The 113,274-nt window shown below is 67.9% G+C and carries 95 protein-coding genes and 1 pseudogene (1 of these 96 only partly in view); 44 read left to right on the top strand and 52 right to left on the bottom strand.

Translation table 11 applies throughout. The features are described 5' to 3' along the window. The first annotated feature begins 50 nt into the window (after window positions 1–50). The 6 genes from CYFUS_RS32600 to CYFUS_RS32575 all read left to right on the top strand — a co-directional run bounded on the left by CYFUS_RS32600 (window position 51) and on the right by CYFUS_RS32575 (window position 6,024). Window positions 51–494 carry a DoxX family membrane protein gene (locus CYFUS_RS32600; protein ID WP_095988770.1) on the top strand — a complete coding sequence of 148 codons (444 nt, stop codon included), beginning with the start codon at window positions 51–53 and terminating at the stop codon, window positions 492–494. Window positions 495–557: 63 nt separating this feature from the next. Continuing rightward, window positions 558–1,085 carry an ATP-dependent protease subunit HslV gene (gene hslV, locus CYFUS_RS32595; RefSeq protein WP_095988769.1) on the top strand — a complete coding sequence of 176 codons (528 nt, stop codon included), beginning with the start codon at window positions 558–560 and terminating at the stop codon, window positions 1,083–1,085. A gap of 14 nt (window positions 1,086–1,099) precedes the next feature. After that, window positions 1,100–2,503: an ATP-dependent protease ATPase subunit HslU gene (hslU, locus tag CYFUS_RS32590; RefSeq protein WP_095988768.1), complete on the top strand. Its 1,404-nt coding sequence runs from the start codon at window positions 1,100–1,102 to the stop codon at window positions 2,501–2,503. Window positions 2,504–2,528: 25 nt separating this feature from the next. Next, on the top strand, window positions 2,529–3,785 hold the full coding sequence (locus CYFUS_RS32585; protein WP_095988767.1) for an aspartate aminotransferase family protein: 1,257 nt from the start codon (window positions 2,529–2,531) through the stop codon (window positions 3,783–3,785). Window positions 3,786–3,965: 180 nt separating this feature from the next. After that, a complete protein-coding gene (locus CYFUS_RS32580; RefSeq protein ID WP_095988766.1) occupies window positions 3,966–4,625 on the top strand; it encodes a hypothetical protein in 660 nt (219 codons plus the stop codon). Window positions 4,626–4,743: 118 nt separating this feature from the next. Continuing rightward, window positions 4,744–6,024, top strand: coding sequence for a hemolysin family protein (locus CYFUS_RS32575; RefSeq protein WP_095988765.1), 1,281 nt, complete (start codon window positions 4,744–4,746; stop codon window positions 6,022–6,024). Between the two features lie 7 nt (window positions 6,025–6,031). Here CYFUS_RS32575 and CYFUS_RS32570 read toward each other — a convergent pair whose 3' ends face one another. Genes CYFUS_RS32570 through CYFUS_RS32555 form a run of 4 tightly spaced genes read right to left on the bottom strand, consistent with a single transcriptional unit; the run spans window position 6,032 to window position 9,253 of the window. Then, complete coding sequence (locus tag CYFUS_RS32570; RefSeq protein ID WP_095988764.1) at window positions 6,032–6,970, bottom strand: hypothetical protein; 939 nt, start codon at window positions 6,968–6,970, stop codon at window positions 6,032–6,034. A 3-nt stretch (window positions 6,971–6,973) separates the two neighbouring features. Then, a complete protein-coding gene (locus CYFUS_RS32565) occupies window positions 6,974–8,155 on the bottom strand; it encodes an SDR family oxidoreductase (RefSeq protein WP_198316216.1) in 1,182 nt (393 codons plus the stop codon). A 23-nt stretch (window positions 8,156–8,178) separates the two neighbouring features. Beyond that, on the bottom strand, window positions 8,179–8,775 hold the full coding sequence (coaE, locus tag CYFUS_RS32560; RefSeq protein ID WP_095988763.1) for a dephospho-CoA kinase: 597 nt from the start codon (window positions 8,773–8,775) through the stop codon (window positions 8,179–8,181). Window positions 8,776–8,782: 7 nt separating this feature from the next. Then, window positions 8,783–9,253, bottom strand: a complete 471-nt coding sequence (locus CYFUS_RS32555; protein ID WP_095988762.1) for a hypothetical protein — start codon at window positions 9,251–9,253, stop codon at window positions 8,783–8,785. Window positions 9,254–9,383: 130 nt separating this feature from the next. Here CYFUS_RS32555 and CYFUS_RS32550 point away from each other — a divergent pair, with 130 nt between their 5' ends. From CYFUS_RS32550 to CYFUS_RS32515, 8 genes are all read left to right on the top strand, one after another. Beyond that, a complete protein-coding gene (locus CYFUS_RS32550) occupies window positions 9,384–9,887 on the top strand; it encodes a multiheme c-type cytochrome (protein ID WP_095988761.1) in 504 nt (167 codons plus the stop codon). Between the two features lies 1 nt (window position 9,888). Then, entirely contained in the window at window positions 9,889–10,491 is a 603-nt protein-coding gene (gene yihA / locus CYFUS_RS32545; RefSeq protein WP_095988760.1) for a ribosome biogenesis GTP-binding protein YihA/YsxC, read from the top strand. A gap of 42 nt (window positions 10,492–10,533) precedes the next feature. Next, complete coding sequence (locus tag CYFUS_RS32540) at window positions 10,534–12,168, top strand: DUF6178 family protein (protein WP_095988759.1); 1,635 nt, start codon at window positions 10,534–10,536, stop codon at window positions 12,166–12,168. 167 nt (window positions 12,169–12,335) lie between these two features. Beyond that, window positions 12,336–13,616: an O-antigen ligase family protein gene (locus CYFUS_RS32535; protein ID WP_095988758.1), complete on the top strand. Its 1,281-nt coding sequence runs from the start codon at window positions 12,336–12,338 to the stop codon at window positions 13,614–13,616. Further along, a complete protein-coding gene (locus tag CYFUS_RS32530; RefSeq protein ID WP_095988757.1) occupies window positions 13,606–14,754 on the top strand; it encodes a glycosyltransferase in 1,149 nt (382 codons plus the stop codon). The genes CYFUS_RS32535 and CYFUS_RS32530 overlap by 11 nt, the downstream gene beginning before the upstream one ends. A gap of 64 nt (window positions 14,755–14,818) precedes the next feature. After that, window positions 14,819–15,526, top strand: a complete 708-nt coding sequence (locus CYFUS_RS53170) for a DUF4097 family beta strand repeat-containing protein (RefSeq protein WP_232536942.1) — start codon at window positions 14,819–14,821, stop codon at window positions 15,524–15,526. A gap of 193 nt (window positions 15,527–15,719) precedes the next feature. Beyond that, the gene (locus CYFUS_RS32520) at window positions 15,720–16,460 is read left to right on the top strand and encodes an expansin EXLX1 family cellulose-binding protein (RefSeq protein ID WP_095988756.1); all 741 of its coding nucleotides are present in this window, start codon (window positions 15,720–15,722) and stop codon (window positions 16,458–16,460) included. A gap of 107 nt (window positions 16,461–16,567) precedes the next feature. Beyond that, a complete protein-coding gene (locus CYFUS_RS32515; RefSeq protein ID WP_095988755.1) occupies window positions 16,568–17,596 on the top strand; it encodes a histone deacetylase family protein in 1,029 nt (342 codons plus the stop codon). Window positions 17,597–17,599: 3 nt separating this feature from the next. Here the strand turns inward: CYFUS_RS32515 and CYFUS_RS32510 are convergent, their stop codons facing one another. Then, on the bottom strand, window positions 17,600–18,997 hold the full coding sequence (locus CYFUS_RS32510) for a hypothetical protein (RefSeq protein ID WP_232536941.1): 1,398 nt from the start codon (window positions 18,995–18,997) through the stop codon (window positions 17,600–17,602). A 286-nt stretch (window positions 18,998–19,283) separates the two neighbouring features. On the opposite strand from CYFUS_RS32510, the gene CYFUS_RS32505 reads away from it, so the two are divergent. From CYFUS_RS32505 to CYFUS_RS32490, 4 genes are all read left to right on the top strand, one after another. Beyond that, window positions 19,284–20,102, top strand: coding sequence for an SDR family oxidoreductase (locus tag CYFUS_RS32505; protein WP_095988754.1), 819 nt, complete (start codon window positions 19,284–19,286; stop codon window positions 20,100–20,102). Between the two features lie 13 nt (window positions 20,103–20,115). Further along, complete coding sequence (locus tag CYFUS_RS32500; protein ID WP_095988753.1) at window positions 20,116–21,543, top strand: cytochrome P450 family protein; 1,428 nt, start codon at window positions 20,116–20,118, stop codon at window positions 21,541–21,543. A 131-nt stretch (window positions 21,544–21,674) separates the two neighbouring features. Next, on the top strand, window positions 21,675–22,328 hold the full coding sequence (locus CYFUS_RS32495; RefSeq protein ID WP_157758790.1) for a TetR family transcriptional regulator: 654 nt from the start codon (window positions 21,675–21,677) through the stop codon (window positions 22,326–22,328). A 117-nt stretch (window positions 22,329–22,445) separates the two neighbouring features. Further along, on the top strand, window positions 22,446–23,486 hold the full coding sequence (locus CYFUS_RS32490) for a proline iminopeptidase-family hydrolase (protein WP_095988751.1): 1,041 nt from the start codon (window positions 22,446–22,448) through the stop codon (window positions 23,484–23,486). A 3-nt stretch (window positions 23,487–23,489) separates the two neighbouring features. Here the strand turns inward: CYFUS_RS32490 and CYFUS_RS32485 are convergent, their stop codons facing one another. After that, window positions 23,490–24,407, bottom strand: coding sequence for a LysR family transcriptional regulator (locus CYFUS_RS32485; RefSeq protein WP_095988750.1), 918 nt, complete (start codon window positions 24,405–24,407; stop codon window positions 23,490–23,492). Between the two features lie 125 nt (window positions 24,408–24,532). Here CYFUS_RS32485 and CYFUS_RS32480 point away from each other — a divergent pair, with 125 nt between their 5' ends. Together CYFUS_RS32480 and CYFUS_RS32475 are read left to right on the top strand one after the other, a co-directional pair. Continuing rightward, on the top strand, window positions 24,533–25,516 hold the full coding sequence (locus CYFUS_RS32480; protein WP_095988749.1) for an alpha/beta fold hydrolase: 984 nt from the start codon (window positions 24,533–24,535) through the stop codon (window positions 25,514–25,516). A gap of 43 nt (window positions 25,517–25,559) precedes the next feature. Next, the gene (locus CYFUS_RS32475; RefSeq protein WP_095988748.1) at window positions 25,560–26,840 is read left to right on the top strand and encodes an epoxide hydrolase family protein; all 1,281 of its coding nucleotides are present in this window, start codon (window positions 25,560–25,562) and stop codon (window positions 26,838–26,840) included. A 121-nt stretch (window positions 26,841–26,961) separates the two neighbouring features. On the opposite strand, the gene CYFUS_RS32470 is transcribed toward CYFUS_RS32475, so the two are convergent. From CYFUS_RS32470 to CYFUS_RS32430, 9 genes are all read right to left on the bottom strand, one after another. Beyond that, on the bottom strand, window positions 26,962–27,393 hold the full coding sequence (locus CYFUS_RS32470) for an OsmC family protein (protein ID WP_095988747.1): 432 nt from the start codon (window positions 27,391–27,393) through the stop codon (window positions 26,962–26,964). Beyond that, the gene (locus tag CYFUS_RS32465) at window positions 27,390–27,764 is read right to left on the bottom strand and encodes a cupin domain-containing protein (protein ID WP_232536940.1); all 375 of its coding nucleotides are present in this window, start codon (window positions 27,762–27,764) and stop codon (window positions 27,390–27,392) included. The genes CYFUS_RS32470 and CYFUS_RS32465 overlap by 4 nt, the downstream gene beginning before the upstream one ends. A 70-nt stretch (window positions 27,765–27,834) precedes the next feature. Beyond that, a complete protein-coding gene (locus tag CYFUS_RS32460; protein WP_095988745.1) occupies window positions 27,835–28,560 on the bottom strand; it encodes a TenA family transcriptional regulator in 726 nt (241 codons plus the stop codon). Between the two features lie 27 nt (window positions 28,561–28,587). Then, window positions 28,588–30,255, bottom strand: coding sequence for a class I adenylate-forming enzyme family protein (locus CYFUS_RS32455; protein WP_095988744.1), 1,668 nt, complete (start codon window positions 30,253–30,255; stop codon window positions 28,588–28,590). A gap of 23 nt (window positions 30,256–30,278) precedes the next feature. Further along, entirely contained in the window at window positions 30,279–31,550 is a 1,272-nt protein-coding gene (locus tag CYFUS_RS32450; protein WP_095988743.1) for a phenylacetate--CoA ligase family protein, read from the bottom strand. Next, a complete protein-coding gene (locus CYFUS_RS32445) occupies window positions 31,547–32,314 on the bottom strand; it encodes an amidohydrolase family protein (RefSeq protein WP_157758789.1) in 768 nt (255 codons plus the stop codon). Before CYFUS_RS32445 ends, CYFUS_RS32450 begins: the two co-directional genes overlap by 4 nt. Then, complete coding sequence (locus CYFUS_RS32440) at window positions 32,298–33,101, bottom strand: class I fructose-bisphosphate aldolase (protein WP_095988741.1); 804 nt, start codon at window positions 33,099–33,101, stop codon at window positions 32,298–32,300. The genes CYFUS_RS32445 and CYFUS_RS32440 overlap by 17 nt, the downstream gene beginning before the upstream one ends. A gap of 14 nt (window positions 33,102–33,115) precedes the next feature. After that, window positions 33,116–34,390 (bottom strand): 3-dehydroquinate synthase II, encoded by a 1,275-nt coding sequence (locus CYFUS_RS32435; protein WP_095988740.1) that lies wholly within the window; start codon window positions 34,388–34,390, stop codon window positions 33,116–33,118. Next, window positions 34,387–35,199 carry a hypothetical protein gene (locus CYFUS_RS32430; RefSeq protein WP_095988739.1) on the bottom strand — a complete coding sequence of 271 codons (813 nt, stop codon included), beginning with the start codon at window positions 35,197–35,199 and terminating at the stop codon, window positions 34,387–34,389. The genes CYFUS_RS32435 and CYFUS_RS32430 overlap by 4 nt, the downstream gene beginning before the upstream one ends. A gap of 134 nt (window positions 35,200–35,333) precedes the next feature. On the opposite strand from CYFUS_RS32430, the gene CYFUS_RS32425 reads away from it, so the two are divergent. After that, entirely contained in the window at window positions 35,334–36,269 is a 936-nt protein-coding gene (locus tag CYFUS_RS32425) for a LysR family transcriptional regulator (protein WP_198316215.1), read from the top strand. 302 nt (window positions 36,270–36,571) lie between these two features. Beyond that, window positions 36,572–38,392, top strand: a complete 1,821-nt coding sequence (locus CYFUS_RS32420) for a phospholipase D-like domain-containing protein (protein WP_198316214.1) — start codon at window positions 36,572–36,574, stop codon at window positions 38,390–38,392. A gap of 166 nt (window positions 38,393–38,558) precedes the next feature. Here the strand turns inward: CYFUS_RS32420 and CYFUS_RS32415 are convergent, their stop codons facing one another. From CYFUS_RS32415 to mdcA, 15 genes and pseudogenes are all read right to left on the bottom strand, one after another. Further along, complete coding sequence (locus CYFUS_RS32415; RefSeq protein WP_095988736.1) at window positions 38,559–39,443, bottom strand: class I SAM-dependent methyltransferase; 885 nt, start codon at window positions 39,441–39,443, stop codon at window positions 38,559–38,561. A 311-nt stretch (window positions 39,444–39,754) separates the two neighbouring features. Next, entirely contained in the window at window positions 39,755–40,009 is a 255-nt protein-coding gene (locus CYFUS_RS54680; protein ID WP_420042659.1) for an RICIN domain-containing protein, read from the bottom strand. Between the two features lie 190 nt (window positions 40,010–40,199). Then, on the bottom strand, window positions 40,200–40,748 hold the full coding sequence (locus tag CYFUS_RS32405; protein WP_095988734.1) for a hypothetical protein: 549 nt from the start codon (window positions 40,746–40,748) through the stop codon (window positions 40,200–40,202). Next, entirely contained in the window at window positions 40,745–40,900 is a 156-nt protein-coding gene (locus tag CYFUS_RS51100) for a hypothetical protein (RefSeq protein ID WP_157758788.1), read from the bottom strand. The genes CYFUS_RS32405 and CYFUS_RS51100 overlap by 4 nt, the downstream gene beginning before the upstream one ends. Before the next feature lie 406 nt (window positions 40,901–41,306). After that, the gene (locus CYFUS_RS32400) at window positions 41,307–41,801 is read right to left on the bottom strand and encodes a PaaI family thioesterase (RefSeq protein ID WP_095988733.1); all 495 of its coding nucleotides are present in this window, start codon (window positions 41,799–41,801) and stop codon (window positions 41,307–41,309) included. Window positions 41,802–41,851: 50 nt separating this feature from the next. After that, window positions 41,852–42,613, bottom strand: a complete 762-nt coding sequence (madM, locus tag CYFUS_RS32395; protein WP_095988732.1) for a malonate transporter subunit MadM — start codon at window positions 42,611–42,613, stop codon at window positions 41,852–41,854. Window positions 42,614–42,625: 12 nt separating this feature from the next. Beyond that, window positions 42,626–43,027, bottom strand: coding sequence for a malonate transporter subunit MadL (gene madL, locus CYFUS_RS32390; protein ID WP_095988731.1), 402 nt, complete (start codon window positions 43,025–43,027; stop codon window positions 42,626–42,628). A 19-nt stretch (window positions 43,028–43,046) separates the two neighbouring features. Beyond that, complete coding sequence (locus CYFUS_RS32385) at window positions 43,047–43,964, bottom strand: ACP S-malonyltransferase (protein WP_095988730.1); 918 nt, start codon at window positions 43,962–43,964, stop codon at window positions 43,047–43,049. Then, window positions 43,961–44,350 carry a triphosphoribosyl-dephospho-CoA synthase gene (locus tag CYFUS_RS54095; RefSeq protein ID WP_269770284.1) on the bottom strand — a complete coding sequence of 130 codons (390 nt, stop codon included), beginning with the start codon at window positions 44,348–44,350 and terminating at the stop codon, window positions 43,961–43,963. The genes CYFUS_RS32385 and CYFUS_RS54095 overlap by 4 nt, the downstream gene beginning before the upstream one ends. A 125-nt stretch (window positions 44,351–44,475) precedes the next feature. Continuing rightward, window positions 44,476–44,835, bottom strand: a pseudogene (locus CYFUS_RS54090) (triphosphoribosyl-dephospho-CoA synthase); the annotation flags it as partial. After that, on the bottom strand, window positions 44,832–45,497 hold the full coding sequence (gene mdcG, locus CYFUS_RS32375; protein ID WP_095988729.1) for a malonate decarboxylase holo-[acyl-carrier-protein] synthase: 666 nt from the start codon (window positions 45,495–45,497) through the stop codon (window positions 44,832–44,834). The pseudogene CYFUS_RS54090 and the gene mdcG, both read right to left, overlap by 4 nt. Next, the gene (locus CYFUS_RS32370; RefSeq protein ID WP_095988728.1) at window positions 45,484–46,188 is read right to left on the bottom strand and encodes a biotin-independent malonate decarboxylase subunit gamma; all 705 of its coding nucleotides are present in this window, start codon (window positions 46,186–46,188) and stop codon (window positions 45,484–45,486) included. The genes mdcG and CYFUS_RS32370 overlap by 14 nt, the downstream gene beginning before the upstream one ends. Window positions 46,189–46,190: 2 nt before the next feature. Then, window positions 46,191–47,084, bottom strand: coding sequence for a biotin-independent malonate decarboxylase subunit beta (locus CYFUS_RS32365; protein WP_198316210.1), 894 nt, complete (start codon window positions 47,082–47,084; stop codon window positions 46,191–46,193). After that, complete coding sequence (gene mdcC, locus CYFUS_RS32360) at window positions 47,081–47,395, bottom strand: malonate decarboxylase acyl carrier protein (RefSeq protein ID WP_095988727.1); 315 nt, start codon at window positions 47,393–47,395, stop codon at window positions 47,081–47,083. The genes CYFUS_RS32365 and mdcC overlap by 4 nt, the downstream gene beginning before the upstream one ends. An 8-nt stretch (window positions 47,396–47,403) precedes the next feature. After that, window positions 47,404–49,041, bottom strand: coding sequence for a malonate decarboxylase subunit alpha (gene mdcA, locus CYFUS_RS32355; RefSeq protein ID WP_095988726.1), 1,638 nt, complete (start codon window positions 49,039–49,041; stop codon window positions 47,404–47,406). 211 nt (window positions 49,042–49,252) lie between these two features. Here mdcA and CYFUS_RS54085 point away from each other — a divergent pair, with 211 nt between their 5' ends. The 3 genes from CYFUS_RS54085 (at window position 49,253) to CYFUS_RS32340 (ending at window position 54,272) form a co-directional block, all read left to right on the top strand. Then, window positions 49,253–49,951 (top strand): GntR family transcriptional regulator, encoded by a 699-nt coding sequence (locus tag CYFUS_RS54085; RefSeq protein WP_095992367.1) that lies wholly within the window; start codon window positions 49,253–49,255, stop codon window positions 49,949–49,951. 237 nt (window positions 49,952–50,188) lie between these two features. Further along, the gene (locus CYFUS_RS32345; protein ID WP_095988725.1) at window positions 50,189–52,018 is read left to right on the top strand and encodes a multicopper oxidase family protein; all 1,830 of its coding nucleotides are present in this window, start codon (window positions 50,189–50,191) and stop codon (window positions 52,016–52,018) included. A gap of 286 nt (window positions 52,019–52,304) precedes the next feature. Continuing rightward, on the top strand, window positions 52,305–54,272 hold the full coding sequence (locus tag CYFUS_RS32340; RefSeq protein WP_095988724.1) for an ATP-binding protein: 1,968 nt from the start codon (window positions 52,305–52,307) through the stop codon (window positions 54,270–54,272). 37 nt (window positions 54,273–54,309) lie between these two features. On the opposite strand, the gene CYFUS_RS32335 is transcribed toward CYFUS_RS32340, so the two are convergent. Beyond that, entirely contained in the window at window positions 54,310–54,900 is a 591-nt protein-coding gene (locus CYFUS_RS32335) for a TetR/AcrR family transcriptional regulator (protein WP_157758787.1), read from the bottom strand. Between the two features lie 49 nt (window positions 54,901–54,949). Between CYFUS_RS32335 and CYFUS_RS32330 the strand changes: the two genes are divergently transcribed. Continuing rightward, on the top strand, window positions 54,950–57,241 hold the full coding sequence (locus CYFUS_RS32330; RefSeq protein ID WP_095988723.1) for a molybdopterin-dependent oxidoreductase: 2,292 nt from the start codon (window positions 54,950–54,952) through the stop codon (window positions 57,239–57,241). A gap of 242 nt (window positions 57,242–57,483) precedes the next feature. Beyond that, on the top strand, window positions 57,484–58,476 hold the full coding sequence (locus tag CYFUS_RS32325; protein WP_095988722.1) for a LysR substrate-binding domain-containing protein: 993 nt from the start codon (window positions 57,484–57,486) through the stop codon (window positions 58,474–58,476). Window positions 58,477–58,486: 10 nt separating this feature from the next. On the opposite strand, the gene CYFUS_RS32320 is transcribed toward CYFUS_RS32325, so the two are convergent. The 6 genes from CYFUS_RS32320 to CYFUS_RS32295 all read right to left on the bottom strand — a co-directional run bounded on the left by CYFUS_RS32320 (window position 58,487) and on the right by CYFUS_RS32295 (window position 65,574). After that, entirely contained in the window at window positions 58,487–59,203 is a 717-nt protein-coding gene (locus tag CYFUS_RS32320) for a DOPA 4,5-dioxygenase family protein (protein ID WP_095988721.1), read from the bottom strand. Between the two features lie 119 nt (window positions 59,204–59,322). Beyond that, a complete protein-coding gene (locus CYFUS_RS32315; RefSeq protein ID WP_157758786.1) occupies window positions 59,323–61,953 on the bottom strand; it encodes a hypothetical protein in 2,631 nt (876 codons plus the stop codon). 66 nt (window positions 61,954–62,019) lie between these two features. Continuing rightward, window positions 62,020–62,661, bottom strand: coding sequence for a hypothetical protein (locus CYFUS_RS32310; RefSeq protein WP_095988719.1), 642 nt, complete (start codon window positions 62,659–62,661; stop codon window positions 62,020–62,022). A 103-nt stretch (window positions 62,662–62,764) separates the two neighbouring features. After that, the gene (locus CYFUS_RS32305) at window positions 62,765–63,847 is read right to left on the bottom strand and encodes a quinone-dependent dihydroorotate dehydrogenase (RefSeq protein ID WP_095988718.1); all 1,083 of its coding nucleotides are present in this window, start codon (window positions 63,845–63,847) and stop codon (window positions 62,765–62,767) included. A gap of 5 nt (window positions 63,848–63,852) precedes the next feature. Further along, window positions 63,853–64,848, bottom strand: a complete 996-nt coding sequence (locus CYFUS_RS32300; protein WP_095988717.1) for an adenosine deaminase — start codon at window positions 64,846–64,848, stop codon at window positions 63,853–63,855. A gap of 36 nt (window positions 64,849–64,884) precedes the next feature. Next, on the bottom strand, window positions 64,885–65,574 hold the full coding sequence (locus CYFUS_RS32295) for a Smr/MutS family protein (protein WP_095988716.1): 690 nt from the start codon (window positions 65,572–65,574) through the stop codon (window positions 64,885–64,887). Between the two features lie 189 nt (window positions 65,575–65,763). Between CYFUS_RS32295 and CYFUS_RS32290 the strand changes: the two genes are divergently transcribed. The 3 genes from CYFUS_RS32290 (at window position 65,764) to CYFUS_RS32280 (ending at window position 69,589) form a co-directional block, all read left to right on the top strand. Further along, entirely contained in the window at window positions 65,764–66,348 is a 585-nt protein-coding gene (locus tag CYFUS_RS32290) for a Uma2 family endonuclease (RefSeq protein WP_095988715.1), read from the top strand. A 184-nt stretch (window positions 66,349–66,532) separates the two neighbouring features. After that, complete coding sequence (locus CYFUS_RS32285; protein ID WP_095988714.1) at window positions 66,533–68,698, top strand: DUF7151 family protein; 2,166 nt, start codon at window positions 66,533–66,535, stop codon at window positions 68,696–68,698. Between the two features lie 360 nt (window positions 68,699–69,058). Further along, window positions 69,059–69,589, top strand: coding sequence for a DUF3060 domain-containing protein (locus CYFUS_RS32280; RefSeq protein WP_095988713.1), 531 nt, complete (start codon window positions 69,059–69,061; stop codon window positions 69,587–69,589). A gap of 114 nt (window positions 69,590–69,703) precedes the next feature. Here the strand turns inward: CYFUS_RS32280 and CYFUS_RS32275 are convergent, their stop codons facing one another. From CYFUS_RS32275 to CYFUS_RS32265, 3 genes are read right to left on the bottom strand one after another with little or no spacing between them, the layout of a single operon-like run. After that, a complete protein-coding gene (locus CYFUS_RS32275; RefSeq protein WP_095988712.1) occupies window positions 69,704–70,543 on the bottom strand; it encodes a MetQ/NlpA family ABC transporter substrate-binding protein in 840 nt (279 codons plus the stop codon). Window positions 70,544–70,564: 21 nt separating this feature from the next. Beyond that, a complete protein-coding gene (locus CYFUS_RS32270) occupies window positions 70,565–71,245 on the bottom strand; it encodes a methionine ABC transporter permease (RefSeq protein ID WP_095988711.1) in 681 nt (226 codons plus the stop codon). Further along, window positions 71,238–72,236 (bottom strand): methionine ABC transporter ATP-binding protein, encoded by a 999-nt coding sequence (locus CYFUS_RS32265; RefSeq protein WP_095988710.1) that lies wholly within the window; start codon window positions 72,234–72,236, stop codon window positions 71,238–71,240. The genes CYFUS_RS32270 and CYFUS_RS32265 overlap by 8 nt, the downstream gene beginning before the upstream one ends. 351 nt (window positions 72,237–72,587) lie before the next feature. Between CYFUS_RS32265 and CYFUS_RS32260 the strand changes: the two genes are divergently transcribed. The 4 genes from CYFUS_RS32260 to CYFUS_RS32245 all read left to right on the top strand — a co-directional run bounded on the left by CYFUS_RS32260 (window position 72,588) and on the right by CYFUS_RS32245 (window position 78,642). Beyond that, window positions 72,588–72,752 carry a hypothetical protein gene (locus CYFUS_RS32260; RefSeq protein WP_157758785.1) on the top strand — a complete coding sequence of 55 codons (165 nt, stop codon included), beginning with the start codon at window positions 72,588–72,590 and terminating at the stop codon, window positions 72,750–72,752. A 276-nt stretch (window positions 72,753–73,028) separates the two neighbouring features. Then, window positions 73,029–74,243 (top strand): DcaP family trimeric outer membrane transporter, encoded by a 1,215-nt coding sequence (locus CYFUS_RS32255; RefSeq protein ID WP_095988708.1) that lies wholly within the window; start codon window positions 73,029–73,031, stop codon window positions 74,241–74,243. Window positions 74,244–74,486: 243 nt separating this feature from the next. Next, on the top strand, window positions 74,487–75,932 hold the full coding sequence (locus CYFUS_RS32250; protein ID WP_095988707.1) for an ATP-binding protein: 1,446 nt from the start codon (window positions 74,487–74,489) through the stop codon (window positions 75,930–75,932). 430 nt (window positions 75,933–76,362) lie between these two features. Then, a complete protein-coding gene (locus CYFUS_RS32245; protein WP_095988706.1) occupies window positions 76,363–78,642 on the top strand; it encodes a M4 family metallopeptidase in 2,280 nt (759 codons plus the stop codon). 51 nt (window positions 78,643–78,693) lie between these two features. On the opposite strand, the gene CYFUS_RS32240 is transcribed toward CYFUS_RS32245, so the two are convergent. Further along, the gene (locus CYFUS_RS32240) at window positions 78,694–80,541 is read right to left on the bottom strand and encodes a M48 family metallopeptidase (RefSeq protein ID WP_095992365.1); all 1,848 of its coding nucleotides are present in this window, start codon (window positions 80,539–80,541) and stop codon (window positions 78,694–78,696) included. A 226-nt stretch (window positions 80,542–80,767) separates the two neighbouring features. On the opposite strand from CYFUS_RS32240, the gene CYFUS_RS32235 reads away from it, so the two are divergent. The 3 genes from CYFUS_RS32235 to CYFUS_RS32225 all read left to right on the top strand — a co-directional run bounded on the left by CYFUS_RS32235 (window position 80,768) and on the right by CYFUS_RS32225 (window position 84,789). Then, entirely contained in the window at window positions 80,768–82,285 is a 1,518-nt protein-coding gene (locus CYFUS_RS32235) for a right-handed parallel beta-helix repeat-containing protein (RefSeq protein WP_095988705.1), read from the top strand. Window positions 82,286–82,336: 51 nt separating this feature from the next. Continuing rightward, a complete protein-coding gene (locus CYFUS_RS32230; protein WP_095988704.1) occupies window positions 82,337–83,464 on the top strand; it encodes an ATP-grasp domain-containing protein in 1,128 nt (375 codons plus the stop codon). Window positions 83,465–83,790: 326 nt separating this feature from the next. Further along, entirely contained in the window at window positions 83,791–84,789 is a 999-nt protein-coding gene (locus tag CYFUS_RS32225; protein WP_232536939.1) for a hypothetical protein, read from the top strand. Here CYFUS_RS32225 and CYFUS_RS32220 read toward each other — a convergent pair. Next, on the bottom strand, window positions 84,783–86,537 hold the full coding sequence (locus tag CYFUS_RS32220; protein WP_095988702.1) for an N-acyl-D-amino-acid deacylase family protein: 1,755 nt from the start codon (window positions 86,535–86,537) through the stop codon (window positions 84,783–84,785). The genes CYFUS_RS32225 and CYFUS_RS32220 overlap by 7 nt on opposite strands. A gap of 187 nt (window positions 86,538–86,724) precedes the next feature. On the opposite strand from CYFUS_RS32220, the gene CYFUS_RS32215 reads away from it, so the two are divergent. Beyond that, complete coding sequence (locus CYFUS_RS32215; protein ID WP_095988701.1) at window positions 86,725–87,750, top strand: lipoate--protein ligase; 1,026 nt, start codon at window positions 86,725–86,727, stop codon at window positions 87,748–87,750. A gap of 6 nt (window positions 87,751–87,756) precedes the next feature. Here CYFUS_RS32215 and CYFUS_RS32210 read toward each other — a convergent pair whose 3' ends face one another. Beyond that, a complete protein-coding gene (locus CYFUS_RS32210; RefSeq protein ID WP_198316209.1) occupies window positions 87,757–90,963 on the bottom strand; it encodes a protein kinase domain-containing protein in 3,207 nt (1,068 codons plus the stop codon). A gap of 224 nt (window positions 90,964–91,187) precedes the next feature. On the opposite strand from CYFUS_RS32210, the gene CYFUS_RS32205 reads away from it, so the two are divergent. Then, window positions 91,188–91,601 (top strand): DUF3703 domain-containing protein, encoded by a 414-nt coding sequence (locus CYFUS_RS32205; RefSeq protein ID WP_095988699.1) that lies wholly within the window; start codon window positions 91,188–91,190, stop codon window positions 91,599–91,601. 27 nt (window positions 91,602–91,628) lie between these two features. Here CYFUS_RS32205 and CYFUS_RS32200 read toward each other — a convergent pair whose 3' ends face one another. Then, entirely contained in the window at window positions 91,629–93,866 is a 2,238-nt protein-coding gene (locus CYFUS_RS32200) for a di-heme oxidoredictase family protein (RefSeq protein WP_095988698.1), read from the bottom strand. 229 nt (window positions 93,867–94,095) lie between these two features. Further along, window positions 94,096–96,108: a neutral/alkaline ceramidase gene (locus tag CYFUS_RS32195; RefSeq protein WP_232536938.1), complete on the bottom strand. Its 2,013-nt coding sequence runs from the start codon at window positions 96,106–96,108 to the stop codon at window positions 94,096–94,098. Between the two features lie 370 nt (window positions 96,109–96,478). On the opposite strand from CYFUS_RS32195, the gene CYFUS_RS32190 reads away from it, so the two are divergent. Further along, window positions 96,479–97,333, top strand: a complete 855-nt coding sequence (locus CYFUS_RS32190; RefSeq protein ID WP_095988696.1) for a fatty acid desaturase family protein — start codon at window positions 96,479–96,481, stop codon at window positions 97,331–97,333. Window positions 97,334–97,383: 50 nt separating this feature from the next. Here CYFUS_RS32190 and CYFUS_RS32185 read toward each other — a convergent pair whose 3' ends face one another. Then, window positions 97,384–98,520 (bottom strand): hypothetical protein, encoded by a 1,137-nt coding sequence (locus CYFUS_RS32185; RefSeq protein WP_095988695.1) that lies wholly within the window; start codon window positions 98,518–98,520, stop codon window positions 97,384–97,386. A gap of 207 nt (window positions 98,521–98,727) precedes the next feature. On the opposite strand from CYFUS_RS32185, the gene CYFUS_RS32180 reads away from it, so the two are divergent. Further along, window positions 98,728–99,195 (top strand): nucleoside deaminase, encoded by a 468-nt coding sequence (locus CYFUS_RS32180; protein WP_095992364.1) that lies wholly within the window; start codon window positions 98,728–98,730, stop codon window positions 99,193–99,195. Between the two features lie 27 nt (window positions 99,196–99,222). On the opposite strand, the gene CYFUS_RS32175 is transcribed toward CYFUS_RS32180, so the two are convergent. Next, on the bottom strand, window positions 99,223–99,630 hold the full coding sequence (locus CYFUS_RS32175; protein ID WP_198316207.1) for a MarR family winged helix-turn-helix transcriptional regulator: 408 nt from the start codon (window positions 99,628–99,630) through the stop codon (window positions 99,223–99,225). Between the two features lie 92 nt (window positions 99,631–99,722). On the opposite strand from CYFUS_RS32175, the gene CYFUS_RS32170 reads away from it, so the two are divergent. After that, the gene (locus CYFUS_RS32170) at window positions 99,723–100,808 is read left to right on the top strand and encodes an aldo/keto reductase (protein WP_095988694.1); all 1,086 of its coding nucleotides are present in this window, start codon (window positions 99,723–99,725) and stop codon (window positions 100,806–100,808) included. Window positions 100,809–100,907: 99 nt separating this feature from the next. Here the strand turns inward: CYFUS_RS32170 and CYFUS_RS32165 are convergent, their stop codons facing one another. The 4 genes from CYFUS_RS32165 to CYFUS_RS32150 all read right to left on the bottom strand — a co-directional run bounded on the left by CYFUS_RS32165 (window position 100,908) and on the right by CYFUS_RS32150 (window position 108,144). Then, the gene (locus CYFUS_RS32165) at window positions 100,908–102,155 is read right to left on the bottom strand and encodes an NRAMP family divalent metal transporter (protein WP_198316206.1); all 1,248 of its coding nucleotides are present in this window, start codon (window positions 102,153–102,155) and stop codon (window positions 100,908–100,910) included. Between the two features lie 112 nt (window positions 102,156–102,267). Next, window positions 102,268–103,884 (bottom strand): AMP-binding protein, encoded by a 1,617-nt coding sequence (locus CYFUS_RS32160; RefSeq protein WP_232536937.1) that lies wholly within the window; start codon window positions 103,882–103,884, stop codon window positions 102,268–102,270. Window positions 103,885–104,171: 287 nt separating this feature from the next. Continuing rightward, window positions 104,172–107,273 (bottom strand): MGH1-like glycoside hydrolase domain-containing protein, encoded by a 3,102-nt coding sequence (locus CYFUS_RS32155; RefSeq protein WP_095988692.1) that lies wholly within the window; start codon window positions 107,271–107,273, stop codon window positions 104,172–104,174. 142 nt (window positions 107,274–107,415) lie between these two features. Further along, window positions 107,416–108,144, bottom strand: coding sequence for a WD40/YVTN/BNR-like repeat-containing protein (locus CYFUS_RS32150; RefSeq protein ID WP_095988691.1), 729 nt, complete (start codon window positions 108,142–108,144; stop codon window positions 107,416–107,418). A gap of 346 nt (window positions 108,145–108,490) precedes the next feature. Between CYFUS_RS32150 and CYFUS_RS32145 the strand changes: the two genes are divergently transcribed. Next, window positions 108,491–109,132: a hypothetical protein gene (locus CYFUS_RS32145; protein ID WP_095988690.1), complete on the top strand. Its 642-nt coding sequence runs from the start codon at window positions 108,491–108,493 to the stop codon at window positions 109,130–109,132. Between the two features lie 81 nt (window positions 109,133–109,213). On the opposite strand, the gene CYFUS_RS32140 is transcribed toward CYFUS_RS32145, so the two are convergent. After that, window positions 109,214–110,077 (bottom strand): sigma-70 family RNA polymerase sigma factor, encoded by an 864-nt coding sequence (locus CYFUS_RS32140; RefSeq protein ID WP_095988689.1) that lies wholly within the window; start codon window positions 110,075–110,077, stop codon window positions 109,214–109,216. A gap of 116 nt (window positions 110,078–110,193) precedes the next feature. Here CYFUS_RS32140 and CYFUS_RS32135 point away from each other — a divergent pair, with 116 nt between their 5' ends. Beyond that, window positions 110,194–113,274, top strand: partial view of a bifunctional serine/threonine-protein kinase/formylglycine-generating enzyme family protein gene (locus tag CYFUS_RS32135; protein ID WP_232536936.1) — the 5' portion only. It continues 933 nt past the right edge of the window; the window shows 3,081 of its 4,014 coding nt (coding positions 1–3,081); it begins with the start codon at window positions 110,194–110,196; its stop codon lies off the right edge, out of view.

The following is a 113,274-nucleotide window of genomic DNA, read 5'->3' as shown; positions in this document are numbered from 1 at the left end:
CGATGAGGGGCGAACGTTCCACCGCTCTGCCCGCCCAAGGAGTTCGACCCATGCCTCCCGAGCCTTCCACCCCCTTCTTCCGCACGCTGTCCTGCGAGGGCGCCGCCTACTTCCTGCTGCGGCTCGCCCTGGGCCTCAACATCTTCCTGCACGGTGCGGTGCGTCTGCCCGCCCTGGGCGCCTTCGCCGACACGCTCGTGCAGGGCTTCGCCCAGACGCCCCTGCCGTCGCCGCTCGTGCGCGCCTTCGCGCTGCTGCTCCCCTTCCTCGAGGCCGGGCTCGGACTGCTGCTCACGCTGGGGCTGCTGACACGTGCCGCGCTCTTCGGCGGAGGGCTGCTCATGGTGGTGCTCGTCTTCGGCACCGCGCTGCGCAGCCAGTGGGAGACGCTCGGGTTGCAGATGGGCTACGTGTTCCTCTACGCCGTGCTCCTGGTGACGGTGCGCTTCAACGCGCTCGCCCTCGACGGCGGGTGGAACGTCCGGAAGAGGTGAGAGGGCGGACAGGCCTCACGGGAGTCGTGGAAACGCCCGCGTCGCCTTGTTAAATGCCCCGGCATGTTCCATGGCACCACCATCCTCTGTGTGCGCCGAGAGGCGAAGGTCGTCATCGCCGGTGACGGTCAGATCAGTCTCGACAAGACCATCATGAAGAACACGGCGAAGAAGGTCCGCCGTATCGGCGACGGCTCCGTGCTCGCCGGCTTCGCGGGCAGCACCGCCGACGCCTTCACCCTCTTCGATCGCTTCGAGGCGCGGCTCAAGGAGCACCAGAAGAACCTCGCCCGCGCCTGCGTGGAGCTGGGCAAGGATTGGAGGACCGACCGCTTCCTCCGCCGCCTGGAGGCCCTGCTCATCGTGGCCGACCGGGAGAGGACCTTCATCCTCTCCGGCTCGGGTGACGTCATCGAGCCGGACTTCGGCATCGCCGCGGTGGGCAGCGGGGGCTCCTACGCGCTCTCCGCCGCCCGGGCCCTGATGACGCACACCCAACTGTCCGCGCGCGAGGTGGCCACCCACGCCATGCAGATCGCCGCCGACATCTGCGTCTACACCAACTCCAACGTCACCTACGAAGAGCTCTGAAGGGAGCCGCCACCGTGAGCAACGCACGCAAGAGCCCCACCTTCACGCCCCGCGAGGTGGTGGGCGAGCTGGACCGCTACATCGTCGGGCAGAACGCCGCCAAGCGCGCCGTGGCCATCGCGCTGCGCAACCGCTGGCGCCGCCAGCAGGTCTCCGAGGACCTGCGGGACGAGATCCACCCGAAGAACATCATCATGATCGGCCCCACCGGCGTGGGGAAGACGGAGATCGCCCGGCGGCTGGCGAAGCTCGCCCAGGCCCCCTTCGTCAAGGTCGAGGCCTCCAAGTTCACCGAGGTGGGCTACGTGGGCCGCGACGTGGAGTCCATGGTGCGCGACCTCGTCGAGTCCGCCATCGCGCTCGTGCGTGACGAGGAGATGGAGCGGGTGCGCGCGCGCGCCATCGAGAACGCCGAGGACCGGCTCGCCCAGCTGCTCTCCGGCCAGGCGCCCGCCTCGCGTCCCACCGGCGGCATGGGCTTCATGGCGCCCCCACCCCCACCTCCCGCCGCGCCCCGGCTCAGCGACACCGAGCGCGACAAGCTCCGGGCGCAGCTGCGCGCCGGCACGCTCGATGACCAGGAGGTGGAGCTGGAGACGAGCGAGGGCGGCTCGCCCACCTTCCTGCGCAACTTCTCCGGCCAGGGCATGGAGGAGATTGGCGTCAACCTGCAGGATCTCTTCAAGAACATGCCCGGCATGAGCCGCTCGCGGCGGCGCAAGGTGCGCGCCCCCGAGGCGTTCAAGCTCCTGGAGCAGGAGGAGGCCGCGCGGCTGGTGGACACCGAGCGCGTCAACCGCGAGGCTCTGGTGCGCGCCGAGCACAGCGGCATCGTCTTCATCGACGAGATCGACAAGATCGCCAGCCGCGAGGGCGGGGGCAAGGGCGCGGGCCCGGACGTGTCGCGCGAGGGCGTGCAGCGCGACATCCTCCCCATCGTCGAGGGCTCCACCGTCAACACCAAGTACGGCCAGGTGAAGACGGACCACATGCTCTTCATCGCCGCGGGCGCCTTCCACGTCTCCAAGCCGAGCGATCTCATCCCCGAGCTCCAGGGCCGCTTCCCCATCCGCGTGGAGCTCGAGCCGCTCAGCGGAGAGGATCTGGTCCGCATTCTGCGAGAGCCCCGAAATTCTCTCCTGCGCCAGTACACGGCGCTGCTCGACACGGAGGGCGTGCACCTGGATTTCTCCGACGAAGCCGTGTTGGAGATCGCCCGGATCGCACAGGGAGTCAACGAGCGGACGGAAAACATCGGGGCCCGGCGCCTGCATACGGTGCTCGAACGTCTGCTCGACGATGTATCATTCAGTGCCAGTGAGCAGGGCCCCCGGACCTTGTTCATCGATGCAGCCTATGTTCGCGAGCGGCTCGCGTCCGTGGTCCAGGACGAGGATCTCTCGCGCTACATCCTCTAGCAGACCCCAGGTCAGGAGAGTGCCCGTGTCGTCCACGCCTTCGCTGAACTCCACCCAGACCGAGGCGACCCCTCGGGCGCCTTCCCCTTCGGCCAAGAACGAACAGTGGATCGAGAAAGCCAAGGCCCACCTGCTGCAGAACTACAAGCAGCAGCCAATCGTCCTGGAGCGTGGGTTGGGCTCGCGCGTGTGGGACGCGGACGGGCGCGAATATCTGGATCTGCTCGGGGGCATCGCCACGTGTGGGCTCGGCCACTGTCACCCCGAGGTGGTCGCCGCGGTGCGCGGTCAGCTCGACAAGCTGTGGCACGTGTCCAACGCCTTCTACTCGGAGCCGCAGATCGAGCTGGCCGCCCGGCTCACCGCCGCCTCGGGCCTGGCGCGCGCCTTCTTCTGCAACTCGGGGGGTGAGGCCAACGAGGCGCTCATCAAGCTGGCGCGCAAGGTCCAGAAGGACCGCGGCCAGCCCGAGCGCTACGAGGTCATCACGTTCGACAACTCCTTCCACGGGCGCACGCTCGCCACGGTCACCGCCACGGGCCAGACGAAGTACCAGAAGGGCTTCGAGCCGCTGCCCCAGGGCTTCACGCACGTGCCCTACGGGGACATCGAGGCGGTGCGCAAGGCGGTGGGTCCGCATACCGCCGCCATCCTCGTGGAGCCCATCCAGGGCGAGGGTGGGGTGCGCGCGGCGCCTCCGGGCTTCCTCAAGGCCCTGCGCGCCCTGTGCGACGAGCAGGGCCTGCTGCTGATGATCGATGAGATCCAGACCGGCATGGGCCGCACCGGCAAGGCCTTCGGCTTCCAGCACGAGGACATCCTCCCGGACGCCATCAGCCTGGCGAAGTCGCTCGGCAACGGCCTGCCCATCGGCGCCATGCTGTGCTCCGAGGATGCCGGCAAGAGCCTCACGGCGGGCACCCACGGCTCCACGTTCGGCGGCAACCTCATCGCCGCCGTCGCCGCCAACGTCGTCGCGCGCAAGGTGATGGAGCCCCAGATGCTGCGCGACGTGGCGCAGAAGGGCGAGTACTTCCTCGGTCGCCTGCGCGAGCTGCAGCGCCGCCTGCCCACCATCGTCAAGGAGGCGCGCGGCCTGGGCCTGCTCATCGGCGTGGAGCTCTTCCAGGACGGTGCCCCCATCATCGCCAGGTGCCGCGAGCTCGGTCTGCTCCTCAACGCCGCGGGCGACAAGACGCTGCGCTTCGCCCCCGCCTACACCGTGTCCCACGACGACCTCGACCACGGCGTGCGCATCCTCGAGCGGGCCCTCAAGCCCTGAGCCGCTCGGGGCCTGGCGCGGGGCGCGCTTCCCTCGAGGACGCGCGCCTCCCGGCTTCACTCCCACCGGGGGAAGAGGGGTTCTCCCGGAGTGAAAAAATCCGTTGTCCGTGTTGACGCCATTCCCGGGGAATCGTAGGATTCCAAGACCTCAGAAGTTGAGAGGGAAGGGGAGTGGTCGGTGAAGAGAGATCCTGCGCAATCCGCGGCTCTGGGACTGGCGGCGACTCCAAACGCGCTGGCGGCCCGTGCGGTCTCCCCCTTCCAGCGCACCCCGCCCGAGGTGATTCTGCCCGAGCTCGAGGTGAGCGTCGTCCTGCTGGAGGAGGAGGAGGCGCCGTCCTATGGAACGGCCTCCCTGCCTTCCATCACCGCGGATGTGCTCGCCTTCCTCTCGGAGGGCGACGTGTCCCAGGGGGAAGAGAGTGCTCCCGAGTCTCCCGCGCGCCAGGGCCCGGGGGTGAACACGCTGCTGGTGGGCGTGGACGAGCTGCTGTCGCTCGGGGATGTGTCGAGTGCGCAGGAACTGCTGGGCAAGGCCGAGCAGCTCGATCCGCTGGAGCCCCGGTTGGAGGAGGCGCGCGCGCGATGCGAGCAGGCGCAGCGCGCCGCGCTGGAGCAGCGGCTGGGGGACGTGAAGCAGGTGCCCCGGCTGAAGCTGCGCATGGCGGAGCTGATGAAGCTCAGCCTGGATGCGCGCATGGGCTTCCTGCTGTCGCGCATCGACGGACACTTGAGCTATGAGGTGCTCTTCTCCGTCTCAGGCATGTCCCGAATGGAGACGATGCGCGTGCTGGTGCAGTTGTTGGATCGGGACATCATCACCCTCGCGCCCCGCTGACACCGTGTGGAGGGGTCGTCAATTCCCCAAGTTCGTCCACACCTCGTCGTCATCTCCGGCACACTGAGGCTTCCCCCAAGGACGGGAAGCCATCGTTACCGAATTCGCCATCATCCTGTTGCTCGTGCTCGCCAACGGCATCTTCGCCGGTGCCGAACTCGCGCTCATCTCCATCCGCAAGACACGGCTGCAGGAGCTCATCGAGCAGCGCAGCGCCGCGGCGCGCGCGGTCAAGGCGCTCCGGGACAACCCCGAGCGGTTCCTGGCCACGGTGCAGATTGGCATCACCGTCGTGGGCTCCACGGCGGCGGCCTTCGGTGGTGCCTCCATCGCCCAGCGCTTGAGCGGCCCCCTGGAGGGGCTCGGGTTGCCGGCGCGTCAGGCGGAGAGCGTGGCCTTCGCCCTGGTGGTGGGTCTGGTGTCCTATCTGTCGCTGGTGCTGGGCGAGCTGGTGCCCAAGTCGCTCGCCCTGCGCTACGCCGAGCGCTACGCGCTCCTCATCGGCCGGCCCCTGCGAGGGCTGTCGCGGTTGATGAAGCCCGTGGTGTGGCTGCTCACCTTCAGCTCCAATCTGGTGCTGCGCCTCTTCGGCGACAGCACCTCCTTCACCGAGTCGCGCCTGTCGTCCGATGAGCTGCGGCAGCTCGTGGAGGAGGCGGCGCGCAGCGGCAGCGTCCACCCGCGCACCGGGGAGATCGCCTCGCGGGCCTTCGATCTGGCGGAGCTCACCGTGACGGACGTCATGGTGCCGCGCACGAAGGTGGTGGCGATCCGCCGGCATGCCTCGCCCGAGGAGGTCCGGCAGGTGCTCCTGGAGCAGGGCCACAGCCGGATGCCCGTGTACGAGGGGGATCTGGATCACATCTCCGGGTACGTGGTGGCCAAGGATCTGCTGTCGTTCGCGCTCGAGCAGCAGCTCATCCTCCTGGAGGACGTGCTGCGTCCGGCCTGGTTCATCCCGGACTCGATGCGCGCCCTGGACGCGCTCCATCAGATGCAGGCGCGGCGCATCCAGCTCGCCCTGGTGGTGGATGAGCAGGGCGGACTGCTCGGGCTCGTCACCATGAAGGATCTGGTGGAGGAGCTGGTGGGCAACATCTCCAGTGAGCGCGAGGCCCCGCCCGAGCACATCCGGCGCGAGCCGGACGGGACGGTGCTCGTGGACGCCGTCCTCCCCATCCGGGAGGTGAACCGGGCGGTGGAGCGGTTGGCGCTGCCCGAGGATGGCAACTGGAGCACCCTGGGCGGGCTGTGTCTGTCCCTGGCGGGAGCCATCCCCCCGGCCGGGGCGCGCTTCACCCTGGCCGATGGCACGGTGCTCGAGGTGGCGGAGGCGTCGGCGCGCCGGGTGAAGCAGGTGCGCATCCACCCCCCGCCCCCCCGGAACGAGGACACCTGAGCCGCGCTCAGCGGAACTCGTACACCCGGAAGGCGTAGGTGCCCGTGGCCTCGTTGGCCGAGTAGAGATCGATGAACACCGTGGTGCTCGAGGCCGCCTTGAAGTCCACGTAGGAGTTCTGGACCGTGAGGAAGGGGCTCTTCACGTTCTCGCGGATGAAGGCGGCGAGGGCGGGCACGGTCCGGGTGGTGTCGAACTCGATGCGGTAGGTGGCGTCGCGCACGACGGGGAAGGAGAACCAGTCCTCGTCCTGTCCGTACTCGAAGCGGCCGGAGACGAGGGTGGCGGAGGTGCCGCCGGGGGCGGGCACGAGCGCCGCGGCCTCCTCCGGGGTGTCGCCGAAGTCATCCTGCACGGGGGGGGCGAGCTGGAGGGTATAGGTGCCGGTGGCGGGGGAGGGATCTCTCGGCGAGTGGCTCACGCGCACGGTGTAGGGCGCGCTGACGCGGGCCTTGAAGCCCACCTGCACGCCGGGGTTCCCGTCCTGTGCCCGGATCCACCTGCCCTCGGGATCGAACACGTCCACGCGGGGCAGGAGCGCGCCCGGTCCCGGTGTCACGGTGAGCACGTAGGCGTCGCGCGCGGTGGCGTCGATGCGGAAGAAGTCATAGTCGCCCACCGGCTCGATGCCCTGCGTGCGCGCGCGCGAGGCGTCGAGCGGCGCGGCCCGGGCGATGCAGTCATCCGGCTCGGCGCTGTCCCCGGGGTGCTCGGGGCAGTTGGCGGTGGTGATGGCCTCGCAGGTCCCGTTGGGCCTGGGGATCGTGCCCTCGCGGCAGAGGCAGACGGCCCGGCCGTTGTCGTTGGCGCAGGTGGTCTTGTCCGCCTGGGTGCAGGGATTGGGATCGCAGGGATTCTTGGGGGGCGTGGGCTGCGAGGTGTCCAGACAGGCCGGGGCGAACAGGAGGACGAGGGGGAGGACGAGGCGGGGCGTGAGGGGGTTCATGGTTCAGCGGCTCCCGGAGCGGTCGGCGTCCGGCGCATCGCGCGAGCCGGGGGGCCGGAGATCGAGGGGATCCTCCACCTCGGAGGACTCCTCGCGGCGTTGGCGGTACTGCTCGCGCACGTAGGCGACGAGCTGGTCGAGGTAGGAGGAGAGGGGAGGGCAGCGGATGTGGGTGCCGTCCAGCAGCTCCAGGGTGTTGTGGGAGTTGTAGATGGCCAGGTGGTTGACGTAGCCGAGCGCGGTGCGCTGGGGGCGGGCGAGCTTCTCCAGCACGGGCAGGCGCATCACCACGTCCGCGGCCCGGGCCGAGAGGTTGAAGCGCGGCAGCTTCTTGTTGGACTGCTCGGCGATGCGCTCGTAGACGCGGCGGGCGCTCATGGGGTTGGGGTCCACGAGGTGGAAGGTGCGGCCCACGGCGCGCGCGTCATGTGCCAGCGCCCACACGGCCCGCACCACGTAGTCCACCGGCACCACGTTGAGCGGGGCCACGCCGTTGCCCGGCAGGGGCATGGGGGCCACCAGCGGGCTCGTCACCAGGAGGATGCCCAGGTAGTAGGGCCCCTCGAAGCGATCGATCTCCCCGGTGCGCGAGTCGCCCACCACGGTGCTCGGGCGGAAGATGGTGATGGGCAGGCTCGAGGCGGCGCGCTGCAGGCGCTGCTCGGCGTGGAACTTGGTCTCCTCGTAGACGTTGCGGAAGGTCTGCCCGCAGTCCAGCTCGTCCTCGGCGATGACGCCCACCCGGTCCCCGGAGACGTGGCAGGTGGAGAAGTGGTTGAAGCGCTCGAGGTGCTCGCAGTCGCGCGCCAGCTCCAGCATGTTGCGCGTGCCATCCACGTTGACGCGCCAGGCGGTCTCCTTGGGCACGCCCATGTAGAAGACGGCGGCCAGATGGAAGATGTGCGTCACCCGCGCGCACAGCCGCTGGTACTCCTGGCCGGACAGGCCCAGGTGCATGTCCACGATGTCGCCGGTGAGCAGCTCCAGCGTGGCGCCCTTGCCGCGCAGGCCGGCGGCCAGCTGCTGGGCTTCCTTGAAGTGCTTGGGCTGCACCAGGGCGTAGACGTGGGCCTGGGGCGCCTCGCGGACGATGTGCTCGACCAGCCGTTTGCCGATGAAGCCGGGGTAGCCGGTGACGAAGTACGTCGGGGCCTGTCCGCTGGCTTCCTTGCGCGTGTCGCTCATGGGCGGCGGAGCATACTCGGCCCTCAGCCGCGCGCGAGCAACGCGCGCCAGACCTCCTCGACCTGGGCCCGGGTGGCTTCCACCGTGCCCGAATTGTCCACCACCCATGTGGCGTGCTCCCGCTTGCCGTCCAACGGGAGCTGGGCGGCCAGCCGGGCCTCGGCGGCGGCCTCGTCCAGGCCATCACGCCGCATCAGCCGGGCCCGTTGCAGCTCGCGCGGCACCCACACCAGCACCACGCCCTCCATGGCCCCGTGTAGCCGGTTCTCGATGAGCAGGGGGGCGTCGTAGAGCACGCGCTCCACGCCCGCCTCGGCGAGCGCCTGGGTGCGCTCGACGAAGCGCTGGCCGATGAGCGGGTGGAGCAGGGCGTTGAGGGCGGCGCGCTCGGTGGCGTCCCCGAAGACCCGCGCGCCCAGCGCCGCCCGATCCAGGCGCCCATCCGGCCCCACCACGCCGGGGAAGCGCTCGGCCACGGCCGCCAGTCCGGGGGTGCCCGGCTCCACCACCTCCCGGGCGATGAGGTCCGCGTCGAGCACCTCCGCGCCCAGCTCGCGGAACATCCGGCTCACCGTGCTCTTGCCCGAGGCGATTCCGCCCGTCAGTCCGTAGAGCTTCACCGGCGGCCTACTTCGCGGCCTGCGCGGAGGTGAAGGTGAGCGACTGCACCGTCTTGCCGTCCTCGTTGAGGAACACGGCCAGCCCCTGGCGGGCATAGAAGAGGTAGGTGCGGAAGTCGTCCGTCAGCTTCTTCTGGTAGCACGGGGTGGCGGGCTGCTTGCCGGAGGACGGGCAGGCGGGCCCGTAGGTGCTCTCGATGGACTCCTTGTCGATCACCGGACCCGGGAAGACCGAGATGCGCTCCACCTGCTGCGTGCCCACGTCCACGGTGAACTGCACCTGGCGCGTGCCCTTGATGGCCTTGTCGTCGAAGTAGGCGACGACCTCCTTGCCTTCGCTGGTGACCACGCGCGAGGGCTCTCCGAATTTCTGGATGATGCTGTCGCGCTTGGTCTGTCCGGGCTCGATGCCCTGCCACGGTTTGGCCACCGCGGGCGCGGCGGCGAGGAGCACGGCGACGCAGACGAGGGTCTTCATCCTCCTTGATGTAGCGGATCTCCCCTCGCCCCCTCAAGCGCTCCAGGTGTTGGCGAGCCCCCTCTCGGGAGGTGGTGTTTCCCAACCTCGCCTTGCCCCCCTTGGAGGCGTCTGCTAGTGACCGGACCCGATGCCTGCTCGTGGCCCCTGGCTCCTGTCCCTCCTGCTCGTCCTCGTCCTCTCCGGTGCCGCCGGCGCGGCGGATTTCCTCGGTCCGGAGAGTTGCAAGGGCTGCCATCCGGCCGCCTATGACGCCTGGATGCAGTCCAAGCATGCCCGCGCCGGGGACTCGCTCGCGCCCACCCAGCAGAAGGACGTGCGCTGCCTGTCCTGCCATGCGCCGGACCAGGCCACCCAGGGCGTCTCCCATGTCACGTGCGAGACGTGCCATGGCCCCGGTCAGCACTACTCGCCCTCCTATGTCATGAAGGACGCGGAGCTGGCCCGGCTGGTGGGCCTGGTGGACCCCTCGGAGAAGGCGTGCCGCAACTGCCACGACGCCTCGTCCCCCTCGCTCAAGCCTTTCAACTTCGTCGAGTCGCTCAAGGCGATCGACCACTGGTCCGCCGAGCGGGCCGGCAACAAGACGGCCCAGGCCGAGCCCCCCCAGGCCGAGCCCGCCAAGAAGAAATAGCGTGATCAAGATCCTCGACGCCCGCTTCATCACCACGGCGGTGGAGCCCAAGGGCTACCCCACGAGTCTCGCCCCCGAGGTGGCCTTCGTGGGCCGCTCCAACGTGGGCAAGTCGTCCATGATCAACGCGCTCACGGGCCGCAAGAAGCTCGTGCGCGTGTCCAACACTCCCGGCCGCACCCGCACGCTCAACTTCTTCGACGTGGACGTGGAGCGCGACGGCAAGCCGCACCTGGTGCGCTTCGCGGACCTGCCCGGCTACGGCTTCGCCAAGGTGAGCAAGACCGAGCGCGCCGAGTGGCAGACGATGATCACCACCTACCTGGAGAAGCGCCGGGACCTGAAGGTGGTGGTGAGCATCATCGACGCCGAGGTGGGCCCCACCCCGGACGACTTCCAGACGCTCGACTACCTGCAGGACTACCGGCGCATCCTCGTGGTGGCCACGAAGATGGATCGCCTGCCCAAGGCGCGCCGCAAGCCGCGCCTCACCGCGCTCGCCGAGCAGCTCAGCCTGCCGCGCGAGGCGGTGCTCGCCTTCTCGGCCACGGACAAGCTGGGCCTGGACGAGGTGTGGGGCGCCCTCCTGGACAGTGTGAAGTGAAGGGCTGAAGGGCCGGGCGCAAACCGTGGTAGGCACGGCGCCATGTCGAATGGCAATAGCGGAAGCAAGGCGCTGAACACCGTGCGCCGGCAGCTCGCGGCCCTCTCCGGCCGCAAGCGGCTGGAGGCCCTCGTCGAATCGGAGCATGCCCGCGCCCTGGTGCGCTCGCTGCCCGCGGAGGACCTGTACTTCACCATCATGGAGGTGGGCCTGCCCGACGCGGTGGACCTCGTGCAGCTCACCTCGCCCGAGCAGTTCCGCACCTTCGTGGACCTGGGCTCGTGGAAGCGCGACACGCTCGATCCGCTCGGCACCCTCAACTGGCTGCGCGCCGCGCGCGGGGACTCGGCCGAGGACTTCCTCGAGAAGGTGCGCTCCATGGACACCGAGGTCCTGGAGATGCTCATGCGCGAGTTCACCGTCATCCACGATCTGGAGGAGAACCCGGACGTGAACCCGGCGGGCGTGACGATGGAGACGCCCGAGGGGCGCTACCTCATCGAGTTCAAGGGCGTGGAGGGCGCGGAGCTGGCGGCGTTGCGCGTGCTGCTCAACGATCTCATCGCGGACAACCCCTTCGAGGCGGTGCGCTTCCTGGAGGCCACGCGCTGGGAGGTGCCCGGGGAATTGGAGGAGGTGGCCTACCGCTTCCGCTCGGCGCGGCTGCAGGACCTGGGCTTCCCGCCGCTGGAGGAGGCCGTGCAGCTCTTCAGCCGCGTGGACACCGGGCCCGAGCCCGCTCCGGCCGTGAGCGCCGCGCTGGCCGCCACGCGCGAGCAGCCCGACTACCTGGAGGCCGCCTTCCGCGAGCTGGACGAGCGCGAGCGCGAGAACCTGGAGGCGGAGCTGCGCTACCTCGCCAACGCCACGCTCGTGGCCGAGGTGGAGGAACCGGGGGACCTGGACGCCATCCGGCGCGTGGGCGAGATGGCCCGGGACTACCTGCTGCTCGCCCTGGAGCACCTCACCGGGGGAGACCCCGCGCGCGCCGCGCAGGTGGTGCGCGACACGGAAATCAAACGCATCTTCCAGGTGGGCTTCTCCCTGACGCTCGCGCTCAAGTTCCGCGCGGACCGGTTGATGAAGGAGCCCTTCACGAAGGTGGAGGGCGTGCCGCTGCTCTTCGCCGAGGAGGCCGCGGCCGTGGAGGCGCTGCGCCGCAAGCGTCCGCGGCGCACCCTGAAGGTGCCCGGGGCCGAGCCGGTGCCCTTCCGCTCGCGGCGTGAGCTGGCCGCCAGCGAGGAGGTGCTCGCCCGGGCCGAGGCGCAGGTGGCGCTCCTGGGCGCGCTGCTCGGGGGCTCCGCCCAGGCCGCCCGCGAGCGGCTGTCCCGCTTCGCCGAGGCGCCCCAGGAATTGGGGATGGAGCGCTTCTTCGCGGCCGCCGTGGCCATCGCCCTGCTGGAGGGCCGGGTGGTGCCCCGCCCCCTGCCGCGCGAGGGCCGGCAGACGCTCGGCGCGCTGCTCTTCGAGGGCACGCCGGATGCGCCCCGTCTCAAGCCGGGGGTGGCGGACCAGGCCCTGGCGGTGCTGGAGCCCGCGGTGCCGGAGGCCTCCTGGCCCGAGCTGCGTCGCCAGGTGAACGCCGTCCTCGCCCGGCTGCTGGAGGAAATGGGCGAAGTGTTTCTCCAGGAGGGAAAGCTCAGCGCCATTGCCTCCCTTCTTCTGCCCATGGAGTGAAAGGCCGGTAATTCTTCCCGCTTCCCGCCCTCCAGTCCGAGGACTTCCACGGTAAATCCTTGGATCCACTGGGATTTGCCCTCCAGGGTGGTTGGCATATCGCCTGCTAACGCCCTGGGGTGGCCCGGTCCGCGCATGCGGCGACGGGACGTGGGAGGAGGGTCCGGATGGAGCTGGGCGATAAAGCGGAACGCCGGGACGTGGTGGCGTTCTACGCACTGACCACCTTCGCGGCGCTGATGTACATGCTGCCGCAGGTGTGGTTTCCCGCGCTGGCCCCCTTGCGGCTGGCGCTGTTGGCGTCGGGGTTGGCCGCGGGGCTGATGGCCTTGCGGAGACTGGGGCGTGCCGAGCCCCTGTATTTCGATGGAATCCGTGGCGGGGCGCTGCTGGCGTTCTCGGCGTTGGCGCTGGCCTCGATGACGTGGTCGGTGAACCCGGAGGTGTCGCGCACCACCGCGCTCGAGCTGCTCAAGCTCACGGCGATCTACCTGACGCTGGTGAACGTCATCACCACGCCCCGGCGGCTGGCGGCCGTGTGCGGCGCCATGGTGCTGGGTTCGATCGTGACGAGCTATGGCGTCATCGACTCGCACTTCACCGGCACGCCGGAGACGCTGGTGGAGGGCTACCGGGCGCACTGGGCCGAGGTGTACGCGGACCCCAACCGCTCGGCGATGAACATCGGCATCATCGTGCCGCTCGCGGTGGCCTTCCTGGCGCGCAAGGAGAGCGGCTGGGTGATGCGCTCGCTGTCGCTGCTGGCCATCATCCTGGCGGCGGTGGCCATCGTCTTCACCTACTCGCGCGGTGGCTTCATCGGCCTGACGGTGGCCATGGTGGTGTGGGCGCTGCGCGAGAAGAAGAAGATGCGCTCGGTGATGCTGGGCATCGCGCTGGCCATCGGTCTGGCGGTGTTCGCGCCCAAGAGCTTCTGGGAGCGCAACGAGACGGTGGCGGAGCTGCACCAGGACGCCTCGGCGATGGGCCGTGTGTACGCCTGGCAGGTGACGTCGCGCATGAGCCTGGACAAGCCGTTGCTCGGAGTGGGCGCGGGCGCGTTCCGCCACGCCTGGTTCGACTACGCGCCGCCCCAGGCCACGCGGGCCTACGTGGCGCACAACATCTTCCTGGACGTCATCGGGGAGATGGGCTGGGTGGGCCTGCTCTTCTTCCTGGTGTTCGCCGGGAGCGCCACGGGCGGCGCCTTCGAGGCCTCGAGGGATCCGCGCATGGGGTGGATGGCGCGAGGGCTGGCGGCCGCGATGACGGGCTACCTCATCTGCGACATGTTCTCCGGCTACATCCTCTCGGCGCACCTGTATGTGCTCTTCGGGCTGGCGGCGAGCGCGCATCGCATCGCCCAGGCGTACGCGGTGAAGGAGACGGCGCGCGACGTGAAGCAGACGGTGGTGCCGGGATGGGAGGGCTCGAACCATGCGGCGTGAGGAGACGCGGATGGCGCAAGCGCCTCTGCGCCTGGTGCAGTTCACCAAGTCCTTCTACTTCGGTGGCACCGAGGTGCAGGTGGTGGAGCTGTTGCGAGGCCTGCCCGCCAGCTACCGCGTGCAGGTGTCCGTGCTGGACGCCGTGGGGCCGCTGATGGAGCCCATCCGCAAGATGGGCATCACCCCGGAGGAGTTCTCCCTGCGCGGCTCGCTCGCCCGGCCCAACACGCTCGCCCAGGTGATTCGCATGGCGCGCTGGCTCAAGCAGGAGCGGGTGGAACTCGTCCACGTGCACGACTTCTACGCGACGGTGCTGGCGGTGCCGGCGGCGAAGCTCGCGGGGACGAAGGTGATCGTCGGTCGGTTGGACCTGGCGCACTGGCACGGCAGGGTGCGGCGGGCCCTGCTGCGCGGCCTCACCCAGATGGCGGACCACGTGGTGGGCAACGCGGAGGCCATCCGAGGAATGCTCGTGGAGGAGGAGGGCATCTCGCCGGAGAAGATCACGGTCATCCCCAATGGCCTGGATATCGTGCGCTTCGATCAGCGTCGGCGCGCGGGGCTCCAGGCGCCGCTGCCGGACACGCACGGAGCGCCCGTGGTGGTGCACGTGGCGAACATGAACCACCCGGTGAAGCGGCAGGAGGATCTCCTGCGGGCCCTGGCGTTGGTGCGGCGTGCGGGGCACACGCTGCATGCCTTCCTCGTGGGGGACGGGCCGCGGCGGCCGGAGATGGAGAAGCTCGCGGGCTCGTTGGGCCTCGCGGACCGCGTGCACTTCCTGAAACATCGCGGGGACGTGCCCGCCATCTACGAGCGCGCGGACTTCGGCGTGTTGTGCTCCAGCGCCGAGGGCATGTCCAACGCGGTGATGGAGGGCATGGCCGCGGGGCTGCCCATGGTGGTGACGAACGTGGGCGGCAACCCGGAGCTGGTGGCGGATGGCGAGCGGGGCCTGGTGGTGCCGCCCCTGCGGCCGGAGGCCCTGGGCGAGGCGTTCCTCCAGTTGCTCGGAGATCGGGAGCGGGGCCGACGCATGGGGGCGCGGGCGCGCGCCTTCGTGGAGCGAGAGCTGTCGCTGACGCGGATGGTGCGCCGGCACGATGCGTTGTACCGGCGCGTGGCGCGAGGCGAATGAAATCACCGGAGCGCCGGGGCGTAAGGGCAGGAGAACCCGCTGTTGCCCTCCGAGGAACGCTCCGATGCTCTCCCTCTCCACCGCCCTGATCGTCGTCCTGGCCTCCGCTCCAGCCCCCGCGTCCTGGCGGTTCGAGACGGGGGCCACTCCCGAGGTGAGTCTCAGCGCCGTCAATGGCTCCATCCAGGTGGAGGCCGTGGAGGGCCAGACGGTCTCGGTGGAGGCGCGGCGGGAGGACGGGGCGGACGTGAAGTCCTTCCTGGACGTGGAGCAGGACGGGGACGAGGTGAGCGTGACGGTGTGCTGTGGCCCCTGCGAGGAGCGGCGTGCGGCGTCCCGCTGCGACAATCCGGTGCCCGTGCACCTCGTGGTGAAGGTCCCCCGGGGCTCCGAGCTGGAGGTGAGCGCGGTGGGGGCTCCGGTGAAGGTGACGGGGGTGACGGGCTCCCTGGAGGTGACCACGGTCAACGGTGACGTGTCCCTGATTGGCTCGCGTGGCCGTCTGGAGGTGACCACGGTGGGCGGAAGCGTGGACCTGCGGCCCGATGACATCGACAACACCGAGGTGAGCACCGTGTCCGGCAACGTGAAGCTGAAGCTGCCGCGCGACGCGGGGGCCCGGGTGGAGTTCTCCTCGGTGGGAGGTCGCTTCAACGGTGGCGGGGCCTCCATGGGCTCCATCGAGCGGCGCTATGGCGACGGCAAGCATCCGGTGGAGGTCAGCACCGTGAATGGCTCGTTCGATCTCCAGTCCGACTCGGCCGCGAACTAGGACAACGAGGGGCGAGGTGCTCGCCGGATGAACTCCAAGGCGCCGGCGAGCGCCTTCTTTTTTTGGTGTGGCCAGGGAGACTCGACGTCCCGAGCGTCTGTCCGGTTGAGAGCGTGCGCGGGGTGGGGATGGAAGTTTCGCGAAGAGCAGTGATGTTCCAGCGGCGCTACACCTCTCTGCTGGAGCATAACGCATGCACAGAACCACCTTGCCCCTCGCTCGCTTGTCCGTCGTCGCCTTGTTGATGTCGCTCGCCGCCTGCGGGCCCGAGTCGAATGTCGAACCGAACGCGGGAGACGAGTCCACGCGCACCGCGGATGCCCTGGCCTCGACTCCGATCGGCAACTTCAAGGATGGCCTCATCACCTACTACAACGCGACCGGCGCGGGAGCCTGCAGCTTCGACGCGAGCCCGCAGGATCTCGACGTGGCCGCCATCGCCCAGGGCGAGTACGAGAACAGCGGGGCGTGTGGCTCGTGCGCCGAGGTGCAGGGACCGCTGGGCACGGTGCGCGTGCGCATCGTGGATGTCTGCCCCGGGTGCACCACCGCGGGCCACCTTGACCTCAGCCGCGAGGCCTTCGCGAAGATCGCCAAGCCCATCGATGGCCGCGTGGCCGTGAAATGGCGCTTCGTCTCGTGCCCCGTGACGGGCCCCATCCAGTACCGCTTCAAGACGGGGAGCAGCCAGTACTGGACCGCGATCCAGGTGCGCAACCATGCCCTGCCCATCAAGAAGCTGGAGTTCATGAGCAACGGCAAGTGGGTGGAGGTCCCTCGCCTGAGCTACAACTACTTCGTGCAGGCCTCGGGGATGGGCACGGGCTCCCTCCGGGTCCGGGTGACGGCCTCGAACGGGCAGGTGCTCGAGGACACCCTGCCGAGCATCCAGGCCGAGAAGACGTTCCCGGGCAAGGCCCAGTTCACGCCGTAGGCCGCGCGTGAGCCGGGTGGGGGGAGGGAGCGAGCGGAGGAGCCGGGACACGTGGGCTTGCCAGGGACGGGGCAAACCCGTCAGCCTGCGGCCCTGGAGGCCCTTCGATGAAAGTCGCTCATTCCCCCCTGCATGCCCGCCACGATGGGGGCAAGGAACTGCATCGCGGCGAGCTGGTGCCATGCTTCGAGATGCCGGTGCGCGCCGACTACATCCTGACGGCGGTGCGACGCGCCGGCTTCGAGGTGCTCGAGCCGCGTGCGTTCCCGCTGGAGTCGCTGTTGCGCGTCCACGATGCCGGCTTCATCGAGTTCCTGCGCACCGCCCACGCCGAGTGGCGGGCCGTCGGCAAGGAGGGCTTCATGTTGCCGAGCGGCTTTCCCGCCCGCGCCCTGCGACGTGATCACATCCCCTCCGGCATCAACGGCAAGATGGGCTACTACGCCTTCGATGCCAGCACGCCCATCGTCGAGGGCACCTGGGACGCCGCGCTCGCCGCCGCCCATTGCGCCCTGACGGCCGCCGCGTGGGTCGTCGAGGGCGAGAAGAGCGCCTATGCCCTGTGCCGTCCTCCCGGACACCATGCGGCTCGCTCCGTCTACGGCGGCTACTGCTTCCTCAACAACGCGGCCCTGGCGGCGCAACACCTGCGGGACCAGGGCTTCGAGCGGGTGGCGGTGCTGGACGTGGACTACCATCATGGCAATGGCACCCAGGACATCTTCTGGGAGCGTTCCGACGTGCTGTTCGTGTCCATCCACGCCACCCCGGAGACCGAGTACCCCTACTTCCTCGGCTATGCCGACGAGTGGGGCGAGGGCGCCGGAGAGGGATACACCCGCAACTTCCCGCTGCCGCGTGGCACCACCTGGAAGGAGTACGACATCGCCCTGGGCGCGGCGCTGGATGTCGTGGGCGGGTTCGCGCCGGATGCGCTCGTGGTGTCGCTCGGTGTGGATACCTACGGGGGAGATCCGATCAGCGCCTTCAAGCTCGCCACGGAGCACTTCCCGCTGATGGGAAGGCACCTGGCCGAGCTGAAGGTGCCCACCGTCTTCGTGCAGGAGGGCGGCTACGCGGTGGAGGAGATCGGCACCAACGTCGCCGGAGTCCTGGAGGGGTTCCTGGGCGGGTAGGGTCTACGGATGATCCGCGAGGACGATCGAGAAGGGATGACGATCCGCGGTGCGCAGGTCGGGGTCGTAATCACCCGTGGGCACGACGGTGACGATGAGGGTGCGCTTCTGATCCCCCGCGAACTTCAGCTCCTTCGGGCCCGTGGAGAGATCCAGCACCTCGCCATCGGAGTCCGGCGTCAGACCGGGCACGGCCTGGACGATGAAGCGGCGCGACGCGTCGCTGGGGGCCTCGAGTGACACATAGAGCGTGCCCGGCGTGCCCGCGCCGGCCGCCAGCTCGAGGTAGCTCGTGCCGAGCATCATCGGCGCGTTCTCGCCGATGTCGATCTTCCCCGGCCTGGCCTCCTGCTGGGCCGCCAGCGCGATTTTGGCCGCCTGGAGGTTCTCCAGACCGTCCTTGAAGTGACGGAAGTGTTTGTTGTCCACGTGGTCGCCCGTGTACCAGCGCCAGCGCGAGAACTCGGGGACGCTCTGCACGTAGCTCGAGCCGTGGCTGGCCAGCAGCTCGTCGAGCGCATCGGCGAAGTCCGGCTCGTTGAGCGTCTGATCCTCTCCCGCGCCCGGCGGGTTGCGCGACTTCAGCCACATGCTCGAGAGGAACCGCGCGTCGCCCCCGAAGAAACGATCCTTCAGGTAGAGCAGGTACATGGAGGAGCCGTACATGTACCAGGTCTCGTACTCATCGTAGTAGTCGAGCGCCCAGTCGGGGTGGGCCTGGAAGTCGTCGAAGTAGGTCTTGATGTAGCGGTTCGCGTACACCTGATCCGTGAAGACCGCGGACATCTCGAAGGTGATGGGGGACTCGTACCAGTCGTCCGCGGCCTGCGAGGCATGCGCCATCTCGTGGACGACGGTCTCCTCGAGCTCGACACCGCCGTAGGGGCCCCACGGGTCGACGATCATGTAGCCGCGCCGGTCATCCCACGCCGTGGTGGGCTCGCCCGACAGGACGTTGACGAGACAGCTGCGGTGCCCCTTCCACACGAACACGTCGAAGGCCTCATCGGGCCCGCACTCGCCAGCGTCGGTGATGGCCGGGCGCATGCCGAGCTGGTTGACGTGGTAGTCCCAGCCCTTCTCGACGAAGCCGAGCACCTGCTGGGCCGTCTCCCGCTCGCTCTCCTTGTAGTAGTGCACGAGCACCGGAAGCGTCGTGGAGCGGATGGAGTAGGGGAACATCTCGTTGAAGTCGGAGCGCCCGCAGATGGGCGTGTTCTCGGCCAAGGGGTGCGTGTAGTCGGGGGAGTCCGGCTTTTCGTCCTCGGTGGGACCGCAGCCGGCGGCGGCGAGCCCCAGTCCGAGCGAGGCCCACCAGGACAGGCGCTTGAGCGCACCAGGACGCTGGGACGAGCGCGAGAGGGGCTGCTTCGGAGCAGGGGCGGGGAACGACGAGGGCATGGAGTGGATTCCTTTGAACACGGTATGGCGGTGCACGACGTGGAGACGCCCCTCGCAATGTACGTGCCTGGAGCGGGCTGGCTCCCATTCTCTCGAAGTCGGGGCCTCGTGGAGAGGGCGCTCCGCCGCGTCTGACGCACGGGTAACGAATCCGCGGAGACGGTTGACGTGTCCGCACTGCACACCCTCGCGCGGCCGATTTGACACTAAGTGCCAGATTCGACATAGGATGTCGTTGCATCCAGGCCACGTGGGTCCGGAGTGTTCAGCCCCAGGAGGGTGACGCATGAGCAAGGTATGGTTCGTTACTGGCTCTTCTCGCGGATTTGGACGCCAGTTCGTCAAGGCCGCCCTGGAGCGTGGAGACCGGGTCGCCGCGACGGCCCGGAACGCCGACTCCCTGTCGGACCTCGTCGGTCGGTTCGGAAAAGCCATCTACCCGCTGGCTCTCGACGTCACCCACAAGGCCGCCGCGGAGGCCGCCCTCCGTGAGGCGTCAGCGCATTTCGGCCGGCTGGACATCGTCGTCAACAATGCCGGCTACGGGCAGTTCGGGTTCGTCGAGGAGGTCTCCGAGCAGGAGGTCCGGGCCCAGATGGAGACCAACTTCTTCGGTGCGCTCTGGGTGACCCAGGCCGCTGTCGCGCTCATGCGCCAACAGGGTTCGGGTCACATCATCCAGATCTCCAGCATCGGTGGCGTTGCCGCCTTCCCCTCGCTCGGCATCTACCATGCGTCCAAGTGGGCGCTCGAGGGCATGAGCGAGTCACTGGCCCAGGAATGCGCCGGGTTCGGCATCAAGGTGACGATTGTCGAGCCTGGAGGCTTCAGCACTGATTGGGGCGGAAGCTCCGCCGTGCACGCCAGGAAGAACGACGCCTATGAGGGCCTGCGCAAGGCCATGGCCGCTCGGCGGAGCGGCGCGTCCTACGGAGATCCCGTGGGGGCCGCCAACGCGCTCCTGCGCATCGTGGATGCGCAGAACCCACCCCTGCGCGTCCTCTTCGGCGGCCAGCCCGTCGACATCGTCAAGGGTCTGTACGCCAGACGTCTGGAAACCTGGGCGCAGTGGGAAGAACTCTCCCGCGCGGCCGATGGCAAATGAGCGGAGGGACACGATGAAGCCGATGGATGAATCCCAGAAGCAGACCGTGGAAGGTGTTCCGTCCCCGGCGGGGACTTGCCCTTTCAAACACCTGATGGAGGCACCTGCTCCCTCCGGTGGCTCCGTGGTCCTCGACCGGGAGAATCCCGAGTTCCTGACCACCGCCTATGCCACCTACGCTCGCCTGCGCGAGCAGGCCCCCGTGGTGCGCACCCTGTTCGCCAGGGGAGTCATGGACACCCGCAAAGTGGACAGCCGCGCGGGCTCCACGGCGGACCTCGCCTCGAGCGAGGAGCGGCTCCTCGTCACCCGCTATGACGAGGCCGTGGCCGCGCTCCTCGATGGGAGCCTGTCCTCCGACTTCCGCACGGGGATGACGCCCCGGCAGATCGAGGGTCTGGCCCACATGCCCGAGGAGGCCAGACCCCTCGCCGACAGCCTCATCTCGCGCGACCCGCCCGACCACACGCGCCTGCGCAAGCTCGTCCAGCCGAGCTTCACCGCCCGCGCCATGGAGACCTTGCGGCCACGCGTCCAGCGCATCACCGACGCCTTGCTCGACAAGGCCGAGCGCGAGGCCGCCGGGCGCGGACAGGCGGCGCCGGATCGCCAGATGGACCTGCTCGAGGCGTTCGCCTATCCCATGCCCATCACGGTCATCAGCGACCTGCTCGGCATTCCCGAGGAGGACCGCGAGCGCATCAACCACCTGGCCGAGCTCCTCATGAACACCGACCGGTTCGACGCCTCGCTGGCGGCGACGCGGCGGGATCAGACGCGGCGATTCAACGCCTATCTGGAAGAGTTGTTCGAGCGCAAGCGGCGCGAGCCGGCCGAGGACATGATCAGCCAGATGGTCCATACGCAGGAGGAGGACGGAGACAGGCTCGGCCATGAGGAGATGATCTCCATGGTGCACGTCCTCTTCTTCGCCGGGCACCTGACGACCGTGAACCTGATTGGCAATGGCGTGGTCGCGTTGTTCTCCCACCCGGACCAGCACGCGCGCATGGTGGCCGACCCCTCGCTCGCCAAGGGAATGGTGGAAGAGACACTGCGCTACTGGGGTCCAGTCGATTACATCGGGACGGCGCGCACCGCCATCGCGGACACGCAGGTGGGTGGAGTCTCCATCCCCCAGGAGACGGAGCTGTCGATCGGTCTCGGCTCGGCCAACCGGGATCCCTCGCGCTTCCCCGATCCGGACGTGTATGACATCACGCGGCCCGAGGCTCACCGGAACATCGCCTTCGGCAAGGGCATCCATGTCTGCCTGGGCGCGCCCCTGGCCCGGCTCGAGGGGCAGATTGCCTTCGAGACCCTGTTCCGGCGCTACCCGAAGTTGCGGCTCGCGGTCCCCGCGGAGCAGTTGAAATGGGGCGCCGGAGTGGGCTCGGGCGTTGGTCTGCGCGGCTTCGCGCGCATTCCCGTCCTGTTCTAGGCGAGTCGACGCGTCCATGGGTCGCCAGGGGTTCGAGGGGTAGCGCGGAGTGGCACTGTCGGCATGAGGTGCCACCTGGTGCACCCGGAGGGGACGGCGTGCTACAGGGAGGGGCGAGGAAGGGACCGATCATGGACGGGCGAAGCAAGAGCCCCGAGCAGCCAAACCTGCGCGAGCGCAAGCAACGCCTGCTCCGCCTGGAACTCGGAGAGGTGGCGCTCAACCTGTTCGTCGAGCGGGGGTTCGCCGAGACCACCATCGAGGACATCGCGGAGGCGGCGGGCATCTCACGCCGGACGTTCTTCCGGTACTTCGAGACGAAGGAAGACGTCGTGCTCTGGCGGTTGCGCTACAGCAGCGAGCAGATCGGCGACGCGCTGGAGGCCCGGCCCGCCGACGAACCGCCCCTGCTGGCGGTGCGCAAGGCCCTGGATGCGGTGTACGAGGCCTATATCTCCGATCCGGAGCAAAACCGGAGTTACCTCCGATTCCTGCTCGAGACCCCCTCGCTTCGGGCCCACTTCCTCGACACCCGGGAGCAGTGGAGGGCACTCCTGGCGCGAATCCTGGCCGCGAGGCTGGGCGCCGGACGTGGCAAGAAGGAGTTGGCGCAGCTCACCGCCGCGGTGGCGATCGCCGCGCAGGATGTGGCCCTGCGCAGGTGGGCGGAGGACGGGTCCCAGAGTCTGCCGGAATATGTCGACGAGACCTTCGCGGCGCTTCCCGAGGTCTTGGCCACGTCACCGGGCCCGAGCGCTCCCGCCGCGAAGCGCGCCCGGCGATAGCGGCGGCCCGGGGCTCGTCGGGGGCAGTGGTGGGTCCACTCCCCGCACCGCCGGGTGTACGCTGCCTCGCGCGGCGGACCCGACGTCCGTCGCCCTCTCCCCCGGGATCCTCCTGACATGAAGATGAACGCTTCTGGGCTGCTCGCGGTCGGTGCGCTCCTCCTGCTCCAGGCATGCGCGGCGCAAGCCCCCGCCAGCTCCCGCTACTTCGACTCGAGCGGGCGCCCCGACGTGCTGAGCGGCGGCGCGCGGCGCATCGAGATCTCCACCTCGCAGGGCAGGTTCCACGTCTGGACGAAGCGCGTGGGGAACAACCCCACCATCAAGGTGCTGCTGCTGCACGGCGGCCCTGGCGGCTCGAGCGAGTACTTCGAGGCCGCGGACAGCTACTTCCCGGGCGCGAGCATCGAGTACTACTACTACGACCAGCTCGGCTCGTTCCGCAGCGACCAGCCCGACGACGCGAAGCTGGCGGCGCTGCTCGGCACGGAGCACTTCGTCGAGGAGGTCGAGCAGGTGCGCCAGGCGCTCGGCCTCGGCCGCGACAACTTCTACCTGCTGGGCCACTCGTGGGGAGGCATCCTCGCGATCGAGTACGCGCTCAAGTACCAGCAGCACCTCAAGGGCCTCGTCATCTCCAACATGATGGCGAGCATCCCCGCGTACAACGAGTACGCGAAGAACGTGCTGATGCCCCAGATGGACCCGAAGGTGCTCGCCGAGGTGCAGGCGCTCGAGGCGGCGAAGGACTACACGAATCCGCGCTACATGGAGTTGCTGGTGCCGAACTACTACGAGCAACACATCCTGCGCATGCCGTTGGCGCAGTGGCCCGAGCCGGCGTCACGCGCCTTCTCGCACAGCAATCAGAAGGTCTACGTGCCCATGCAGGGCCCGAGCGAGATGGGCGCGAGCGGCATCCTCGAGAAGTGGGACCGGACGAAGGACCTTCCGGCCATCACCGTGCCCACGCTCACCATCGGGGGGCGGTACGACACCATGGACCCCAAGCACATGGAGTGGATGGCGAGCCAGGTGCGGCGGGGCCGCTACCTGGACTGCCCCCAGGGCAGCCACATGTCCATGTATGACGATCAGCGGACGTACTTCACGGGGCTCATCCGCTTCATCCAGGACGTGGACACGGGTCGCTTCTGAGCGTCAGCGGGGCCAGCGCCACTCAGGCTTGGAGAGGTGCTCGGCGAGAAACCCGGCGAGCGCCTCGATCTTGGCCGGGCGCACGCGGGCCGTGGGTGTGACGAAGTAGAGACCGCCCGTCGTCAGCGTCCAATCTCTCAAGATGGCCTCCAGCCGTCCGTCGCGGAGGTATTCGCTCGCGATGAACTCGGGCAGCTCGGCGATGGCGAGGCCCGCGAGTACGGTGGGCACCAGGGCATCCGCGTTGGTGACGCGAAGCTGTCCGCTGGGCGTAACGGTCTCCTCGTCGCCGGCGGCGTTGGCCAGCCGCCAGACGTCGCTGCGCGCGCGATAGGCGTACCCCAGGCAGTCGCGGCCGTTCAGGTCTCGAGGGTGCTTCGGCCGGCCGTGCCGCTTCAGATAGCTCGGTGCCGCGACGATGAAGCGTGAGACCGCGCAGAGCCGTCGCGCGACCAGCGATGGATCCAGTTGCACCGCGATTCGCAGCGCCGCGTCGAAGCCCTGTCCCACCACATCCACGGTCGCGTCCGAGAGGTGGAGATCGACCGACACTTCCGGGTAGGCGCGGAAGAACTCTGGCAGGAGCGGTGCCACCCAGCGCACCCCGAAGGACATCGGCACCGCCAGGCGGATGACGCCGCGAGGCCGGGCGGACAGCTCCCGCGCCGAGTCCTCCACCTGCTCGGCGTCGCGATAGATGCGGCTCGCGCTTTCCGCGACCGTCCGCCCGAACTCCGTCAGCGCCAGCTTCCGCGAGGTGCGGTTGAAGAGCCGCGCGCCGAGCCGCTCCTCCAGCCGGCTGACACCCCGCGAGACCGTCGCGACGGACAGGCCCATGGCCCGCGCGGCCGCCGAGAACGACCGCTCCTCGGCCACCTTGGCGAACATCGCCAGCCCCTCGAAATCCGGCAGTTTCGACATCGACAATCCTGCAACGATGGTTTGCGGGCCTTTCTATTTCGCGAAGATAGGGGTGTCGATACCTCTTGCCCATCGTCGGCCGTGCGAGCCCCTCGCCGCCTGGCGGCATTCCACGGGAACCCACCATGAAGAGCCTCATCGCACTCGCCACCCTGGCGTTCGTTTCCACGACTTCGCTTTCCACCCCGGCCCAGGCCGCCCCGAAGCAGACCGCCGCTGTGACCGACGCGGCGCTGGTCCGCACGCTGCCGGGCTTCACCAACGCCGAGGCGACGGTCAACGGCGTGCGGCTGCATTACGTCGTCGGAGGGAAGGGCTCGCCGGTCGTGCTGCTCCCGGGCTGGCCGCAGACCTGGTGGGCCTTCCACAAGATCATGCCCGCGCTCGCCCGCGATCATCAGGTGATCTCCGTCGACCTGCGCGGAATGGGCGGCTCCGACAAGCCGGCCGACGGCTACGACAAGAAGACGATGGCCCGGGACATTCTCGAGCTGGTCCGCCAGCTCGGCCATGACAAGGTCGATCTCGTCGGCCACGACATCGGTGCCCAGGTCGCGTTCAGCTTCGCGGCCAACCATCCGGAGGCGACGCGCAAGCTCGTCCTGCTCGACGTGCCGCACCCGGATGCCCAGCTCGCCACCTGGCCGCTGCTTCCGGCCGTTGGCACCTTCGGCGACAAGATCGACGAGGCCCATCCGTTCGCCTGGTGGTTCGCCTTCCATCAGGTGAAGGGTCTGCCCGAGCAGATCCTCGAGGGCCGCCAGCACCTCGAGCAGGAATGGTTCTTCCGTTATCTGCTCAAGGACGAGAGCGCCATCGATGTTCGGGACCGCGCGGTCTATGCCGCCGCCTATGCCAGCCGCGAGGCGATCCGCGCGGGCAACGCCTGGTATCAGGCCTTTCCTCAGGACATCGTCGATGACGGGACCTACGGCAAGCTGACGATGCCGGTGCTCGGCCTGGGCGGCCCGGGCTTCGGGTGGTTGAAGGCCACGTTGTCGGGCAAGGCCACGGACCTGCGAGTGATCAAGGTCGAGGGCAGCGGACACTTCATCGCCGAGGAGAAGCCCGAGGCCACCCTCGGCTACCTCGCCGACTTCCTGAAGTAGCCACCGCGGCCCACCAGCGTCCTCCCCAGGTACGGAGCAGATCATGAACGACATCCAGAGCCCCTCGAGTCTTCCCTCCCGCCGTCAGCTCCTGCGGATGATGGCCGGAGCGTCAGCCCTCGCCGCCGTGGGGAGCGAGACGATCGCCGAGGCGGCGGGCGCCCCCGTGGGCCCCACCACCCCCCAGGTGACGCCGTTTCGCGTCTCGATTCCCCAGGCGGCGCTGAACGATCTCAAGCGACGGCTGGCGGCGACGCGGTGGCCCGAGCGCGAGACGGTGAACGATTGGTCCCAGGGCGTCCCGCTCGCCAAGGCGCAGGCGCTGATCGCCTATTGGCGCGACCGTTATGACTGGCGGAAGTTCGAGGCGCGACTGAATGCCTTTCCCCAGTTCCGTACCCAGATCGACGGGCTCGGCATCCACTTCCTGCACGTCAAATCCTCTCATCCCGATGCGCTGCCGATTGTCCTCACCCATGGCTGGCCGGGCTCGATCGTCGAGTTCCTGAAGATCATCGGTCCTCTCACCGAGCCCACCCGCCATGGAGGAAGGGCGGAGGATGCCTTCCACGTCGTGATTCCCTCGCTCCCGGGATTTGGCTTCTCCGACAAGCCCGCGGAGACGGGCTGGGATGTCGCGCGCATCGCCAGGGCGTGGGGGGTGTTGATGCAGCGGCTGGGTTACACGAAGTGGGTGGCCCAGGGCGGCGATTGGGGTTCTGGTGTCACCCATGCGCTCGGCCATCTCCGCCCGGACGGTCTGGTCGCGGCGCACGTCAACTGGCCGCTCGTGTTCCCGGAGAAGTTGCCGGAGAACCCGACGCCCGACGAGCAGGCCGCGATCGACGCCGCCGGGCGCTTCGCGAACGAGCAGTACGGCTACTTCAAGGAGCAGGCGACGCGCCCCCAGACGATTGGTTATGCCCTGGCGGACTCCCCGGCGGGCCAGGCGTTGTGGATCTACGAGAAGTTCCAGGCGTGGACCGACAACCGGGGCAATCCCGAGGACGCCCTGTCGATGGACGAGATGCTCGACAACATCACGCTGTACTGGCTGACCGACACGGCGGCCTCCTCGGCGCGCATCTATTGGCAGAACTCGCAGGGCAAGCCCTCTGGCTTCTCGGCGGGGCGCATCGAGCTGCCCATGGCGGCGACGACCTTCCCGCATGAGCTCTACCGTGCGCCCAGGAAGTGGGCCGAGGCGCTGTGGCCCCACCTGCTCTACTGGGGCGAGGTGGACAAGGGCGGGCATTTCGCCGCCTTCGAACAGCCGGCGGTGTTCGCGAACGAGCTGCGCAAGGCATTCCGGACTGTCCGGTAGGCTGACGCGCAAGTCCAGGCATCGCCGATATGCGCGTCCGGGTGAGGGATTTCCTGGGCGAGACCTCACCCAGGAGCAATTCCACCTCGCATGACGCCGAGAATGGCGCGCCCTCCGTCGCTCAGGAGCCCGGAGCGACCACCGTCAGACGGACCGACTTCGCGATGTTTCCCGCCACTGTCCGGCCAATGGGGCAGAACTGCTCGGCTCGTTCGGAGAGGGTCCGGAGGGTTGCCTCGCTCGCGCTGGAGACGATGCGCGGGAGGAGCATGATCGCTTGGACAGAGGGCCTGGGGCCCATGTCCATCCGCAGCTCTCCTTCGAGCTCCAGGCCCTCGTACGCAATCCCCGCCTTGTCGAGGATGATTCCGAAGGTGATGAGGTAACAGCTCGCGACGGCGCTCAGGAGCAGGTTCTCGGGGGTAGCGGCTTCTCCGAGCCCTTGGAAGTCCTTCGGCAGCGTCACGCGGGTCTCGAAGCCCTCGCTTGCCTGGAGGAACCCGCTTCCACCCGTGCCGCCCTTCCATCGTGCCTTGATATGTGTCTGGCTCATTCGTGACCTTCCTGTGAGGGCGCCTCTTCGCGCAGGGCAATCTCGCCAAGGTTCTGCAGGAGTGGAGTATTCTCGCAGGCCACGTACTCGGCCTCATGCCGCGCGTCGGTGTTGACGTGGCGATGCCAGGCCCAGACGGGAACGTAGACGGCGTCACCGGCCTTCCACTCGACCTTCCGGTTCTCGACGAGCGTGTAGCCTTGGCCCTTCGTGATGTAGAGGATTGTCTCGTAGTTGTGCCGGTGCAGCCGTGTGGATTGCCCGGCCCGCAGGTGCCCAATCGTCAGGCTGAGGGTTCGCGATGGCAGGTCCACGATCGCCACGCCGTGGCCCCGCTCGTCCGAGAACGCGCCGTGGATCTGCTCCGTCACTCCCGCGTGGTGCAACCGTTCGGGCACTCGAGCGCGGAGCACCGCCCGCGTTTGAGCGAAATCCTTCGAGCTAAAATGCACCGGAAGCCCTCCTCGAAGCGCCAGCGGATTGCTCCTCGGACGCGGAGAGGGCCGCGAAGAACGCGCGGCGCGCCTCGATGATCTCCTCCGCGGCCGCGCGCAGCACGTCCCGCTTGCCGGGCCGCTCGGCGAGCTCACGCTCGATGATGTGCTTCATCGTCAGCGCATGGTCATCATCACCCTCGATGTGCATGGGAAAGAAGGTGAGGTCCCGTTCCGGGAAACCAGCACTCAGAAGGCCGGTGAGGATTTGCTGGTAGACGTGCGGGACGATGGCCTCCGCGCCGAGGCAGAGCGCGCCGAGTCCGACCAGGGGATCGGAGTCCGAACAGAGCCGCAACATGTTCCTCACCAGGGCCGTTGTCTCCGCGAGCGGCGGCCAGGCCGAGGGATCCAATCCGAAGGCGTCCAGCATCCGCCGGTAGATTTGCGAGTGGGGCACCTCGCCCATGTCGCCGAGCCCCATTTCCTCGAAGAGGTTCTCCGTCAGGGCGAAGCGGTCGGTCTCGCTGGTCAGGTTCGCCAGCAAGGCGCAGAGGTAGCGCGTGAAGTGGCGGGAGTAGTGGTATTGCTGCACGAGGAATCTCTCGAGCACGTCGCGGGCCGCGGTTCCTTGGCGGCAGCGGATGAGGAACTCGGTGGCATCGAGCCGCTCCAGGGATTCCCTCGGGAGCAGGCCATTCCAGCGAGCCGACAGCTGAGTAGCGGGGGTCATTGTACGATTCCTTTTCTTGTTTCAGGCTCAGGCCGCCGATTGCCGCGTGGGCCGGGGCTCATTCATTCGCAGAATCCGCTTCAGGACCTTGCCCGTGGTCCCCAGGGGGATGGCGTCCACATCGACGGCCAGGACTCCTCCCAGCGTGGGCAGGCCCGCGCGCGAGAGCTCCTGGTTGAAACGGCCAGCGAGCTCTGACGTGTCATGGCCCGAGAGGTCCGAGCCCGGCCGTATCCGCACGTAGGCCACCGCGCGGATGGCACCCGTGGCCCCGTCTTCCCGGCCGAACACCGCGCAGTCCGCGATCGCCGGGAAGCGGCTCAGCAGGAACTCCTCGGTCTGCAGGCCATAGACCGGCCCGCTGGGCGTGAGGATCACGTCCGGAGTGCGATCCACGTGGTAGATACGGCCCTCCTCGTCGCGGTAGGCCAGGTCTCCGGTGAGGAAGTAGCCCGAGAGACGGGACCGGTACGTGAGCTGGCTGTTGTTCCAGTACCCCGTTGTCACCGAATGCGCTTTCACCCCGAGCCGCCCGACCTGGAATGGCGGAAGCTTGTCCCCCTCTTCGGAGAGGATCTGCGCATCCACCCATTCGAGCGGCCGCCCGACGCACCGGTTGTAGTGATTGGTCTTGAGCGTATGGACGTGGCGGAACAGCGAGAACCCCATCTCGGAGGAGCCCATGCCGTCGATGAACACCGAACCGGGCTGCCGCTGGCCGTTCTGCTCATGGAAGCCATGGCGGATGAGCGCCCGGATATGGCTCTCATGGGCCGCGTCGCCGCCATTGAACCAGAGGTTCACCGAGGAAAGATCGAAGGCGTCCATCTCGCACTCGGTCATCTCGACGTAGGTCTGCGGGAAGGAGACGACCATGCTGGGCTTGAACGTATCGATCTGCCGCAACACCGCGCGTCCCGAGTGATCGGAGGCGATGTAGACCGGCGTCCCGCTCAGCAGCGCGAGCATGAGATAGGCGATGGCGCAGTTATGGGAGTGAGGGAGCGATGACAGGATGCGCTCACCTCCGGTGACCCTGGGGACTCCCAGGCGGTAGCGCACCCCATGGAAGAAGCGCTCGTGCTGGAGCAGCACGGCCTTGGGAATGCCGGTCGTTCCCGAGGAGTGCGCGATCATGATCGGGTCATCGGCGGAGAACTCGTGCCGCCGGTAGGTGGGCAGGGAGGCCTCCTGGGTTCCACGGATATCGGCCTCGGTCACGATGAACCCAGACACGCTTTCCTGGACGAGGGGACGCAGGGCCTGGATGTGGGACGCATCCGTGAAGACGCCGGCCACGCCGACGTTGCGCGCATGCGCCGCGGCGATCCGGGGCTCCATGTTGCCGTTGGTGAGGACTCCGATCGCGCCCAGGTGCGTGAGCGCGAGGTAGTGGATGAGGTACTCCACCCCGTCGTCGAGGTAGACAAAGACGGGATCCGCGGTGCGTACCCCCAGCTTCTTGTAGAGCCGGGCGTAGAGGTGCGCGAGGCGGGCGAGCTGCTCGAGGCTGAGTTGCTGGAACTTCTCTCCCGTGAACGTCTTCAGCTCGCGCTCGAGATGGAGAATGGGCACTCGCGGGTCCGGGCTCACCTTCAGGGCCCAATCCAGGAAGTTGCCGGCGCCCAGCACCGGGTCCTTCGCGAGTTGGAGGCGGAGCTCGTCAGCGACGAGCGTGGATGGCATTGCAGTCATGGGTGATGGCTCTTTTCTACGGGTCAGGTGTAATCCAATGACTTCCAGTCCTCGTTTTCGCCGAAGAGAAAACGGGGCTTCTGCATCGGGACCTCGCGTGAGAGCAGCGCTTCCGGAACGAAGCACTCCGCCGGGACGGCGGCGACCCTCACGCGGACTCCAGGGACAGTGGCTTCAATGGCTTGCAGGATGCGCCCGCACGCCACGTCTTCGTTCTGCGTCTCCACGTGGATCTGGGCTTCCAGCGCACCGTCCCGGACGCGGGCTCGCCAGAACCACAAGCCTGTCTCCGCGGCGTTCGCATAGACGGCCTCTTCCAGCTCCAGGGCGGAGAATGCCCGGGTGCCAGCGTTCATCACGCCCGTCTTCCGCCCCAGGACGCGAAGGGTTGGCAGCGTGCGGCCGCACTCACACGGTGCATGCGAGAGCTCGACCACATCCTCCAGATCGTAGCGGATGAGGGGCATGGCCTCGCGGAACAGGGGCGTGACGACGAGGCTTCCTGCCCCTTCCTCACGGAACTCACCCGTCTGGGGATCGTGCACCTCGAAGTAGAGCCGGTCGCTCCAGAGGTGGAGCCGCCCCTGCTCGCACTCTCCCGCCAGGCTACCGGTCTCGGTCGAGCCGTAATCGATGAGGACGCGTTTTCCACCCCAGAGTGCCTCGATGTGGGCGCGCTTCGCGGCACTCAGGGGCTCTCCAGCGGCCAGGAAGGTTCGCAACCGGGGAAAATCTCGCGCGGGGGCCCGTCCCGCCCTTCGCGCGGCATAGGCCCAGAGCAGCGCTTCGGTAGGCATGCACCAGGCGACCGTCACCGGCAGGTCGTGCAGCAGCCGAAGCACCCGGGAGTAGGGCATGTTGGCCGAGCGGTTGTCCGCGGGAACGATGGTGGCGCCCACGGAGCGTGCCGCGCCATGCATCTGGTGGGCGGTCGTCACCAGCGCATAGGGCGTCTTGATCAGCACCATGTCCTGCCGGCAAAGCCTCACGCCATTGCGCAGAAAGCGCGAGAGGATGTCTTCCCAATCGCTCTCGGTGAAATACGAGGAGATGGGATGTCCGCTCGTTCCCGAGGACTCGTGGTAGGTGCTGAGCTGGCTTTGCGGGACAGCGAGAAGCCCGAAGGGGTAGGCCGCCCGCAGATCCTCCTTCCTCGTCAGTGGCAACCGCTCCCAGCTCCGCCGGTCGAGCTTCTCCGCCCTTGGCAACCGGCCTTCGTAGAAGGGAGCGGACCGGGCGCGCAGCAGGGCTTCTTCCAGTTGCTGCCGGGGAAATGCATGCACGGGTGGGTTCATGAGCTGGCTCTCGCGAGGAGACGCCGGATGTTGCCGCCGGTGATTGCCTCCATTTCCGTGTCGCTCAGGGTGAGCTCCCGGACCTTGCAGAGTTCCGCCGCCGCGCTCTGCAGGGGGTACTCGGACCCGTACAGGAGCCGGGAGGCACCGAGCACGTCGGCCGCGTACTGAATCACGTGCTTGAAGGCCCCCGAGGTCTCGAAATAAAGGTTCGGGTACCCGGCAATCGCGTCGACCCCGTCGTAGTCGAGCTCGCCGATTCCGCCATGGCCCAGGATCAACCGGAGCCCGGTGTACCGCTCCGCCAGGCGCACCAGGTCCGTGACCCGGAATCCGTCACGGTCCAGGCAATGCAGATACACGGGATGCCCGTGCTCTCGAGCCACATCCAGGTAGGCCGAGGTCCTCGGGGAGTCGAGCGGCACCCCGTGAACCGCGGGCCCCAGTTTCAGGCCCGCGAAGCGCGGTCCGAGTTCCCGGTATTCCTTCGGGTCCAGCCAGGGATTGGCGAAGTAGAAAGGCACGAGCCGGCCCCCGGAGTGCTCGCAGAGCGCGAGGACCGCGCGGTTGTCACACGTCAAGCCCTGCGTCTCCGCTTGCGTCGGCTGTCGCAGGATCTGCCGGGAGAGCTGCCGGGGCGTCAGCAGTCCTCCTCCCACGACGATGCAGCGCTCGACATCGAGCCGATCCATCGTGGCGAGGAGCCGCTCGAAGGCTTCCCGTGTCGCCAACAGGTGGGCGTGGCTATCAACGAACGCTGGCAAGGGCCACCTCCCGTTCACCGCGCGCGGGCTCGCCGTGGACGAGCTTCGAGAGGTGCTCCAAGAGCAACGCCGGACTCTTCTTCACGAAGATGTTGCGTCCAATGCAGACCCCCCGCGCTCCCGCCCGGAGCGCATTCGAGACGTGCTCCAGCAGGGGCTCGTCGCCCGTCAGCTCGCCCCCGGCGACGAAGACCAGGGCGTCGCCCTGCACGTCCTCGAGCGCTTCGCGGAGCAGTTCCGGCCGCTCACTCATCCCAATCTTGAGCGCATCGGTGCCCAGCTCCACGGCGGTGCGCATCAGCTGCTTGATCCGGTGCAAGCGCTGCGGCTCCTCGCCCACCTTGTCGTAGATCATGGTCAGGACGGGCAGTCCGTAGCGGGCGGCTCCATCCACCACCTGTCCCAGCATCTTCCAGTTCGCCCGGTCATTCCGTCCGTTGAAGTTGACCTGGAGCGACACCGCGTCGGCCCCGAGCAGCAGGGCCGTCTCGATGCTCGTCAGCCATTCCTTGTCATCGACCGAGTCGGAGAGGCTGCTCATCCCGTTCAGGTGCAGGATGACACCCTTGCGGTCCAGGGCGCCCTGGTCCGCCAGACGCGAGAGGATTCCCTTGTGTGCGATGACCGCATCGACGCCGGGATGGCCGATCCAGCGTGCGATGCGGGCCGTGGACTCGATTCCCGTCAGGGGACCCACGGTGAGCCCATGATCGATGGGGACGATCACTGCCCGCTGGCTGCTCGCGCCCAGGATCTTCCCGAGCCGTACCTTCTTCGCCGTGTTCATCTCAGGGACCTTTTTCAACTTTCCTTGATGTTTTCGTCGATCTTGATTCCGACGTGGCGGCCCGGCGCCGCCTTGTGAGCCAGGATCCGATCGCCCGGTCGCAGCTCGGTGATGTTGAGAGGCTTTGCCTCGGGCGAGAAGACACGCACGTGCCAGTCGTCCTGGAGAATCACGTTGATCGTCTCTCCCGAGGCGAAGCGAGCCTCGATGAGCCGCAGCGGCCGCAGCTCGGTCTTCACCCGGCCAACAGGCGCTTGCCGGGTGCTCCCGTCGGAGGCAACCACCATCACGGCCGAACCCGCGTTGAGTTCGCTCATGTAATGGGTCCGGTTCGCGGCGTTGTAGACGTAGCTGTGCACACCCCCCGCGTTGACGCGGAACGGACGCTTCTCCATGTAAGGCAGGAAGAACACCTCAGGGCAGCACAGCACCCCTCCCTGCGAGGTGGAGCCCACGATCATCCCCTCGGTCGGCTCGAACAGCGTCGCCAGGTCGATGCAGCTCCGGAAGCCCATGCCGACCGGCTCGGACTTCGTGACCGTGGCCGGTTCGAGCGCGACGTGCTCCTGGCCACGCTCGGCGAGCCTGCGCGCGAAGCCTTCCAGCAACTCATGCTCGACTGGCGAGAACATCACGCCATCGGCTCCCACCTCCATGACGCCCAGGGTGACGATGGCGTCGTCGATGTCGGTGGGGTTCGCGATCTCCTTGATGAGGGTGGTGCCGGTGGCTTGCAGGGAGGCGATCACCAGCTCCAGGGGGATGTTCGTCGGGTCGCGGAAGCAGATCATCAGGAACGGATGGCGGAAGCCCTGCTGGATGGACCGGTGCAGGGACTCGCCGTCGTCGACGTACTGGTAGAGGCAGGTGGACAGGCCCGCCTCACCCGCGCGGGCCAGGAGGTCCTGATCCGCCGACACCGCGATCAGCGGGGACTGGACCCGCTGGAGGACCTCCTGGTGCGTGCCCGCCGCGAGCAACGCTTCCAATTCCCCCAGGGACTCCAGACGAACGGCGGTCTTCAGCCCTCCGGGAACCGCTGGCAGGAGGGCCTCGAGGTTTCGCGGATACAGCAGGACGCCCGTGTAGTGGAAGCGCCCCAGCCGCAGGAACAGGCCCTGATGGTCTTGTGGCGCCGAGAAGTTTTTCGTGTCGAACCAGAGCTGGGTCTGGTTCTGCTTCCCGGCTGTCGTGTTTCCGCTCATCGCCTCGAGGCGGATGGGCTTGCGGAGCACGGCCAGTTCCTCTGGCCGGGTGCTGGAGTATCCGTTCGTCAGTTCGTGTGTCATGCGACTTCCTTCTGGAGGTGATGGGTTGGGTTCAAAGGGAGCTCGGTTTCGTCGTGGCCGACCCAGGTGCCGCTTTCTTCATGGAAGGCGGAACGCACGTGGAGGCGGACACCGTGACGGGCCGCGAGCTGCACGGCGGAGCGCTGGAGCACCTGGGCCCCGGCTCTCACGAGGGCGTCCATCTGCTCGTAGGAGATGCGCTCCAGCTTCCGTGCGTGGGGATTGCGGCGTGGATCCTCGGCGAAGACTCCGTCGACATCCTTGAAGAGCTCACAGGCGTCGGCGCGGAGGCTGACGGCGAGCGCCACGGCCGTCATGTCCGAGCCGCCGCGCCCGAGCGTGACGAGGCGTTCCTCCGCGTCAACGCCCTGGAAGCCCGCGACGACTGGCAATTCTCCTCGAGAGAGCGAGGCCTCCAGCCGCGCCGTTTCGATCTCGACGATGCCCGCGTTGCCGAAGCATCCGTCGGTCCGGATGCGGATCTGGCTGGCCAGGAAGGACCGCGCCCGAATGCCGAATTGTTGGAGTGCCAACGCCATCAGCCCCGCGGAGACTTGCTCGCCCGCCGCGAGTACCGCGTCGACCTCGGCGTGCGCTGTCTCGGAAGAGAGCTGGGCCGCGAGCTCGACCAGGCGATCCGTCTCGTCGCCCATGGCGCTCACCACGGCGATGACCTGATGGCCTCTTGAGAACTCGGCACCAATGCGGGCCGCCGCACTGCGGATGCGCGCGGCGGTCGCGAGCGCGGCGCCTCCAAACTTCATGACCTGCCGGCGGTTCACGCCGCCCAGGCCGGTGATTGTATGCATCACTACTTCCTCTCTGCGGGCACCGCGACATGCGCGGAAGTCGTGAGCGGACAATTCCCATGAAGATTGCCCCGGAGGGAGGGAACGGGACTGCAACCCAACGTTCCACACGCTGGAACAACGACGGAGAGCCCTTGTCCCGGGACATCAACCTCAACCGCATCGAGATCTTCAGAGAGGTCGCCACCAGTGGCAGCTTCACCAAGGCCGCATCGAAACTGAGGCAGCCGAAGTCACGCGTCAGCCGCAACATCTCGGCGCTGGAGGCCGAGCTGGGCGTGCGGCTCATCCACCGCTCCTCGCGTCACTTCCGGCTGACGGAAGCGGGCCAGATCTTCTATCTGAGGATGCAGGGATTGATGGAGCAGGTGCACGAGGCCATCAACGAACTCACGGAGAAGACCCATGAAGTCTCGGGGCCCATCCGGCTCAGCGTGGCTGGGGACATCGGACAGTTCCTCATGAGCCGCGTCTGCCGGGACTTCCTGAAACTGCATCCGGGGGTGCGGGTCGACCTTCACCTCTCGGACGACCATGTTGACCTGATCGGCGGTTCGTTCGATCTCGCCGTGCGCGTGGGCCGACTCAAGGACAGCTCCATCCTTCAAAGGAAGCTGGGAGAGACGTACCTGCTCTTTGCCGCGAGCCCGGGTTTTCTTCGCGAGCACGGAGGCCTGCCGAAGGAACCGGTTGACCTCACCGGGCTTCCCTTTCTCGGCTTCTCCGGCTTCGGGTCCTTTCAGCAGCGGCTGTTGGTGCGCAACGGCGGTGATGAGCGCCAGCTCCAGGTGAATAGCCTCTTCTTGTGCAACGACTTGCTGGTCTTGAAGTCCATGGCAAGGGAAGGCATGGGGCTCGCCTGGCTTCCGGAGTTCCTCATGAAGGAGGAACTCCAGAGCGGCTCACTGGTTCACGTGTTCCGTGGCTGGACGTCGCAGTCCTTCCCGATCCAGATCGTGCTGCCCCCGCAGCGGGACATCCCGTTGCGGATCAAAAGCTTCGTCGAGTTCGTGGCCGCGGCACTCCAGAAGGAATTCCGAGAAGGAGAGCCCCTCGGACGCGACCGGTAATCGCTGCTCGCCCGGCTGGCTCACGCGTTGAACGTGCACAGCTACCTGACCGGGTCGGTCGATAGTGAATACGACGTGTGCTGGGCGTGAGTGTTCCCGCATGTAGGAGGGACGCCGAAGCTCCATCCGAGGGAGTGAACCCATGAAAGTCAATGCACATGCGGCTCGAGACTGACGTCGAGTGCTCATGGGCTCGCGTGAACCCATCCCGCGCCACTCGCCGCGCGTCCGTGCTACCATGGCCATGCTCCCGGTGCCGCGGCACGCGCCGAGACAGGTCACCCCCGATCCCCGAGGTCCAGATGGCTTATCCTCTCCGCAATGGCAACAGCGTGAAGTTCCTCATGGATGGGGAAGAGATCTTCTCGGCGCTCAAGGCTGGCTTCGACCGGGTGGCGGCCGCGCCACGTGGCACGCCCCACACCTACGTGCGCATGGCCTTCTGGCTCATCGCGCACAACATCCGGTTGGGGAACCTGGCGCAGTTCGCCGTGGACGCCAACAGCCTGATCCGGCATGTCGGCCTGGTCCTGCGCGCCGGACACGACGCGGATCTGATCCTCTGGTACCCCAACATGAAGGCCCGGTTGGGCATGAAGGAGCAGCCGCTCGAGCACGACGCGCTGGCCCGGAACATCGGTGAGCTCGACCTGTCGTTGCACAGGTCCACGGGCGGCCAGTCCGGCCGCGGGCGCGTCTACCGGGAGCGCTACGAGGGACTCTTCGCGAGTTCCCAGCACCAGAAGATCGCCATCTTCTCGGTGAACGGCCAGCGCACCGTCGTCCTGGGTGGGCTCAACATGGCCCATCGCTACTTCGACAACACCCGGCACGACGTCCTGCTCGGCGGCGCTCCCACCAGCTGGCATGACACCGCGATCGAGCTCAAGGGCCCGGCCACCGACGACGTGGAAGACGAGTGGATACGTCGCTGGCGGCGAGTCATCGACATCGCCGATGCGACCGTCCCCACGGAGCGGCTGTACAACCACCTGACCGCGCGGGGCATCACCGACCAATGGAAGCAGGCCCACGCCGCGGACATCGCGGCCAACCCCACGGCGCAGGTCGTCGTCCCCGCGGGCGCAGTGCCCCATGTCGTCCAGAACGTTCCGGTCCAGGTCGCGCTGACGCGCTCGAGCGCGACCACCCGGACCCGGGTGACCGACATCCGCGAGCGGCTGCTCGCGCTCATCGGCCAGGCCAACCAGCGCGTCTACCTGGAGAACAACCAGCTCACGGATCCCGACCTGGTGCGGGCCATCTACCGGCGCAAGCAGGCGGTGCCCGGCCTGCAGGTGGTCATCGTGACCAACCCGAGCGGCGGCGGCGTGGGCTACCTGACCCGGCGCGCGTGGATGCACATGGCGCTGCGCCATCCGAGCTGCCGCAGCGTCGTGTATGCGTCCAAGAAGGATCCCACGGGCCAGAAGGTGGTGGTGCGCGGCGCGGGCCCGGCCCCCGCCTGGCAGGTCGAGGACAACTACACGCCCAACGTGCCGACCTGGCACCAGTGGCTCGAGGACGATGGGCTGCGCTTCGCCAAGACCAGCGCCGGACACCATCTCGTCGACACCAAGAAGAAGAAGTTCCACGAGGTGCTCGATGTCGACGTGGACTTCCACTTCTACACCCCCGCCTCGCACACCGGGTGGGTGAACACCGGGCATGGGGTCGTGCCGGCCTTCCGCACGCTCTGCATCCACTCGAAGCTCGCCGTCGTCGACGACTACCTGATCTGTGGCTCGTCGAACTGGACCTACCGCAGCCTGCAATACGACGGGGAGATCTCCCTGTTCATGCGCAACAACGCGCTGGCGGACGCCGCGCTCGCCCGGCTCCTCGGGCATTACGACACCGTCAACGCCGTCAACCTCGGCAACATCGAGGCGACCACGCGCGCCACGGCGGACGCCATCCTGGCCGCGGGCGCCCCCGCCATCCACCAGGCCGGGGCCTTCGTGCTCCTGCCGTTGGAATACCGGCCCGGTGAGCTGGGACCGAGTTCGTGCCTCTTCTGGGGCGACGCCTCGCCCGCGCACAGCACGGTGGACCGGCTCCGCAACGCCCGCGAGCGCCTGGCGCGTGTGCAGTCGGATCTGCCGGACTGGACGTGGTGGTAGGGACGCCTCCCTGCGGCTGCTCACCGACTTCACTCGAGCCGACCGAGCATGAGAGGGTGTTGAACAGGAGTAGTCAGGCAAGCCGACGGAGGGGCTCGGTCAGCGATTTCAGCCTCGTCGCGGAGCCCCAGTCGCGAGACGGGGTGACCGTGGCCGTGGGCTAATCTCAGCCCTTCGCGCGCGCCACGGCGATGGCGTTGAAGTTGGCGAGGCGGTGCAACTCCGAGTCCTTCGGAGCCTGCGCGAAGTAGCGGGCCGCCATCGCGTCCGCATCGAGCACCTCCTCGAGCCCGAAGCCATTCTGCTCCAGGAAGCCCGGCAGTTCCTCCGGGTCCAGGCCAAAGAGGAAGGGCTCGCCCTTGCTCCGCACGTAGCGGCGCTGTTGCTGGGCGCCGAAGGAGGTGTCGCGGCCCTCCACGATGCCGCGGTGGATGAGGTCGAAGATGATGGCGCTGGCCGGCCCCGACCGCTCACGGACGAAGCGCAGCACCTGCTCCACGGCCGACTGCCGCAGGTAGTACGTCACTCCCTCCCAGAGGAAGGCCGTCCTGACCGAGGTCGAATAGCCTGCCTGGGTGAGGCGCTCCTCGAGGGAGTCCCGTTCGAAGTCCACCTGGACGTAGGCGACCTCTGGCGGCAGCGAGCCGAAGAGGCGCCTCACCTTGGCCTGCTTCAGCCGTGAGGTGGCCGGCGCGTCCACCTCGAAGACGCGGGCCGCCGCCGCACGTAGCTTCTCGGCGAAGCGGTAGGCGCGCGTGTCGTAGCCGGCGCCGAGCACCACCACCTGCTGTGCGCCGCCTCGCAGCTCCCGCTGGACGAAATCATCGATGGCCCAGGTGCGCGCTCTCACCAGGGCGTATGCCCCCGGCATCAGCTTCGCGTAGAGCTTCAGCGCCACTCGCCGCAGAGGCTCCAGCGCAACGAGCATCTTCAGCGGCGCGGAAAGAAAACGGACGGCCACATGGTCGGGCCCCCGCAGCGCCGGCTCGCGGTGCTGCGATGCCCGGGCCAGCGCTGCCAGTTCCGCGGTTCGACTCGCCTTTTTCGACATTCGCGTCAGGCCTCCCCCGCGCCATGACTCCCCACGTTCAATCCTCGGCGACGGTCGAAGAAGCGATCGAAGCCCGGCTCGAAGGGATCCATCTCCAGCCTGGTTCGGAACTCTGGCATATCCCGCGGTTCTACACCGTCGGTACCCTCATTGGTGGAACTGATTTCGCGAGCCGCGGCACGACTTCAATTCGAGCCGTTTTCGCCGGAGTGCGTTGGGGCTGGAGTCGTCGTGAAAAGGGAGCATGCTCGAGCGGGGTGTCCGTGCGACGGGAGGTAGCGGGCCGTGCCTCCTGGGAACAGGGGGCCTCGTCAGCGCAGATAGAAAGTCTGATTGTCCCCCCCGTGGCAAGGCCACTGGATGAAGTACGCCCCATCTGCTGTACTCGCACCGCTCACGTCCAGGCACTTGCCGCTGTGCTTGGCAACGAGGCGGTAGCGGCCTCCCCAGTCCTGAACATAGAACCGCTGGTTGTTGCCACCATGGCATCCCCACTGAACGACGGCGGCACCATCCTCCGTGCTCGCACTACTGACATCCACGCACTTTCCGCTGTGTCTGGCCATGATCCACCTTCGGAGAGGGTGGCGAGCCGTGAGATGAGTCTTTGCAGTGTGCTGAGCCTGGAGAACTGTCCTGGTGGGCCCTAGCTCTTTGCTGCGCTGCACACCGAACAGCTCCAGCAGGCGGGGGTTGCTCTCACGGGCGGCGCGTCTCAGGAGGCTCATGGGCGCCTCGCGGCGTACGCGGAGGGGCTCAGGGTTTCAGCAGGCCCTCGCGCTCCGCGGCCAGCCGCGCGTCGCTCACCCCACCCTGGATGCGGCCCGAGTCCGGGAGGAGCTTCCTGGCCAGCTCGCCCAGCTTCAGCGCTTTCTGGAGCGACTCGTGCGTCCGCTCGAGCACCCAGGCGCGCAGCAGCCCCGCCCACGCATCCTCCAGCGTCTCCAGCGCCCTGGTCGCGCCCTCCTCGTACAGCTTCGTGGCCCGCTCGGAGTCGTGATGGATGGTGTCCAGGAAGTACCCCATTTCCACCACCGCCGGGGCGCTTCGCTCCGAGCCCACCACCGCCTGCTCCAGCAGCCGCCGCACTTCGGCGAAGGCCTCCGTCGCGTCCCGGCCCGGCTCGTCCGCGAGCTGCAACTGCCTCGCGAGCTCCAGCAGGTTGGGGGTGAACGAGGGGCAGCTCTCCGCCAGCTCCCGGTGCAACCGCAGCCGCTCCGCTTCTCCCGGCGCTCCCGCGCGCCGGGCCGCGCGCAGACGCTCGGCCAGCTCCTCCACGCTCGGGTGCGAGGGCGTCTTCGTCATTGCACTTTCCCCATCAACCGCTCCTGCTGCTCGATGAGCTTCTCGGCCAGCTTCAGTTGCGACTGCGTCGCCAGGGTGAAGTCCCGGCTCTCCAACAGCTGCTTGATTTCGAAGAGGGTGAAGTCGCGCAGCTGCGAGGGGAAGTCACTCACCCGCTGCAGCGTGGCCGGTATCTGTCCTAGCCGCGTGTTGACCCCTCATCGCCCCGGGCACACGCCACCCGCAGCCCTTCGCCCGGCTCCTCCCCGCGCGTCGCCGCTCCATGGCCGCACCCGATGGCGCACAGCAGTGCCCAGACTCTGAAGAGGATGTTCCAGGTACGCACGGCCCACCCTGATTGAGGCTAAATACGACTAATCCTGATTGGGCCACAGGTGGATGTCAGGTGTCAAGTTGTAACCCATCAAGTCAGGTTACGCCACGGGTGATTCAGGGGCATCCGTCCTCGGCCGTCACCTCGCGCCGTCCAAGTCCAACGTTCTCTTCAGCAACTCTGGTGGGACGCAGGAACCGGGGCGGGTGGCGTGGGTGCCGGAGGAGGAGCGCTCGGACGCGGGTTCAGGCTCCGCGGCCGTGTGCCGCCTCTTTCAGTTTCCCGGTATCCACGCGGACGAAGATCGAATCGCCCAGCGCGGTCAGCGTGTCGCCGGCATGCACCTCGCAGATGACCCGGCTCTTGCGGCCGACTTCGCCTTCGACATGCGCGCGCAGGAGCAGGGGCACCCCCATGGGCGTGGGTTTGATGAACTTGACGCCGAGGTTGCCCGTGACGCATTCGATCCGCGGCAGGCTGCCGGGCTCGCGCCCCTCGGCGCGGTAGTGGTAGGCCATCGCGGTCCAGTTCGAGTGGCAGTCGACCAGCATGGCGATCAGACCGCCGTACACCAGCTCGGGCCAGCCCGTGTATCTGGCTTCCGGGATGTGCCTGGCCATGACGTGGATGCCGTCGTCGTGCCAGTAGCTCTTGATGTGCAGCCCGTGTGGATTGTTGCTGCCACAGCCGTAGCAGATGCCTTCCGGCGCGGCGATGTCTTGCAGAGGTGCGGTTTGCATGGCGGGACCCTGGTGTCGGGAAGGGACGGGAGACTATGCCCAGGCCCCGCTCAGCCCACCAGGGCGCGGACGATGAAGTAGAGGACCGAGGGGGCCACGAGGCAGCCCAGGCCCGTGTGGAAGGTGGCCGTGAGCGCTCCGTAGGGCACGAGCTTGGGATCCGTGGCGGCCAGTCCTCCCGTCACCCCGCTCACCGTGCCCATGAAGCCGCCGAAGATCATGGCGGAGCGCGGGTTGTCGAGCCCGATGGACTTCGCCGCGAACGGCGTGCCCACCATGACGAGCACGGCCTTGAACACCCCCGTGGCGATGCTCAGGGCGATGACGTCCGAGCGGGCCCCCAGCGCCGCGCCCGTCACCGGACCCACGATGTAGGTGATGGCGCCCGCCCCGAGTGTGGTCATGCTCACCGCGTCCCGGTACCCGAAGCTCCAGGCCACCACCGCGCCCACGATGAAGGGCAGTACCGTGCCCAGGCCCAGCGCCAGGACGCCGACGAGGCCCGCCCGGCGCGCCTCCACCACGTTCACCTCGAAGGCCGTGGCCACGATGGCGAAGTCGCGCAGCATCGCGCCGCCCATCAGCCCCACGCCCGCGAAGACGGGCACGTCCGCCAGGCCCTGATTGCCGCCCGTCAGCACTCCGCCCACGTACGCGAGCACCAGCCCCAGGAGGATGGCGATCGCCGAGCCGTGCACCCGGCCCCGGGTGAGGTGGCGGGAGATCAGGTTGGAGACCCACATGAGGGCGCCCACCAGGGCGAAGGCCGTGATCAGCCCGTGCTTGCTCAGGATGGATTGAAGCTCGTGCATGACGACCTCGGCTCAGGAATGAGACGTCGGCGCGAGGGGCTCCTCGCGCGAGGAGGGTGGTGGGCGGCCGAGCCGGCTGAGCAGCGCCGTGCCCGCGGCGCACAGGGCCGTTGCCCCGAGGCCCGCGAGGATGACCACGGGGCCTCCCCTCACCGCCGCCACCACGTTCTGCTGCGCCGCCATCGCCACCACGATGGGGATGTACAGGTGGGCCCAGAACTCGACGCCGAACTTGAGCCCCGGGCTCAGGCCTCCCCAGCGCACCAGCCAGAGCCGCGCGAGGATGAGCAGCACCATGGCGATGCCCACTCCGCCCACGTTCGCCTTCACGCCCAGCAGCATTCCGAGCAGGTCTCCCAGGAGCACTCCGACGAGCGTACACAGCGCCAGCAGCGCCACTCCGTAGATGGTCATGTGGCTTCCTCCCTTGGCTTCACTCCAGTTGGCGCAGCACCCAGGAGCACACGCCCTCCAGGGTCTTGAACTCGGACACGGAGCGCACGGACAGCGAGGGCAGGGTGTCACGCACCATCCGACTCAGGTCGGCGCCGGGGCCGAGTTCCAGCAGCACCGTGCAGCCCTCCTCGGCCAGTCCCGCCATGCACGCGGCCCAGTCCACCGTCTCTGCCACCTGCCGGGTGAGCGTGGTGAGCGCCCGCTCGCGCGTGGACACCGGCGTGCCGTCGATGCCCGCGAGCACGGGCGTGACGGGTGCCCGGAGGCCGCTGTGGGCCAGGTGCTCGCCGAAGGCGCGCGCCGCCGACGCCAGCAGGGGCGTATGGGACGCCACGTGCACCGGAAGCACCGTCACCGAGCCTCCCTGGGCGGAGAGCTCCGGCTCGAGTCGCCTCAAGTCCTCTTCCCGTCCTCCAATGACGAAGCGGCCCGTGCCATTGACGAGGGCGATGTGCACCGCGTGCGCCTCGAGCAGGGGCTCCAGCCGCTTGCGACACAGGCCCCGCACCGCCCGCATGCCGCTGTCCGCCGGACCCGCGTCATCCATCACCCGGGCTCGCGCCTGGGCGAGCGTGAACAGCTCCCCGGCGTCGAGGGCTCCCGCGCACCCGTAGGCGGCGAGCTCCCCCACGCTGTAGCCCGCGAAGACGCGCGGCGTGGGCAGCCGGGAGCGCAGCGCCGTCCACGTCGCCAGTTGCACGGCGCACAGCAGCGGCTGGGCCAGGGCGTTGACGTAGAGCGCCTCGGCGGGGCCCTTCATGAGCGTCCAGGGACTGGCTCCGAGCACCTCGCTCGCGGTGTCGAGCACCGCGCGGGCCTCGGGGGGCGTGCTCAGGGGCTCGAGCATCGCCGGGTGCTGCGCGCCCTGGCCCGGGCAGAGGATTCCCAGGCTCATGGCCGCTCCGCCCCGCGCCGCTGGTGGTGCACGAACCAGGTGGCGGCCAGGAGATCCGCTGAGCCACCGGGAGACAGCCGCCGCGCCACGCAGGCCCGGTGCAGCACGAGAGCCCGTTCCCGCCAGTCCGGCGCGAGGACACCTCCCGCCTCGAGGACGCTCCGGGCTTCGTCCCGCACGAAGTCCAGTCCCGCCGCGCCACCCCGGTGCAGCAGGTTGGTGTCCGGGAGCACCGCCATCAGCGCGAACAGGGCCTGCACCATCGCCCGCTCGAGACAGCCCGTGCGCGCGAGCACGCCGTCGAGCGCGGGCAGGGCGGTGGTGAACACGAGGGGAAAGCCCTCGGAGGCTTCCTCCCGGGCGCCCCGGACGTGGTAGCGGCGGATGGCGCGCGCCCCATGGCTGTCGTCGTGACGGGCCGCGTGGCCGGCCTCGACGAGGGCCCGCCCCAGCGCTCGCGCACGGCCTCGCCCAGGGCGGCGCCCGACAGGGACAGGCCCTCGCGCTTGAGCGCCCCCGCTGCGGCGGCCAGCAGCCCCAGACTGAAGATGGCGCCCCGGTGGGTGTTGATGCCTTCGGTGGCCACCAGCATCCGTCGCTCCGCGTCGAGGCCGAGCGCTCGCAGCTCCGGGAAGTCCGCGCCCCTGGCTCCCGCGGCGGCGATGTCGCGGAAGTAGCCGCGCAGCGAGAACAGGCTGCGCATGAAGGTGCCCATGTCCATGTCGTCATGGCTGCCCGAGTCGAGCGGACTGACGAGGCCGGGCTTGGGGTACAGGGCCAGCTCGGCGTACAGCGCCCGGATCGCGTCCCGGCCAATTCCGGCCGTATCGGGCGCGAACACCACTGGCTGGCGGAGCACGGGCCGCGTCATGCCGGAGCCCCCGCGAACAGCGCCGTGAGGTCCTTCCAGGCGCGCAGTCCCGCGCCCCGGGGGCCCTTCACGAGCAACCGGTGGGGCCGCGAGGCCAGCTCCCGCCAGGCGACCGCGCCGCCATCGGGCAGCAGCACCTCTCCATCCAGCCGCACCCCGCCCGGTGTGCGGGACGTGGCCTCCAGCGCGGACAGGAGCCGTTCCACGTCCGTCCACCGGGTGGGGGAGAACAACAGGTCCACATCCGAGTCCGGCCGGACGTACCTCACGCCGGACAGGTACTCCCAGGCCAACGAGCCGAACACGCCCACCGGGACGCCGAGCGTCTCCCCGAGCAAGGACAGGTGCCGCAGGACGGAGCGCCACGACTCGGGAGCGGTGTGCCACACGTCCCGGAGGGCGAGCGGGGGCCGGGAGGAGAGGACGGCGGCGCGGCCGACGTGGAGCGCGATGCGGCGCTTGTCGGGCAGGGCGAGTCCCAGCCGCACGTCCTCCTCCGTGTCCGCCGCGTCCGCCCGGGCCACGACGAAGGGCCGTCCGCGGCCGCACCAGTCCAGGAGTTGCTCTCGGGCCTCGGGGGCGAGGGGAGAGCGCAGGTGGTGCTCCCAACCGGCATCCAGCCGCACCCAGTGATGCCGCGTGAGGGGCTCAGAGCACGTCATGACGGACCCTGTTGGCCACGCGGTGGGCGAGCTGACGGCCGCCCCGGGCTTCACCCAGGGCGCTGCGCGGATCCTCCTCGAGGGGTGCGGCGAGCGCCTCGGCCAGGTGGCGCGCCAGATCTCCGTCCCAGACGGCGGTGATGGCGCCCATGCGCCGGTAGTTCTCCACGCCCGGAGCGAACACGGGCGACTGGACGCTCAGGGCCTCGAGCCGCGCCAGGGGAATCTTCGTCACACGGGACATGGCCGGCAGGTTCATCACCCGGATTTCCGCCTCGGGCAGGGCATAGCAGGCGTCAGCGAGCAGGCTGCTGGCGAGGAAGCCTCCACTGACGGCCTCGGCCCAGACGAGCCCGAGGATGCGGTGGCCCCGGCGCCGCGCCACCTCCAGGCACCTGGCCAGATGGGCCATGTACCCGTTGATGCCGAGCAGCTCGTCCCGGCGGCTCAGCGCCTGCCCGGAGGTGTCGACGAGCAGCAGCAGGGGACGGCCCGGGTGCTCGCGGACGACGCGGAGCACCTCGGTGGCCATGCGGTGCGCCAGCGCCGCGCTGATGGGCGCCTTGTCCTGGGTGCCGAGCACCGCGAGCGTGGTCTCGCCATTGCGTCCCGTGCCGGAGAAGAACGGCTCCTCGAAGCGGATGTCATGGCCCTGGGGAAACAGCCGATCGAACAGGGTGCGCGCGTCCATGCTCAGGCCCTCTTGCCACGCACGGTGGCCAGGAAGGTGGGGGTGTCGAGCACCGGCAGCCGCTCGGGTTGCTCGATGCCCAGGGCCGCCCAGATGTCGAGCGCGTCGGCACACTCGCCGAAGCGCCGCAGCCGCTCACCGAGGAAGGCGTGCTCCGCCTCGATGGCCTCCAGGCTCAGGTCGGGCGCGCGGTCGAGCAGCACCAGGGCCTCGGTCCGGAACGCGCCGATGTCGTCCTCGACGAGCGACGTGGCCTCGCCGAGCAGGTAGCGGTGCTTGCCGCCCAGGGTGCGCCACACCAGCGCCCGGTCCCTGGAATCGAACTCCTCCACGCCCTTGGTGGTCTCGATGACCTCGGGGCCGGAGAGGGCCAGCCGTCCCTCCTCGCTCATGATGACCGCGTCGCACAGCCGCGAGACGATGCCCATGCCGCCGAAGCAGCCATACTTGCCGCCATCGAGCACGATCACCGGGATGCCCGCGCCGCGCACCCGGAGCACCGCGCGCATGACCTCGGACACGGCGATGAGGCCCGCGTTGGCCTCGTGCAGGCGCACGCCTCCGGACTCCACCAGGAGCAGCACGCCCGCGGGGCGCTCGTCGAGCGCGCGCTCGAGCAGCCCCTTGAGCTTGGCGCCGTGCACCTCGCCCACCGCGCCGCCGATGAAGCCGCCCTCTTGCGCGGCCACCAGCACCCGTTGGCCTCCCAGAAGGCCCCGGCCCACGATGATGCCGTCATCGAAGGCGGCCGGCGTGTCGAGCTCCTTCAGGTGCGGACTCATCATCCGCGCGGAAGGAGGCAACAGCTCCTGGAAGCTCCCGGCGTCGAGCAGTCCCGCCACGCGCTCGCGCGCGGTCGCTTCATAGTAGCTCTGGCTCACGGTGCTCTGGCTCATGGCGTGCCTTTCTCGAACGCCTCGAGGGCCTGGTCCAGCCGCAGGCTGACCACCGCGGGAGTGGCGCCCGCGTCATTGATGGAGATGCGCACGTCGCCGAGTGGCCAGCGCGCGAAGAAGTCATCCATCACCGCCTGCCAGATGCGGCCGAAGCCCACGGCGGCGGTGAGGACCTCGACGTGCAGGGCGCCGCCCAGGTCCGCGGGCTCGACGAGCACCTCCAGGTTGCCCGAGCCGAGCACTCCGGAGATCTCCGGCGCCTTGCCCGTGGCGGGCCGTCCGCCTTGGTAGGTGAATCGCAGGGTTTCCATGGGGGTCCTCACCAGTTGCGGAAGCGCTTGGGCGGCGAGTAGAGGCCGCCCGAGGCGCGGACCAGATCCTTGATGGACTTCGCGGCGAGCAAGTCCCGACTCGCCTGACGCTTGTCGATGCCCAGGTCCTCCGGCCGCCGGATGATTCCCCGGTCGCGCAGGTTCTCCACGGCGCGCTTGTCCCGCCCGAGTCCCACCGGGGTGTAGCCCGCCACGCCCCGGATGGCCTGCTCGCGCTCCTCCGGGGTGCGGCACAGGAGCAGGTTGGCGATGCCCTCCTCGGTGAGGATGTGGCTCACGTCGTCCGCGTAGATCATCACCGGGGGCAGGGCCATGCCGGCGCTCTCGGCCAGGGCCCAGGCGTCGAGCTTCTCCACGAAGGCCGGCTGCATGTGCTCGCGGAACGTCTCCACCATCTGCACCACGAGCTTGCGGCCCCGGGGCATGGCGGACGTGCCCGCCTCGCGTCCCGCCTTGAGCCACGTGGGGCTCGCGTGGCGGCGGCCCCGTGCGTCCGCGCCCATGTTCGGTGCTCCGCCGAAGCCCGCGATGCGGCCCTGGGTGGCCGTGGAGCTGTTGCCCTCCAGATCTATCTGCAGCGTGGAGCCGATGAACAGATCACACGCGTAGTGGCCCGCCGCCTGGCTGTACGCGCGGTTGGAGCGCAGCGAGCCGTCAGGGCCCGTGAAGAAGATGTCCGAGCGCGCGCGGATGTAGTCCTCCATGCCCAGCTCCGAGCCGAAGGAGTGCACCGATTCGACGAACCCCGCCTCGATGGCGGGGATGAGCGCCGGGTGGGGGTTGAGCGCCCAGTGCCGACAGATCTTCCCCTTCAGGCCGAGCGACGCGGCGTAGGTGGGCAGCAGCAGCTCGATGGCGGCGGTGTCGAAGCCGATACCGTGGTTGAGCCGGTCGACCTCGTACTCGGCGTAGATGCCCTTGATGGCCATCATGGCCATGAGCACCTGGATCTCCGAGATGAGCGCCGGGTCTCTGGTGAACAGCGGCTCGATGTAGTGGGGCGAGGGGCTGCGGATGATGAAGTCCACCCAGCCGCCGGGGATGTCCACGCGGGGCACGGTGTCGACGAGCTCGTTCACCTGGGCGATGACGATGCCGCGCTTGAAGGCGGTGGCCTCGACGATGACGGGGGTGTCCTCGGTGTTGGGCCCCGTGTAGAGGTTGCCCGCGGCGTCCGCGGACTGGGCCGCCACCAGGCTCACCCGGGGCGTGAGGTCCATGAAGTAGCGGCCGAACAGCTCCAGGTACGTGTGGATGGCGCCAATGGCGATGCGCCCCGAACCCACGAGGCTCGCCAGCCGCGCGCTCTGTGGCCCCGAGAAGGAGAAGTCCAGCCGGCTCGCCACGCCCTTGTCGAAGACGTCCAGGTGCTCGGGCAGGGCGAGCACCGACTGCACCAGGTGCAGCCCCCGCACGCGCTGGGGATCCACCGAGGCGAGCTGCCGGGCGAGGAAGTCCGCCTGCTTCTGGTTGTTGCCCTCGAGGCAGACGCGGTCTCCGGGCTCGAGCACCCGCTCGAGCAGCTCGCGCGCGTCCTTCGCCTCCACGACCTTGCCTCGCGCCAGCCCCGCGGCCCGCGCCATCCGCGCGTCCCGGTTGCGAGCCTGTTGATTCCAGTCGCGCATGCTCCGTCCTCGTGCCTGGAGGGGGCGGCCCGTCGGGCTGCCCGGCCTCGGGAACCACGGCCCCGCCATGTCTCCCGTGTTCTTCCTGCTGGAGAGAATTGTATACGCGAGACGATAAATTCCGGCAACTGTATGCCAGAATCCATGATGCATGGCGTTATGTATACGGGGTGGCCTTCGGATACCGGGGCGGGAGAGGATGGAGGAACCCATGCGCGTGAACGAGCGGACGAGGGACGAGGCGAGCGAGGACGAGGCGCTGGAGGAGCAGCGCGAGCTGTTGTCCGAGCGGATCCGCCTGGCGTTGGAGGAGGAGATCGCCACGGGGGCGCTCAAGCCGGGGGTGGCGCTGGACGAGCAGCAGCTCGCCACGCGCTTCGGGGCGTCGCGCACGCCGGTGCGCGAGGCGCTGCGGCAGTTGTCGGTGACGGGGCTGGTGGAACTGCGCCCGCGCCGGGGCGTGGTGGTGACGCCGCTGTCGCCCGAGCGCATCATGGACATGTTCGAGATGACGGCGGAGCTCGAGGCCATGTGCGTGCGGCTGGCGACCTGGCGCATGACGCCGCTGGAGCGCAGCCAGTTGCAACAGTTGCACGAGGGCTCGGCGGCGATGGTGCGCGCGGGAGACCTGGACGCCTACGACGACTTCAACCGGCGCTTCCACGAGACCCTCTACCGGGCGACCCACAACCAGTTCATGGTGGAGCAGGCGCTGGCGCTGCGCACGCGCATGGCAGCGTTCCGCCGGACGCAGCTGCGGCAGGGAGACCGGATGACGCGCTCGCGCTCCGAGCATGAGGAACTCATGCGGGCCATCGCCCGAGGGGACGGAGAGGAGGCCGCGCGGTGCATGCGCGCGCACCTGCTCAACGCGAGCAGCGCGCTGACCCACTACATCCACTCGCTGTGAACAGGCTCCCCGGGCGAGGGGCACGTACGGCCCGCGCACCCGGCGAGCTCCGGGGGGGCCTCATTTCAGGGGGCGAGGAAGGGCTCCACGCTGGAAGAGAGAGAATGTTTGTCGGTTATTCGCTGGCTTACGTGAGAGGTGTCCGTGCGACTACCGGACGGCGGTTTCACCCTGCCAGCCGGTAGTCGAAGGGGGAGGCCAGCAGCACGTTGGGGGCTCTCTCGAACGGAGGCCCTCATGATCAGTCGACGAGGTCTTTTGCGTACTGGCGCGGCGGTGGGTACCGGTTTGCTGCTGCCGGATGTCCTTCGCCAGCAGGCCCACGCTGACACGTACCTCCTCCTGCCGCCCCCGCCACCCGGGCAGCGCTTCGTGAATCTGCTCCCGCTCCCGCAGCGGGTGGACGCCACCCTCGTGGGCCAGCTCCATGTGCAGATGGAAGAACTCCAGCAATGGCTGGGGCTCACCAGTCCCTCCGGCAACAAACTCATGACCACGGTCTGGGGTTATGGACTGCGGGGCCAGAAGGCGAGCTATCCCGGTCCGACTCTCGAGGCCTTCAAGAACGTTCCGTTGGTGGTCGAGTGGCGCAACACCCTGCCTCGGCCCCTCCTTCCGTTTCCGCGGGCACACCTGCTGCCCGTCGACACCAGCATCCATCTGGCCAGGCCCGGGTTCGGAGTGCCCACGGTCACCCACCTGCACGGTGGCCACACCGAGCCCGAGAGTGATGGGCTCCCCGAGGCCTGGTTCACCCAGCGCTATCTGGAACGGGGGCCTGATTGGAGCAAGCCACTCTATCGCTATGACAACACCCAGGAGGCGGGGACGCTCTGGTACCACGACCATACGCTCGGCATCACCCGCCTCAACGTCTACGCCGGCCTGGCGGGATTCTATCTGCTGCGGGACGAGAACGAGCAGTGGCTGAAGCCCCTCAATGTGTTGCCGGGCGGGCCGTATGAGATTGTACTCGCCATCCAGGACCGGATGTTCACCGACCAGGGCCAGCTCTTCTATCCGGCGACGCCTCCGCCCGACACGACGGCCCCCTTCCCCAGTGTGCTTCCGGAGTTCTTCGGCGATTTCATCCTGGTCAACGGCATGGCCTGGCCGCGGCTGGAGGTGGAGCCTCGCCAGTACCGTCTGCGCATGTTGAATGGCTCGGACTCGCGCTTCTACCGGCTCTTCTTCAACCAGGACATGCGCGGCCGCGTCTTCCAGGTGGGCACGGAGCTGGGTCTGCTCAATCACCCGGTGCCTCTCGACGAGCCGTTCGTTCTCGCGCCCGGAGAGCGCAGGGATCTGGTGATTGACTTCAAGGGGTTGGAGGGCGCGCGGCTCACCCTCCACAATGATGCGCCCGTCCCCTTCCCGGCGGGTGATCCGCTGGCGCCGGAGGATCCCACCCGGGACATCATGCGCTTCGACGTGAGCCTTCCGCTGCGCGGGCACTCCTGGCCTTCCTCGGAGGTGCGCAAGGCGCTCCCGGGCGGCATTCCCGGCACACTGCGTCCCAAACATGGCCCTCTCCAGCCGCTCACGGCCACGCGAGAGCGCAAGGTGCTGCTCTTCGAGGGCACGGACAGCTTCGGCCGCATCAAGCCGCTGCTCGGCGGGCAGGTTCAGCCCCAACGGCTCGAGACCTTCCTGTGGGACGAGCCCATCACCGAGAACCCCGTCCTGGGCGCGGTGGAAGTCTGGGAGATCTACAACGTCACGGCGGACGCCCACCCCATCCACCTGCACATGGTCCACTTCCAGGTGCTCGGCCGGGCTCCCCTCACGGTGGCCGAGGGCGCGGTGACTCCCAAGGAACACTTCGACCCTCACACCGGGGAGAGCGAAGGCACGGGTGGCATCCTCGACCTCACCCAGGTCTCCGTGGGGGGGGTCCAACCGCCTCCGCCGGACGAGCAGGGCTGGAAGGACACCGTGCAAGCCTTCCCGGGTGAGGTCACCCGGATCGTCGCCCGCTTCGACAGGCCCGGGCGGTATGCCTGGCACTGCCACATCCTCTCGCATGAGGACCACGAGATGATGAGGCCCTACCAGGTGGTGGGCTGACCGCAACAAGGGAAAGGACAAATACCGTGGCGGGGGGGCCTCGGACCGCGCGGCCAGGGAGCGTCCTGGCCGCATGTCTGGGTATGAGGGAGCGGTCTGACAGTCGTTGGCTGGCGCCACGGCATCGGGAGCTGTCCATCGATGTTGGGTTCGTGTCATTCATGGTCGTCGAGGCGAGCGAGGGGTCCTTCCGGCCGGCCAGCGAGGGAGCGGCCGGGACTTCCAGCCGAGCTGTGCGTATTGATTGTCAAGGGCGTCGCGACAGCTCGCGGGGAAGAAGGGAGACATGGCCGACACTCAGTGGAGCGAGGCAAGGCTGGAGGCGACCGACCCGGCGAATGTCTCGCCGGACTCCCCGATGCTCTGGCTCGGTGGAGGCCTTCCCCCCCGCTTGCGCTGGGTGAGCCCGTCCCTCTCGCGTGCCCTCGGCCATTCCCTGGAGGAGTGCAAGGCACGGGACTTCGTCCAGCGGCTCGTGCACCCGGAGGACCTCGACCGGGTATTGGAGACCTGGCGGAGGGTGCTCCGGACAGGTGGGTCGTGCTCGGTCGAGTTCCGCGCCGGGACGACGCGGGGAAGGCTCGTCCACCTGTCCGTCGAGCTGAGCGCCGTCGAGGTCTCGGCGGATGGAGGGGGAGAGCTCATCGGCTCCGTCCGCGTCCTCGTTCCCGCCGCACGGCCCGTGTTCCAGTCACCGTCCACCACCTGTCCGTTGCTGGGGGAAACGCCGGAAGAGGTGGCCCAGGTGCTCACTCGCTCCGAGCGCGAGCACGTGGAACTCACCGACACCGTCGATGGCATCGTCTGGTCCACCGATGCGAGGTTCCGCTTCACGTTCGTCAGCAAGCAGGCCGAGCGCCTGTTGGGCTATTCCACCCAGAGGTGGATGCAGGAGCCTGATTTCTGGGTGAAGCACCTGCACCCCGAGGATCAGGACTGGGCTCCGGCCTTCTGCATGAAGGCGGCGATGGAGTGCAGGGCGCACGAATTCGAGTACCGGATGATCGCCGCGGATGGGCGCGTCGTGTGGCTGCGCGACATCGTCACGGTGATTTCCGAGGACGGCGTCCCTTGCGAGCTGCGCGGCATCATGGTGGACATCACCGAGCATCGCCGGGCTCGCGAGTACCTGGAGCACATGGTGTCGCTCCTGCGCGCCACCCTCGAATCGACTGCGGATGGGGTGGTGGTGGTCGACCAACGCCGGCGAGTCACGGCCTACAACAGGAGGTTCCTGGAACTCTGGCGGATGTCCGACGAGTTCACGAAGGACTGGGACGGAGAGAAGATGCTCAGGTACGCGCTCCCCCAGGTCCAGCACCCGGAGCTGTTCCGCGAGCGGGTCGAGGCGTTGCGCGCGACCCCCGAAAAGGAGGGGGTCGACACCATCGAGATGCGCGATGGGCGCATTCTCGAGCGCTACTCGCGCCCCCAGCGGCTGGGAGACACCATCATCGGCCGCGTCTGGAACTATCGGGACGTGACGACGGAGCGCCGTGCACAGGCGGAGCGCGAGCGGCTGCTGCGCGAGGCCCAGGAGGCCATCCGCGTGCGCGACGACTTCCTGTCCATCGCCTCCCACGAGCTGAAGACTCCGCTCACCCCCCTCAAGCTCCATTTGCAGGCGCTCCGGCACAAGGCGGTGTCCGGACAGCTCTTGCTCCAACATGTGGAGAAGACGCTCGCCCAGGTCGCGCGGCTCTCCGGGCTCATCAATGATCTGCTGGACACCTCGCGCATCCAGGCGGGACGGCTGGAGTTGAGGCATGAGCCCGTGCCGCTCCAGCAACTCACCCGCGAGGTGCTCGCGGACCTCCGCCCGGTCGGCCCGCACCACACGTTCGTGTACGAGGAGCCCGACGAGACGCTCATCATCCAGGGGGACCGGGGACGGCTCGCCCAGGTGCTGGTGAACCTGCTGGAGAACGCCATCAAGTACAGCCCCACGGGAGGAACCATCCGTCTCGTGGTGGAGCGACATGGTGCCCAGGCCCTCGTCTCGGTGACGGACAAGGGGATAGGCATCCCGTCGGACCAGCGGGCTCACCTCTTCGAGCGCTTCTTCCGGGCGCGCAACGCCCCCATCTCGGGCTTCGGAGGGCTGGGGTTGGGGCTCTACATCTGCCGTGACATCGTCGAGCGCCACGGAGGCCGTATCTGGGTGGAGAGCGAGGTGGGGTCCGGCTCGACCTTTTACTTCACCCTCCCGGTGTTGGAGGGCGCGGCCGACGCGCACGCACCCCTCGGGCCTTGAATTGTCGATGCCCGCGGGGAGGGTGGCGGTATCGGTATCAAAACGTCCCTTGGGGAGGGGGCCTCATCCGGAGCGAAGCGAGGCCATTGCGTACGCTCTTGCGTGCGGCCGCGAGCACCTCGTGCTTCGCGTTGTCCGTCGCGAGACCACGCGCGATCATCACCGCCCCGACACACTGGTTGAGGATCGCGAAGGCGGCCGGTGAGTCACCCACCTTCTCGACGAGGACGGCCATCAGCTCCGCGAGCGCGCGCTCGAACACCTTCTTCGTCTCGTCCGGAGCGCGGCCCACCTCCGAGGCCAGCGGTGGCAGCACGCATCCCGCCTCCGGATGCCGCACATGCGCGAGGCTGAGGTAGGCGTCGAAGGCGAGGAGCAGTTGCTCTTCGTTGCGCGGCTCGATCGTGGAGAAGCGAGCGCGCGTCGCCTCGAGCTCCGTCTCGACGATGGAGGACAGCAGATCGTCCTTGCCTCCGAAGTGCCGATAGAACGCGCCGCTGGTGAACCCCGCCGCGCTCGCGAGCGCATCCACTCCGCTGCCCGCGAACCCCTGCTGCTTGGCGAGCGAGGCACTGGCACGTACGAGCTTCTCACGGGACCGCGACTTCTGTTCAGGGGGATGGCGCATGGGGTGCCAACCAGGATAACGTTCGTTATCTTCCTGGCAAGGGTCCTCCATGACCACCGAACAGACCGCCTGCATCCTGTGCTCCCGCAATTGCGGACTCCGCGTCGAAGTGGAGGGTTCACGCATCACGAGCATTCGCGGCGATGAAGCGCATCCGGTGTCCAGGGGCTACCTCTGCCAGAAGGCCGCGCGGCTGCAGCACTACCAGGAGAACGCGGACCGCCTCGAACATCCGCTGCGGCGCGAGCCAGATGGCTCCTTCGTCCGCGTCGGCTGGGACGAGGCACTCGCGGACATCGCCAGGCGCCTCATCGCCATCCGTGAACGTCACGGCGGGCGGGCGTTCGCCTTCTACGGCGGCGGCGGCCAGGGCAATCACCTGGGCGGCGCCTACAGCCGGCAGCTCACGAAGGCGATGAAGAGCCGCTTCGTCTACAGCGCCCTCGCACAGGAGAAGACGGGCGACTTCTGGGTCAATGGACGGCTCTTCGGTGATCAGCGGTGCCACCTCACCGAGGACGTGGAGCACGCGGACTTCGTGCTGTTCATTGGCACCAACCCGTTCCAGGCGCACGGCATCCCCAACGCACGCGACACCCTGCGCGAGCTGAAGAAGGACCCCGCGCGCCAGATGGTCGTGGTCGATCCGCGCAAGACGGAGACCGCGCGCCTCGCCGACGTCCACCTGCAGCTTCGCCCCGGTAACGACGCGTTCCTGATGGCGGCCATCCTCGCCATCATCGTGCGTGAGGACCTGCATGACCGGGAGTTCCTCGCGCGGCGCTGCACCGGCTTCGCCGCGTTGGAGGCGGAGCTGCGCTCGATTCCCATCGAGGACTACGTCCGCCGGGCCGACGTGCCCCTCGCCGACGTCGAGCGCGTGGCCCGGGGGTTCGCCCAGGCCCGTGTGGCCTGCGTGCGCATCGACCTCGGCCTGCAACAGAGCCTCCACAGCACGCTCAACTCATACCTCGAGAAGCTGCTGTTCCTCGTCACCGGCAACTTCGGCAAACGAGGTGGGAACAACTTCCACTCGTTCTTCCTCCCATTTCTCGGCCACACCGACGAGCGGGACAGCCGACACCCCCGCACGGCCCATCACAAGATGCACCCCATCGCCGGTCTCTACCCGCCGAACATCCTGCCGAGCGAGATCGAGCATGAGGGAGAGGACCGCATCCGCGCGATGTTCGTCGACAGCGCCAACCCCGCGCTCACGGGCGCGAACACCGCCGCCTATGAGCGGGCATTCTCCAAGCTCGAGCTGCTGGTCGTCGTGGACGTGGCCATGACGGAAACCGCCCGGTTCGCCCACTACGTCCTGCCCGCGGCGACGCAGTTCGAGAAGTGGGAGTGCACCGGCTTCAACCTCGAGTTCCCGGACAACGCGTTCCATCTGCGCCACCCCGTGTTCCCGCCGCGCGCGGAGGCCCTGCCGGAGCCAGAGATCTACACGCGCCTGCTCGAGGCGATGGGTGCGCTCCCGAAGTCATTCCCGCTGCTGCGGCGCATCGCCACTCGAGAGCCCGCGGCGACGAAGCACCTCGTCTTCCTCGCGGCGATGGGAGCCCTGCTGGCGAAGGAGCCCGGCCTTCGGCCCTTCGCCGCGTCCATCATCTACCGTACCCTGGGACAGACGCTGCGGACCCCACGCGCGAGCGCCTCGCGCGTTCCTCCCGCCGCGGCGGCGCCCCTGCTCGCCCTGGCCCTCGAGCTGGCGAGCCGGGAGCCCGCCGCCGTGCGCCGCGCCGGGCACCGGGGCAACCGGTTCTCGTTGGGCGTGTCGTTGTTCCACGCCATTCTGGAGCGCGCGGAGGGGACCCTGGTCACCCGGCATGAGTTCGAGGACACGTGGTCGTTCATCCGGCACCGGGACGGGCGCATCCATCTGGACATCCCCGAGATGCTCCAGGCGCTTCACGCGCTTCGCGACGAACCCGCGTCGAACCACCCCCTGGTGCTGCTCGCCGGCGAGCGCCGGGGATACAACGCGAACCAGATCTACCGGGATCCGGCGTGGCGGAAGACCGACCTCGACGGTGCCATGCGGATGCACCCCGACGACGCTCGTGCGCTCGGGTTGCGGCGAGGTGCGCGAGCTCTCTGCACATCGGCGACGGGTGAGCTCCCCGTCACCATCGAACTCGACGAGATGCTTCGTCCCGGCATGGTCATCATTCCCCACGGATACGGCATGCGCTATCGCGGGGGCGAGCCGAACGGCCCGCAGGTCAACCGCCTCACGGCGAGCGATCATTGCGATCCGCTCGCGCGCACGCCGTACCACAAGCACGTCCCGGTGAGCGTGCGCGCCATCCAGGAGGCGTCCGAATCGCCGTAGGCCCCGGGAAGGCCCCGGGAAGGTGTCAAACGACTCGTTCCGACACCGCTGTCGCCTTGATTTTCCCTCGGATGTTGCAAGTATCGTGAGGGCGGATGGGTCGACGCCCGATCCACATGCGGTGAGGAAGGCAGTCGTGAGCAAGGCGTTTTTCGAAGCGGGCGGGAAGGCCGTCCCCATGGGGTGTTGTCGGTATTCGAGCTCCCTCGTGCCGATTCCCGTGGACCCCATGCAGGCAAGCCATGACGCTCACCCAGCTCCGCTATCTCATCGCCATCGTCGACTCCGGCCTCAACATCAGCCGCGCGGCTGAGCGCGTTCACGCCACCCAGCCCGGCATTTCCAAGCAGATCCGGCTGTTGGAGGACGAACTCGGCCTGCAACTGTTCACCCGCAGGGGAAAGAACCTCGAGCACTTGACGGATGCGGGCCAGGAGGTGGTGCGCCGGGCGCGGCTGATGGTTCTCGAGGAGGCCAACATCCAGGCGCTGGCCGCCAACCACCGCAACCAGGACAGCGGTGAGCTACGCATCTCCAGCTCGCATACCCAGGCGCGCTTCGTGCTGCCCTCGGCGGTGGCACGCCTGCGTCGGACCTATCCGTCCGTCGCGGTGCACCTGCTGCCGGCCGACGAGAAGAACCTGCTGGAGTGGGTCGGGCGGGGCGAGGTGGACCTGTCGATCGTCAGTGCCGTGGGCACGCCACAGGGCTGCGTGGCGGTTCCCGCCTTCCGGTGGCAACGGGTGCTGGTGGTGCCCAGGAAGCATCCTCTGGCCACGCTGAAGCGGGCGCCGACCATCGCCGACCTCGCCGCCTGTCCGCTGGTGACCTACGAATCGGCGCTGCGGCCCGAGTCCACCCTGCGCCAGGCCTTCCAGCTCGCCGGCCATGCGCCCATGCTCGCCTGCACGGCACTGGACGCGGACCTGATCAAGACCTACGTGAGGGCCGGGCTGGGCGTGGGCATCCTGGCGGAAATGGCCGTGCTGGCCGACGACGCACGTGACCTGAAGGTCATTTCCATCGGCGGCCTGCTGCCGGTCTGCACCACCTGGATCGTGCTTCGGCGCGATCAGGTGTTGTGCAACTTCGCCATGGATTTCATCGCCGGGGTGGCACCGCGGGTCGACCCGCTCGACGTGCGCAGGGCTCTGGCGGGCGAGGCGGTGGACTGGGGGGCGGTGCCCTCGTGGTCCGAGTTCACCGCGGTGTCGCGCCTCGCGTCGTTGGGATGACACGCCACGCTCAGCTCTCCAGCTTCACGCTGGGCCGGGTGTTGGGGTAGATCTGCTCGATCTCGGGTTCCTTGCCCGGTTCGGGTTTTGGCCAGTGATAGGCGTTCACCGGCTGCGAGCGATTGACCCACAGCGCGTAGTACAGATGATCCGAGCGAGGGTCGTCTGTATTGGGATGCAACAGGATGGTCAGGCCCAGGCTGTTGAGCTGCAGCCAGGGAATGATGATGGGAACCAGGTCATTGGTGAAGCCGAAATAGAACGAAGGCGTGACATGCGGGCCGCGCGGTTCCAGGTTCCAGTCGCCCAGTTCGACGTTGAATCGCTCGGCCGCCCATTTGCGGATCAGTGCCGCTTTCTCATGGGTGTCTTCGTCGAAGTAGACGTGCGCGTGGTAGCTCTTGATGTCGGTGTACCGGCGCGGCGTGGTGGGCAGCGTGCTCTCACCCGGGCGCAGGCTGACCGGGCGCGGTGTGGGTTGTTTGTAGGTTTCATAGCCCCAGGGGCTTTTGCCGGGCGTGGGGCGAGGGGGCGTCGGTGGTGGCGTCGCGGCGGGAGTCGACCTGGCCTGCTCGGCCGCCAGTGCCTCGGCGGAGAATGACGTGGTGAGGAGCGTGGCGGCGGCCAGTCCGGTATTGACGAGCAACTGGCGCCGTCCGGGAGACAGCAGGTCTGCCCACTCCTGATCGCTCTCGGCGGTGTGGATGGGTTTTCGTTCTTCTGACATCTGCGTCTCTCCACCTGGCGGATCCACCGTCAGTCAAGCAGCGTCCCGGGCGCTCGACCAATGACGATTGGGCATATCCATATACTGGTACCGGGCTGAACAGGGTCAGCCGAGCAGTGTCAGGGCACGGGTCCTTCGCCCCCGGTCACGCCCCCCACGGCCATGCCCACGAACTGCACGACCGTCTTGGAGAGCTGTCCCGTCAGCGCCGAGCCAAGGGTGGTGGCCAGGCTCGCGCCGAGCAGGGACAGGGAGGCGGTCACCGTCGTGAGGCCCGCGAGCCCGAGGAAGGTGCGCCAGCGGAAACGGTCGCCCCATGCCGCGCGTGCCACCCACCCGTCGAAGCACAACCCCAGCAGGAGGAAGATCATCATCGAGTGCAGCATGGAGAAGACGAAGAGCACGAGGTCGTTCGTGCGCGAGAGCACTTCCAGCCACGAGGGCAACAGACAGAGCAGTGTCACCAGGCAGAGCCAGAGCGCCTTGCGCGGGCCCGTGCGTCCCCGGAGGCCCGAGAAGAAGAACCCGAACAGGGCCGCCGAGGCGAGGACGTTGGCCGTGTAGAAGATGAGCAGGAAGCCCAGACCCTTCCAGGAAAAGACCTGGGTCAGCCCCCACGCCGTGTAGGCCAGGGTCACTGGCAGGAAGAAGAGGCACCCCAGGCGCATGGCCAGCTTCGCGTTCTCCCAGTCCCCCGCGAGGGGGCCATGCGCGAACACCAGGTCCCTGGCCGGAGTGCCCTCGAACGAGAAGTTCTTCTCGACCTCGGCGATTCGCTGCTCGAGCTTCGAGGCACGCTCCTGATAGTCGTTCAGCGACAGCTCCCCCTTCGCGAACTTCGTGCCGAGCACCTCGAGGGCGGCGTGCATCTGTTGCAGCCACGTCAGGGGCAGCTCCTCCAGCCACTGCTTGCGCAGGGACAGCACCTTGTCCCGTCCGGCGAGCAGGGCCTTGCGTCGCTCGGGTGGAAGCAGCAGGACGGTGGGAAAGAGCGCGAGGCCCAACAGGGCGGGAAGTGCCCATCCCCCCACCTTGTCGTGCAGGCCGACCACGTGGCTCGCGAAGAGCAGGGCCCCCACCCACGGCATGGGCCCTGGCTCCCGCTGCTCGGTGGAGCTGGCCAGCGAAGCCAACAGCCCCAGCAGCAGGGCATGTCCCAGGACTTCCGGAAGGGCCGTGGAGGAGCGCAGCGCCTCCCAGAGGATGGGGAGGTGGGACGCCTCGGCCTGGGCGCGCAGGGCGGGCATGGCCAGGGCGTAGACGAGCAGCCCCGGCAGCAGCACGAACCAACCCCACTCCCCCCGGGACCATGCCCGGCCGGAGGGCTGGAGCACCAACGGTGCGAGGCAGAGCCCGAGCAGGCTGGAGACCATGAACAGCCGCAGCCCCCAGAGGGCGTGCTCGGAGGGCGAGGGCAGCAGCACCGTCACCAGGAGCAGCAGGGCCGAGGCCCTCCAGGGAGCGGCGAGAAGACCTCCCCACCGCGAGTGGAAGGCGGGGAAGCGCCCGCGCACCAGCCGCGTCCCGACCAGCGTCACCAGCATCACCCCGAAGGGCCAGAGGCCCGGGGGAAGACGCCGCGGCGGACCGGCCAGCGGACGCAGCAGCTCGATGAGGGGGACCACCAGGGCGAAGGCGACGAGCCACTCCGCGAGCAGCCGCGTGCGCCCGGTTCGGGGTAGCTCCGGGTCGAAGAGTTGGACGAGGCGGTTGGGAACCGGGGAGGGCGCGGGGAGCGTGGTCCGGGCCAGCCGGTGTGCCAGCAGGCAGAAGGCCACGACGAGCAGGAGCAGCTCCGGGCCGGGGGTGAGCAGGAAGGAGGGGAGGGCCGCGCGCAGCCGCGCCAGTTGCTGGGACAACCGGCTCACCCACCTCGAGGGCGTCGCTTCGTCCGAGAAGGCAAGGCGGATCTCCGTCGCGCGTCCAGGGGCCTGTCCGGTGCCCTTCCACCTGCCGACCCCGCCTTCCAGCGAGTCTGGCAGGGGGGTCACCGAGCGCGGCACGAGCCCCGGACTTTCGATGATGAACTCGTCCGTGGCGCGCGAGAAGGGAAAGCCATCTCGCGAACGGAGCACCAGCTTCTCGAAGACCGGGTAGGCGCGGCGGGACAGCGGAATGGACTTGGAGAGCGTGACCTCGGAAGCGCCGAGGGTGAGGGTGGGCGTGTGCGGCCCTCGCCGGACGAGGTGATCGACCGGGGTGTCGTTGAGGAGGACGGGTTGGAACACGCGGGCGAGGGCCTCGTTCGTGTCGTCCGCCAGCAAGCCCAGGGACGAGGCCTGCTCTCGGGGAAAGACGGACTCCACACGCAGCAGGGCGCCCTCCGCCACGGCTCGCAGGCTCAGGACACGGCGCGGGGGCACGATGCCGAGGAGCTCGACGCTCCGCACCGTCACCCGTGGGACAGTGCCCGCGGAGAACTGGAGCACGTTGCGGCCTGGCGCGAGCGCTACCCCCTGGAAGAGGAAGCGTCCGGAGAGGCACTCCGTGGTGAGTGGGCTCCCGCTCAGGGAGAGTTCGATGCGCCGGATGTCCGGGGCACAGCGTCCGGAGATGTCGAGTGACGTGGGCGCTGGCAGCCAGGGGGGGAGCGGATCCAACCAGAGCACGGTGTCCCGTGCGGGCTCGGCCGCCCCGGAATGAAGGCGGAGCCGCACCTGCATCAGCAGCAGGGTCATCACCCCCAAGGCGCCGAACGTCAGCACCAGCCGGAGCCAGGGGAGGGTCACTCTCAATCGGGAGGTCGCCATGTCGGGTGGTTCGCGAGAATAGCCACCTTTGTGCCCCTCGCGATCCACCTCGAGTCGCGGGGGCCGTCAGCTCCTCGGCGCCTGGTGCACCCGGGTGGTGAGCCCCGCGTAGATGTCGTCGACGTCGGGCTCGCTGAATTGCAGATCCTCCGCGGGCGCCCTCGCGAACGGCGGCAGACAGAGCATGAGCGCACGGCGGGCGTGATGAATCGCCTGCGAGCGTCGATCCACCGCCAGTTTGTCCGGGGCCTCGTCTCTTTCGATGCAGTGCTGGATGAACCGCAGGGCCTGGGTGAGCTCGCCGTTGAGCACGAGAGCAGCGCGCGCGAAGTTGTCGCCGATCAGATAACGCTCCGTTCCCAGCGAGTTTTGAAAGCCCTCGATGCGCTTCTGGAGGTCATCCATCCTGCGGACGGCTTCTTGCCGTTGTTCGGTCACCGCCCTCACGTCTGTCCTGGTGCCCAGCAGGCCCACGGCGGACCACGCCAGGGTCAGGGCGAACTCCGTGCCGGACTCCGCCGCGAACACACGGTGGTAGGCGGCGATGCGTGACTTCGCCAACTCGGAGGCGTGGGCCTGGTCGCGCTTGAAGACCTCCAGCCTCTTCTGCAGGAAGTAGGTGGCCAGGGCGAAGGCGCCACCGAGGATCACCTTGTCCACGACGGTGAGCAGGAACTTTGGCCAGAAGTCGTCCCAGGGTGATGCCACGCACGCCTCCGAAAAGGTGATGGGCCGACGGTATCATCCTCGCGGCACGCACACTTCCGGCATGAACTCTCCTGGGCTCGCCCCGGTGATGGGGCTCGGGTGCTCAGGCCCGGGGACGGTGCTCGGCGCCAATGGCCTCGCGCACCGAGCCCAGCCCATCCCGGGCGAGCAGGGGGCCCAGTCCCGCGAGCAGCCGGCGCACCATGCCGGGCCCCTCGTAGATGAAGCCCGTGTACACCTGCACCACCGAGGCCCCGGCGCGCAGCTTCTCGTACACGTCCTCGGCGGTGAAGACGCCGCCCACGCCGATGATGGGCAGTGCGCCGCCGCTGCGCGCGTAGGCCCGGCGGATGACGGCGTTGGCGGCCTCGCGCACGGGGGCTCCGGACAGGCCCCCGGCTTCCTTCGCCACCGGATGCTCGAAGGGTCGAGCAATCGTGGTGTTGGTGGCGATGAGGCCGGCGAGTCCACAGGCGCGCGCCACGTCCACCACCTCGTCCACCGCCTCGGGCGTGAGGTCCGGGGCGATCTTCAGGAACAGGGGCTTGCCGGGCGCCACCTGGGCGAGCCGCGCCTGGACGGCCCGGAGCAGCGCGGTGAGGTGCTCGGGCTCCTGCAACTGGCGCAGGCCGGGCGTGTTGGGGGAGCTCGCGTTGACCACCACGTAGTCCCCGAGCGGGGCGAGCGCGTCGACGCACGCGACGTAGTCGTCCACCGCGCGCTCCAGCGGCGTGTCCTTGTTCTTGCCGATGTTCACGCCCACGGGCGCGGGCCGCCAGGAGAGCGCGCGCAAGCGCTCCGCGGCGGACGGGGCGCCGTGGTTGTTGAAGCCCATGCGGTTGATGAGGGCGCGGTGCTCGGGGATGCGGAAGAGGCGCGGGCGGGGGTTGCCCGGCTGGGGTCGCGGGGTGAGGGTGCCCACCTCCACCGCGGAGAAGCCCAGCGCGAACAGGCCGTCCACGGCCTCTGCCTCCTTGTCGAGCCCCGCGGCGAGCGCCACCGGGTGGTGGAACGCGAGGCCCGCCACCCGCACCGAGGCGTCGTAGGTGGCGGGGGTGAGCGCGCGGGCACGCAGGCGCCGGCACAACCCAGGCAAGTGTCCGAGGACGCGCAGGGCGGCCATGCCCAGGCGATGGGCGCGCTCGGCGGACAGGAGGAAGAGCAGGGCGCGCAGCAGGGCGTACATGGGGCTCACGAGGGGATGAAGGAGGCCTGGCGCGCCCAGGCGAGCGTCTGATCCACCTGGGCGGGAGTGAGCAGACCGTTCTTCTCGACGAGCTCCACCTCGCGCAGCATGTCCGTCTCCAGCAGGTAGGTGCCGTCGGTGTTGAGGGTGAACTTGACGCCCCGGTCCCAGAAGGTGGCCAGGATGTGCTTGAGCTCGGCGATGCCGTCCACGGCGCGGGTGTGCAGGTTGGAGGTGGGGCAGATCTCCAGCACCACGCCGCGCTCGCGCAGCATCTTCATGGCCGTCTCGTCGTAGGCGGCGCGGATGCCGTGGCCGATGCGGTGCGGCTTGAGCTTGTCCACCACCGCCATGACGCCCTCGGCGCCGGTGCCGCGCGTCTCTCCGGTGTGCACGGTGCACTTGAGGCCCGCCTGGCGCGCGCGCTCGAACAGCTCCTCGTACTGCGTCACCACGTCGGGCTCCAGCTCCAGCGCGTTCGTCTCCGTGCCGGCCAGGTCGATGCCGTATACGCCGCGATTGCGGTACTTGATCGCCTTGTCCACGAGGATGCTGTTGAGCCGGTGATCGAACTCGCGCGCCAGGCAGAAGATGAGGCCCGCCTTCACGCCGTACTCGAGCATGGCACGGTCCATGCCGCGCAGGGCCGCGTGGATGATGTGGTCCAGGTCGAGCTCGGAGTTGAGGTTGCGCTTCATGGGGTTGAAGCGCAGCTCGATCTGGGTGACGCGGCTGCCGCGGTACTCCTTGCCGATGATCTCGTACACACAGCGCTCGACGGCCAGGGGCGAGCTTTGGAGCTTCTCCGTCCAGGTGTGGAGGATCTTCAGGTAGTCCTCGAGGCTGCCCACCTTGCCGGGTCGGGAGGTGATGAGCTCGACGAACTCGAAGTAGTCCTTCACCGGGAGCTTGAAGCCCTGCTGGTGCGCGAGGGACCAGAGGACGTGGGGAGCCACGGAGCTGCCCAGGTGGATATGCAGATCAATCAGATCGCGTGCCATGGCGGCATGTATGCACAGCGCCGCCCGGGCGTCCAGCTACCGGCGCAGCAGCACGTAGACCGCGCCCGCCCCGCCGTCCTGGGGCCGCGCGGTGGCGAAGGCCAGCACCGTCTTGCCGATCCGCTTCTGGCCGAGCCAGTCGCGCAGCCACTCCTTGAGCACGGGGATTTGATCCTGGGAGTTGAGCCCCCGGCCGTGGACGATGAGCACGCAGCGCTTGCGGGCGCGGTGGCTCTCGGTGAGGAAGCGGTCCACGGCCTCCTGGGCCTGGGCCCGGGTCTTGCCGTGCAGATCCAACTGGCCCTGGAGGACGAAGTCGCCGCGGCGCAGCGAGCGCATGAGCCGCGCGTCGAGTCCCGGAGCGGCGCCCTCGATGAACTCGTTCGAGCCGGAGATGTCGAAGTCGCCCTGGCCCGCCACCATCTCGGCCAGCTCGGCGAGCGCCTCGGCGTTCTCGTCGATGATCTCCGGGAGGCGGGGGTTGGGCGCGGGGGCCTCGCCCCGGTTGGTGAGCTGCTCCACGCCGTCCATGGCGGATAGGAAGAGGGAGGCGTCGTCCTCCTCGCGAGCGCGCGAGGCCTTGGTCGGCTTGGGGGGCGGGGGAGGGGCCTGGGGCTTCCTGGGAGGCTCGGCCTCGGCCTGCTTCTTCTTGAGGTCCGTGAGAGCCGCCTTGAAGGGGTTGTTGAACGCCTCGTTCTTCTTCTTGGGAGGGCCTCGGTCGCTCATGATCCCTCTGTAATGCGACAGGTAGGGCCGCGGTTCAACCGGGTTTTCGCTTCCCAAGGACTGGAGATGTCCCCTGGATCCTCCGGCCGGGTTCAAGCGGCTGCCGTGGCCGCCAGCCCTACCTTTCCCGTCAGACCTTCCGGTAGAATGTGAGCGGTCAGGCGGGAACGCCTGTGGGGAGGAGCGGTCATGGGTCGGGGAAAGCGTCCAGCCACCTACGAGGACATCGAGGCCCTGCCACCGGGGTGGGTGGGGGAGATCATCGACGACGAGCTGTGGGCCTTCCCACGGCCGGCGAAGTGGCACGCGAGGGTGGCCTCGGTGCTCGGCGTGAGGTTGGGAGCCACCTTCGGTATGGGGGAGGGAGGGCCGGGAGGCTGGTGGCTCGTATACGAGCCGGAACTGCACCTGGGCAGGCAGGTGCTGGTGCCGGACCTGGCGGCATGGCGCTACGAGCGGGCCCCGGGGTTGTTCGAGCGGGATGAGCCCTTCTTCGACCTGGCACCCGATTGGGTGTGTGAGGTGCTGTCCCCCTCGACGGCGGCGTTGGACAGGGGCCGCAAGCTGCCCCTCTACCATCGGGAAGGCGTGAGCCACGCGTGGTTGGTGGACCCGAGAGCCCACACCCTGGAGGTCTACCGTCGGGGCGCGCGAGGTTGGCGGATCGCCCGGTATGGAGGAGAGGAGGTGGTCCGCGCCGAGCCGTTCGATGCGGAGCCGCTCGACCTGGGGCGGCTCTGGGCGCCCCGGTCCACACCGGCGCCCGGGCCCTGAGCCCGCGCTTGTTTGCTTGATAGACATTCATGACACCCGCCGACGCCAGTCCAACCAGGCGTGCAGCCGTCAAAACAGGGCGTCTTGACGTTATCGAAAAAACAAGTTTTTCTTTGATTACTGGCCCGCGATTGGAACGCGCGACGACGTGTCCCGTGAGCCAGACATCAAGGGGAACCCTCAAATGTATCAGCAGTACGGTTGGCGTCGGTCCATCGTGGCCGGTCTCGTTTTCGCGTTCACCGCTTGTTCTTCGCCCACGGACGTCGTGGGCGCCAATGGCAAGAATGCATCGGTGCGGCTCGTCCCGGAGCCGCCAGGAGCGAGGTGTCCGCAGGGAGGAACCGCCATCCAGACCGGCCTCGACGACAATGGGGACGGCTCCCTGGGCGACGACGAGGTGGAGCAGACGTCATTCGTGTGCAGTGGGAGCGGCAGCCCGAGCGGCGGCATGTCGCTCGTGAAACTGCTGCCCGAGGCCGCGGGCGCCCGATGCGCGTCCGGTGGCACCGCTGTCCTGTCCGGCCTCGACACGAACGCCGACGGGATCCAGGGGGACACCGAGGTCACGAGCACGCAGTACATCTGCGACGATGGCGAGGGGAAGAGTGGGGGCGCGTATCTGGTGAAGCTGCTCCCCGAGGCCTCCGGTACGAACTGCTCGCGCAGTGGCACGGCCGTTCTCGGGGGCATCGACGTGAACGCCAACGCGCAGCTCGAGAGCACGGAGGTGACCACGAAGCAGTACGTCTGCAATACGCTGACGGAGACCACGGGCACCAACGCCCTCATCCGGCTCGATGTCGAACCGGCTGGTGCGAACTGCTCCCTGGGTGGCACGGCCGTGAAGAGTGGCCTCGACGCCAATGGCAACGGAACGCTCGAGACGAGCGAGGTGACGAACACCACGTTCGTGTGCAACGGGCTGCGAGGCAATGATGGTCAGAACGGCAAGAACTCCCTCGTGCGGCTCGACCCCGAGCCCGCGGGCGCCAACTGCGTGTATGGCGGCACGGCCGTGAAGAGTGGCCTCGACTCGAATGGCGACAGGACCCTGAACGACTCCGAGGTCACGGCGACCCAGTTCGTGTGCAGCGCGGCCAACCTCTTCCGGACGAAGTGGGCGAGCAACCCACGGGGAAGCTACATCTCAGGAGAGATCCCAAGCCTGTGGGTCCCCGTATCGCGCCGGGTCACGATCTACAAGACCAAGGATACGTCTCGCATCAAGATTACCGTCTCCGACAACTTCCGGGTAGGTGTCAACATCAACGGAGGAAGTGGTTGGTACTCGGTGCGCATGAATGGCAGCGGGATGGGCTGCGACGCTCGGCAGTACAACTCGAACTCGTCGGGATGGGGTAATAATTACCACCTGCCGTTCGCGAATGTCTGCCTCACGGAGCAACTTCCCACGGGTCTGTACGAGTTCGACGTGTGGGGATACTCGGATGTGGGTACTGGCTTTATCGGCCATGGAACGAGTGGCAGTGCGTTGCTTCTCGCCGAGGAAATGGATGATGCCCAGCCCTACGCGTTTTCAAAAGCAGGCTCTCCGGGGGGAACGACAAGCTCGTCGCTCGTCAAGGCGAGCGGGCGCGAGGTTACCTTCACGAAGCAGTCCGCATCCACGCTGCTCAAAGTGACGCTCGCGGATACTCTTCGCGCTGGTTACGCACAGGATGGCGGATCGGCGACGGTGATGGTACGGCTTGATGGGGTGAACACCAGTTGCTACACGGGCAAGTATGATTCACAGGGCGCTGGCGGCAATTTCCTCAATCCATTCGTGATGACTTGCATCCTTCCAAACGTCTCGGCTGCTCAGCATAAGCTGGACATCGCATTCTCGCTGAACGCGGGTGGTGGTGATGCATACCTTGGTTGGGAGAGGAGCAGTCCACTTCTTCTCGTCGAGGAACTTCCGAACACGGGGCTCACCTACTCGAACATGAACATTGGAAGTGGTGAGCTCTCTGGAAACTGGGCTGGCGTCGGTGCGCGGCAGATCACGCATGCCGTCAGTGCAGCTGGGAAGACCCTGAAGGTTACCTATTCGGACACGTTCCGGGCGGTTGCCAATTGCAATGGGCGGTGGGGTTTCGTCCAGCTGTATGTCGACTATCAGCCTACCGGTTGCGTCAACGGCCAGTATGTGTGGAATGCGGGTGCTAATCAACAACACCATCATCCGATGAACTTGACGTGCCTGGTTCCCAACCTGACGCCCGGCTACCACACATTCTCCATCTGGTCGACCACGCAGCATTCGGATGGAAGCTCCTGCGGTTCCAATTACTTCGGTTGGAATCGCGGTCAGAACCTGCTGCTGGTCGAAGAGCTGCCGTAGGCGAAATACCCACGGGTGGTGCGTCCCTCATCGTGTGAAGGCAGTAGGCCGCACCACCCACTCGGAGCACTCGTCACGTGGGGAGCGCGATGCGGCGCCGGTGTGGCGCTGCTGGAGGTGCGCCCCGCGAGTCAGGACGAGCGCCGCGCCACCTGGACGACGGCCAGCCGTTCTGCCACCCGTTGACGTCCGTGGTGCCCGGGTTCCGCACCCTGGACCGGCCGGTGTAGCCACTGGGCCAGGAGGAACTCACGGCGGAGCCTTGCACTTCGGCAGCGCCGCGTGTTGATTGCGCCGCCAGCGGAGGCCCTCCCGGCCTCCGTGTCATAGCCCCAGGACATCGTCACAGGGAGGGGTGCAATGTCGAAGTTCGTTCGCGGAATGGTTCTGTCGGGTGTGGTCGCGAGTCTCCTGCTGGCTCCGGCCATGGGCGCGGCGCAAGGTCGTACGTCCGTGAAGGTGGGCAAGGACGGCAACGTGGAGGTGAAGACGGGCAACACGGAGGTGAAGACCGGTGGCGCCGGGACGAGCGTCCGCACGGGTAACACCGAGGTGGAGACGCAGGGCGACGAGGAGGGCGGGAGCGCCCAGGCCGAGACGCAGTCGAACGACGCGCGGCTCGAGATCGCGGGCATGGGCGTCAAGGAGACGCACCGCTGCTCGTCGAAGACCGAGGTGGACGTCAGCGGCAGCGACAACGAGGTCACGCTGACGGGGGAGTGCAAGCGCGTGAGCGTGAGCGGTGCCGGCAACACGGTGAAGGTGGAGGCCGTCGGCTCCATCGACGTGACGGGCGCCAACAACACCGTCACCTGGAAGAAGGCCGTGGGCGCCAAGAAGCCCAAGGTGAGCCGCAGTGGCTCCGACAACAAGGTGACGCAGGCGCCTTGAGGTAGCGGAACGAGCACACGGGAGGCGCGTATCGCCTCCCGTCCTCGGGAAGACGGTCAGCCCGTTCCACAGCGGCCCGCCGACGTCTGACTTCAGGCGGGCCGGGGGGACCTGTCAGAAGGCCGGAATCACCGCGCCGCCGTAGGTGGACTCGATGTAGCGGCGCACCTCGGTGGACTGGAGCGCCTTCAGCAGCGTCTTGATCTCGGGCCGTCCTTCGTCGCCCTTTCGCACGACCAGGATGTTCGCGTAGGGGTTGCCCTGCGCGGATTCCTGGGCCAGCGTCTTCGCGTCCAGCTGGAGGTTCTTCTTGGCCTCGAGGAAGTAGTTGCCGTTGATGATGGCGGCATCCACGTCCTGAAGGGTGCGCGGCTGCTGCTCGGCATCAATCTCCCGCAGGTCCAGCTTCTTCGGGTTGCCCACCACGTCCTTCAGGGTTCCGCTGGCACCCACGCCTTCCCGGAGCTGGATCAATCCCTGCTGCTCCAGCAGGCGGAGGGCCCGGCCCGCGTTGGTGGGATCGGCCGGGATGGTCACCTTCGCCCCCTCGGGCAGGGCGGCGATGGCCGCGTGCTTCGTCGAGTAGACGCCCAGGGGCTCCAGGTGCACCGCGCCCACGCTGGCCAGCGAGAGCTTGCGGTCGGCGCTGAACCGCTCGAGATACGGCACGTGCTGGAAGTAGTTCGCGTCCAACTGTTTGTCCGACAGCGCGATGTTCGGCTGGACGTAGTCGGTGAATTCGATCACCTCGATGCGAACGCCGTCACGCTCGGCCAGCGGGGCGGCCACGCGCAGGATTTCACCATGAGGCACGGGGTTGACGCCGACCTTCAACGTGCGGACGGCAGTGCCGGGCTGCTGCTCGGCGGGCGCGTCGGACTTCTTGTTGCAGCCCGCCACCGCCAGCAGGGAGAGCAGCGACGAGGTGAACAGGACCTTGGACAAGTGCTTCATGGTTGGGACCTCCAGGGGAAATCAATCGAGGGAACGCGCGGGACGAGAGGTGGTGCGATCGAACCGGGCCGCCAGTCCGTCCCCGAGCCACTGGACGAACTGAACCAACACCAGCAGCACCACGAGACATCCCAACATGACGTCGGTGCGGAATCGCATGTAGCCATACTTCACGGCGAGGTCGCCCAGGCCTCCTCCACCCACGGCGCCCGCCATGGCGCTGTAGCCCAGCAGGCTGATGATCATCAGCGCGGTGCCTCGGATGAGCGAGGGCAGCGCCTCGGGGATGAGCACGCGGAGGATGACCTGGCGGTGGGTGGAGCCCATGGCGACGGCGGCCTCCACCAGTCCGGCATCCACCTCCCGCAGGCTCTGCTCCACCACGCGCCCCATGAAGGGGATGGCCGCCACTACCAGTGGCACGATGGCGGCGGTGGTTCCAATCGTGGTGCCCACCAGCAGGCGGGTCAGCGGGACGATGGCCACCATGAGGATGATGAAGGGCACGGAGCGCCCCACGTTGACGAGTGTCCCCAGCACCCGGTGGAGCAGTGGCCGTTCCCACAGTCCCCCCCGGTCGGCGATCGCCAGCAGCACGCCCAGGGGCAGCCCCATCAGGAACACCAGCACCGCGGCCACCGACGTCATGTAGAGCGTCTCGAGGGTGGCCTTCCACAGCGAAGCCAGCAGCTCACTAGACATGGGCCCGTTCCTCCAGCATCAGACCCTGCTCGCGCAGGAACGCCAGTGCCTGTTTGACGGCCTCCGGCTCGCCCGTGAGTTCGAAGAGCAGACGCCCCACCGGAGCCCCGGCCACGCGATCCAACGAGCCCTCCATCAGATTGGCGTCCACTTCGAAGCGGCGCGCCATGGTGGTGAGGACGGGCTGGTTGGCCTTCTCGCCCACGAAGGTCAGCTCCACCAACCGCCGTCCGGGATGGACTGGCCAGTCACGCGCCGCGAACGGCGCGTAGAACAGCTCATGCAACCGCGAGCCCGGACGCGTCACCAGATCGATGACCTTTCCCTGCTCCACCAGCCGCCCCCGCTCCAGCACCGCCACCGAATCGCAGATGTCCCTCACCACGTCCATCTGGTGGGTGATGAGCAGGATGGTCAGTCCGAGCTGGCGGTTGATGTCGCGCAGCAGCCCGAGCACCGAGCGTGTCGTCTCCGGGTCCAGGGCGGAGGTGGCCTCGTCGGAGAGCAGGAGCTTCGGCCGTGGAGCGAGTGCCCGGGCAATGCCCACCCGTTGCTTCTGGCCACCGGAAAGCTGGGAAGGGTAGGCGTGGGCCCGGTCCGACAGCCCCACCAGTTGCAGCAGCTCCGCCACCCGCTCCTGGATGCGTGGGCGCGGCCAGCCGGCCACTTCCAGCGGATAGGCGACGTTGCCCGCCACTGTCTGTGAGGAGAAGAGGTTGAAGTGCTGGAAGATCATCCCGATGCCCTGCCGGGCCTGGCGGAGCTCATGGGGCTCGAGGGCCAGCATGTCCCGGCCCTCCACCCGCACCTCGCCCGACGTGGGACGCTCCAGGAGGTTGACGCAGCGGATGAGGGTGCTCTTGCCCGCGCCGCTCTGGCCCAGCACCCCGAACACCTCGCCAGGAGCGACCCGCAGGGAGACACCTTGCAGGGCGGCCACCTCGCGGCCCTCCTGCCTGTACACCTTGCTCACCTCTCGCAGCTCAATCACGCATCACTGCCACTCCGGCTCCCTCCAGGAAAGAGGCCCGCACCACGCGAGGCCTCGGAGTGTCTGGGCGCAGGGGGGGGCCGGGGAAAGCGCTGCGCGTTGGAAATGGCGGAAATAGGGGGTCGGGCAGGGGATTGCAACGTGGAGCGGGAAGAGGGCCTCGGTGGAAACGAAAACGCCCCGGTCCGTTGTCGGGAACCGGGGCGGCGCAGAAGACGTCAGGCCTCTGGGGCTGACGTTCCTTCTAGGTGTGACACGCGCGCGCACAAGCTCCCTCTTCACCCGGGCGACAGGTGATGGGACAGCGACAACAACGCTGGAGGGAGGCGCACACGTGTGGATTGCTACGACGTGAGACGCGCGGTGTCAAGCCAGGCCAGCGCCGATTCGGCGTATTTGATGCCCCTGGCGGTGCGCGAGGCGCATGCGGACCGGCCCCAGGTGGACTCCGGCGAGCTCGTCGAAACCGGACCGACGGATGTGCTGAGCGGGCCGCCGGGCGAGGCCAAGGTCTAGATTGGAGATGCGCGCAACGAGCCGTCCGGCGTTCGACGAGGATGCAGCTTCCTGCCTGTTTCCTGCTCCTGGTCGAGTCCCGTCCATGGTGTGGCTTGACTCGGTTTGCCGCGGCTTCAATGCCTTGTCTCCCAACGCCTTCAGCAACTTCAGCACCTCATTGAGCGCGAGGTGACGTGATGACAGGTGAGGAGAAGGCAGGAGCCGTGCTATGCCCTCGCGCCGGCTGCTTCGGGTGGGGTCCTTCACCCCACTCATATACTGGGAACTCAAAGCATGATTGGTTCGAAGCGCTTCGCAACGATGCTCGCCGTACTGACCTCGACCCTTCCGCTCGCCGCCGCCGCGGAAGAGGCCGCCCCCGCCCTGCCCCCCGGAACGTTCCAGATTCCCGGCACCGACACGACCCTGAAGGTGTTTGGGTTCGCGGAGGTGGATGCGACCTACGACTTCGACGGTCGCACCAACGACATCAACAACTTCGACTGGGCGAGTTTCGTCGCCGTGCAGCCGTTCGACAACCTCGGCGTCGAGGAGCCGAGGAGGCGGCAGGCGTTCATCACCGCCCGGGCCTCGCGTCTCGGTATCATGAGCAACACCCCCACGCCGCTCGGTCCCCTCACCGTGCTGCTGGAGGCTGACTTCAACGCGCCGAACACGTTCCAGGGCGAGCTGGCGACGAACAGCACCGCGTTCCGCCTGCGCCACGCGTATGGACAGCTCGGCGGTCTGCTCATCGGCCAGAGCTGGTCCACCTTCTTCGACGGGGAGTCGACCCCCGACACGGTCGACTTCAACCCCGCCGCCGCGCTCGCCCTCATGCGCCAGGCGGTGGCCCGCTACACGTTCACCTTCAGCCCCGAGGCTTCTCTCGCCCTCGCGATCGAGAATCCGCAGAGCATCACCTTCTCCTCGGACTATGACGCGGTGCCCGACTTCATCGGCGCCTTCCGCTACGGTGGGAAGTGGGGCCATGTGTCGGCCCGTGCGGTGACGCATGAGTTCCGCACCATCGATCACAGCCAGCGCGCCTACGGTGTGGGCTTGTCGGGCAGCGTCAAGTTCGCCAATGAGACGATCGTCGCCGCCGTGCAGGGCGGTGATGGTATCGGCCGCTACATGTTCAACTCGCTCCTCCAGGGCGCGTTCGACACGGGCGACCAGATCGAGCTGTGGCGGGCCTACGCGTACCACATCGGCATCACCCACGCCTGGAGCCCCGCGGTCCGCTCGAACGTCATCTGGACCCAGACGTTCTTCGCCCAGAACGACAGGCTCGAGGCCGCGCAGCGGGCGTTCTCCGAGGGCGCCGGGACCGACGACTTCATCCCGAACAAGCGGATCGACCAGCTGTTCGTGAATACGTTCGTGAAGATCACGAAGAACACCGAAGTGGGTCTCGAGTACACCTACGGCAAGCGCACGACGTTCGGACCGGAGAAGGGCACGCAGCACCGCGCGAACGTCCTGGCCCGCTTCAGCCTCTTCTGAGAGGCCTCGGGAAGTCCTCCGAAGGAAGACGGGAGGAGCACCCCGGCGAGTCCGGCCGGGGGGTCCTCCTTGAAGAAACGCTCCGGCGTGGTGCGCCCAGGCCGCCCTCCCAAGAGGGGCGCCGCAGGGGTCTGGGCGGCCCCCGGTAGCGGGAAGAGACTCTCGGCCCGAGGTGTTCTTCCTGGTCCGGTTGCCTCGCGGCGGTTCATGCGCCCGCGGGAGCCCGGTGCAGGGAGCGTGGTGATGAGTCAGGCCCGGAATGGCCGTTCGGAGTGGTTCGAGTTGTCGGAGGAAGGCTGGCGGCGCTCCAACCGCGCCCGGCCGCTCGGTCAGCTCGTGCGCGAGGCCCTGCAGAACGCGTTCGACCAGCGCGCCAGCCGGGTGAAGGTGCGCCTGGAGGAGGACGAGGTCCGCATCGAGGACGACGCCCCCACGGGCCTGGCACGCGACGAGTTCGCCTTCACCGTCTTCCTCGGGGAGAAGGACACGCCTCCCACGTGGCGGGGGCGCAAGGGCCGGGGCCTCAAGGAGATGATCGCCGCGAGCGACCGCGCCGAGGTGGAGACGGTGGGGCGCACGCTCGTCTTCGACAACACCGGGCGCCACGTGAAGCCCAACACGCGCGAGGTGGGCACGTGTCTGCGGCTCTTCCGCCGCACGAGCGCCAGCGAGCGCGAGGCCGCCGTCCAACTGCTGCGCCTCACCATTCCCCCGCCCGGCGTCGAGCTGGTCATCGACGGCCGCACGGTCCGGCCTCCGCGCGTGAAGGACTCGCTGGAGGACTGCCCGCTGGAGACGGTGGAGCTGCACCGGGGCGTGGAGCGGTACGTCGAGCGGCCTACCCGGGTGGACCTCTACCACCCGCGCCCCGGGGAGACGCCGCACCTCTTCGAGCTGGGCCTGCCGGTGGAGCCGCACCACCTGCCATGGCATGTGGACGTGCAGCAGCGCATTCCGCTGGCGGCCGAGCGCGACGCGGCGAGGGATGCCTACAAGCGCACGTTGGCGGCCATCCTCCTCGAGTCGCTGGCGCCCGAGCTCAGCCGCCAGGAGCTGTCGGGGGCGTGGGTGACGGAGGTACTCGCGCACTTCACGCTGGGCCCGGAGGCGCTCGAGGCCTACGTGGCGAAGGTGTTGCCCGCGCGGGCGGTGCTGTCGGTGGGACCCCGGATGGATGACCGGGCGCGCCAGCTCGGCGCGAAGGTGGTGGACCTGCGGGGAATGCCGCTGCCGGCGGTGGAGCAGCTCGAGACGCTGGTGGAGTCCGCGGAAGCGTACGTGGAGCGGATGGAGGGCCCGCCACGCGACGTGCGGGTGGACCCCGGGGCGCGTGCCGAGCGCTTCGTGGGGCTGGTGCGCTGTCTCTCGCGCGAGCTCACCGGGCGCGAGGCGGGCGTGGAGTTCTTCGAGCGCAAGGTGCGCGACCCGAGCGCCCAGGTGGACGCGGAGTACGACCGCGAGCGCCACCTGCTGCGGGTGAACATGCGGGGACAGGTGCGATTGGACGAGCCGCTGGAGCCTCGCACGCTCGGCATCATCCTGCATGAGCTGGCGCACGATCAGGGCGACGAGCACGACTTCGCCTTCATCGAGCGGCTGGAGGGCTTCGCGGGCAAGGCGCTGCGTTGCCTGGTGGATCAACCCGAGCTCCTGGCGCCCTACGCGAGCCCGAAGAAGCGGACGGGATAGCTCACGAGAGGAATAAGTGTGAGTCATTGTCCTCTGGCGGGAGCACGACGGAGGATGCGTTTTCCCAGGGCCCTGGAGAAGGACTCTCGAGTGTTGAGAGTCGAGATGTCCCAGCGGGGAGTCCCTGATAATCCCATATCAAATGGATGTCTTGAATGAGGCCAAGGGTCGAACCAGACCCCGGATCGTCCGAATTCACGACAGGGAGAGCGAAGGGCGAAACCCTGCGTTTTCAGATGGATTTCTTTGGTTGTGTGTAAATTGAATTGACATACTCGCGCGCGGCGTGTGCCGCATGCGCGCGCCAGTGATTCTCCCCGCGGGGATTGGATGTCATTGGAATCACGGTGATTGGGAGTCCGGCACGCATCCTGCTCAAGGTCCGACCCACGCGGTGGCACCCCCGTCACCGCTGAATTGGAGGTCATCCTTGAGTCGTCATCGCATTCTGGCCGCGCTCCTCTCCCTGCCCCTCGCGGCGTGCACGGTGGAAGACGCGGGCACGACGCCGCCCGTGAACAACGAAGGTGCTGGCACCCTCTCCACGTCCGACGTGAAGGCCGCGCTGAGTGTCATTCCGGGAGCCCAGGTGTTGGGCACCCATGACAATGGCGTGCCCTTCATGGTCCGTGGCGAGTTCGGTTCCACGGGACAGTCCCCGAGCGGACTGGTGGCGCGCGACGCGCATACCCGCCTGGGTGAGGCGCTCGGACGCATCGCGCCCATCTTCCGGCTGAACACGGCGGACCTGGTGCTGGTGCGCAGCCGCGTGGACGAGCGCGGCCATACCCACGTGCGCTACGCGCAGATGAAGAATGGGCTGCCCGTGGTGGCCCAGGAGCTCGTCGTCCACGTGAACGAGTCCGGCCTCGTGTATGCCGCCAACGGCTCCGCCCGCGATGGCGAGCAGGTGGCCACGAAGGCGTCGCTCTCCGAGGCGGCCGCCGCCCGCGCGGCGCTGAGCGCCACCGAGGGCACGGGGCTCGCCGCCGAGAGCACCCGGCTGGTCTACTACCGCTCCGAGGCGGACGGCCCGCTCAAGCTGGCCTACGAGGTGGTGGTGACGGGCCTGGCCCCCGGACAGCCCATCCGCGACCACGTCTTCCTCGACGCGGGCAATGGCTCCGTGCTCGGCCGCTCCGCGGACATCCACACCGCGATCAAGCGCGCGGTGTACTCGGCCAACAACAGCTCCTCCCTGCCGGGAACGCTCAAGCGCAGCGAGGGCCAGGCGGCCACGGGTGACTCGCACGTCGACGACAACTACACGCACCTGGGCACCACCTACGACTGCTACAAGGCGAACTTCAACCGCGACTCGTACGACAACGCGGGCGCGTTGCTGAAGAGCTCGGTCCACTACGTCGCGCCGGGCGATGTCTACACCACCAACGCCTTCTGGAACTCCCAGCTGCTCCAGATGCAGTACGGCGACAGCAATGGCGTGGAATCCGGTCCGCTGGGCAAGTCGCTGGACGTGACGGTTCACGAGCTGACGCACGCCGTGACGAACTCCGAGTCCAACCTCGCCTACGCCAACGAGCCCGGCGCGCTCAACGAGGGCTGGAGCGACATCTTCGCCGCCTACTGCGAGAGCTGGACGAAGGGCTGGTCCATGGACGCGCCCATCTGGATGGTCGTCGACGACGTCTGGACCCCGGCCACGCCGGGCGATGCGCTGCGCTACATGGCCAACCCCACCCAGGACAATGTCTCGTATGACTACTACCCCGAGCGCTACATCGGCAGCTACGACTACGGCGGCGTGCACCTGAACTCGGGCATCGCCAACCTGGCCTTCAAGCTGCTGTCCACCGGTGGCACGCACCCGCGCAACAAGACGACCACGGTGGTGCCGGGCATCGGCATCCAGAAGGCCGGCGCCATCTTCTACAAGGCCAACACGGAGTACTTCACGGCCTCCACCACATTCGCCCAGGCGAAGGCGTACACCGCGCAGGCCGCGACGGACCTCGGCTACGACGCGGCGGCCGTGACGGCGGCCTGGGAGGCGGTGGGCGTGGGCATCGCGGTGCCGCCTCCGCCCCCGGCCTGCACGTCCATCATCGCGCTGAGCAACGGCGTGGCGGTCACCGGCATCTCCGTGGCCTCCAACGACTGGAGCTGCATCTACACGTTGACCGTGCCCGCGGGCGCCACGGCGCTGAAGTTCGACATCAGCGGCGGCACCGGTGACGCGGACCTGTACGTGAAGTTCGGCTCCGCGCCGACCGAGTCGTCCTACGACTGCCGCCCGTACCAGGGTGGCAGCACCGAGAGCTGCTCCATCTCCACGGCGCAGGCGGGCACGTACTACGTGAAGATCCTGGGCTACTCGGCGGTCTCGGGCCTGAGCCTCAAGGCCTCGTACACCACGGGCAGCGGCGGCGGCGGTGACGTGCTGACCAATGGCGTGGAGACGGCCGCGTACTCGGGCGCCTCGGGCTCGTGGACGTGCTTCTCGCTGAGCGTGCCGAGCGGCAAGAGCTCGCTGGTCTTCACCCAGACGGGCAAGAGCGGCACCACGGGCGACGCGGACCTGTACGTGCGGCAGGGCGCGAAGCCCACCAGCAGCACCTACACCTGCCGTCCCTACAAGAGCGGGAGCACGGAGAGCTGCACCATCAGCAGCCCCACCTCGGGCACCTGGTACGCGTGCTCGTACGGCTACAGCGCCTTCACGAACGTGACGCTCAAGGGCACCTACTAGCCCTGACGCCCGGGGGGCCCTCGCTCCCCGGGCGTTCGCGGGCGGCGGGACTCACGCCGCCTGCTGGGATTGCGCCTGGTGCTCCTCCATGGCCCTGTGGCGCCCGAGGTATTGCCCGAAGGCCTGGAGCATCCCATCCGCGTCCTGCAACTTGCTCAGGCAGATGGAGCGCTTGCCCTTGAACAGCCCCCCCTCCTTGAGTTGCAGGTCCAGGTACTTCTTGAACAGCCGCTCCTCGGTGGTGGCGGACTTCACCTGCTCGAGCCGGACGGGCTGCTCCCACTCCGTGCTGTTCACCTGCGCGAAGTCCAGGTGGACCTCCAGCCCGGCCTCCTTGCCCGCGAAGGTGAGGGGCGGGAAGTGTTTCTCCACGTGCTGCCGCTCGGCCTCGGTGGACGGGACATAGCGGTAGGCGAGTGCCAGGTCATGCGCCTGCGCGAAGCGCGCCTCGTACGCCCCCCACAGCCGTGCCTCGATGAGGTCCGCCTCCAGGATGGCGCTCGTCCAGGAGGAGCTGGTGGGCTCGAGCAGGACCCGCGCCACGTCGGCCGGCGTGAGCACCTCGCCCACGTTCTCCAGGCGCGCGGAGAGGGGAGGGTGGGAGTCGAACGGGTGCGGCGTCACCGAGCCATGCAGATCGCCGTGCACGGCCTCGGAGCTGGCGTAGTCCGTGAAGCCGAGCGCGACCCGCTGCGCGATGGCCACCGTCTGCTGCTCACCCCCGGCGAAGAGGTCGGACTCCACGCGGTCGCGGAAGCTCGCGTAGGCGCCGACCTTCACCAGCGAGCGGGCGATGTCCCGGCCCGACGTGATGCCCGCGGCGAGCCGGTCCGCGGCGAGCTCGCTCGCGCGCCGGCTGCGCCCGAGCGACAGCTCGAACAGCCCGCGGTAGGCCACCATGAAGTGGAAGATGGGCAGAGTGAGCCCGCCCTCACGCAGTGCCTGGAGGTAGTGTCCGAAGTGCGCGAGCATGGGCGCGAGCCGCTTGCCGTGGCCCGTGTCTCCTCCGAGCAGGTGCCCCATCTCGTGCGCGAGCACCGCGTCCGCCTCGGACCGCTCCAGCAGGCGCAACAGGGACAGGCTCACGAAGAGCGTCCGGCCGTTGAGCGTCCGCTCGCCCACGCGCACCTCGCTCTCGGTGACGAAGAAGTTGGTGTCGATGCCGGCGAGGATGTGGTCCGGCGGCGGAGTGCCCAGCCGCTCGCACATCTGGCGCACGTGGGCCCAGAGCTCGGGCGCGCGCGCTTCGTCGATCACCTCCGCCTCCACCTCGAAGTCCATGGCGGGGCGGCGGAAGATGGCGACCACCACGTGGAAGAGGGCGAAGCCCGCGAGGATGCCGACCATCAGGATGAGCTTCGGGTAGTAGCGCTCGAACCACACCGCCGTCATCCAGTAGGACAGCCACACGGCGAGGCCTCCCTGCGCGAGCACCTGCAGCGCCCCGGTCACCCGGAGCACGTTCCAGCCCACCACGAAGCTGCCGTACTGGAAGGGCCGCGAGACGAACGCCGCCAGGGCGCACAGCAGGGCGATCACCGTGGACACGAGTCCCAGCACGATGGAGGCGAGCGCCAGGCGGCCCATCCACTGGAACTGCCGCGCGTCCGAGCACGCCTCGCCGAGGCTCCCACGGAACCCCGCCAGCTCCTCGTCCTCGGAGAAGCAGGCCACCGAGGCGGGCACGGCGCGGAAGAAGGCCAGCAGCTCCTGCCTTCGTTCCTCCTCGAGGCTGGTGTCCTGGGAGAGCTGGCGCTCGATGCTGGTGAGCACGTCCTGGTCGAAGCGGTCGATGGCGTGTCCGGAGAACCACAGGCCAAGCAGTGGCAGGGCGAAGAGCCAGAGGGCGGGCAGCGCGTAGACGCGCAGGAAGCCGAGGAGGGTGGCGGTGGGGTGCATGAAGGGCACTGGGCAGGAGAGGCGGCCAACGTTACCGCACCTGTTCGGATATCAGGCGAGGCCTCGTCCAACTCCCTGGAATCACATGTCTCGCCCGTGCCCTCGGCGAACGGCCAGGCCGCGTGACGGGCAGGGATGCGGAATGACGAGAGCCAACCAACTGTCCGGCGCCCGACCCCCTGTTCCCCGTCGAAGGCGGGGCTCGTATCTCGTACAAGGAGCGTGGATGCGTATCAGCCGTTCGTCGAAGGCCGTCTCGGCCCTGGCCGTCGTGGGTGTTCTGACTTCTGGCGCTGGCGTCCTCGCCGCCGCCCATGAGGCGGCCTTCCCCTCGGAAGTGTCCATGTCCGCCGCCGCGGCCACGCCGGAGTTCTCTCGCGTGCTCTGGGTGTCCCCCTCTGGGGTGGACACCGCCGCGGGCACCGAGTCGACGCCCTTTCGCACCGTGGCCAAGGCGCTGTCGCAGCTGAAGCCGGGTGAGGCCATCTTCCTCAAGTCCGGCACGTACACGGAGCGGCTGCGGCTCGAGGAGAAGGGCGGCTCGTCCAGCGGTTACCTCACGCTCAAGGCCGCGCCCGACGCGAAGCCCGTCTTCAAGGGAGGCACGGGCAGCAAGACGCCCCTGCTGGACGTGCGCGGCGCGTACTGGCGCGTCGAGGGCCTCACCTTCGACGCGGCGGGGGACAAGGCCTTCGCGGCGTACTGGCGCGGCGAGGGCGCGCACCACGGCATTCTTCGCGGCTGCACGCTCAAGAATGGCACCGAGGGGGCGGGCGTCTACGTCGCCGAAAAGGCCCGGGACGTGCTCATCGAGGGCAACTCCATCTCCAACTTCCAGCGCTCGGGAGATGACAGCCACGGCGTGTGCGTGCAGACCAACTCCAAGAACGTGATCGTCCGCGCCAATGACATCCACCACAACTCCGGAGATGGCGTGCAGTGCCTGAGTTCCGAGGGCGGCGCCACCGAGGAGGGCACCCCGTTCGACAACCTGCTCGTCGAGGACAATGATCTGCACGAGAACCAGGAGAACGGCGTGGACATCAAGACGTGCACCCACGTGACGCTCCGGGGCAACCGCATCTGGGGCCATCGCCGCACCCCATCGTCGGCGGGAGAGGGCGTGGTGGTGCACCTGTCCGCGCGTGACGTCACGCTCGAGGACAACGAGGTGCACGACAACGGCCGGGGCATCCAGATTGGCGGCATCCGCCAGGGCGAGCCTCCCACCCACATCGTCCTGCGGCGCAACCGCGTGTTCAATGGCTACGGCGCCGACAGCAATGATGGCTCGGGCATCCGCGTGGATACCGCCATCGACGTGAAGGTGGACAACAACACGGTCTGGAACATGCCCGCCTATGGCCTCATCGTGGGCAATGGGGAGAGCGGGCCCAGCCAGGGCGTGCGGGTGCGCAACAACATCCTGGGCGCGTGCTCGGCCGCGACGGTGCGGTTGGGCACCACCCTCCAGGACACCGCGTTCGATGGCAACCTGTACGCCTCGCTCACGGGCGCGGCCGTGCTGCGCAAGGGCGGCAGCTACCTGAAGCTCTCCGCCTGGCGCTCGGCCACCGGGTGGGATGCGCATTCGCTGGACACGAGCCCCTCGTTCCTGAGCGGGGCCTCCGGGGATTTCTGGCTCGACGTCTCCTCTCCCGCCCGGGACGCGGGCCTGTCCCTGGGCGACACGTACTGTGGTCGGGGCCCGGACATCGGCGCGCGCGAGTCCGACTGCCCCTGAGGCATCTGGCATCTCTCTTCCCGGGGTGGTGAACTTTCGTCTGGAGATCTCATGCCTGCTTCCACGCCCGAGTTCCCACCCGTCGCCATCCTGTATCAGGCGGTCCCCGCGCCGGAGATCGATGGCATTCGCAAACCCATGAAGCCCGGAGGCTACAGTGACAGTGGGGCGGATATCGGCCATGCCCTGCGCACGGCGGGCGTCCCGCTGATCACTCCCCGCCTGGAACCCGACCCCACCCAGGCCATGGACTGGGTCTTCCCCGATACCGCCGAGGGCATCGCCGAGGCGCTCCGCCGAGGGGCCCGCGTGCTGTGGGCCAACACCGTGCTGTTCGCCGGGCACCCGCTGGATGCCGTGGCTGGTCGGGGCGTGCGCGTCGTCGGCCAGCACCCGGCTCGGGTGGACCGGTACGATGACAAGTGGCTCACCCAGCGGGAACTGCGCGAGGCGGGATGTCCCGTGCCCGCCTCCACCCTGATTGGCCTGACGGAGGAGTCCGGCGCCCTGGCCGTGGGCGCGCTGTCCGAGCAACGGCTCCAGGAGCGGGGATTGGGCTTTCCCCTCGTCATCAAGCCCGTGCGCGGGCGGGGCAGCGAGGGGGTGGGGGTGGTGCGCTCACTCGCGGAGCTGGAGCGTTCCGCGGCCGGATTGCTCGCGGCCCGGGATCCGGCCCTGGGCATTTCCCGGTACGGCCAGCGGCTGATCCTGGAGCGCTTCCTGCCTGGAACCGAGGTGACCCTGACGGTGATGCCGCCGGGCTCCTACCTCATCGAGGGCACGGAGCGGACCTTCGCCTCGCACTGGGCGCTTCCCGCCGTCAGGCGTTTCAATCACCACGACGGCATCGCGCCCTACAGCGGCATGGTCGCCGTGGTGGAGAACAGCGTCCTGCTCTCGGAGAGGGAACAGGGCGAGCCCGCCATGCAACGGCTCTCGGCGTGGTGCGCCCTGGCGGCGAGCAAGGTCCAGGCACTCGCGCCCATCCGGATCGACTGCCGTTCGGCCGAGGACGGAGAGTTCCTCCTGTTCGATCTGAACATGAAGCCCAACATGACGGGCCCCGGCCGGCCGGGACGCGAGGCGCAGGACAGCCTCTGCTCCCTCGCGGCGCGCGGCGTGGGCTGGTCCTACCAGGAATTCCTGCTCAACATGCTGCGGCAGGCCTGGTCTCCTTGAGTGGCCAGGGATGACTTGGATTGTCTCTGGGGACGAGGGCTTCGCATACCCGGTGACAGTCCATGGGGGTGAAGCAAGAACTTGTGCACACATGTCGTGGTGGGTCATGAGCGCACGCGGTGCTTCGTTTAAGTACCTGTCCTGGTATGTGGTCGGTTCCTCCACCCAGGGCTCCCTTCATGTTGAACTCCTGCCGTCGAATCCACCGTGGTCCGCGCGGATGCGCGCTCGTGTTCCTCTTGCTCCTGGCCGGAGTGGCTTGTGACTCTCAGGATGAGCCTGATCAGGGCTTCGAACCCCTGCCAACTCCTCCCGGGCTCCAATCCGTGGATGACTGGGAAAAGGAGTTTCTCTCCCATTGGGACGTCGAGCATGCGGAGAGCTTCCTGCCCGCGAGCACCTCGCGCGACAGCTGGCAATTCTACAGCCTCGCCTATGGCATCGATGGCAACACCGCCATGTACCGGGCCACGGGGAAGGTTCGATACCTCGACCGGGCCCTGCTCTACGTCGACAACATGGTCGACACGGCCCGGGACTCCTGGTCGCTCGAGGGCCGTCAATTCGTGGACCTGTCCAGAGGCTGGTCCTCCGGGGATCCGGAGAACCTGGGGTTGGAAGTGCCGCTGTACGAGAGCTATTGCTGGCGCTACGTGACCCGCCTGCTGCGCGTCATCCGAGAGACACCCGCGCTCTACAACAAAGGCAAGTACCGCAAGCAATACCAGCGTCTGCTGGAGTTCTCGGAGATACACATCTTCGAGAAGTGGTTTCAACGCGGGGCGGATGCCTACATCTACCGGGAAAACACGCACATGGCCTCGCACTGGGCCTCCATCGCGATGGACCTGGCGCTCATGACTCCTGACGCGGCACGCAAGACGCGCTACCTGGAGGTGTTCGACAACATCGCTTCGTCCCTGCGTGCGCAAATGGGCGTCAGTCCTCTCAACCCGGAGGCCTCTTTCTGGAGCGACGAGTGGGGTATCCACTCCGGCCCTGGCCAGGACGTGTCCCACGGCAACGGCGTGGTGGCGTACATCGTCGAGGCGCATGAGGCGGGAATGGAATGGACGGATGGGGACGTGCGCGCCCTCCGCGTGACGCTCGACTCCATCATCTGGCCTTCAGCTGGCCAGTACGCTCAATTCGTTGACGGCTCGGGCAAGGGCGATGGCTGGTTCAACGATGGCTTCATGAAGCTCGGCCGTTACGACGCCGCTCTTCAGCTCCGGCTCGAGACCCACGCGGTCGGCTGGAACACCCAGTTCTTCGGAAACGCCGCGCTCAACGTGCGGTTGCTGTCCGAACGGTCCGCTCATTGAATCCGCAGCACGCGCCCGAAGCCGCGCTCCCGGCCCAGCTCGGGCATGGGCACGCCGCCGTGCACCGCGAGCCGACCGTTGATGAGCACCGTCTCCACCGCGCCCCCGTTCTGGTTCACCAGCCGCACGAAACCATCGAAGCCCTCCACCGGGGACTCGCGGGGCGTGTCCAGCTCGGCGCCGAGCCGCTCCGGGTCCAGCACCACCACGTCCGCCCGCCGGCCCGGCTCGAGCGTCCCCGCGTCCAGCCCCAGCCAGTCGGCGATCTCCCCCGTGAGCCGGTGCACCGCGCGCTCCACCGGCATCACCGGCTCCCCGCGCTTGTCCGCCTCGCGCACCAGCCGCAGCATCCGCAATGGGAAGTTGTAGTGCGCCATGTTGCGCAGGTGCGCCCCCGCGTCCGAGAAGCCGATGAGCACGTCCGGGTGGCTCACGATGGACTCCAGCGCGCGCGGCCGATCATTGCCCATCACCGTGTACCAGCGCAGCTCCGGGCCATGGCGCGCCACGAGATCCAGGAAGGTGTCCACCACGTCCTGTCCCCGCTCGCGGGCGATGTCCGCGAACGAGCGCCCCACCAGGGTGGGGTCTGGCGCCTTCAGCACCTCGGACTGGTTGAAGTCCCGGTGGAACACCTTGGGCAGCAGCCTGCTCTTCCACTGCCGCTTGAAGCGGGCGCGATACGCCGGATCCTCCAGCAGCCGCCTGCGCTCGGCTGCTTCCTGCAGGTGCAGCGCCGCCGCTCCCGCGCCGAACTCCTCGAAGACCACGAGATCGATCCCGTCCGACCACAGATCGAAGATCTCCGGCAGCGCCTGCCAGCGGAAGTCCGCCTTCAGCACCCGGTTGAAGAAGCGCGACAGCAGGCCAATCTGCCAGTGGATGCCCCGGTTGGCGCGGGTGTCCATCATGGAGATGACCGTCGTCTTCAACGGCTGGCGGAACAGCCCCATGCTCTCCCACAGGAAGAGCAGCACGTTCACCTTGGTGGTGATGTCGGGCACGCCCTGGAAGACACGCCGCCGCTCCCGGAGGATGCGCGTGAAGCGGCGGTACTCGGACCAGCTCGCGAAGGTGGAGGGGAGGGGACGGCTGCGGATGTCGCGGCTGCCGCCAATCTTGTCCCACGGCAGCGTCATGATGGAGAGGCCGGCGTAGCCCGCGTCGAGCCCCTCGTGCAGCAGGGCCTCCATCCGGCCCAGCTCGTCCGCCGAGGGCTTCACCCGCTCGTCCAGGCTGCGCTCCAGGCCCATCACGTGCGCCCGGAGGGCCGAGTGGCCCATGAAGGAGCCCACGTTGGGTCCCAGCGGCAGCCCGTCCAGGTGTGAGAGGTATCCGCCGAGCGAATCCCAGTCCTTGTGGCGCTCCAGCAGCGCGCGCACCGTGTCGTAGGGGATGGCCTCCACGCGGCAGAACTGGTCGGCGAGGTCCTCGGGTGTGCCCACCGCGAGGCTGAGCGAGCAGCTCCCCACCATCACCGAGGTGACGCCATGCCGCACGGACTCGGAGAGCGAGGGGGCCAGCTCCACCTCGGCGTCGTAGTGGGTGTGCAGATCGATGAAGCCGGGCATCACCCAGCGGCCGGTGGCGTCGATGACACGCGTGCCGGGCCCGTGGGGCAGGGGAGCTTCGTCGAGCGCCGCCACCCGCCCGTCGCGGATGCCCAGGTGCCGCACCTGCGGAGGGCTGCCTCGCCCGTCGAAGAAGAGTCCATTGGCGATGACGAGTTCGTATGGCGAAGCGGACATGGGGCTCTCCCGTGACAGGAACGTCCCCGAGCCTAGCGGCCCTCGGGGGCGAAGGCCCAAGGCTCATCGGGCCCTCCGGGGCATGGTTTTCAAGTGGATGCGGACGATTACGATCCGCGTGATCCTCACGACGATTGACGCGCGCGGGCCGGGCGGCCAGGCCGGGGCTCGCGGTAGCCTCGCGGGTATGTCCCCAGTGCCTGTCCGCATCCTCCTGTCCCAGACGTTCAACCCCTGGTTCAACCTCGCCACGGAGGACTGGATCTTCCGTGAGATGGACACTCGCACGCGCACGCTCTTTCTCTGGCGCAACGCCGAGACGGTCGTCATCGGCCGCAACCAGAACCCCTGGTCCGAGTGCAACCTGACGCGCATGGAGGAGGACCAGGTCTTCCTGGCGCGGAGGACCAGTGGCGGAGGCGCGGTGTTTCACGATCTGGGCAACACGTGCTTCACCTTCTTGTCCTCCCGGGAGGGCTACGACAAGGCCACGAACGTGACCATCCTCCTGGAGGCGTTGAAGCGGCTCGGCGTGGTGGCGGAGTCCGCGGGGCGCAACGATCTGGTGATTCCCCTGCCGGACGGGCCGCGGAAGATCAGCGGCAGCGCGTACCGGGAGACGCGCGAGCGGGCCTTCCACCACGGCACCTTCCTCATCTCCACGAACCTCTCGCGTCTGTCCAACTACCTCACGCCCCACCCCAAGAAGCTCGAGTCCAAGGGCCACGCGTCCGTGCGTGCCCGGGTGATGAACATCACCGACCACCAGCCGGAGGTGACCCACGAGTCCCTCGTGCAGGCGCTGATTTCCGCCTTCCAGGAGCACCACGGCGCCACGGCCGAGCCCGAGCTGTTGGACCAGGCCTTCCTGGAGAGCCAGCCCTCGCTCGCGGAGACGTTCGAGCGCTTCTCCTCCTGGGACTGGCGCTTTGGCAACGCTCCTCAGTTCCACCACCAGATGGCCGAGTACCTCTCCTGGGGATTCTTCCATGTGCACCTGGACGCCGAGAACGGCCATGTCCGCCGCGCCCAGGTGTTCTCGGACGCGCTCCACTCCGAGCCGGTGCAGGAGCTCCAGGACGCACTGGTGGGCACGCCCTACAGCCGGGCCGGGGTGGTGCGTGCCGTGGCCGGGGTCAAGGCCCGCTACCCGGCCCTGGAGCGGGAGCTGGGCGAGTTCGAGGCGTGGCTCATGACCCAGGTGGAGGTGTGAGGGCCGTCACTCGAGGGCCGCTCCCGCCTTGAGGGCCAGGGCGCGGTAGCCAAGCCGGCCCGCCTCCGCCTCGAGGCTTCTCAGCTCGGCGGTGGCCCTGGTCTCTCCGCCCACGAGCGCCAGCTCCGCCTGGAGCAGCCGCACCTCCAACCGCACGCCCAGCATCTCTCCCCGGGCCGCCTGGAGGCCGAGCGCGTGAAGCTCCCGGGCCGCGGCCTGTCGTTCCTCGGGCGTCCCCGTGCGCAGCGCCACCCGCGCCTCGGTGAGCACCACCTCCGAGGTGATGAGCACGTGCTCGTTGTGCGCCGTCAGCTCCCGGGCCCGGGCGAGCGCCTCGCGGGCCCGCTGGGGCTCGCCACCCGCCAGCAGGGCCTGGGCCCGCACCGCCTGGGCCCGTCCCTGCATGGTCAGATGCCGCTGCTCCGCGTAGAGCGCGCAAGCGCGCTCGGCCTGCGCCAGGGCCACCAGGGGCCGCCTCGAGTCCAGTTCCAGCCCCGCGAGGGCCAGCACCGTCTCGGCGATGAAGAGCCGCATGCCCTGGGCCTGGCGCAGCACCAGGGCTCGTTCCAACCACCGCCGGGCCAGGGTCAGCTCGCCCCGGTCCAGGTAGAGCAGGCCCAGCTCGTAGCTCGCCCACGCCTCCGTGTACTCGTCGCCGAAGACGATGTTCTGCACCTGCCTCGCCTGCTCGAGCAGCCGCTGGGCCTCGTCCAGGTCGCCGTGCCGCCGCAGCACCATGCCCAGCTGCACGTCGTAGGCGGCCTCCTCGGCGCGCATCTCCAGCCGGCGGAACATCTCCTTCACCCGGCGCGTGTGCTTGAGCGCCACCTTCAGGTCTCCCAGGTTGCAGCTCAGCCACGCGGCATTGCCCAGGGCCTCGGCCTCGAGGACCCGATTCTGCAGCTCCCGGGCCACGCGCAGCGCGGTGGCGAAGGAGCTCCGGGCATCGTGCATCCGCCCCAGATCGCAGAGCACGATGGAGCGCGCGATGATGCCCCGGGCCGCCCCGCCCCGATCCCCCTTGGCGAGCGACAGCCGCACGGATTCCTCCAGGTGCGCGAGGGCCTGCACATGCTCGCCGAGGTTGCGCATGGCGAAGGCCTGGGCGAGCAGCGCGGAGGCGACGAGGAGTTCCTGGCCGGCCCGGCGAGCCCGGGCCACCGCCCGCTCGGCGTGCCGCCTCGAGGCCTGGAAGTCACCTGCCTGGGCCGTGGCCGTCGCCGCCACCAGATCGATGCGCGCATCCTCTCCCACCGGCGGCCGCTGCAACGCCTCGAGGGTGCTCAGCGCCTCGCGCGTCAGGCCCGCGGAGGCCTGTGCTCCGACGAGCGCCGTGCCGTACTCCACGTTGTCGGGGAAGAACTCGAAGAGCGTGCGGTAGGCCTCGATGGCGAGCGTCCACTCGGCATGCATCTCGTGGTGGCGTGCCACCACCAGCAGCCGCTCCTCGCGCGGCAGGCCCTCGGACAGCTCGAAGGCCCGGCGCGCGGAGGCCCGGGCGCGTGTCTCGAGGAAGAAGTGCTTGAAGGCGGTGGCGAGCGCGGAGTGGCCGGGGGCGAAGTTCGGCTCCAGCGCCACCACGCGCTCGAGCCGCTCCACGGCCAGTGGGGCTTCATGGTTGCGCAGCGCGAGCAGCCCCTCGGCGTAGAGGCGCGCGGCGTCGGGATGGGCGGGCATGGCGCCGCGCACCCGGCGCACCTGCTCGTCCGTCAGGGGTCCGATGCCCAGCCGCTCGCGCAGCCGGGCCCCCAGTCCCAGGACGATGGACAGCAGCTCGCGCTCCATCCCGGTCTGGGTCAGCAGCACCGCCGTCTCCCCCGTGGCGGTCTCCTGCAGGCGCAGGTTGAGCCGGATCCCCGCGGAGTCCGCCGCCCCCAACACGAGGTAGGAGCCCGTGAGCACCAGCTCCACGCCCGAGTGGGCGCGGATGCGCTGGAGCGTGTCCGGGGCCAGGTTGTCCACCACGGGCAGGGAGAGCTCCCGGCACATCCGGTCCACGCTCTCTCCCGACAGCAGGCGCACCTGGCTGCCCGCGGTCAGCTCCGCCGACAGCATCTCCGCCAGGGCCGTGGAGAGCCACGCCGAGGAGGCCTGGCCGGAGAGGTTGCGCGGGGCGAGCACGGCCACCACGCGCCGCGCCGCCGTGGAGCTCCCCGGGAAGGTCATCACCGGGGCGGGCTCGACGGCCGGGAGCTTCTCCGGGTGGGGGAGGGCCAGCGGGTGCTCGAGGGCGCGGGAGGGGGTGGCGCCCCGGAGGGCCTCGACGAACTCACCCGCCGTGGTGAAGCGCTCCTGGGGCTGACGGGCCAGTCCGCGCAGCAGGGCCGCCTCCCAGGCGGCGGACAGCCCGGGAACGAGGTGGCGGGGCGAGGGAGGTGGCTCGAAGAGGCGCTTGACGGCGACGATCATGGGCGTGTTCCCCTGGAAGGGAAGCTGGCCCGTCGCCATTTCGAAGAGCACCACCCCGAAGGAGTAGAGATCGGAGGCGGGTGTCAGGCTCCGGCCTTCGACCTGTTCGGGGGACATGTAGCAGAGGGTCCCCATCACGGTGCCCTCCTGCGTCGCGATGTCGTCGTCGAGCCCCTCGCCGCACGCCAGGCCGAAGTCCGTCACCACCGCGCGCGAGCCTCCGCAGGCGGTGGGCACCAGCATCACGTTGCTGCTCTTGAAGTCGCGGTGGATGACCTGCGCGGCATGCGCGGCATCGAGTGCCGCCGCCATCTGCTCGGCCAGGGGCAGCAGCTTCTCGGGAGTCAGCCGCCCGTGATGTGTCAGGCACTCCTTGAGGGTTTCACCTTCCAGGAACTCCATGGTGAGGAACGTGAACGCGGACGCGGCGGCCTCGGGCTCCGTGCCCAGGGTGTGCTCGCCCAGGTCGAACACCCTGCACACGTTGGGGTGCGTCACGCGGCGTGCCAGACGCAGCTCGCGCTTGAAGCGCTTGATCATCTGCGGAGCGGAGGCCCCCCTGGCGTGGATGACCTTGAGGGCCACACGCTCCTGCAACGACAGGTCTTCCACCGCGTAGACCGCGCCCATGCCCCCTTCGTCCACGAAGCGAAGGATCCGGTAGCGGCCCGCGATCAGCTCACCCTCGGCGAGCCGCCGTGAGGAAGAGGCGTGGCCACTGGGAACCGTGCACGTGATGTCCTTGTCCTCAGAGAACTCTCCGGGCAGGGGGTCTTTTTGGGCACTGGGCGAGCGAAGACTCATGACGTGCGGCCCCGATGACGAACAGTTCCGCGCGGAGTGTAGCGGATGCGCTTTCACGGAAGTGGAAGCGGATCTCGCCATCCATTCCCGTCCTCCCGGAAAAACATGAAAGGTGTCCGGGTCGAGAAGGTGTCAAACATCTCTCGGGAAGGCTTCAGGAAGGTGTCAGCGCGTACTGACCCTTCCCTCGCCAGCGGGTAGCGTGGTCGCGGAGGAGGGAAGTCATGCCGATGGAGTCGAAGCTGCGTGCCGCGTTCGAGGCCGAGTTGCGCCAGGCGGCCGAGGCGGAGCGGGACGGTGGATTGGCGCGCGCCTGGCGTCACCTGGAGCGGGCCCACATCTTGAGTCAGGCGTATGCCGGGCCCCATGTCCGGGTGCATGGCCGCATGTTCGCCTTCGGGTGGCGGCGCGGAGATGTGCGCGAGCTGCTCGGACAGCTCGCGAGAATCCTGGTGGCGGGGCCGGGCTCGTGGCTCGGTCGGGCACCGCTCGGCAACACGGGGGGCTCCAACGTGGGCATTCTCACCCCCATGCCGATTCCCGAGGACCTGCGAGTCCTTCTCGAAACGAGTCCAGACAACACCCTTCCGCCAGGGACGGGTCCCACTGGGGGCGCACCAGAGCCCCCGGCGGTTTGAATCAGCACCGCGAGCCGTGAGCCTGGCTCAGAGCGACTCCAGGAACGCCAGCACCGCGGTCCGATCGGCCTTGCTCAGCGCCTCGAACTTGTTGCGGCTGTTGGTTGCCTCGCCACCGTGCCAGGCGATGGCCTCCAGCAGCGTGCGCGCACGCCCATCATGCAGGTAGCGCACGTTCTGCGCGCCCCCCTGGACGTACTTGAGCGAACCAATCCCCCAGAGCGGGGCGGTGCGCCACATGCCCGGTCCGGCCTGACCTTCGGTCAGCGTATCGGCCATCTCCGGCCCCATGTCGTGGAGCATCAGGTTGGTGTACGGATGAATGGTCTGGTTGCGCAGCTCGGCGAACGGATGGTTCGCGCCGGTCTTCAGCTGCGGGGTGTGGCAGGTCCCACACTGCGCCTGGGCGAACAAGGTGGCGCCGCGGCTGATCTGCGTGGGGTCCACGTCATGCTCGGGCGCGACGCGCATCCCGTCGGGGTAGCCGCTGCGCAGGCTGCGCTGGGCCGGGACCCCGAGCAACGAGAGGTAGGAGGCGAGCCGATCGATCTCCGTCTCGGAGATGGACGTCGCCGCGGTCGACGCATTGCAATTGGCCACGCCCTTCTGGCAGTCGAGTGACTTGTAGACGGGGGAGGTGACTCCCAGGTCCTTGAGGAGCGCGGAGCCCGACTGATGGCGCAGGCTGGCCTTGCCCGCCTTCCAACCAAACCGGCCGAGGTGCCGCTTGCCGTTCTCCGGGTTGATGGCCCAGTTGGGCACACCCTTCACGCCATCGCCGTTCGCATCATTCGGGTCGGCCAGGGCCAGAATCGTCGATTCATCCACGGCCTCGAGCAGGCCCAGGCCAACGACCTGGGGCGCCTGCCGGATGGAGTATTGCGCGGGCACGGGCCCCTTGAAGGCGTAGACGGGCTTCTGCAATTCGACCGTCTCGCCATCGGGCAGGGTGCGCGTGGTCTTCTCGTACGACTTCACGGAGACCGAGTAGTCGGGCGCGCCCACGGCCTGGGCCCGCTGCTGCACGTTGATGCCGTAGGTGGGATCCGGAGTGATCCCCGAGGTGGAGCTCGCCGCGGCGGTCTCGATGGTCATGGTGTCCAGCGTGCTGCCTGGCGTGGGAACCTTGCCGCGCCCGTTGAGCGTGTGGCACTCGATGCACCGGGTGTTGTTGTAACGAGGCCCCAACTGATTGGCGTGCTGGGTGAACGCGGGGTTGATGTCCGGGCTCTCGGAGTGCTTCCCGTCGACGAACGAGGTGTGGAACAGCCGCCGCCCCTCGACGAAGCGCCTAGTATCGGCGATGCCGATGTTGTTGGCCATCTGCTGGAACGCCCGATGCGGCTCCTCGGAATAGTTGTAGGAGACGCTGGCCTCGCCACCCAACAGGGTGCTGTCGGGCAGGGGGACGGAGTCGAGGAGGGGGGCAACGCCATACCACGCGCGGATGCCCACGCCCACCTGGTACAGGTTCTCGAAGGAATAGTAGCGGCTGCCTCCGCCATCGATGATGGCCTTGTTGTCGGCCGTATGCGGGAGGAACGGCGCGGGGGCCAGCTCGATCACGTCACCTGGCTTGAATGGGGTGCCGGGCTTGGGGGCGCGCCAGTTGTCGGTGATCACGACCATGCAGTCTTCCCGCGCCGAGGTCGCGTGGCAGGTGTTCGTGTTTCCCTCCTTGGGATTCTGGAAGCCGACGTTCATCTTCCAGCCGTACTCCCCGACGTTGGGATCATCGCGGCGGAACGCACTGAGGCCCGTGTTGATGAAGGTCCCATCGTTCACGCGCAGGGAGATCTCGATGCGCGAACGCCCGGCGGGGACCTGATCACGGATCATGAGACCGAAGGTCCGGTTCTGGAAGTACCACGTCGGGAAGTCGAAGTATCTGCCCGGGCCGACATCGACGGGATCGAACCAGGGTTCACCTCGCTCGCGGGCATGCCGGTTGGTCGGACGGAAGCCCGCCAGGGTGACCAGGGTTCCGTCGGCTTCGGTGTACTGGATCTGCTCGGTCACCGGCGTGCCGACGGCGTAGAGCGGGACATAGTCCGTGGCGCCCAGCCCGGGGATGGGCACGGGCACGGGAGTGGCCTCCGGCGCGGCCTCGGACGCCGGCGACGGGGCGTCGCTGGTCTTCGAGTCCGCGGCGCCGCCGCACGCGGTGAGGGACAGCATGGCCGCGAACAACGCGGGCAGGGCGGCGGCCGGAGATGGCTGCGCGAGATGTCTCTCTCTCCCAGCGGATGAGGCGCGGGTCTTCATTTCATTTTCTCCTCAACTCCAATGGAATGCATCGGCGCTGCTCATTTTCCTTTTACCGATCGGCAAGCCAGGAAAACAAGCACTTCTTGTAAGCGAAGTAATTCAGATTCGCATGTTCACTATGCATTCCTGCATACACCTGGCCTGGCTTGGGGAGGAGCCGGGGAGGGCCGCTGTCGTCGGAGGGGCACGTCCCCGGCTGGAATCCCCAGGCAGGCGTGATCGGCGCTTACAACACCGTGAATGGCGCTGAAACCCCTTCATAGGGGCTGATCTGCCCGGTCCATCCAGACTTCCAGTGGCCCTTGTGGCGGATGCGGTAGGTGCCGGCCGCGGCGTTCTTCGTGTCCCAGGTGATGGTGATCTTGGAGTAGGAGATGCCGTTGCGTTCCCATCGGTAGGTCGTTTCCGGATCCCAGTCCCACGCGATCGCGACCCAGGTGTCGTTCACCCGTTTCTCGACCGCCAGGAACGAGCCCTGTGTCTGGAGATTGTTGTTCGGATGTCCGCCCCAGTACTGCACGGTCACCAGGCTTCCCCTCGCATAGCTCGCGGCCGGCTGGGTGATCACGCTCCCGAAGTCCTTGTCGAGCGGCTTGTCGTCCAGCACCACCTTCGGGGTCAGATCGACCGTCTGGCCCGTCACGTCCTCGGGCGTGGGGCCGGCCGCGACGTCGGTGCCGTTGACGATGGCCTTGCTGAGCCTGGCATACTCCTGCTGGAAGGCGGCCAGCTCGTTCGGGCCGAACTGCGTGCAGGCTCCCTCATACCACTGCAGGGCGTACTCCTCCCGGGTGGCCAGGTAGGACGCGTACGAGTTGGAGAGCCCGGCGATGACCGCCGTATCGACGCCGACGCTCGCGAGCTCCGTCTTCACCGTGTTCTCCAGGCGGCGGCCCGACATGGTGGTTACCTCGGTGGGGACGGCGACGATGGCCAGGTTTCCGATTTTCAAGACCTGGAGGGGCATGATCTGCGGGGTCATGGTCGGACCGTTGATGTTGAGGCCCGCCACGCCGGTCGGTATCAGCACCGGTTTTTCCGCATGGCACTGCTTGTACGCCGCGTCGGTGGTCGCCGGCCAGGCGAAGGCGAAGACGCCGCCCAGCAGTTGGAAGAGCGCCGCCTTGCCGGAGCCCTCGCTCCACTGCACGCTGTCCACCGTGGTCCCGTTCGGGAAGAGTGGCGAGGGGCTCGGATTGTCATATGGGCTGCCGGCCGAGAAGGAAGCCCCCATGCCGGCCGCGCAAGTCGTGGTTCCCGCGGAAGCGACGTAGAGCGTCCGCATGTCCACCCACTCGTGACGGAAATCCACCGAGCCGGTCAGCTCCCTCGTCGCGCCGTCGTAAAGCTCTTTCGCCTTGTTGTATTGCTTGAGGGTGGCGTTCTCCAGGCTCTTGTTCTTTTCGAACGTCAAATCGGGGGGCGCCTGGCCGAACCCGATGTTCGGCGTCACGTCGCCAGCGTTGGCCTGGGCGAACGCGGCCACGAACGTCTTGGAGGCCAGGTAATCCGCCCCCTTGTCCTTCTCGAAGAGGTACGACGCCCAGCCCTTGTTGTCGCCGCTGATCAACTTGTTTTCGGGGCCGATGCTGTCCGGATGCACCGCGTACCAGTTCACCATGCCGATCTCCTCGCCATCGAGGCCGACGAGCTTCAGGAGCGTCATGGTCTTGTCCGTGAGGCCGTCATACCGGGCCCGCTCCGCCGCGGGGTTGTTGTTGTAGGCTTCCACCGCGCGGTTCCCGCCGACGCCCTCGATCGTTCCTTCGTTGACGAGGATCCTGCCGGGCTTCACGTTGTGATGGGCACGCAGGATGGACTGGTAGATGCCGTCCACGATGGCGTCGAAATTCTGTTTCACGAAGCCGTTGACGGTCGCGTCATACAGGAAATACCCTGAGTAACCCCCGGGGCCGCTGTGGGTATGCGTCGCCGACAGGAGGACGTTCTTCGTGTTGTAATACGGCGCGAGCTCGGCATTGGCCGCGATCTTCTCACTCACTTTGAGTTTGACCATCTGGAAGAGCTGGCCCAGATCGGCGCTGACGAAGACGACCCGCCTGGCACCGTCTCCGATGACGAACGCCCGTGACCGCAGCCTCATGTGGATGCCGGCGGTCTTCTGTTCCGATACGGCGAAGCCCATCATCGTGATCTCTCCGGCCGGGCCGGTGATGTCATAGATGCCGCTTCCGATGAGGAAGACGTTGCCACCGGCTTGAGCGGTCACACCGCTCATGCCCTGCTCGCTCCGGAGCTGTACCGTCCCTTCCGGCGACGCGCCGTTGTCCCGGGCGCTGTCCAGACACCCGGGGACACAGAGGATGCTTCCCCAGAGCAGCAAGGAAAGAATCCGATGGATTCTGGTCATGATCGTTCGCATGAATATCCTCCCATCTGTTCCTGAAAAACAAACAAAAGCGGCAGGCAATGTACCAGTCATGTGGTTCCCGGGAATGCCTACAATTCAACATCGTGCCCGATGCTGAACAGTCCGGGCTCGAGGTCGGACGGGGCGGGCCCACTGCGTTCAGGCGCCGCGTGGGCCACTTGGTGCTAGAGTCCCCTGAAGGATTGCCGAAGGCGGGTCATTTTCGAGAGGTCCGTTCGTGTCCAGCACACCCCAGCAGTTCGTCCAGCGCAGCAACCTCCGTGGCTTCCTGGCCATCGGCCGAGACTGGGCCGCTATCGCCGCTGTCATCACGGTCGCCCTCTGGTTGGATCGTTGGTACCTCTACCCGGTGGCGGCCTGGTTGATCGGCGCCTTCCAATTCGCCCTCAGCGAGGCCCTGCTCCACGAGGCGTCGCACTACAACCTCTTCCGGAAGCGCAGTTGGAACGACCGGCTGGAGTTCCTTTACGGCCTCCCGTTCTTCTGTACCGTCGCGCAGATGCGCGCGGAGCACCTGGTGCACCACCGCCGCCTCGGAATGCCGGAGGACCAGCTGGTGGCGGACTACCGGGCGCTCGGCCTCGACAGGCCCGGCGTCAACATGTTTTGGATCTGGTTCGTCCGTCCCGTACTTGGTTTCGCCGGGGCGTACTACTGCGGCGTGTTGTCCCTGCGGCCCTGGAAGGAGGGGCGCAAGATCGTCGCCTTCTGGGCCGTGGTCTTGCTGATCTGCGCCGCGCTCGGGGTACTCCACCTGCTGGTGCTTTACTGGCTGATCCCCTTCTTCTGGTCGTGTCAAAGTTATCTATATTGGTCGGAGATCACCGACCACTACCGGACCCGCACCGGGATCCGCTCCAACCTCAGCCCGATCACCAACTTCCTGCATCACAATAACGGTTTTCACTATACCCACCACCACTACCCAACGATTCCCTGGTACCTGCTTCCGAAAGCGACCGAGGCCCTGTTCCCGGGGCAGGGTGATATCTGTCACGGCTTCCTGGATACCTACCGCTCCCTCTCTCTCTCATCCGGGTCCCTTCCCCTGACCGCCGGAGAGGGCGACTGAAGGGTTGCATCAGTGCCCCGCGAGAACAGCTCGATGACACACACCTGGTACTAACCGCGAGTATATGTATACACCGGATTGTACCAGGATGCGTCGCAGACTGAGATCCAGAGTCTGATGAAGCAGCGCTTGGTCGAGCCTCCGGTGAGGCTGGTAAGCGTTTCTCCCTGTTTGAGCTTCATACTGACGGTTCTGGTGAGCCCCTGTGGGAGGACTTTGTATTTCCGGCTGGAGAATGTAACGTCCCGGAAGAGCTTGTCCTTGTCTGATTCGAGCCGGGTCCGGTTGAGTGGGGTGGCGTGGTAGATCAGCTCGTCGACGAATGAAACAAGCCCATACGGGCTGAGATCCACGTGGTGAAGAGTCGAGTCGTCCGGGAGTTGGGCTCTCGCCTCCTCGAGTTCTTCCAGGAGTTTTCTCGGCCAGTAGTAGTGTCCCCTGGATTTCGTCCACGGGGCGTGGAATCGCACGTCCTCTCCCCCGTTACTGCCCTTGTCGTAGGGGCTGAAGTTGTGTTTGGCACCTTCGGTCGAGCCGATGGGCCACTTGTCGAAGATGTACTCGGGACCCAACATCGGTTCCGGATTGATGTAGTGAAGTGCGACGAACAGCGTGATTCCAGTCGTGTCCTTGTGCAGCACGCTCGTGGTCGTCGACCGGTCCGAGTAATAGTCGAGGCTGATGATGGCTCTGCGACTGCCAGCGTCATTGCTCGAATCAGCCGCGGCTTTGGCGATTGCCGCCAATGGAGCCAATTCCGTCGTCAGGAGCCGTTCCAGGTACTGGACCACCCAACCGATGAGATGGGGGTAGAATCTCAGGATGGGAGGGCTCTCTGAACCAGCTCTATTGCCGGACGAGCCGTCCTGCGCACGTGGGTCGGAGCTGGTCTGCTTCAGAAAGAGCACCTGCCGCTCGAAGATCGAGTTCAGGTCGATCGTCGCGATGCGCACGTTGGCGATGGGCTCGCCTTTGTCGGTGACGTAGTTTTTCCATACCGCCTCTGTCTCTGAGCTTTTCAGGAGCCGTTTGGCGGTCCCGGACGCAAAGAACATCCCCATCCCAGCCGTCAGATCCCGCAACCTCTTGTTTGTCTCGTCCGTGCTTTGGTGTGACTCGATCACATGGTCGACAAGGTCATCGGCTATCGACATTGCAACTCTCTGGTCAGTGAAACCCAAGGTCATTCACGGTACACGCTCCGATGCAGGACAGCAACCGCTTGCAGGCGTGGGCCCCAACGGGAGCCGCACGGCCAGTCCACTGGCCTGGGGCACGGCTCGGCGGCACCCGCCAGCGGCCCTCTGTTGCACGACGCACTACGCCACATCTGCCGATGTCGACCGGCTCCCCGCCGCGCTACCCTGCTCATGCACATGGACAACGAGGGACACATGCGACCGGATGACAAGCAGCACCTGGTGCACGCCATCGACCTCGCAAGACGGGCCCGGGCTCGGGGAAACCACCCCTTCGGCTCGGTGCTGGTGGACGCGAGGGGACGCGTCCTGCTGGAGGGAGAGAACACCCAGGGAACGACGGGGGACTGCACCGGCCACGCGGAGTCCAACCTCATGGGCGAGGCGACCCGGCGATATCGTCCCGAGGAACTCGCTGGCTCCACCCTCTACGCCAGTACCGAGCCCTGCGCCATGTGCGCGGGTGCCATCTTCTGGGGCGGTGTGCGGCGGGTCGTCTTCGCGCTCTCCTCCGAGGAGCTGAGCCAGTTCCTCGACTCCTCCGCGCCCACCCTTCGCATGTCCTGCCGCGACGTCTTCGCCCGCGGCTCCGCGCCCACCGAGGTGGTGGGTCCGGTGGCGCTGCCGGAGGCCCATGAGGTGCACGAGGGCTTCTGGAAATAGGGGCTTCCTCCGGGGAGGCAGGCAACCTCAGCCCATCTTCTCCAGCAACATCCGCAGCTCCTCCTGCTGCGAGGCGCTCAGGCGGCCGAGCCGCTCGCCGAACGCGTCCGACAACAGCTTCATGCCCTGTTGCATCACCTTGCGCCCGGCGGGCGTGAGCCGCAGGCGGTGGCGCCGCATGTCCGCGGCGTCGATCTCCCGGCTCACCAGGCCCGCGGCCTCGAGCCGCTTCACGTACACCGTCACCGTCGGCTTGGGCATGCTCAGGGTCGCCGCCAGCTCCGCGGGGTAGGGGTGCTCCTCCAGCGCCGCGAGCACGAACAACTCCTTGGTCTCCACCCCCAATGTGACGACGTCCGGGGTGACGTGGGAGATCACCGACATCAGCAGGCGGTAGCTCAGCGACCAGATCTTCGCCGGGTCGATTTTCGACATGGTTCGTTGCGCGGAAAATGGTTCCAAATTAAATTGGTTTAAGGCTGAATCATTCTGGCCTCCCCACGGTAGCACGTCCCCTGGAGCCCTCCATGCCTCTTGATCATTATGTGACGCTCGGCCGCTCGGGCCTTCGCGTCAGCCCGCTGTGCCTCGGTGCGATGACATTCGGTGAAGCCCTCGGCTGGGGGTCCAGCGTCGAGGAGTCCCAGCGGATCATCGACCGGTACATCGAGCTCGGCGGCAACTTCATCGATACGGCGAACCTCTATACGAAGAGCCACTCCGAGAAGATCATCGGTGACCACGTCGGACGCCACCCCGCCCGGCGCGACCGCCTGGTCATCGCGACCAAGTTCAGCGGAAACCTCTACCCGGGAGACCCGAACGGCGGCGGCTCCGGCCGCAAGTCCATCATCTCGGCGTGCGAGAACTCGCTGCGCCGCCTGCAGACGGACTACATCGATCTGTACTGGCTGCATAACTGGGACGTGCACACGCCCATCGAGGAGACGATGGCCGCGCTCGAGGACCTCGTCCGCGCGGGCAAGGTGCGCTACCTGGGCGTCTCCGACACGCCGGCGTGGAAGATCGTCGAAGCCAACATGCTGGCGCGCTTCCGCGGCTGGTCGGCGTTCATCGGACTCCAGATTGAGTACTCGCTGTTGGAGCGCACCGTGGAGCAGGAGCTCGTGCCGATGGCGCGCGAGTTCGGCCTGGGCATCACTCCCTGGTCGCCGCTCAAGAGCGGAGCGCTCAGTGGCAAGTACACGCGCGCGAACGCGGGGCAACAGAAGGGTGATCGGGGGGCGTTCCTGGACCCGTTCCTGAACGAGCGGACCTACGCCGTCGTGGACGCGCTGGAGGCCATTGCCCGGGCGCACGAGAGCACCGTGGCGCGCGTGGCGCTGGCGTGGGTGCAGGCGCAGCCGGGCGTGACGTCCACCATCATTGGCGCGCGGCGGCTCGCGCAGCTCGAGGACAACGTGAAGGGGGTGGACGTGAAGCTCACGGCCGAGGAGCTGGGCCGCCTCGATTCGCTCACGAAGCCCGTGTTCGGGTTCCCGCAGAACATGCAGCCAATCTTCCCCGCCATCCACAACGGCGGCACGACGGTGAACGGCACCTACGCGCCCCCGTCCGCCTTCGGAATCGAGAAGGGCGACAAGCCCTACTGACGGCCCGCGCCACGCCTCGGTATCGCTCGCACTCCGTCCGCCGCCTTGGCGCCCAGCCCAGGCGGCACCATGGCCTTGGAGTATCTTCAAAAGCCTGTTTTACATCGACAGGAAAGCAAAAATGGGTCCGATAGATTTGTACCCCATCCACCAGGTCAGCGCGCACGTCAGGGTGCCCAGCACCAGCAGCCAGCGAGGGTAGCGGTAGCCGCCCATCAGATCGGCGCGTTTCCAGCCCACGGACATGAAGATAGAGAGGCCCAGCGGCAGGACGAGGCCGTTGAAGCCGCCAGCAAAGACGAGCAGCGCTGCGGGCGCCATGCCCAGTGCCATGAACACCGCGAGCGAGATCAGGATGAAGACCACGGTCGCGCGGTTGCGGCCGGTCTCGGTCACATCCTTCTTGAACGTGTTGATGAACGACATCGACGTGTAGGCGGCGCCGATCACGCTCGTGATGGCGGCGGCCCAGAGGATGAGGCCGAACACGCGCAGGCCGATCTGGCCGCCTGCTGCCTGAAACGCCTGGGCCGCCGGATTGGCATTCTTGCCGGACACATCGATGGCGACGCCGCTGGCGACCACGCCCAGCACGGCCAGGAACAGCACGTAGCGCATCAGTCCGGTGACCGCGATCCCCTTCAGCGCGCCTTGTGTCACCGCCTCCAGGTTCTCGATACCCACCGTGCCCTTGTCAAGCAGGCGATGCGCCCCGGAATAGGTGATGTAGCCGCCCACCGTGCCGCCCACGATGGTGGTGATGGTCGCGAAGTTGATGGTGTCGGGCCACACGGTCTGTCTCAGCGCCTCGCCCAGCGGCGGATTCGACACGAAAGCCACAAATGCCGTCAGCACGACCATCACGACACCCAGCACGATGATCAGGCGGTCCACCGCCACGCCAGCGCGCTTGGACGAAAAGATGCCAATGGCCAGCAGCGCGCTCAGCAGGCCGCCCCACTTCACATCGAGACCCAGCATGGCGTTCAGCCCGAGCCCCGAGCCCGCGATGTTTCCCACGTTGAACACGAGGCCCCCAAAGATCACCAGCACTGCCAGCACATGCCCGCTGCCAGGGATGGCGGCGTTGGCCAGGTCGGACGCCCGCATGCGGGTCACCGTGATCATGCGCCAGATGTTCACCTGCACGACGAAGTCGATCAGGACCGATGCGAGGATGCCGAACGCAAAGGCGGCTCCCGTCGTGGCGGTGAACGTGGCGGTCTGCGTGATGAATCCGGGCCCGATGGCGGAGGTCGCCATCAAGAAAATGGCCGCCAGCAGCGAGGACCGCCGGGACCTGGCGAAGCCCTGCTCGGGGGTGGCAAGGGTGCGCGTCTGTCTCATGGGACCTCTCCGTTGATAGCGATGGAAGATGACCATGACTGGGCAAAACGCATGCCCCCATGGGGCGAGTGGGAGGCCAGTAGAGAGGGGGAGGGAAGGGGGCCCCGTGGCGCTATGTGGCCCCGTTCACGTCTCCGTAGTGCCGCTTGTACTGTTGCCGCAGTACGAACTTCTGTGCCTTGCCGGTGGTCGTCTGCGGCATCGTCGGGAGCAGGACGATGGACTTGGGCACCTCGAACCCACCGAGGTTCTGGCGGCAGTGGTCGATGATGTCGGCCACGGTCGCGGAGGCGCCGGGCTTGAGCACGACGAAGCCGGTGACCGCCTCGGACCAGCGTGGGTGCGGTAGGCCCACGACCGCGACCTGCAGGACCGCGGGGTGACGCAGGAGGACCTCCTCCACCTTGATGGACGGGACGTTCTCGCCACCGGTCTTGATCATGTCCTTCTTGCGGTCCACGAACAGGAGCTGGCCGTCGGAGTCGAATACGCCGAGGTCACCGGTGTGGTGCCAGCCGAACGCGAACGCCCGCGCGGTCGCCTCCGGGTCCTTGTAGTAGCCGAGCATCACGTTCGGCCCGCGATGGACGATTTCTCCCACCTCGCCGCGCCCGAGCAGTCGGCCTTCGTCGTTCATGATGGCCGTCTCGTTCGTCACGACCGTTTCACCCCAGTACGAACCGAACCGCTTGAGCTGCTGCTCCGGCTTGAAGATGGTCGTCGCCGGGTACATCTCCGTCTGCCCCGACGCGAGCGCGAAGCCTCCCGGGCAGAACTTCTCGATGAGCTCCAAGAGCAGCGTGCGCGCCATCGGCGCCATGACGTAGAGGCACAGGCGCAGGCTGGACAGCTTCGTCGCCAGACGCGTCGGGTGGGCGAGCATCGCGCCGTACATGATCGGCAGGCCCAGCAGGATCGTGATGCCGCGCTGCTCGATGGTCGCGAGCATCGCACCCGGCTCGAAGGCGCGCCTCACGACGACAGTCCCGCCGGCGAGCAGGAACGACATCGAGACGGCGTGCTGCGCGCAGTGGAACATCGGAAGCACGCAGAGGGTGGAGTCGCTCGGCCGCAGCCCGAGCTCGAACAGGTTTCCACTGAGCGCCGCGTGCACCGACTCGTGCGAGTGCATGACCCCCTTCTGTTGGCCGGTGGTGCCACTCGTGTACATGATCTGGGAGAGCTGGCCGCTCTCGATGTCCACCTCCGGCGGGGTGAGGTGCTGGCCCTTCAGCGTGTCGAGGAAGGCGGCCGTGTTACCGCCCGGCGAGGCCTGCCCCTCGGGGACGCAGACGATGATGTGGGTGCCGAGCGCGTCGAGCATCGCCCGCGGCTCCGGCTCCACGAGGAACTCGGTGTCGATGACGATGTGCGTCGCCTCGGAATGCTCGAGGATGTAGCGGATGGCATCCACGGCGAGGCCGGTGTTGATCGGCACCCAGACGAGGCCCGCCTTGTAGATGCCGATGAACGCGGTGATCATCTGCGCCGAGTTGCCGCAGAGCATGGCGATGCGTGCGCCCCGGGGAAGGCCCTGCGCGAGCAGGTAGTGCGCGAACGCGTTCGAACGCCGGTCGAGCTCCGCATAGGAGAGCTCGAGCTTCCCCTCGACGAGCGCCGTCTTCTCCGGCCAGCGCAGCGCCGACCGGTGGATGATGCCTCCCAGCGAGATCTGGCTGATGCGCTTGTACTGCGCTTCCTGGGTCGCTGACATCAATGCTTCACTCATGCTGCCCCCATTTCCTTCGGGTGAGACGACCGCGACGACGTGGCGTGCCGACACCCGCGCCCCGATCGTGACGTTCACCGCCGTGACGCGACGATTCCATCTTCATCGCCTCGAGCACCAACAGCACGTCGCCCCGCGTCAGGGACCGGACGCAGGCCCGTTGCACGGTGCCAGCTTCTGACATCACGCCCACGAGGCCGGCTGGCAGCGCGATGCGCCCACCGACCATGGGCCCCGCGCCATAGGTGTCGAGCCCAGGTATCAGGCTGGCTCTCAAGCCCACGGCGCTACCCGGCGTGGACGTGCACGATGTCGAAGCTGCCCGTGAGCCCACCCCAGGTGCGCAGGCCCATGCGGCCGGAGGTGTACTGCGCATCGCGGCCCGTGCCCAGCGTCTGCCACGTGCCGCCGGGCTGCCAGACCCCCAGGGTCAGCGTGTCGCCCTGCACCGAGAAGCGGATGTTCATGTACTTGCCCGCGCCAGATGGCCAGGTGTAGGGGCCGCTGGCCAGGACCGTCCACGTGCCCCCGTCGTTCTTCGACACCGTCCACTCGTAGCCGGCACTCGTGCGCTTGAACTCCGCCTGGTAGTAGTGGCTCGCGTCCTGGGCGCGGGCCACCAGTGCGATGCCGGCGTTGAGCGGTGCGCCGTTGGCGAGCACCGAGGCGTCCATCGTGTACGCCCGCCAGCCGGCGTTGCCAGCCAGCGCGAGGTTCTCTCCCGTCCCGGTCGCGCAGTACTCGTAGGACACGGGGCGGCAGAGCGACCAGGTGCCCTGCTGCGGCGACCACTGGCTGGCCGTATTGCCCTCGAAGTCGTCGGTGAAGAGCTGGGGCTGCCAGGCCGGCTCCATCCGCCAGAGGTGATCCTGCGTCCCGTTGTCGCTGAACTGCACCACGTTGGCGCTGTCCGACTTGGACATGCCGTCGACGCCGAGGACGAGCCCGCTGTTGCGGTTGACGATCTTGAACTGGCCGCTGCCCGCGTCGACGAACCGCCAGTGCTGCTCGCTCGTGCCGCTGTCCGGAGACTGCTGGATCTGCGCGCTCAGGGCCTTGGAGGCGTTGCGCACGGCCAGCACGAGGCCGCTGTTGAGGTTGACGACCTTGAACCAGCCGCCGCCCGCGTCCACCAGCTCCCACTGGTGGTCCAGCGTCCCGTTGTCGGCGTACTGCTGCACGTTGGCGCTCGGGTCCTGCGAGGCGGAGGACACGGCCAGCAGCTTGTCGCTGTTGACGTTCTGCAGGAGGAAGACCGGGGCCGACCAGGCCTCGAACTCGCTGAGACCCCAGCCAGTGCCACCACCGGCGTTGGGCGCGACCACGCGCAACTGGGTCGTGGTCAGGGGGGGGAAGGTGATCTGGTTGACCGTGGTGGCCGTGGGCTCCGCGGGCGTCCGCGTCTGGTTGGGCACGCTCGCCCAGGCACTGCCCGTCCAGTACTGCAGGTCATAGCTCCTGGGCGTGCGCACGCCCCCGCCGTCGTCATAGAAATACAGCCGCACGTCCGAGGTCGTGACGGGGTGCTGGAACTTCACGCCGAAGAAGTCACTCGCCTGGGTGGTCGCGTACGTGGTCCAGCGGGTGTTCTGGGGAATGCCATTGCGGAAGATGAGGCCGTCGATCGCGTTCCAGGCGTTGTCCCCGGCGCCGCCGAACGTGTACGACGCGAAGGGTTGTGCCTTGTTCGCGATGCGCTGGCCATTGGCGGCGAAGTTGACCTTGCCCCCGCCGTTGGACTGCATGAGCGGGGCGCCCACGTTGATCGTGACGGCACCCAGGCCCGTCTGGCTGGCGACCTTCACCCCGTCGACGTAGAGGTGCAGACCCACGCCCTGGTCGTACCGGGTGCCGAGCCGGTCCCACAGCACGGTGACGTTGTGGCCGTGGTACGGGAGGTTCTCCAGCGCGAAGTAGTCCCACGACGCCGGGGCGAGCGGCCGGATCGTCAGCGTGTTGTCGGCCTGGCCGCGCACGCCGATGAGTCCGGAGATGACGTTGTCGTTGTAGGTGGAGTGGTTGTAGTCCTCGCTGTGGCCGCCCCCGTCGTAGATCCACTTGTCGGTATCGGCGTCATGGGCCTCGGCGACGTAGGGGACGCCATTCTTGTACTGCGTCAACGCGTAGCCGCGCAGCAGGCTCACGTAGTGGGCCGGGGTGATGGTCGTCTGCGCGGGGTAGTCGATGAGCAGGTTGGCCAGGCCCGTGAGGGTCTGCGAGGTCTCGTAGGGCCAGGACGGTCCGATCCAGCGGCAGCAGCCCTTGGAGGCCTCGTGGTTGAACCACTTGCTGCGCCGCTCGACCGTGGTGGGCCCGTAGGGCGAGGCGAACCCCTGGGGATCCAGCAGCTGCGCGAACGCGGCGGAGTCCGAGGCCTGCGGCAGGTGGAACATCCAGGGCACGAAGCCGTGCTCCTCGCGAGTGCCGAGCAGGGTGTTGCCCGGGTTGTTGTCGCGATGCATGTGGAAGAAGAAGGAGCGGTTCGGGTCCCACAACCGGGCCCGGGTCGCGGTCTTCAGCGCGCTCGCCCGGTTGTTGTATTCCGTGGCGGTGGTGGAGTCGCCCGCCAGGGTGGCGAGCTGGGCGATGGCGCGGGCATCCCCATACTGGTAGGCATTGATGGTGGGCCGGTAGCCCGGTCCGCCGTGGTACGGGTCCGGGGACTCGTAGGACGCGGGGGTCAGCTCGGTGGCGTCCCAGACGGGCACCTGCCAATAAAGGCCGAGCGCGGAGTTGAATTGGTTGTCCCAGCCCCGGTACTGCTTGATGAGGTTGGGTAGCTGGCCGATGGCGAACGCCTTGTCCCCGGTGACCAGGTAGTGCTGCCACACGGAGCTGGCGGCCCAGAAGCTGTACTCGTGGGCCCAGTCGGACGTGTTGGGGTTCACCGACTCGATCATGGGCTTGGGGAACTGTCCGGGCCCCGCGAGCCAGTAGTTGATGACGTCCTTCACGTACTGCTGATCACGCAGCCAGCGGCCCTCGTTGATGTGGTGGCCGGCCGCCGCGACGATGCCGCCGTAAGGCGCTCCGTAGAACACCGGGGTGAGGAACTCGTTGGACAGGTAGCCATACTCCGCCCCGGTGTAGACCAGGTGCTCCTTGTAGGTCTGCCAGCGGTAGTAATAGACGGCCTGGATCTGCGCGTCCGGCACCTCGAGGAAGGGAATGTTCGCCTCGAACCACGGCTTGTCGTTGATGCCGCCGAGCAGCGCGGTGTGGTTGAGGAAGGACGTGCCGGCCGTCGGGTTGCGAGCGTAGACGGTGGGCGCGTTGATCGCCCAGGCGGTGCCCGCCGTCACTCCGGCGGTCGCGGCGATGAGGAGGGTGGTGGCGACGCGGACGCCTCGCCGGGAGGGACGACGGGGGCGCGACCGGGGGGAGGGCATCGGGCACTCCTTCGTGGGGTAGGACGTGGGGCTCGGATGCTTCTCCAGTTATTTCGGTGAAGTCAAGTTTTACAAGGATTGGCTGCTGCCCCACGCCGTGGCTGGACCGTGCCCGACGACTCATGGTGAGCGGACGCTTCTGTCAGCCGGCGGGGACGAGCTTCTTCCCCTCGCGCCGCCAGGACACGGGCAGCAGGACGCGGACCTCCGGGGGGGCGCCGTTCTCCTGGCGCTCCACGCGGATCGTCCGCTCCTCCGGTGTCACCTTCCAGAGAACTCCCGTGGGGCCCCGTGCCTCCAAGGGTGGCTCCGGGGGAGGAACCCGGGGCGGTTGCTCGAGGTTGCTCCAGGTCCGGCCTCCATCGCTCGTGGCGATCGCGCGAGCGGGGGCGTTCTCCTCGTTCGCGTCCGTCAACCACACCGTCCCCCGCTGACCGTCCTTCCAGTCCATCTGCTCCGGCCACTCGGACCAGACGGCCTTGGGGAGTCGGCCTCGACGCTTCCACGTCGCCCCACAGTCAGAGGTCGCGAACAGCGTGAGCTGCCCGGGACCTTCCGTGCTCCAACCCACGAGGGCGCGACCCTGGCAGCCCACGAAGCGCACGAAGAGCACCTCGCTGTGCTCCTCGGCTGGGAGCACCTCGGTCCAGTGGGCTCCGCCATCGGTACTGCGAAGCAGGAGCGCTCGGAGCGGATGTGAGGGCACGCTGAGCTTGCCGAAGAGGTAGATGCCCGCTTCGACGCGCGCGGGCACCCCGACACCGTTGATGGTCAGGGAGACTTCCTCACCGGACTCGGCCGCGCCTGCTTTCAAGCTCACGGGCGGCGAGGGCGCCGCGGCGAGCAGCGCGCAGAGAAAGAAGGTGCGCATCGGGGGCCCGGCGCCTACTGCGGATCCACGTAGAAAGGCCTCGGCTCTAACTCTGATGCGTCCACCGAGACAGGAGGGTCGTGCGTGGGTGATGGCGATGTCATGATCCATTTCGTACACAGTGCTCGAGCGCTCCGGTCCTGAAACTGCTTGCCCTCGCCGGAGTCGATTTCCTCACACTTCATATACCAGGGTGGGATGGGCATGCGTCGTGCGACCCGGGTACGACTGTCACCCCGTGGATTTCCGACTAGAAGCTCAGACGCGCCATGTAACGCTGGCGCTCAACGCTTCCTCCGGGACGCAGAAACAGGAGCACGTCATGGTTGCAATGAGGATGCAGTGGATGGCCGGACTGGCTGTGCTGCTCGCGGTGGTGGCCATTGCCGCTCCTGGCCCGGTCGTGGCGAAGCCCCCGGACGGCTCCATCGCCGCCGCTCGCCAGCAACCCCTGGGCACCACCGTGACGGTGGTGGGGGTGGCGACGTCATTCACGGGAGCCTTCTTTCCCAATGACAATGGCTTCGCCCTCCAGGAGAAGAAGGTCGGCATCTACATCCTCGACTCGCTCGAGGCGAACATCGAGGTCGGCCAGGTGGTCCGTGTGACGGGTACGCTGACCAACTCCTTCGGGCAGGTGCTCAGCGTGGCACCGACGTCCATCGAGGTGCTGGGGGATGCGCACGCGCCCCGACCCCATCCCGTGACGACCGGCGACGTGAGTGAGGAGACCGAGGGCCGCCTCGTCCGCATCATGGGCACCATCGTCAGCGACATCGAGGATGACCTTCCCTTCGGATACAAGTTCGCGGTGGATGACGGCACCGGTCCCACCTTCGTGTTCGTCAATGCCGGCACGGGCATCGACGTGAGCGAGCTCGAGGAGGGGCAGCGCGTCGTCATCCAGGGCTTCAGCGGAGAGTTCCTCGGCGAGTACGAAGTGGACCCCGTATTCCCGGAGGACATCCGCATCCTCCCTTCATGGTGAGGGCTTCGCGGAGACACGGACAGCCACTCACCGTGCTCATTGGTTTTGGAGGATGTGGCTGCTGCGTTTCAGGGTGATGGCTCAATCCTTCTCCGGGTCCTCCTCTTCCTCCTTCAAGAGCTGGCTGAGGCTCAGGTCGAGCTGGCTCCTGACGACGTTCAGCATGCTCTCGAACTCTTGCGAAGACAGACGGAGGCGCTCCTGGAGGCGCCTCCGTGTCTCTTCGTAGACGGCGGCCCGTGCATCCGAGAGCCTGCGCGACGCCGTCGGCTGTGCCACTCCGAGCAGTTTGCCCAGCTCGGTCGTCGTCAGCTCATCGATATAGTAGAACCGGAGCAGGTTCCGCTGCTCGTATGACAACGCGGCGAAGGACTCTCGCAAGGCCTGGTTGAAATCGCGCTTGAATCTGCTCTTGATGAGGCCCAGTTCCGCGTCGGGCCCGGGCGTGGGCAGGGCCGCGAGCGCCTTGAGCACGTTCTCCTCGGGCCCTTCGTCGACGGGTGCCTTCTGATTCTGATGCAGGAGCATGCGCACGGCGATGACGCGAATCCAGCTCGACAGCTTGGACTTTCCTCGGTAGGTGGGAAGTTTCGGCTCGGTCGTGCTCGTGCCGAGCAGCAGATGCACACGGACCATCTGCAAGACATCGTCCAGCGACGACGAAGGCGGATGGAGTGAGTCTCGCAGCCGCGTCAAGCAGTGCTGCTCCAGTGTTGGAATGGCCTCGGGCACGTTGTACACGCAGGCGCACGCGAGGTAGAGGTCGGCGATATGGAGTTTGTCGAGCACCTGCGCGAGCGGAATCTCTGGATCGGCTGGATTCAGTCGCTGTAATAGATAGGCCGCGAAGACCTGATAGGACAGGTCCAGTCGTGGCCAGCGGCTCCGCCCCAACTCGTAGGCACCACGAAGGAGGTTCTCGGGAAAGAAAGGATCATCCGACATGTCGATGCGCCTCGTTGCGGATTCAAGGAAAGACACGTCCGAGTCCAGTTGCCTCTTCATCTTCGCCAGCCTACCTCCCTAAGATGTCCAGGGTACCGTGCTTCCGGAAGAATCCCATGTCTAAATGTCTGACCGATGAACTCCTCGCCAGGTTGCTCGACGACCAGCTGACGGTGGAAGAGCGGTCACGCGTACATCGGCACATCGATGAGTGCGCCCCGTGCCATGCACTCGTCGCCGCGGTCGTCCACAATGGCTCCTCCAGAGGAGACCCCGGCCTGTCGCCTCCCGCGAGCACGGAGAGCTTCTCGCGGACCTCGCTCCCCGTGCCCGGTTGGAGACCACCCGCCGCGTTCGATGAGTTCCGTCTGGTGCGCCCGCTCGGCAAGGGCGCCATGGGCATCGTCTACCTCGCGGAGGACACCCGGTTGGGCCGGCAGGTCGCGGTGAAGTTCATCGCCGCGCACCAGCCAGGGATCCGAGTGCTCGAGCGCTTCCAGAACGAGGCGCGTGCCATCGCGAAGCTCCAGCACCCCAACGTCGTCACCGTCTTCCGCACCGGCGAGGTCGGTGGCCATCCCTTCATCGTCTCCGAATACATCGAGGGACAGACGCTGTCCCAGCTCTCCCTGCCTCTGCCCTGGAGGCGCGTCCTGGGGCTGGGCATCGGGCTGGCTCGCGGGCTCGCGGAGGCCCATGAGCAGCAGGTGCTCCACCGCGATATCAAGCCCTCCAACGTCCTGCTCACCCAGGGAGGCGAGGTGAAGCTGCTGGACTTCGGCCTGGCCCAGTTCGCAGGGACCGAGGCGACTCCCGAAGCGAGTGGTGCGCGCCAGATCGCGGGCACGCCCCGGTACATGGCGCCCGAGCTTTTTCGCGGCACGTCAGCCGCTCCTCGCAGCGACCTCTACGCGCTCGGTCTGGTCCTCTACGAGCTGTGCACCGGCACGCTGCCGCCACGCTCCGGCGATCCACTCCCTTCTCCAGGCGCGTCGCCCCCGCCGCCCACCAGGACGGATGTCCTCCCGCCACTCACCGAACTCGTCCCCGGTATCGATCCCGACTTCGCCGCGCTCATCGAGCGCTGTCTCCACCCCGATCCCGAGAAGCGCTATGCCTCGTCCAGGGCCTTGTGTGCCGCGCTCGAGAAGCTCCAGGTGCCGGAGGTCCTCTCCGAGGGCAATCCCTACCGGGGCCTGGCCCCCTTCGAGGCCGAGCACCGCGCGCTCTTCTTCGGGCGCGACGAGGACATCCGCCAGGTGGTGGAGCGCCTGCGTCGCGGCACCCTCGTCCTCGTCGCCGGAGACTCGGGAGTCGGCAAGTCCTCGCTGTGCCGCGCCGGAATCCTTCCCCGCATCTCCCAGGGCGCGCTCGATGAGTACCGCGACTTCACCTGCCTCACGCTGGAGCCCGGCCGCCATCCACTCACGGCCCTCGCCGCCGCGCTCGCGCCCATCCTCAAGAAGACGGAAGCCGAACTGAGTGACTGGCTGACCGGAGAGCCCGGACGGCTGGGGCCCGCGCTCCGGGCGGCGTACCTGGAGCGGCGGGGCCTGCTCCTCTTCGTCGATCAGCTCGAGGAGCTCATCACCCTCGGCGAGCCCGTCCAGGCGGAGCACTTCGCCCGACTCCTGGGCGAGCTGGGCGCGCTCAACGTTTCCGTGTCCGGCGTGCGCGTGCTCCTCACCGTGCGGGGCGACTTCCTCACCCGAGTGGGAGCCCTGCCTGGCCTGGACGGCGCGGTCGAGCGGTCGCTCTACCTGCTCCAACCGCTCAGTCCCAAGGGGGTGCGCGAGGCCATCGTTGGTCCCGCGCGAAGCCGCGGTGTGAGCTTCGAGTCCGAGGCCCTCCTCCAGACGCTCGTCGAGGCCGCGACGCGCGGCGCGGGCAGCCTGCCGCTCCTCCAGTTCGCGCTGGCCGAGCTGTGGGAGCGCCGAGACCCCATCCAGGGCCGCATCACCCAGGAGGCGCTGGAGGCCATGGGCGGCGTGGCCGGCGCGTTGTCGAGACACGCGGATGCCTTGCTCTCGCGGCTCAGCGCGGCCGAGCAGCTCGCCGCGCGCCGGCTGCTCGGCCGCCTCATCACCGCCGAGGGTACCCGGGGCGCGCGGAGCGAGGAGGAACTCTCCTCCTCCCCGGATGCCCGCACCGCCCTGCGAGTCCTCGCCGAAGGGCGCCTGGTGCATGCGCGCACCGTGGAGAAGCGGGCCAGCTACGAGATCGCCCATGAGGCGCTCATCGCGAGCTGGACGACGCTGCGTCACTGGTTGGACGAGGACGCGGGGCAGCGCGCGCTCCGGCAGCGCCTGGAGGCGGCGGGAGCCGAGTGGGTGCGCCTGGGAAACGCCGAGGATCTCCTCTGGCGCAAGCGTCAGCTCGACGAGGCGCGGACACTCGAGGGCTCTCTCCTGGGCACGCGCGAACGGGACTTCCTCCGGGCTTCCCATCACGCGGTGCGTCGCCGTCGCCTGCGCATCGGACTCGCCGTCGGTCTCGTGGTGCTCGGAGGGGGGCTCCTCTCCGGTGGGCTGCTCCTGCGCGAGTACCTGGGCACCCAGCGCTTCGTTGGCGAGCGGATGGCCACCGCCCAGGCCGCGCTCGCCACGGGGAATGACTTGAGCCAGCGCGTCAAGAAAAGCCGAGAGGACGCACTCCAACTGTTCGAAGGACGGGACCCCGAGGATTCCCGCGAGGAGCGGGCCCCCCAGAATTTCTGGCCACGGGCGGAAGCCACGTGGGCCCAGACCCTCAAGGAGCTCGACCGGGCAGACGCCGCCCATGCCGAAGCGGCGAGCGCCCTCGACGACATCCTCGAGCGTGTTGCCCAGAACGCCCAGGCGCGAGAGCTCCGCATCGAACTCACCTACAAGCGCATCCTGCTCGCCGAGACGTTCTATGACCGGAAGGAGCGCGACCGGCTCCTGCGAGACTTCAGGCGCCAGGCGGCTCACAACCCGGAATGGCTGAAGCGACTCGAGACTCCGGCCGTACTCGACATCAAGACCACGCCGCCGGACGTGAGCGTCGAGATCAAACGATATGTGGACGATGAGTCTGGGGGGCGACGGCTCAAGTCCGTGCCAGGCCTCGGACCACTCGGGAAGACTCCGGTGGCTGACGTGCATCTCCCGGCGGGCAGCTATCGCCTCCGCTTCCAGCGCGAGGGCTCGGAGCCGGTCGACCTGCCCCTCTTGCTC

This window comes from Cystobacter fuscus, from assembly GCF_002305875.1.
Taxonomy (GTDB): domain Bacteria; phylum Myxococcota; class Myxococcia; order Myxococcales; family Myxococcaceae; genus Cystobacter; species Cystobacter fuscus_A.
Note: the sequence above shows the minus strand (reverse complement) of the source record. Positions and strands in the feature narration are given on the sequence as shown.

What these genes read in the sequence shown, in the direction of transcription:
- CYFUS_RS32600 (WP_095988770.1), top strand. Translation starts at nt 51, where the DNA reads ATGCCTCCCGAGCCTTCCACCCCCTTCTTCCGCACGCTGTCCTGCGAG.
- hslV (WP_095988769.1), top strand. Translation starts at nt 558, where the DNA reads ATGTTCCATGGCACCACCATCCTCTGTGTGCGCCGAGAGGCGAAGGTC.
- CYFUS_RS32570 (WP_095988764.1), bottom strand. Translation starts at nt 6,970, where the DNA reads ATGAACCCCCTCACGCCCCGCCTCGTCCTCCCCCTCGTCCTCCTGTTC.
- CYFUS_RS32565 (WP_198316216.1), bottom strand. Translation starts at nt 8,155, where the DNA reads ATGAGCGACACGCGCAAGGAAGCCAGCGGACAGGCCCCGACGTACTTC.
- CYFUS_RS32555 (WP_095988762.1), bottom strand. Translation starts at nt 9,253, where the DNA reads ATGAAGACCCTCGTCTGCGTCGCCGTGCTCCTCGCCGCCGCGCCCGCG.
- CYFUS_RS32550 (WP_095988761.1), top strand. Translation starts at nt 9,384, where the DNA reads ATGCCTGCTCGTGGCCCCTGGCTCCTGTCCCTCCTGCTCGTCCTCGTC.
- CYFUS_RS32540 (WP_095988759.1), top strand. Translation starts at nt 10,534, where the DNA reads ATGTCGAATGGCAATAGCGGAAGCAAGGCGCTGAACACCGTGCGCCGG.
- CYFUS_RS32535 (WP_095988758.1), top strand. Translation starts at nt 12,336, where the DNA reads ATGGAGCTGGGCGATAAAGCGGAACGCCGGGACGTGGTGGCGTTCTAC.
- CYFUS_RS32530 (WP_095988757.1), top strand. Translation starts at nt 13,606, where the DNA reads ATGCGGCGTGAGGAGACGCGGATGGCGCAAGCGCCTCTGCGCCTGGTG.
- CYFUS_RS53170 (WP_232536942.1), top strand. Translation starts at nt 14,819, where the DNA reads ATGCTCTCCCTCTCCACCGCCCTGATCGTCGTCCTGGCCTCCGCTCCA.
- CYFUS_RS32520 (WP_095988756.1), top strand. Translation starts at nt 15,720, where the DNA reads ATGCACAGAACCACCTTGCCCCTCGCTCGCTTGTCCGTCGTCGCCTTG.
- CYFUS_RS32515 (WP_095988755.1), top strand. Translation starts at nt 16,568, where the DNA reads ATGAAAGTCGCTCATTCCCCCCTGCATGCCCGCCACGATGGGGGCAAG.
- CYFUS_RS32510 (WP_232536941.1), bottom strand. Translation starts at nt 18,997, where the DNA reads ATGCCCTCGTCGTTCCCCGCCCCTGCTCCGAAGCAGCCCCTCTCGCGC.
- CYFUS_RS32505 (WP_095988754.1), top strand. Translation starts at nt 19,284, where the DNA reads ATGAGCAAGGTATGGTTCGTTACTGGCTCTTCTCGCGGATTTGGACGC.
- CYFUS_RS32500 (WP_095988753.1), top strand. Translation starts at nt 20,116, where the DNA reads ATGAAGCCGATGGATGAATCCCAGAAGCAGACCGTGGAAGGTGTTCCG.
- CYFUS_RS32495 (WP_157758790.1), top strand. Translation starts at nt 21,675, where the DNA reads ATGGACGGGCGAAGCAAGAGCCCCGAGCAGCCAAACCTGCGCGAGCGC.
- CYFUS_RS32490 (WP_095988751.1), top strand. Translation starts at nt 22,446, where the DNA reads ATGAAGATGAACGCTTCTGGGCTGCTCGCGGTCGGTGCGCTCCTCCTG.
- CYFUS_RS32485 (WP_095988750.1), bottom strand. Translation starts at nt 24,407, where the DNA reads ATGTCGAAACTGCCGGATTTCGAGGGGCTGGCGATGTTCGCCAAGGTG.
- CYFUS_RS32480 (WP_095988749.1), top strand. Translation starts at nt 24,533, where the DNA reads ATGAAGAGCCTCATCGCACTCGCCACCCTGGCGTTCGTTTCCACGACT.
- CYFUS_RS32475 (WP_095988748.1), top strand. Translation starts at nt 25,560, where the DNA reads ATGAACGACATCCAGAGCCCCTCGAGTCTTCCCTCCCGCCGTCAGCTC.
- CYFUS_RS32470 (WP_095988747.1), bottom strand. Translation starts at nt 27,393, where the DNA reads ATGAGCCAGACACATATCAAGGCACGATGGAAGGGCGGCACGGGTGGA.
- CYFUS_RS32460 (WP_095988745.1), bottom strand. Translation starts at nt 28,560, where the DNA reads ATGACCCCCGCTACTCAGCTGTCGGCTCGCTGGAATGGCCTGCTCCCG.
- CYFUS_RS32455 (WP_095988744.1), bottom strand. Translation starts at nt 30,255, where the DNA reads ATGACTGCAATGCCATCCACGCTCGTCGCTGACGAGCTCCGCCTCCAA.
- CYFUS_RS32450 (WP_095988743.1), bottom strand. Translation starts at nt 31,550, where the DNA reads ATGAACCCACCCGTGCATGCATTTCCCCGGCAGCAACTGGAAGAAGCC.
- CYFUS_RS32440 (WP_095988741.1), bottom strand. Translation starts at nt 33,101, where the DNA reads ATGAACACGGCGAAGAAGGTACGGCTCGGGAAGATCCTGGGCGCGAGC.
- CYFUS_RS32435 (WP_095988740.1), bottom strand. Translation starts at nt 34,390, where the DNA reads ATGACACACGAACTGACGAACGGATACTCCAGCACCCGGCCAGAGGAA.
- CYFUS_RS32430 (WP_095988739.1), bottom strand. Translation starts at nt 35,199, where the DNA reads ATGCATACAATCACCGGCCTGGGCGGCGTGAACCGCCGGCAGGTCATG.
- CYFUS_RS32420 (WP_198316214.1), top strand. Translation starts at nt 36,572, where the DNA reads ATGGCTTATCCTCTCCGCAATGGCAACAGCGTGAAGTTCCTCATGGAT.
- CYFUS_RS32415 (WP_095988736.1), bottom strand. Translation starts at nt 39,443, where the DNA reads ATGTCGAAAAAGGCGAGTCGAACCGCGGAACTGGCAGCGCTGGCCCGG.
- CYFUS_RS54680 (WP_420042659.1), bottom strand. Translation starts at nt 40,009, where the DNA reads ATGGCCAGACACAGCGGAAAGTGCGTGGATGTCAGTAGTGCGAGCACG.
- CYFUS_RS32405 (WP_095988734.1), bottom strand. Translation starts at nt 40,748, where the DNA reads ATGACGAAGACGCCCTCGCACCCGAGCGTGGAGGAGCTGGCCGAGCGT.
- CYFUS_RS32400 (WP_095988733.1), bottom strand. Translation starts at nt 41,801, where the DNA reads ATGCAAACCGCACCTCTGCAAGACATCGCCGCGCCGGAAGGCATCTGC.
- madM (WP_095988732.1), bottom strand. Translation starts at nt 42,613, where the DNA reads ATGCACGAGCTTCAATCCATCCTGAGCAAGCACGGGCTGATCACGGCC.
- madL (WP_095988731.1), bottom strand. Translation starts at nt 43,027, where the DNA reads ATGACCATCTACGGAGTGGCGCTGCTGGCGCTGTGTACGCTCGTCGGA.
- CYFUS_RS32385 (WP_095988730.1), bottom strand. Translation starts at nt 43,964, where the DNA reads ATGAGCCTGGGAATCCTCTGCCCGGGCCAGGGCGCGCAGCACCCGGCG.
- mdcG (WP_095988729.1), bottom strand. Translation starts at nt 45,497, where the DNA reads ATGACGTGCTCTGAGCCCCTCACGCGGCATCACTGGGTGCGGCTGGAT.
- CYFUS_RS32370 (WP_095988728.1), bottom strand. Translation starts at nt 46,188, where the DNA reads ATGGACGCGCGCACCCTGTTCGATCGGCTGTTTCCCCAGGGCCATGAC.
- CYFUS_RS32365 (WP_198316210.1), bottom strand. Translation starts at nt 47,084, where the DNA reads ATGAGCCAGAGCACCGTGAGCCAGAGCTACTATGAAGCGACCGCGCGC.
- mdcC (WP_095988727.1), bottom strand. Translation starts at nt 47,395, where the DNA reads ATGGAAACCCTGCGATTCACCTACCAAGGCGGACGGCCCGCCACGGGC.
- mdcA (WP_095988726.1), bottom strand. Translation starts at nt 49,041, where the DNA reads ATGCGCGACTGGAATCAACAGGCTCGCAACCGGGACGCGCGGATGGCG.
- CYFUS_RS54085 (WP_095992367.1), top strand. Translation starts at nt 49,253, where the DNA reads ATGCGCGTGAACGAGCGGACGAGGGACGAGGCGAGCGAGGACGAGGCG.
- CYFUS_RS32345 (WP_095988725.1), top strand. Translation starts at nt 50,189, where the DNA reads ATGATCAGTCGACGAGGTCTTTTGCGTACTGGCGCGGCGGTGGGTACC.
- CYFUS_RS32340 (WP_095988724.1), top strand. Translation starts at nt 52,305, where the DNA reads ATGGCCGACACTCAGTGGAGCGAGGCAAGGCTGGAGGCGACCGACCCG.
- CYFUS_RS32335 (WP_157758787.1), bottom strand. Translation starts at nt 54,900, where the DNA reads ATGCGCCATCCCCCTGAACAGAAGTCGCGGTCCCGTGAGAAGCTCGTA.
- CYFUS_RS32330 (WP_095988723.1), top strand. Translation starts at nt 54,950, where the DNA reads ATGACCACCGAACAGACCGCCTGCATCCTGTGCTCCCGCAATTGCGGA.
- CYFUS_RS32325 (WP_095988722.1), top strand. Translation starts at nt 57,484, where the DNA reads ATGACGCTCACCCAGCTCCGCTATCTCATCGCCATCGTCGACTCCGGC.
- CYFUS_RS32320 (WP_095988721.1), bottom strand. Translation starts at nt 59,203, where the DNA reads ATGTCAGAAGAACGAAAACCCATCCACACCGCCGAGAGCGATCAGGAG.
- CYFUS_RS32315 (WP_157758786.1), bottom strand. Translation starts at nt 61,953, where the DNA reads ATGGCGACCTCCCGATTGAGAGTGACCCTCCCCTGGCTCCGGCTGGTG.
- CYFUS_RS32305 (WP_095988718.1), bottom strand. Translation starts at nt 63,847, where the DNA reads ATGTACGCCCTGCTGCGCGCCCTGCTCTTCCTCCTGTCCGCCGAGCGC.
- CYFUS_RS32300 (WP_095988717.1), bottom strand. Translation starts at nt 64,848, where the DNA reads ATGGCACGCGATCTGATTGATCTGCATATCCACCTGGGCAGCTCCGTG.
- CYFUS_RS32295 (WP_095988716.1), bottom strand. Translation starts at nt 65,574, where the DNA reads ATGAGCGACCGAGGCCCTCCCAAGAAGAAGAACGAGGCGTTCAACAAC.
- CYFUS_RS32290 (WP_095988715.1), top strand. Translation starts at nt 65,764, where the DNA reads ATGGGTCGGGGAAAGCGTCCAGCCACCTACGAGGACATCGAGGCCCTG.
- CYFUS_RS32285 (WP_095988714.1), top strand. Translation starts at nt 66,533, where the DNA reads ATGTATCAGCAGTACGGTTGGCGTCGGTCCATCGTGGCCGGTCTCGTT.
- CYFUS_RS32280 (WP_095988713.1), top strand. Translation starts at nt 69,059, where the DNA reads ATGTCGAAGTTCGTTCGCGGAATGGTTCTGTCGGGTGTGGTCGCGAGT.
- CYFUS_RS32275 (WP_095988712.1), bottom strand. Translation starts at nt 70,543, where the DNA reads ATGAAGCACTTGTCCAAGGTCCTGTTCACCTCGTCGCTGCTCTCCCTG.
- CYFUS_RS32270 (WP_095988711.1), bottom strand. Translation starts at nt 71,245, where the DNA reads ATGTCTAGTGAGCTGCTGGCTTCGCTGTGGAAGGCCACCCTCGAGACG.
- CYFUS_RS32255 (WP_095988708.1), top strand. Translation starts at nt 73,029, where the DNA reads ATGATTGGTTCGAAGCGCTTCGCAACGATGCTCGCCGTACTGACCTCG.
- CYFUS_RS32250 (WP_095988707.1), top strand. Translation starts at nt 74,487, where the DNA reads ATGAGTCAGGCCCGGAATGGCCGTTCGGAGTGGTTCGAGTTGTCGGAG.
- CYFUS_RS32240 (WP_095992365.1), bottom strand. Translation starts at nt 80,541, where the DNA reads ATGCACCCCACCGCCACCCTCCTCGGCTTCCTGCGCGTCTACGCGCTG.
- CYFUS_RS32235 (WP_095988705.1), top strand. Translation starts at nt 80,768, where the DNA reads ATGCGTATCAGCCGTTCGTCGAAGGCCGTCTCGGCCCTGGCCGTCGTG.
- CYFUS_RS32230 (WP_095988704.1), top strand. Translation starts at nt 82,337, where the DNA reads ATGCCTGCTTCCACGCCCGAGTTCCCACCCGTCGCCATCCTGTATCAG.
- CYFUS_RS32220 (WP_095988702.1), bottom strand. Translation starts at nt 86,537, where the DNA reads ATGTCCGCTTCGCCATACGAACTCGTCATCGCCAATGGACTCTTCTTC.
- CYFUS_RS32215 (WP_095988701.1), top strand. Translation starts at nt 86,725, where the DNA reads ATGTCCCCAGTGCCTGTCCGCATCCTCCTGTCCCAGACGTTCAACCCC.
- CYFUS_RS32210 (WP_198316209.1), bottom strand. Translation starts at nt 90,963, where the DNA reads ATGAGTCTTCGCTCGCCCAGTGCCCAAAAAGACCCCCTGCCCGGAGAG.
- CYFUS_RS32205 (WP_095988699.1), top strand. Translation starts at nt 91,188, where the DNA reads ATGCCGATGGAGTCGAAGCTGCGTGCCGCGTTCGAGGCCGAGTTGCGC.
- CYFUS_RS32200 (WP_095988698.1), bottom strand. Translation starts at nt 93,866, where the DNA reads ATGAAGACCCGCGCCTCATCCGCTGGGAGAGAGAGACATCTCGCGCAG.
- CYFUS_RS32195 (WP_232536938.1), bottom strand. Translation starts at nt 96,108, where the DNA reads ATGAGCGGTGTGACCGCTCAAGCCGGTGGCAACGTCTTCCTCATCGGA.
- CYFUS_RS32185 (WP_095988695.1), bottom strand. Translation starts at nt 98,520, where the DNA reads ATGACCTTGGGTTTCACTGACCAGAGAGTTGCAATGTCGATAGCCGAT.
- CYFUS_RS32180 (WP_095992364.1), top strand. Translation starts at nt 98,728, where the DNA reads ATGCGACCGGATGACAAGCAGCACCTGGTGCACGCCATCGACCTCGCA.
- CYFUS_RS32175 (WP_198316207.1), bottom strand. Translation starts at nt 99,630, where the DNA reads ATGTCGAAAATCGACCCGGCGAAGATCTGGTCGCTGAGCTACCGCCTG.
- CYFUS_RS32170 (WP_095988694.1), top strand. Translation starts at nt 99,723, where the DNA reads ATGCCTCTTGATCATTATGTGACGCTCGGCCGCTCGGGCCTTCGCGTC.
- CYFUS_RS32165 (WP_198316206.1), bottom strand. Translation starts at nt 102,155, where the DNA reads ATGAGACAGACGCGCACCCTTGCCACCCCCGAGCAGGGCTTCGCCAGG.
- CYFUS_RS32160 (WP_232536937.1), bottom strand. Translation starts at nt 103,884, where the DNA reads ATGAGTGAAGCATTGATGTCAGCGACCCAGGAAGCGCAGTACAAGCGC.
- CYFUS_RS32155 (WP_095988692.1), bottom strand. Translation starts at nt 107,273, where the DNA reads ATGCCCTCCCCCCGGTCGCGCCCCCGTCGTCCCTCCCGGCGAGGCGTC.
- CYFUS_RS32150 (WP_095988691.1), bottom strand. Translation starts at nt 108,144, where the DNA reads ATGCGCACCTTCTTTCTCTGCGCGCTGCTCGCCGCGGCGCCCTCGCCG.
- CYFUS_RS32145 (WP_095988690.1), top strand. Translation starts at nt 108,491, where the DNA reads ATGGCCGGACTGGCTGTGCTGCTCGCGGTGGTGGCCATTGCCGCTCCT.
- CYFUS_RS32140 (WP_095988689.1), bottom strand. Translation starts at nt 110,077, where the DNA reads ATGTCGGATGATCCTTTCTTTCCCGAGAACCTCCTTCGTGGTGCCTAC.